This is a genomic window from Pedococcus sp. P2_E2 (assembly GCF_056403955.1).
Map to the genome: position 1 here is coordinate 55723 of NZ_JBFUEM010000008.1, position 98561 is coordinate 154283.

At 71.0% G+C, this 98561-nt stretch carries 99 protein-coding genes (1 of these 99 running past the window's edge); 63 read left to right on the forward strand and 36 right to left on the reverse strand.

The window, feature by feature from the left end:
- The 4 genes from AC1DWR_RS17180 to AC1DWR_RS17195 form a co-directional block, all read left to right on the forward strand.
- Positions 1 to 3213: the 3' portion of an ATP-binding protein gene (locus tag AC1DWR_RS17180; protein WP_477624871.1), read on the forward strand. It extends 696 nt beyond the left edge of the window; the window shows 3213 of its 3909 coding nt (coding positions 697-3909); the start codon falls outside the window, past its left edge; its stop codon occupies positions 3211 to 3213.
- Positions 3200 to 3619 carry a roadblock/LC7 domain-containing protein gene (locus AC1DWR_RS17185; RefSeq protein WP_477613829.1) on the forward strand — a complete coding sequence of 140 codons (420 nt, stop codon included), beginning with the start codon at positions 3200 to 3202 and terminating at the stop codon, positions 3617 to 3619. Before AC1DWR_RS17180 ends, AC1DWR_RS17185 begins: the two co-directional genes overlap by 14 nt.
- Before the next feature lie 85 nt (positions 3620 to 3704).
- Positions 3705 to 3995 (forward strand): DUF742 domain-containing protein, encoded by a 291-nt coding sequence (locus tag AC1DWR_RS17190; protein WP_477624872.1) that lies wholly within the window; start codon positions 3705 to 3707, stop codon positions 3993 to 3995.
- A complete protein-coding gene (locus AC1DWR_RS17195) occupies positions 3976 to 4560 on the forward strand; it encodes a GTP-binding protein (RefSeq protein WP_477624873.1) in 585 nt (194 codons plus the stop codon). The genes AC1DWR_RS17190 and AC1DWR_RS17195 overlap by 20 nt, the downstream gene beginning before the upstream one ends.
- Positions 4561 to 4640: 80 nt before the next feature.
- On the opposite strand, the gene AC1DWR_RS17200 is transcribed toward AC1DWR_RS17195, so the two are convergent.
- From AC1DWR_RS17200 to AC1DWR_RS17210, 3 genes are read right to left on the reverse strand one after another with little or no spacing between them, the layout of a single operon-like run.
- Positions 4641 to 6122 carry an LLM class flavin-dependent oxidoreductase gene (locus AC1DWR_RS17200; protein WP_477613826.1) on the reverse strand — a complete coding sequence of 494 codons (1482 nt, stop codon included), beginning with the start codon at positions 6120 to 6122 and terminating at the stop codon, positions 4641 to 4643.
- 35 nt (positions 6123 to 6157) lie between these two features.
- A complete protein-coding gene (locus AC1DWR_RS17205; RefSeq protein WP_477613825.1) occupies positions 6158 to 6547 on the reverse strand; it encodes a VOC family protein in 390 nt (129 codons plus the stop codon).
- 24 nt (positions 6548 to 6571) lie between these two features.
- Positions 6572 to 7405 carry an alpha/beta fold hydrolase gene (locus AC1DWR_RS17210; protein ID WP_477624874.1) on the reverse strand — a complete coding sequence of 278 codons (834 nt, stop codon included), beginning with the start codon at positions 7403 to 7405 and terminating at the stop codon, positions 6572 to 6574.
- A gap of 78 nt (positions 7406 to 7483) precedes the next feature.
- Here AC1DWR_RS17210 and AC1DWR_RS17215 point away from each other — a divergent pair, with 78 nt between their 5' ends.
- The 3 genes from AC1DWR_RS17215 (at position 7484) to AC1DWR_RS17225 (ending at position 10936) form a co-directional block, all read left to right on the forward strand.
- Positions 7484 to 7921, forward strand: a complete 438-nt coding sequence (locus AC1DWR_RS17215) for an SRPBCC family protein (protein ID WP_477613823.1) — start codon at positions 7484 to 7486, stop codon at positions 7919 to 7921.
- A gap of 42 nt (positions 7922 to 7963) precedes the next feature.
- Positions 7964 to 9283: an MFS transporter gene (locus AC1DWR_RS17220; RefSeq protein WP_477613822.1), complete on the forward strand. Its 1320-nt coding sequence runs from the start codon at positions 7964 to 7966 to the stop codon at positions 9281 to 9283.
- Between the two features lie 285 nt (positions 9284 to 9568).
- Positions 9569 to 10936: a C40 family peptidase gene (locus AC1DWR_RS17225; RefSeq protein WP_477613821.1), complete on the forward strand. Its 1368-nt coding sequence runs from the start codon at positions 9569 to 9571 to the stop codon at positions 10934 to 10936.
- A gap of 36 nt (positions 10937 to 10972) precedes the next feature.
- Here the strand turns inward: AC1DWR_RS17225 and AC1DWR_RS17230 are convergent, their stop codons facing one another.
- Positions 10973 to 11530 (reverse strand): inorganic diphosphatase, encoded by a 558-nt coding sequence (locus AC1DWR_RS17230; protein ID WP_477613820.1) that lies wholly within the window; start codon positions 11528 to 11530, stop codon positions 10973 to 10975.
- A 111-nt stretch (positions 11531 to 11641) separates the two neighbouring features.
- Between AC1DWR_RS17230 and dacB the strand changes: the two genes are divergently transcribed.
- The 10 genes from dacB to AC1DWR_RS17280 all read left to right on the forward strand — a co-directional run bounded on the left by dacB (position 11642) and on the right by AC1DWR_RS17280 (position 22591).
- Complete coding sequence (gene dacB, locus AC1DWR_RS17235) at positions 11642 to 13081, forward strand: D-alanyl-D-alanine carboxypeptidase/D-alanyl-D-alanine endopeptidase (RefSeq protein WP_477613819.1); 1440 nt, start codon at positions 11642 to 11644, stop codon at positions 13079 to 13081.
- 14 nt (positions 13082 to 13095) lie between these two features.
- Positions 13096 to 14169 (forward strand): zinc-dependent metalloprotease, encoded by a 1074-nt coding sequence (locus AC1DWR_RS17240; RefSeq protein WP_477624875.1) that lies wholly within the window; start codon positions 13096 to 13098, stop codon positions 14167 to 14169.
- 43 nt (positions 14170 to 14212) lie between these two features.
- The gene (gene tilS / locus AC1DWR_RS17245) at positions 14213 to 15193 is read left to right on the forward strand and encodes a tRNA lysidine(34) synthetase TilS (protein WP_477613817.1); all 981 of its coding nucleotides are present in this window, start codon (positions 14213 to 14215) and stop codon (positions 15191 to 15193) included.
- 35 nt (positions 15194 to 15228) lie between these two features.
- Complete coding sequence (gene hpt, locus AC1DWR_RS17250; protein ID WP_477613816.1) at positions 15229 to 15780, forward strand: hypoxanthine phosphoribosyltransferase; 552 nt, start codon at positions 15229 to 15231, stop codon at positions 15778 to 15780.
- A gap of 155 nt (positions 15781 to 15935) precedes the next feature.
- A complete protein-coding gene (ftsH, locus tag AC1DWR_RS17255; protein ID WP_477613815.1) occupies positions 15936 to 18032 on the forward strand; it encodes an ATP-dependent zinc metalloprotease FtsH in 2097 nt (698 codons plus the stop codon).
- Positions 18022 to 18615, forward strand: coding sequence for a GTP cyclohydrolase I FolE (folE, locus tag AC1DWR_RS17260; RefSeq protein ID WP_477613814.1), 594 nt, complete (start codon positions 18022 to 18024; stop codon positions 18613 to 18615). Before ftsH ends, folE begins: the two co-directional genes overlap by 11 nt.
- The gene (locus tag AC1DWR_RS17265) at positions 18612 to 20348 is read left to right on the forward strand and encodes a phosphatidylglycerol lysyltransferase domain-containing protein (RefSeq protein WP_477613813.1); all 1737 of its coding nucleotides are present in this window, start codon (positions 18612 to 18614) and stop codon (positions 20346 to 20348) included. Before folE ends, AC1DWR_RS17265 begins: the two co-directional genes overlap by 4 nt.
- A gap of 59 nt (positions 20349 to 20407) precedes the next feature.
- The gene (gene folP, locus AC1DWR_RS17270) at positions 20408 to 21205 is read left to right on the forward strand and encodes a dihydropteroate synthase (protein ID WP_477613916.1); all 798 of its coding nucleotides are present in this window, start codon (positions 20408 to 20410) and stop codon (positions 21203 to 21205) included.
- Between the two features lie 28 nt (positions 21206 to 21233).
- A complete protein-coding gene (gene folK, locus AC1DWR_RS17275; RefSeq protein WP_477613812.1) occupies positions 21234 to 22118 on the forward strand; it encodes a 2-amino-4-hydroxy-6-hydroxymethyldihydropteridine diphosphokinase in 885 nt (294 codons plus the stop codon).
- On the forward strand, positions 22115 to 22591 hold the full coding sequence (locus AC1DWR_RS17280; RefSeq protein WP_477613811.1) for a DUF3180 domain-containing protein: 477 nt from the start codon (positions 22115 to 22117) through the stop codon (positions 22589 to 22591). Before folK ends, AC1DWR_RS17280 begins: the two co-directional genes overlap by 4 nt.
- A 73-nt stretch (positions 22592 to 22664) precedes the next feature.
- Here AC1DWR_RS17280 and AC1DWR_RS17285 read toward each other — a convergent pair whose 3' ends face one another.
- Together AC1DWR_RS17285 and AC1DWR_RS17290 are read right to left on the reverse strand one after the other, a co-directional pair.
- Positions 22665 to 23798, reverse strand: a complete 1134-nt coding sequence (locus AC1DWR_RS17285) for an NADH-quinone oxidoreductase subunit D (protein WP_477613915.1) — start codon at positions 23796 to 23798, stop codon at positions 22665 to 22667.
- Between the two features lie 107 nt (positions 23799 to 23905).
- Entirely contained in the window at positions 23906 to 24481 is a 576-nt protein-coding gene (locus tag AC1DWR_RS17290) for a hypothetical protein (RefSeq protein ID WP_477613810.1), read from the reverse strand.
- A gap of 93 nt (positions 24482 to 24574) precedes the next feature.
- Here AC1DWR_RS17290 and AC1DWR_RS17295 point away from each other — a divergent pair, with 93 nt between their 5' ends.
- A complete protein-coding gene (locus AC1DWR_RS17295; protein ID WP_477624876.1) occupies positions 24575 to 25777 on the forward strand; it encodes a cytochrome P450 in 1203 nt (400 codons plus the stop codon).
- On the opposite strand, the gene AC1DWR_RS17300 is transcribed toward AC1DWR_RS17295, so the two are convergent.
- The gene (locus tag AC1DWR_RS17300) at positions 25761 to 26705 is read right to left on the reverse strand and encodes an SAM-dependent methyltransferase (protein WP_477613808.1); all 945 of its coding nucleotides are present in this window, start codon (positions 26703 to 26705) and stop codon (positions 25761 to 25763) included. The genes AC1DWR_RS17295 and AC1DWR_RS17300 overlap by 17 nt on opposite strands.
- A 95-nt stretch (positions 26706 to 26800) precedes the next feature.
- Between AC1DWR_RS17300 and AC1DWR_RS17305 the strand changes: the two genes are divergently transcribed.
- The 9 genes from AC1DWR_RS17305 to AC1DWR_RS17345 all read left to right on the forward strand — a co-directional run bounded on the left by AC1DWR_RS17305 (position 26801) and on the right by AC1DWR_RS17345 (position 34609).
- Positions 26801 to 27697, forward strand: coding sequence for a Rossmann-like and DUF2520 domain-containing protein (locus tag AC1DWR_RS17305; protein ID WP_477613807.1), 897 nt, complete (start codon positions 26801 to 26803; stop codon positions 27695 to 27697).
- Between the two features lie 18 nt (positions 27698 to 27715).
- Positions 27716 to 28666, forward strand: a complete 951-nt coding sequence (panC, locus tag AC1DWR_RS17310) for a pantoate--beta-alanine ligase (RefSeq protein ID WP_477613914.1) — start codon at positions 27716 to 27718, stop codon at positions 28664 to 28666.
- A gap of 43 nt (positions 28667 to 28709) precedes the next feature.
- Positions 28710 to 29135: an aspartate 1-decarboxylase gene (panD, locus tag AC1DWR_RS17315; protein WP_477613806.1), complete on the forward strand. Its 426-nt coding sequence runs from the start codon at positions 28710 to 28712 to the stop codon at positions 29133 to 29135.
- Entirely contained in the window at positions 29128 to 30843 is a 1716-nt protein-coding gene (locus AC1DWR_RS17320; protein WP_477613805.1) for an L-aspartate oxidase, read from the forward strand. Before panD ends, AC1DWR_RS17320 begins: the two co-directional genes overlap by 8 nt.
- On the forward strand, positions 30840 to 31751 hold the full coding sequence (gene nadC, locus AC1DWR_RS17325; protein WP_477613804.1) for a carboxylating nicotinate-nucleotide diphosphorylase: 912 nt from the start codon (positions 30840 to 30842) through the stop codon (positions 31749 to 31751). Before AC1DWR_RS17320 ends, nadC begins: the two co-directional genes overlap by 4 nt.
- Before the next feature lie 154 nt (positions 31752 to 31905).
- Positions 31906 to 33363: a lysine--tRNA ligase gene (gene lysS / locus AC1DWR_RS17330; RefSeq protein WP_477613913.1), complete on the forward strand. Its 1458-nt coding sequence runs from the start codon at positions 31906 to 31908 to the stop codon at positions 33361 to 33363.
- Complete coding sequence (locus AC1DWR_RS17335; RefSeq protein ID WP_477613803.1) at positions 33360 to 33560, forward strand: hypothetical protein; 201 nt, start codon at positions 33360 to 33362, stop codon at positions 33558 to 33560. Before lysS ends, AC1DWR_RS17335 begins: the two co-directional genes overlap by 4 nt.
- 90 nt (positions 33561 to 33650) lie before the next feature.
- Positions 33651 to 33983, forward strand: coding sequence for a histone-like nucleoid-structuring protein Lsr2 (locus AC1DWR_RS17340; RefSeq protein WP_477613802.1), 333 nt, complete (start codon positions 33651 to 33653; stop codon positions 33981 to 33983).
- 197 nt (positions 33984 to 34180) lie between these two features.
- On the forward strand, positions 34181 to 34609 hold the full coding sequence (locus AC1DWR_RS17345; protein ID WP_477613801.1) for a (2Fe-2S)-binding protein: 429 nt from the start codon (positions 34181 to 34183) through the stop codon (positions 34607 to 34609).
- On the opposite strand, the gene ligD (AC1DWR_RS17350) is transcribed toward AC1DWR_RS17345, so the two are convergent.
- Both ligD (AC1DWR_RS17350) and ligD (AC1DWR_RS17355) read right to left on the reverse strand, forming a co-directional pair.
- Entirely contained in the window at positions 34606 to 35487 is an 882-nt protein-coding gene (ligD, locus tag AC1DWR_RS17350) for a non-homologous end-joining DNA ligase (RefSeq protein ID WP_477613800.1), read from the reverse strand. The genes AC1DWR_RS17345 and ligD (AC1DWR_RS17350) overlap by 4 nt on opposite strands.
- Complete coding sequence (gene ligD, locus AC1DWR_RS17355) at positions 35480 to 36424, reverse strand: non-homologous end-joining DNA ligase (RefSeq protein ID WP_477613799.1); 945 nt, start codon at positions 36422 to 36424, stop codon at positions 35480 to 35482. The genes ligD (AC1DWR_RS17350) and ligD (AC1DWR_RS17355) overlap by 8 nt, the downstream gene beginning before the upstream one ends.
- A 103-nt stretch (positions 36425 to 36527) precedes the next feature.
- Here ligD (AC1DWR_RS17355) and ku point away from each other — a divergent pair, with 103 nt between their 5' ends.
- Positions 36528 to 37394 carry a non-homologous end joining protein Ku gene (gene ku, locus AC1DWR_RS17360; protein ID WP_477613798.1) on the forward strand — a complete coding sequence of 289 codons (867 nt, stop codon included), beginning with the start codon at positions 36528 to 36530 and terminating at the stop codon, positions 37392 to 37394.
- 14 nt (positions 37395 to 37408) lie between these two features.
- On the opposite strand, the gene AC1DWR_RS17365 is transcribed toward ku, so the two are convergent.
- The 3 genes from AC1DWR_RS17365 to AC1DWR_RS17375 form a co-directional block, all read right to left on the reverse strand.
- Positions 37409 to 38164 (reverse strand): ABC transporter permease, encoded by a 756-nt coding sequence (locus tag AC1DWR_RS17365; protein WP_477613797.1) that lies wholly within the window; start codon positions 38162 to 38164, stop codon positions 37409 to 37411.
- A gap of 1 nt (position 38165) precedes the next feature.
- Positions 38166 to 39182, reverse strand: a complete 1017-nt coding sequence (locus AC1DWR_RS17370) for an ATP-binding cassette domain-containing protein (RefSeq protein WP_477613796.1) — start codon at positions 39180 to 39182, stop codon at positions 38166 to 38168.
- Positions 39183 to 39333: 151 nt separating this feature from the next.
- The gene (locus AC1DWR_RS17375) at positions 39334 to 39978 is read right to left on the reverse strand and encodes a PadR family transcriptional regulator (protein ID WP_477613795.1); all 645 of its coding nucleotides are present in this window, start codon (positions 39976 to 39978) and stop codon (positions 39334 to 39336) included.
- A gap of 95 nt (positions 39979 to 40073) precedes the next feature.
- On the opposite strand from AC1DWR_RS17375, the gene AC1DWR_RS17380 reads away from it, so the two are divergent.
- Positions 40074 to 40901, forward strand: a complete 828-nt coding sequence (locus AC1DWR_RS17380) for an Fpg/Nei family DNA glycosylase (RefSeq protein WP_477613794.1) — start codon at positions 40074 to 40076, stop codon at positions 40899 to 40901.
- Positions 40902 to 40936: 35 nt separating this feature from the next.
- On the opposite strand, the gene AC1DWR_RS17385 is transcribed toward AC1DWR_RS17380, so the two are convergent.
- From AC1DWR_RS17385 to AC1DWR_RS17405, 5 genes are read right to left on the reverse strand one after another with little or no spacing between them, the layout of a single operon-like run.
- Positions 40937 to 42055, reverse strand: a complete 1119-nt coding sequence (locus AC1DWR_RS17385) for a vWA domain-containing protein (RefSeq protein ID WP_477613793.1) — start codon at positions 42053 to 42055, stop codon at positions 40937 to 40939.
- The gene (locus AC1DWR_RS17390; RefSeq protein WP_477613792.1) at positions 42052 to 43038 is read right to left on the reverse strand and encodes a VWA domain-containing protein; all 987 of its coding nucleotides are present in this window, start codon (positions 43036 to 43038) and stop codon (positions 42052 to 42054) included. The genes AC1DWR_RS17385 and AC1DWR_RS17390 overlap by 4 nt, the downstream gene beginning before the upstream one ends.
- Complete coding sequence (locus AC1DWR_RS17395; RefSeq protein ID WP_477613791.1) at positions 43035 to 43976, reverse strand: DUF58 domain-containing protein; 942 nt, start codon at positions 43974 to 43976, stop codon at positions 43035 to 43037. The genes AC1DWR_RS17390 and AC1DWR_RS17395 overlap by 4 nt, the downstream gene beginning before the upstream one ends.
- The gene (locus AC1DWR_RS17400; protein ID WP_477613790.1) at positions 43955 to 44995 is read right to left on the reverse strand and encodes an AAA family ATPase; all 1041 of its coding nucleotides are present in this window, start codon (positions 44993 to 44995) and stop codon (positions 43955 to 43957) included. Before AC1DWR_RS17400 ends, AC1DWR_RS17395 begins: the two co-directional genes overlap by 22 nt.
- 60 nt (positions 44996 to 45055) lie before the next feature.
- A complete protein-coding gene (locus tag AC1DWR_RS17405; RefSeq protein WP_477613789.1) occupies positions 45056 to 45907 on the reverse strand; it encodes a S1C family serine protease in 852 nt (283 codons plus the stop codon).
- Between the two features lie 155 nt (positions 45908 to 46062).
- On the opposite strand from AC1DWR_RS17405, the gene paaK reads away from it, so the two are divergent.
- The 6 genes from paaK to AC1DWR_RS17435 all read left to right on the forward strand — a co-directional run bounded on the left by paaK (position 46063) and on the right by AC1DWR_RS17435 (position 53085).
- Positions 46063 to 47340 carry a phenylacetate--CoA ligase PaaK gene (gene paaK / locus AC1DWR_RS17410; protein ID WP_477624877.1) on the forward strand — a complete coding sequence of 426 codons (1278 nt, stop codon included), beginning with the start codon at positions 46063 to 46065 and terminating at the stop codon, positions 47338 to 47340.
- A 72-nt stretch (positions 47341 to 47412) separates the two neighbouring features.
- On the forward strand, positions 47413 to 47925 hold the full coding sequence (locus tag AC1DWR_RS17415; RefSeq protein WP_477613787.1) for a hypothetical protein: 513 nt from the start codon (positions 47413 to 47415) through the stop codon (positions 47923 to 47925).
- A gap of 250 nt (positions 47926 to 48175) precedes the next feature.
- The gene (locus tag AC1DWR_RS17420; protein ID WP_477613786.1) at positions 48176 to 50698 is read left to right on the forward strand and encodes an ATP-dependent Clp protease ATP-binding subunit; all 2523 of its coding nucleotides are present in this window, start codon (positions 48176 to 48178) and stop codon (positions 50696 to 50698) included.
- A 116-nt stretch (positions 50699 to 50814) separates the two neighbouring features.
- Entirely contained in the window at positions 50815 to 51981 is a 1167-nt protein-coding gene (locus tag AC1DWR_RS17425; RefSeq protein WP_477613785.1) for an LCP family protein, read from the forward strand.
- Positions 51974 to 52549, forward strand: a complete 576-nt coding sequence (locus AC1DWR_RS17430) for an amino-acid N-acetyltransferase (RefSeq protein WP_477613784.1) — start codon at positions 51974 to 51976, stop codon at positions 52547 to 52549. Before AC1DWR_RS17425 ends, AC1DWR_RS17430 begins: the two co-directional genes overlap by 8 nt.
- An 89-nt stretch (positions 52550 to 52638) precedes the next feature.
- Positions 52639 to 53085: a hypothetical protein gene (locus AC1DWR_RS17435; RefSeq protein ID WP_477613783.1), complete on the forward strand. Its 447-nt coding sequence runs from the start codon at positions 52639 to 52641 to the stop codon at positions 53083 to 53085.
- Positions 53086 to 53133: 48 nt separating this feature from the next.
- Here AC1DWR_RS17435 and AC1DWR_RS17440 read toward each other — a convergent pair whose 3' ends face one another.
- The 10 genes from AC1DWR_RS17440 to AC1DWR_RS17485 form a co-directional block, all read right to left on the reverse strand.
- Positions 53134 to 54663 (reverse strand): MFS transporter, encoded by a 1530-nt coding sequence (locus AC1DWR_RS17440; protein WP_477613782.1) that lies wholly within the window; start codon positions 54661 to 54663, stop codon positions 53134 to 53136.
- Between the two features lie 7 nt (positions 54664 to 54670).
- Positions 54671 to 55573 (reverse strand): HhH-GPD family protein, encoded by a 903-nt coding sequence (locus tag AC1DWR_RS17445; protein ID WP_477624878.1) that lies wholly within the window; start codon positions 55571 to 55573, stop codon positions 54671 to 54673.
- Entirely contained in the window at positions 55570 to 56646 is a 1077-nt protein-coding gene (gene disA / locus AC1DWR_RS17450) for a DNA integrity scanning diadenylate cyclase DisA (protein ID WP_477613780.1), read from the reverse strand. Before disA ends, AC1DWR_RS17445 begins: the two co-directional genes overlap by 4 nt.
- A 44-nt stretch (positions 56647 to 56690) precedes the next feature.
- Positions 56691 to 58076, reverse strand: a complete 1386-nt coding sequence (gene radA, locus AC1DWR_RS17455) for a DNA repair protein RadA (RefSeq protein ID WP_477613779.1) — start codon at positions 58074 to 58076, stop codon at positions 56691 to 56693.
- A 70-nt stretch (positions 58077 to 58146) separates the two neighbouring features.
- On the reverse strand, positions 58147 to 58575 hold the full coding sequence (locus tag AC1DWR_RS17460) for an SRPBCC family protein (RefSeq protein ID WP_477613778.1): 429 nt from the start codon (positions 58573 to 58575) through the stop codon (positions 58147 to 58149).
- 107 nt (positions 58576 to 58682) lie between these two features.
- Entirely contained in the window at positions 58683 to 59402 is a 720-nt protein-coding gene (locus AC1DWR_RS17465) for a class I SAM-dependent methyltransferase (protein WP_477613777.1), read from the reverse strand.
- Entirely contained in the window at positions 59399 to 60199 is an 801-nt protein-coding gene (locus AC1DWR_RS17470) for a DUF3109 family protein (protein ID WP_477613776.1), read from the reverse strand. The genes AC1DWR_RS17465 and AC1DWR_RS17470 overlap by 4 nt, the downstream gene beginning before the upstream one ends.
- A 141-nt stretch (positions 60200 to 60340) precedes the next feature.
- Positions 60341 to 61387, reverse strand: coding sequence for a HEAT repeat domain-containing protein (locus AC1DWR_RS17475; RefSeq protein ID WP_477613775.1), 1047 nt, complete (start codon positions 61385 to 61387; stop codon positions 60341 to 60343).
- A gap of 8 nt (positions 61388 to 61395) precedes the next feature.
- Positions 61396 to 62064 (reverse strand): matrixin family metalloprotease, encoded by a 669-nt coding sequence (locus tag AC1DWR_RS17480; RefSeq protein ID WP_477613774.1) that lies wholly within the window; start codon positions 62062 to 62064, stop codon positions 61396 to 61398.
- A 3-nt stretch (positions 62065 to 62067) separates the two neighbouring features.
- The gene (locus AC1DWR_RS17485) at positions 62068 to 62574 is read right to left on the reverse strand and encodes a hypothetical protein (protein ID WP_477613773.1); all 507 of its coding nucleotides are present in this window, start codon (positions 62572 to 62574) and stop codon (positions 62068 to 62070) included.
- Positions 62575 to 62706: 132 nt separating this feature from the next.
- On the opposite strand from AC1DWR_RS17485, the gene AC1DWR_RS17490 reads away from it, so the two are divergent.
- The 8 genes from AC1DWR_RS17490 (at position 62707) to AC1DWR_RS17525 (ending at position 69231) form a co-directional block, all read left to right on the forward strand.
- Complete coding sequence (locus tag AC1DWR_RS17490) at positions 62707 to 63633, forward strand: Ppx/GppA family phosphatase (protein ID WP_477613772.1); 927 nt, start codon at positions 62707 to 62709, stop codon at positions 63631 to 63633.
- Between the two features lie 23 nt (positions 63634 to 63656).
- Positions 63657 to 64475 (forward strand): sugar phosphate isomerase/epimerase family protein, encoded by an 819-nt coding sequence (locus AC1DWR_RS17495; RefSeq protein ID WP_477613771.1) that lies wholly within the window; start codon positions 63657 to 63659, stop codon positions 64473 to 64475.
- Positions 64472 to 65065 (forward strand): TetR/AcrR family transcriptional regulator, encoded by a 594-nt coding sequence (locus AC1DWR_RS17500; RefSeq protein ID WP_477613770.1) that lies wholly within the window; start codon positions 64472 to 64474, stop codon positions 65063 to 65065. The genes AC1DWR_RS17495 and AC1DWR_RS17500 overlap by 4 nt, the downstream gene beginning before the upstream one ends.
- Positions 65066 to 65217: 152 nt before the next feature.
- Positions 65218 to 65943: an ABC transporter ATP-binding protein gene (locus tag AC1DWR_RS17505; RefSeq protein WP_477613769.1), complete on the forward strand. Its 726-nt coding sequence runs from the start codon at positions 65218 to 65220 to the stop codon at positions 65941 to 65943.
- The gene (locus tag AC1DWR_RS17510) at positions 65940 to 66674 is read left to right on the forward strand and encodes an ABC transporter permease (RefSeq protein ID WP_477613768.1); all 735 of its coding nucleotides are present in this window, start codon (positions 65940 to 65942) and stop codon (positions 66672 to 66674) included. Before AC1DWR_RS17505 ends, AC1DWR_RS17510 begins: the two co-directional genes overlap by 4 nt.
- Before the next feature lie 97 nt (positions 66675 to 66771).
- Positions 66772 to 67722 (forward strand): proline dehydrogenase family protein, encoded by a 951-nt coding sequence (locus AC1DWR_RS17515; protein ID WP_477613767.1) that lies wholly within the window; start codon positions 66772 to 66774, stop codon positions 67720 to 67722.
- 36 nt (positions 67723 to 67758) lie between these two features.
- On the forward strand, positions 67759 to 68565 hold the full coding sequence (gene proC, locus AC1DWR_RS17520; protein ID WP_477613766.1) for a pyrroline-5-carboxylate reductase: 807 nt from the start codon (positions 67759 to 67761) through the stop codon (positions 68563 to 68565).
- A 129-nt stretch (positions 68566 to 68694) separates the two neighbouring features.
- The gene (locus AC1DWR_RS17525) at positions 68695 to 69231 is read left to right on the forward strand and encodes an N-acetyltransferase family protein (RefSeq protein WP_477613765.1); all 537 of its coding nucleotides are present in this window, start codon (positions 68695 to 68697) and stop codon (positions 69229 to 69231) included.
- Between the two features lie 64 nt (positions 69232 to 69295).
- Here AC1DWR_RS17525 and AC1DWR_RS17530 read toward each other — a convergent pair whose 3' ends face one another.
- Complete coding sequence (locus AC1DWR_RS17530; protein ID WP_477624879.1) at positions 69296 to 69979, reverse strand: potassium channel family protein; 684 nt, start codon at positions 69977 to 69979, stop codon at positions 69296 to 69298.
- Positions 69980 to 70067: 88 nt separating this feature from the next.
- Between AC1DWR_RS17530 and AC1DWR_RS17535 the strand changes: the two genes are divergently transcribed.
- Both AC1DWR_RS17535 and AC1DWR_RS17540 read left to right on the forward strand, forming a co-directional pair.
- Positions 70068 to 71264 carry an acetoin utilization protein AcuC gene (locus tag AC1DWR_RS17535; RefSeq protein WP_477613763.1) on the forward strand — a complete coding sequence of 399 codons (1197 nt, stop codon included), beginning with the start codon at positions 70068 to 70070 and terminating at the stop codon, positions 71262 to 71264.
- A gap of 193 nt (positions 71265 to 71457) precedes the next feature.
- On the forward strand, positions 71458 to 71658 hold the full coding sequence (locus AC1DWR_RS17540; protein ID WP_056915613.1) for a helix-turn-helix domain-containing protein: 201 nt from the start codon (positions 71458 to 71460) through the stop codon (positions 71656 to 71658).
- An 83-nt stretch (positions 71659 to 71741) separates the two neighbouring features.
- Here the strand turns inward: AC1DWR_RS17540 and AC1DWR_RS17545 are convergent, their stop codons facing one another.
- Positions 71742 to 74936: a M36 family metallopeptidase gene (locus tag AC1DWR_RS17545; protein WP_477624880.1), complete on the reverse strand. Its 3195-nt coding sequence runs from the start codon at positions 74934 to 74936 to the stop codon at positions 71742 to 71744.
- Between the two features lie 304 nt (positions 74937 to 75240).
- On the opposite strand from AC1DWR_RS17545, the gene AC1DWR_RS17550 reads away from it, so the two are divergent.
- From AC1DWR_RS17550 to AC1DWR_RS17560, 3 genes are all read left to right on the forward strand, one after another.
- On the forward strand, positions 75241 to 75339 hold the full coding sequence (locus AC1DWR_RS17550; protein ID WP_003792170.1) for a 30S ribosomal protein bS22: 99 nt from the start codon (positions 75241 to 75243) through the stop codon (positions 75337 to 75339).
- Positions 75340 to 75518: 179 nt separating this feature from the next.
- Positions 75519 to 76568, forward strand: a complete 1050-nt coding sequence (locus AC1DWR_RS17555) for an NAD-dependent epimerase/dehydratase family protein (RefSeq protein WP_477613761.1) — start codon at positions 75519 to 75521, stop codon at positions 76566 to 76568.
- Entirely contained in the window at positions 76568 to 77959 is a 1392-nt protein-coding gene (locus tag AC1DWR_RS17560; protein WP_477613760.1) for a lysophospholipid acyltransferase family protein, read from the forward strand. The genes AC1DWR_RS17555 and AC1DWR_RS17560 overlap by 1 nt, the downstream gene beginning before the upstream one ends.
- 54 nt (positions 77960 to 78013) lie before the next feature.
- Here AC1DWR_RS17560 and AC1DWR_RS17565 read toward each other — a convergent pair whose 3' ends face one another.
- Positions 78014 to 79201, reverse strand: coding sequence for a DUF5667 domain-containing protein (locus tag AC1DWR_RS17565; protein WP_477613759.1), 1188 nt, complete (start codon positions 79199 to 79201; stop codon positions 78014 to 78016).
- A gap of 152 nt (positions 79202 to 79353) precedes the next feature.
- The gene (locus tag AC1DWR_RS17570; RefSeq protein ID WP_477613758.1) at positions 79354 to 80061 is read right to left on the reverse strand and encodes a sigma-70 family RNA polymerase sigma factor; all 708 of its coding nucleotides are present in this window, start codon (positions 80059 to 80061) and stop codon (positions 79354 to 79356) included.
- A 308-nt stretch (positions 80062 to 80369) separates the two neighbouring features.
- Between AC1DWR_RS17570 and AC1DWR_RS17575 the strand changes: the two genes are divergently transcribed.
- From AC1DWR_RS17575 to hemB, 6 genes are all read left to right on the forward strand, one after another.
- Positions 80370 to 80636 carry a glutaredoxin family protein gene (locus AC1DWR_RS17575; protein WP_477613757.1) on the forward strand — a complete coding sequence of 89 codons (267 nt, stop codon included), beginning with the start codon at positions 80370 to 80372 and terminating at the stop codon, positions 80634 to 80636.
- Between the two features lie 133 nt (positions 80637 to 80769).
- Positions 80770 to 81486: a redox-sensing transcriptional repressor Rex gene (locus AC1DWR_RS17580; RefSeq protein ID WP_477613756.1), complete on the forward strand. Its 717-nt coding sequence runs from the start codon at positions 80770 to 80772 to the stop codon at positions 81484 to 81486.
- Entirely contained in the window at positions 81483 to 82793 is a 1311-nt protein-coding gene (locus AC1DWR_RS17585) for a glutamyl-tRNA reductase (protein WP_477613755.1), read from the forward strand. The genes AC1DWR_RS17580 and AC1DWR_RS17585 overlap by 4 nt, the downstream gene beginning before the upstream one ends.
- A complete protein-coding gene (hemC, locus tag AC1DWR_RS17590; protein ID WP_477613754.1) occupies positions 82790 to 83881 on the forward strand; it encodes a hydroxymethylbilane synthase in 1092 nt (363 codons plus the stop codon). The genes AC1DWR_RS17585 and hemC overlap by 4 nt, the downstream gene beginning before the upstream one ends.
- Positions 83878 to 85518 (forward strand): bifunctional uroporphyrinogen-III C-methyltransferase/uroporphyrinogen-III synthase, encoded by a 1641-nt coding sequence (locus tag AC1DWR_RS17595; RefSeq protein ID WP_477613753.1) that lies wholly within the window; start codon positions 83878 to 83880, stop codon positions 85516 to 85518. Before hemC ends, AC1DWR_RS17595 begins: the two co-directional genes overlap by 4 nt.
- Positions 85519 to 85527: 9 nt before the next feature.
- Positions 85528 to 86523 carry a porphobilinogen synthase gene (gene hemB, locus AC1DWR_RS17600; protein ID WP_477613752.1) on the forward strand — a complete coding sequence of 332 codons (996 nt, stop codon included), beginning with the start codon at positions 85528 to 85530 and terminating at the stop codon, positions 86521 to 86523.
- A gap of 72 nt (positions 86524 to 86595) precedes the next feature.
- On the opposite strand, the gene AC1DWR_RS17605 is transcribed toward hemB, so the two are convergent.
- Positions 86596 to 87129 (reverse strand): YceI family protein, encoded by a 534-nt coding sequence (locus AC1DWR_RS17605; RefSeq protein WP_477613751.1) that lies wholly within the window; start codon positions 87127 to 87129, stop codon positions 86596 to 86598.
- A gap of 115 nt (positions 87130 to 87244) precedes the next feature.
- On the opposite strand from AC1DWR_RS17605, the gene AC1DWR_RS17610 reads away from it, so the two are divergent.
- Genes AC1DWR_RS17610 through AC1DWR_RS17645 form a run of 8 tightly spaced genes read left to right on the forward strand, consistent with a single transcriptional unit; the run spans position 87245 to position 94081 of the window.
- Positions 87245 to 87802 (forward strand): MarR family winged helix-turn-helix transcriptional regulator, encoded by a 558-nt coding sequence (locus tag AC1DWR_RS17610; RefSeq protein ID WP_477613750.1) that lies wholly within the window; start codon positions 87245 to 87247, stop codon positions 87800 to 87802.
- Positions 87803 to 87847: 45 nt separating this feature from the next.
- A complete protein-coding gene (hemL, locus tag AC1DWR_RS17615) occupies positions 87848 to 89191 on the forward strand; it encodes a glutamate-1-semialdehyde 2,1-aminomutase (RefSeq protein WP_477613749.1) in 1344 nt (447 codons plus the stop codon).
- Positions 89192 to 89223: 32 nt separating this feature from the next.
- Positions 89224 to 89838, forward strand: coding sequence for a histidine phosphatase family protein (locus AC1DWR_RS17620; protein WP_477613912.1), 615 nt, complete (start codon positions 89224 to 89226; stop codon positions 89836 to 89838).
- Positions 89835 to 90437 carry a TlpA family protein disulfide reductase gene (locus AC1DWR_RS17625; protein ID WP_477624881.1) on the forward strand — a complete coding sequence of 201 codons (603 nt, stop codon included), beginning with the start codon at positions 89835 to 89837 and terminating at the stop codon, positions 90435 to 90437. Before AC1DWR_RS17620 ends, AC1DWR_RS17625 begins: the two co-directional genes overlap by 4 nt.
- 27 nt (positions 90438 to 90464) lie before the next feature.
- Positions 90465 to 91217 (forward strand): cytochrome c biogenesis CcdA family protein, encoded by a 753-nt coding sequence (locus AC1DWR_RS17630; protein WP_477613747.1) that lies wholly within the window; start codon positions 90465 to 90467, stop codon positions 91215 to 91217.
- 1 nt (position 91218) lies between these two features.
- A complete protein-coding gene (gene resB / locus AC1DWR_RS17635; RefSeq protein WP_477624882.1) occupies positions 91219 to 92778 on the forward strand; it encodes a cytochrome c biogenesis protein ResB in 1560 nt (519 codons plus the stop codon).
- The gene (gene ccsB, locus AC1DWR_RS17640) at positions 92775 to 93770 is read left to right on the forward strand and encodes a c-type cytochrome biogenesis protein CcsB (protein WP_477624883.1); all 996 of its coding nucleotides are present in this window, start codon (positions 92775 to 92777) and stop codon (positions 93768 to 93770) included. Before resB ends, ccsB begins: the two co-directional genes overlap by 4 nt.
- A gap of 14 nt (positions 93771 to 93784) precedes the next feature.
- The gene (locus tag AC1DWR_RS17645; protein ID WP_477613744.1) at positions 93785 to 94081 is read left to right on the forward strand and encodes a DUF4229 domain-containing protein; all 297 of its coding nucleotides are present in this window, start codon (positions 93785 to 93787) and stop codon (positions 94079 to 94081) included.
- Positions 94082 to 94090: 9 nt separating this feature from the next.
- On the opposite strand, the gene AC1DWR_RS17650 is transcribed toward AC1DWR_RS17645, so the two are convergent.
- The 3 genes from AC1DWR_RS17650 to menE form a co-directional block, all read right to left on the reverse strand.
- Positions 94091 to 94966, reverse strand: a complete 876-nt coding sequence (locus AC1DWR_RS17650; RefSeq protein ID WP_477613743.1) for a 1,4-dihydroxy-2-naphthoate polyprenyltransferase — start codon at positions 94964 to 94966, stop codon at positions 94091 to 94093.
- A 101-nt stretch (positions 94967 to 95067) separates the two neighbouring features.
- Complete coding sequence (locus AC1DWR_RS17655; RefSeq protein ID WP_477613742.1) at positions 95068 to 95346, reverse strand: PLDc N-terminal domain-containing protein; 279 nt, start codon at positions 95344 to 95346, stop codon at positions 95068 to 95070.
- Positions 95347 to 95358: 12 nt separating this feature from the next.
- Positions 95359 to 96606, reverse strand: coding sequence for an o-succinylbenzoate--CoA ligase (menE, locus tag AC1DWR_RS17660; RefSeq protein ID WP_477613741.1), 1248 nt, complete (start codon positions 96604 to 96606; stop codon positions 95359 to 95361).
- Between the two features lie 67 nt (positions 96607 to 96673).
- On the opposite strand from menE, the gene AC1DWR_RS17665 reads away from it, so the two are divergent.
- Positions 96674 to 97126 carry a hypothetical protein gene (locus AC1DWR_RS17665; RefSeq protein WP_477613740.1) on the forward strand — a complete coding sequence of 151 codons (453 nt, stop codon included), beginning with the start codon at positions 96674 to 96676 and terminating at the stop codon, positions 97124 to 97126.
- A gap of 267 nt (positions 97127 to 97393) precedes the next feature.
- Here the strand turns inward: AC1DWR_RS17665 and AC1DWR_RS17670 are convergent, their stop codons facing one another.
- Complete coding sequence (locus tag AC1DWR_RS17670; RefSeq protein ID WP_477624884.1) at positions 97394 to 98332, reverse strand: 1,4-dihydroxy-2-naphthoyl-CoA synthase; 939 nt, start codon at positions 98330 to 98332, stop codon at positions 97394 to 97396.
- Between the last annotated feature and the right edge of the window lie 229 nt (positions 98333 to 98561).

Genomic DNA, 98561 nt, shown 5'->3' on the forward strand with positions numbered 1-98561 from the left:
CAGCTCCTCAACGAGAACGGCCGCCGTGGCTACACCCTCCAGCAGGCGTCGCCCGACAAGGCCCAGATCCAGGGGCTCGGAACGGTCATCGAGTCCAGCAACGCCGGCTACACCAAGCTCATGGACGGGCAGCTGACCGCGCTCGAGACCAACCTCCGCCAGCGCGCGGCAGAGCACCGCACCGCAGCGATCCTCAACGCCATCATCGTGATCGCTGCGCTGACGGCCGCCCTGGCCCTGGTCGTGGCCCTCATCCGCTCGCTCCTCCTCCCGATCCGCGCCGTGCGCCAGGGCGCCCTGGAGGTTGCCAACAAGCGGCTGCCGGAAGCGGTCACCGCCATGCGTGACGGCACCGAGCTCCCCGCCTTCGAACCGATCCCGGTCCACACGACCGAGGAGATGGGTCAGCTCGCTCGCGCCGTGGACGACCTCCACACCCAGGCCCGCACCCTCGCCGGCGAGCAGGCCCGCCTGCGTGTTCAGGTCGGCCACATGTTCGAGACGCTGTCGCGCCGGAGCACGTCCCTCATCGACCAGCAGCTCAGCCTCATCGAGCGCCTCGAGAGCGACGAGGAAGACCCCAAGCGGCTGCAGAGCCTCTTCCGCCTCGACCACCTCGCCGCCCGTATGCGCCGCAACAGCGACTCGCTGCTGGTGCTCGCCGGCACGTCCACCCGTCGTGGCGTGTCCGGGTCGGTCTCGGTCTCCGACGCAGTCCGTGCGGCCGTGTCCGAGGTGGAGAACTACGAGCGCATCGACATCGGTGACACCTCGAACGACCACGTCCTGGGTGCGGTCGGCTCCGACCTCATCCACCTGGTCGCCGAGGTCGTGGACAACGCCCTCTCCTACTCGCCGCCCACCTCCCGTGTGGCGATCCGTGGTGCCCGCACGCCCGAAGGCGGCCTCCTCATCGAGGTCTCCGACCGTGGCCTCGGTATGCCGCCCAAGGAGCTTGCTGCCCTCAACGACCAGCTCGCGCACGGTGGCGACATCACCGCCGACACCGCCCGTCGCATGGGCCTGTTCGTGGTCGGAAGCCTCGCGAAGCGGCACGGCATCGCGGTGCGGCTGCGCCGCAACGGCGACGACAAGCAGGGCATCACGGTGTCCGTGCACCTGCCCGCGGCCCTGCTCGCCGACAGCAGCCGGGGCGAGCGCCCGGCGCGCCCGGCCGCTGCTCCAGCCGTTCCTGAGGCGCCGGCAGCCTCCTCCCTCGGAGCCCCGCCCGCGTCGGCTGTCGGCGGCACCACCAAGTCCGGCCTGCCCACCCGCGTGCGCGGCGCCAGCGGCGCCACGCCGAGCCCGGTGCCGGGTGCAGCCAAGAAGGTGCTGCCCACCCGCACGCCGGGGGCCCACGGCCCCTCGGCCGCGAACGGCATACAGACCCCCGCCAAGCCCGTCATCGACGGTGCCGACGCGGCGGTGGAGGAGAAGGCGCCCACCAACGGCCACGCCGCCCCGGAGAAGGGTGTCAACGGCTCGTCCGACAAGCCCGCCGTCAACGGCGCGACCGTCGCGCCGACGGACGACACCCCGGCCACGCAGGTTCCTGCCGAGGCTGCGACGGCCGCTGTCGCCGACCCCCAGGTCTCCGACCCCGAGGTCACCGAGGCCCCCACCCAGAGCCAGGACGCTCCGGCGGCAGAGGCAGCCACCGGGCCCCAGCTCTCGGCGTCCGGACTTCCGGTCCGCAAGCCACGGGCCACCGGGATCACCGAGTACCGCGAGTTCGAGGACGCCCCGTCCGCGCCCGAGGAGGAAGCACCGACCAAGCCCGGTGCCAAGTCGAGTGCCCCCGCCGCCAAGTCGGGCCGGCTCAGCTGGCTTCCCGGCCGCGCGAAGGCGGCCGCCGAAGCCGCCCGGATCGAGGCGGAGGTCGACGAGCCCCGTCAGATGCCCTCCAACCTGTCCGCCTGGCTCGAGCACCGCGCCAAGATCGTCGAGGCCGGCAAGGCCCGTGAGCTCGGGGCCGAGGACCCGGCAACCGACGGCGAGACCGCAGCGCACACCGACATCGCCGCCCAGGACAACTCGATCGACTCGATCGACTCGATCCACTCACCTGAGTCGAACGGCTCGTCGGTCAGCAGCGACTCGATGGACTCGCACGACTCGACCACCGAGATGCACGTGCCCGAGGAGTGGGTGGCCGAGGTCGCCCTTGTCGAGGCCGCCGATGCCGGGTCCGACCAGGTCCCGGAGCAGCACTCCGAGCAGGACTCTGACGACGCTCCCGTCGGAGAGGCCGGAGGCGAGCTGGTTGCTGACGGCGCACCCGAGGCCGTTGCCGACGCGCCGGCGGAGGCTTCCGCCGAGGTGTCGGCGCCGGTCGACAGCCTCGATGTCGTCCAGGCCCCTGTCACCGGGCCGGAAGGTGCCACGCCGCTGCCGACCCGCGTCCCGGGGGCGACGTCCGCGCTTGCCACCCAGGACCCCACGGCTGGCGCACCCAGCTCACGGCCGGCGATGCGGGCGCACAACACGTCCTTCTTCGGCGCCCGTCGGGCCCGCGACGCGGCCGTGGTGCCGGAGCGCGAGGAGACCGTCGTCAGCGCGGAGGCCGCGACCACCGAGTCCGTGCCCGAGGCCGTGACCGAGCCGGTCGCCGTTGTCGAGCAGGAGACCGAGGTCGTCGCGTTCCAGGAGCCGGTGGTCGAGGCAGTCGCCGACGTCGAGCAGGAGACCGAGGTCGTCGCGTTCCAGGAGCCGGTGGTCGAGGCAGTCGCCGACGCTCCCGAACAGCGCGTCGACGAGGGCGTCGAGACGGCAGCCGAGGAGACCACCGAGCTGGTTGCGGTGGCGCCCGAGGACGTCGAGGAGCCGGCGAGCGCGCCTCGCAGCGGGAACCTCAACGACACCCCCATCTTCCGAGCGATGATGTCGCGCTGGCTGACCGACGACTCGTCGGTGCCCGCATCGGCATCGTGGTCGACCAACGAGGCTGACCAGGCGTGGTCAGCCGCCGCACGGATCGAGGAGACCCAACCCCTGGAAGAGTCCGCAGCCGGCCTCCCCATGCGACGCCCGGGCAGCTACCTGATCCCCGGCGCCGTCGACGAGGCCGACGAGAAGCCCGCTGCCCCCGCAGCATCGCGACGCGATCCCGAATCGATCCGCCGCAACCTCAACCGCCACAAGAACGGCGTGAGCTCCGCTCGCACCGAGGCACAAGATGGAACACACCGAGAGGAAGCCGATGTACACCACTGACGCCATGGCCCAGCCCAAGGGCGAGTACGACTGGCTCGTGGCCAAGTTCACGACGGAGACCCCTGGCGTTTCACACGCCATCCTGGTGTCCGCCGACGGGCTTCCCATGGCCGCCAGCGAGCAGCTGCCCGTCGATCGCGCCGAGCAGATGGCAGCCGTGGCCTCGGGCATGGCCAGCCTCGCCTCGGGCGCGGCCCGCCTCTTCCAGGGCGGCACGGTCCTGCAGTCCGTCATCGAGATGGAGCTGGGCTACCTGCTCCTCATGAGCGTCGGGGACGGCTCGCACCTGGCAGCACTCACCAGCACCGACTCTGACATCGGTCAGGTCGGCTACGAGATGGCGGTCCTGGTCGACCGCGTCGGCAAGATGATCGACGCGTCTGCCCGGACCCCGATGTCGGGCTAGACCCATGGCGCCAGACGGACGCGAAGTGTCGGCAGGCCCTCGCCTGGTCCGGCCGTACGCACTGACGTCCGGACGCACCGAGTCCGTGGTCGACCTTCCCATCGAGGCCACGTTCGAGGTGCTTCCCTCCGGACGCACCACGACCTGGCCCGAGGGCGACCTCTCGGGGCGGATCATCGACCTGTGCGCAGCCAAGGAGTCGGTGGCCGAGGTCTCGGCAAAGCTGCACATCCCACTCGGCGTCGCCCGGGTGCTCCTGGGTGACCTGGTCACCGCCGGGCACCTCAAGACGCGAACGACCATCTCCGAAAACACGACATCCGACGAACGACGTGAACTGATTGAAAGGACACTCAGTGGACTACGCGCCCTCTAGCCGCAACAGCGCCTCGACGAAGATTGTCGTGGCCGGCGGGTTCGGCGTCGGCAAGACCACCTTCGTTGGTGCCGTCTCCGAGATCGATCCCCTGCGCACCGAGGCTCTTGTCACCAACGAGTCCGAAGGCCAGGACGACATCTCCAAGGTGCAGCAGAAGCACACCACCACCGTGGCGATGGACTTCGGTCGCATCACCTTGGCCGAGAACCTCGTTCTCTACCTGTTCGGCACTCCTGGCCAGCGCCGGTTCTGGTTCATGTGGGACGACCTGGTCAAGGGCGCCATCGGTGCCGTCGTTCTGGTCGACGTCCGTCGCCTCGACGACAGCTTCGCCGCCGTCGACTACTTCGAGGCCAAGGGCCTGCCGTTCATCGTCGCGCTCAACCAGTTCGACGGTTCGCAGGAGTTCGGTCCCGACGAGATCCGCGAGGCTCTCGCCATCCCGTCGCACATCCCCGTCATCGCGGTCGATGCCCGCGACCGCGAGTCCGCCAAGCGGGCCCTCGTTCGCATCACCGAGTTCGCGCTGACCCAGCTCACGGGTGTCTCCGCCTCGGCCTGACCCCGGCCCGTCACCGCACGGGCCTGCTGACCGCGACGCCGGGTGCCACTTCGACGAGGTGGCACCCGGCTCGGTCATGTCTAACGGCCGGTCAGGACTCCCGCGAGCCGCTCGACGTCCTCGGGGCCTTCGAGGTCGGGCAAGCCCACGAAGACGGTCCGGACGCCGCGTTGCGCCAACGTGAGGAGGCGCTCGTGGTGCAGGGCCGCTTCGCCCGCGTGGTGACGTGACGCGTAGGTCGTGGCCGGCGTGCGACCTCGCAGCCGCTCGACCCGGCGCCAGGTGTCCTCACGGTCGAGGCCGACGACAGGGAGGTCCAGCACGGTCACGGCCACCTCGTCGGCATCGCGCCCGACCCTGTCGCAGTGCCTGCGCAGGACGGCGAGCTTGCGTTCCAGCGTCGGCAGGTTGCTGGGGAGGTTGCAGGCGTCCGCGAGCTCCGCCGCGATGCGCAGCGTCCGCTGCTCGCCGCCGCCGCCCACGATGATCTGTGGTTGCCCCACAGGCCGCGGGTATGCCGTGGTCTCGGGCAACGTGACCCGTCTGCCCTGGTGTGCCTTGGTGCCCTTGCCCCACAGGGCGCGGATCGTCTCGATCGAGGCCTCGAGCTGGTCGAGCCGTTCTGCCGGCGGGGGAAAGGGCAGCCCGAACGCGAGGTGCTCGCGCTCCCACCAGCCGGCCCCGAGTCCGACGAAGGCGCGACCACCGGAGAGCACATCAAGCGTGGCAACGGTTTTCGCGATGATGCCGGGAGCGCGGAAGGTCACCGGCGAGACGAGGGTGCCGAGTCGCAGGTTCGTGTCCAGGCCGGCGAGCATGCCCAGCGTCACCCACGGCTCGGGGATCGGCTCCCAGGCCCGGTCCACCTGGGGGATCTGGATCAGGTGGTCCATGAGGGCGATCCCGCTGAAGCCGAAGTGGTCCGCCGCCAGGGCTACCGAACGCAGCCAGCCGGCCGGGTCCGCACCCCAGGGAAAACGTGACACCTGGATCACGACGTCGAGCCCGAGGTCACCCGCCCCGGTCGTCGACGCCGCGGTCACCTGTCCGGCGGACGCCGGCCGAGCGGCCGCCGCGTCCTCCGGCGTTGTGGTGGTCCCCGACATCCGGTCGGCCGCCGACGACGTCTCGCTGACGGTCCGGACCACGTCCCACCCCTCGTCGGCGAGGGCCTCGCGGACGCGCCCGAACGTCGCGAGCTGTCGGCCCAGTACGGCCGCGGGAACGGGTCGGTCGCGCTGGGAGTTGCGCGCGCGGCATACGGCGGGGGTTGTCTCGAAAAGCACTGCGACGCAAGGAAGTCCAGCCGCCCGGCCTTGCTCGCGCAGGCGGTCGCGGAGGTCCGGGTCCAGCCCGAGGGTGTCGACGACGACGGTCAGTCCGCGGCGAGCCCGCGCCGCCACGACCTGGTGCAGGACCGCGAACGCGTCGGCCGATGCGTCGAGGTCGTGCTCACCACTGCCGACCACCGCGCGCAGGGCGTCCGACGACACGACCTCCTGCTGCCGGTAGTGCTGCGCAGCCCAGGTCGACTTGCCCGCACCGCTCGGGCCGACGAGCACGACCAGCGCAGGGTCGGGCAGCGGGGGCGCTGTGGTCAGCCGTCTGCCCTCGGCGCGTGGCTGACCAGCCCGACGAGGTTGCCCTCGCTGTCGCGGATGAAGGCCATCCACTCGTCGCTGCCGGCGGGCCCGAGGGTGTCGTCGGTGTGGCTGAAGATGACGTGCGGCTCGGCCTCGACCACGACCCCGTCGGCGCGCAGCTCCTCGATGCGGGTGGGGACGTCGTCGACGGCGAGGTACAGCAGGGCCGAGCTCGCACCCTCCTCGAGGAGGAGCCGGGTGTCGCCGAGCCCGAAGAACAGCAGTCCGGGCGGGTCGAACCTGGCCAGTGGTGGCGACCCGAGCAGCCGTTCGTAGAAGGCGGCCGCTCGGTCGAGGTCCTCAGCGTGCTGGGCCACCTGTGCCAGTCCGGTGCCACCTGTCATCGCACCCACCTCCTGGGCGTGAATCTACTGCTGGAGCGTGCGTCGCCGCTCGAGGATGACCGCGGCGACCTCCTGCGGATGGGTCTCTGGCAGCCAGTGCCCGGCGTCGAGCTCGGTGAAGGTATAGTCGGCGGCCACGTGGCTCCGGGTGCGCTCGGCGGCCGCCCGGCCCAGCGCCGGGTCGTGCCGGCCCCAGACGTAGGCCGTGGGCGTCGAGATCCGGTGTGAGGTGGTCGCATCGTGAGGGGCGCTGCGGCGCAACGGAATTGCGCGATACCACGCCAACCCGCCACTGGCCATGCCCGGCCGACGGAACCGCGCGGCATACCTCTGCACGTGCTGCTCGGGCAGGCCGGAACGGCGCAGGGCGGCAGGCAGGCGACGACGCAGGACCAGCTCGGGCAGGGCGGGGAGCTGGAAGGCGGCCATGTACCAGCTGCGCCGGGCCTGGTCCGCGTGGCGCAGCGCCCAGGCGATGGCCCGGTGGTGCGGCGTGGAGACCGCGGTGAGGCTCAGCAGCCGTTCGGGGTGACGCTCGGCGAAGGCCCAGGCGACCGAGCCACCCCAGTCGTGGCCCACGAGGTGCACCCGGGTCTCGCCGAGCGCGTCGACGAGGGCCAGCACGTCGGACACGAGCTCGCTCATGCGATAGGCATCGCGACCCCGGGGGAGCGCGCCCGGCGAGTAGCCCCGCTGGTCGAACGTCACCACGCGCAGGCCGTCGGCGGCGAGCAGCGGGGCCACCTGCGACCACGTGTGCCGGTCCTGGGGCCAGCCGTGCAGCAGGACCACGACCTCGTCGCCGGCGCCGCTGTCCGCGACGTCGAACACCAGGCCGTCCCGGGTGAAACGCTCCATGGGGCGAACCTACCGGGGTGCCTGGCGAGGGCGGACGTGGTGGGCAGCGGCCCGGCGGGGGCGAGCATGATGAGTGGTGTGCCGACCTTCCACTTCCACCACCGGTGGCGCCTGCCCGCCGCTCCCGGGCGCGTCTTCGACGCACTCGCGGACGTGGAGCGGTACGCGCTGTGGTGGCCGCAGGTCCGCTCCGCCGAACGCATCGACGACCACTCCGGGCGCACCGACATCCGCAGCTTCCTGCCCTACACGCTGCACCTGGTGCTGCGACGGGAGGTCGAGGACCCGTCGACCGGTCACTTGCGGGTCGAGGTCAGCGGTGACCTCGAGGGCTGGTGCGAGTGGCGGGTCCGGGCTGGTGACGACGGCGCCACGATCGCCGACTTCGACCAGGAGGCCGTCGTCACCCCCGTGCTGCTGGCGCGGACCGCGCGCGTGACCGGGCCGTTGCTGCGCGCCAACCACGGCTGGATGATGAGGTCGGGGCGAGCCGGGCTGGCGGACTACCTGGCTTGACCCGCGGTGCCCGTGAAGTCGGGCTTGGGGGACACTGGGGCCGTGACCAGACCCGCCACCCAGTTCGCACTCGGCGGGCGGCGGGCGTGGATCGTGTATGCCGCGTCCGTGTCGGTCTACGTGCTGGCCGTCTTCCACCGCAGCTCGCTCGGGGTGGCGGGGCTGCTGGCCAGTGAGCGCTTCGACATCGCGGCCACGCAGCTGTCCGTGTTCACCATGGTGCAGCTGCTCGTCTATGCGGCCATGCAGATCCCCGTCGGCGCGCTGCTCGACCGGTTCGGGCCCAAGAGGCTGCTGCTCACGGGCGTGACGATGATGACCGTCGCGCAGCTGGGGTTCGCCTTCGCCGACTCCTTCGTGGTGGGCATCGCGGCCAGGGTGTTCGTCGGGATCGGCGACGCGATGATCTTCATCCCCCTGCTGCGCCTGGTGGCCCTGTGGTTCCCGCCGCTGCGCATCCCGATGGTCTCCCAGCTCACCGGGCTCCTCGGCCAGCTGGGGGCCCTCGTGGCGGCGACTCCCCTCGTCTACGCCCTCCACACCTGGGGCTGGACGCCGTCCTACGCGGGTGCCGCGCTCTTCGGCGTCGTCCTGGCGGCGATCGTCCTGGTGGTCGTGCGGGACTCGCCAAACCCCGACCACGAGCTCGACCAGATCAAGGTCCGGGCGCTGGCCCGCAGCGTGCGCGCCGCCTGGCGCACCCCCGGCACCCGGCTCGGCCTGTGGTCGCACTTCTCCGCCCAGTTCGGCGCGACGGTGTTCGCCCTCCTGTGGGGCTACCCGTTCCTCGTGGCCGGGCAGGGGCTCTCGCCGAAGGCGGCGGGCATCCTGCTCATGCTGATGACCGTGACGACAGTTGTCACCAGTCCCCTCATCGGTGGGTTCGTCACGAAGTACCCGTTCTCGCGCTCGACCCTGATCCTCGGGATCGTCTTCTCGATCATGACGGTCTGGGCGGTCGTGCTGCTGTGGCCCGGGCGGGCGCCGCTGCCCCTGCTGGTGCTGCTCGTCGTCATCACGGCGGTCGGTGGTCCCGGCTCGCTGGTCGGCTTCGACCTGGCCCGGACGTTCAACCCGCCCACGCGGCTCGGGAGTGCCACGGGGATCGTGAACGTCGGCGGCTTCCTCGCCTCGCTGTCGACCGTGACGCTGATCGGCATCATCCTCGACAGGGTGGCGCCCGGTGGGCCGAGCACCTACGACGTCGACACCTTCCGCGCCGCGATGTCGGTGCAGTACCTCGTCTGGGGTGCCGGTGTCGTGCAGATCCTCCGTTACCGCCGCAAGACCCGCCGGGCCCTGAAGGAAGGCGATCCCGAGGCCTACGCCGCCCTGCGAGCCGGCGAGGCCATCACGCCCTGATCTCGCCGACTTCTGGAGCGGGGCGAGATCGCCGCTCAGGGCCTCTCACCTGCGAAAATGCGGATTTCGTTACCGATTCGTGACCGTTGTCGGACAGGTGATCGAAGGAGCGTCGCTGCCTGCTGAAAGACATCCGTGTAACTCCCCGAACTACAGGGGTGTCATTCGCCGTACCGGCGTAAGGCGTGGGATTTGTGTGACTGGAGTGTTCCGAGTGAAAACCCGGCTCTAGTCTCGTGCGGCTGTCACAACCAGACCGGTCCCCCGACTCGAGAGGCATCCCCCGTGCCGAACGCCCGCCCCGCACGTCGCGCGCTGCGCTCCGGCGCGACCCTGTCGATCGTGGGGATCCTGGCCGTCAGCACGGGGCTGTCCGCCTCCGCCAACCCGGGCCCGGTCTACCCGTCCAAGTCCCAGGTCGACAAGGCGAAGTCGGCTGTCGCCAGCACCTCCGGCAAGGTCTCGAGCCTTGACGCGCAGTACGCGACGGCCAGCGCCCGGCTGAGCCAGGTGCAGGAGAGCGCGGCGGCAGCGGCCGAGGCCTACAACGGGGCCCGCTACCAGCTCGACAAGCGCACGGCCGAGACAGCGGCAGCCAAGAAGCGTGCAGCCCAGGCCCAGGAGATCGCCGACGCCGCGGGACTGCAGGTGCGTCGCTACGCGGCCAGTGTCTACCAGCAGGGCGGCAACCTCGGTGAGCTCGACGCCTACCTGTCGAGCACCGGACCGCAGGACCTGCTGGACCGCGCCACCGCCCTCGAGGCCGTCAGCGACGCCCGGACGCGCACCCTGCAGCGGGCAGCCGCCTCCTCGATCGTCGCCGACACCATGCGCCAGCAGGCCGCCAGCGCCGAAGCGGCGCAGGCCAAGGCGGCAGCGGCCGCCCAGGCGGCTCGCAACGCTGCGCAGGCCCAGGCCGACCAGGCCCAGGCCGCAGCAGCCCAGATCCAGCACCAGCAGCAGGCGCTCACCGTGCAGCTGGCCAGCCTCCGCAAGACCTCGGTGACCCTCGAGAAGCAGCGCCAGGACGGTCTGGCCGCGGCAGCCGTCGCCCGCGCCGCCGCGGCCGAGGCGGCCAGGCAGGCTCGCCTTGCCGCCGAGCGGGCCAAGGCCGCCCGCACTGCTGCCGCACGGAAGGCGCCCCAGCAGGCAGCGGCCCGTGCCGCGGCCGAAGCGGCTCGCCAGAAGGCCGCTGCCGAAGCCGCCGAGCAGGCTGCTCGCGACGCCGCCCAGCACAACCAGCCGAAGCCCAGGCAGCAGCCCGACAACCCGCCCCCGCCGCCGCCGTCCACCAACGGTGGGGTCTCCGCGGTCATCGCGTACGCGCGCGCGCAGATCGGCAAGCCCTACGAGTGGGGTGGCGACGGCCCGAACACGTTCGACTGCTCCGGTCTCACGATGCGCGCCTGGCAGCGAGCCGGGGTCGGCCTCTCGCACTACACCGGTGCGCAGTGGGAGGAGACCTCACGGGTCGCCATCAGCGACCTGCGCGCCGGTGACCTCGTCTTCTTCGGCAGCTCCGGCCCGACCAGCCACCACGTGGGTCTCTACGTCGGCGACGGCCAGATGATCGAGGCTCCCTACACCGGCGCCGACGTCCGCTACGCCTCCATCTACCGGTCGGACCTCGTGTCCTACGGCGGCCGTCCCTAGCTCCTGTATGCCGGGTGCTCGCCTCCGCGCGCGGGTTCAGTCGGTGGGGGGCTTGGCCTCGGACATCGGCTCGGCGGACACGTCGGGCATGCGCCACCGAGCGGTCGTCATGCCGGCGTCCTTGGCGCGCTGGATCGCCTCGCGCACCACCTTCTCGGCTTCCTCACGGCCGGCCCAGTGGGCGCCTTCGACGGACTTGCCGGGCTCGAGGTCCTTGTAGGTCTCGAAGAAGTGCTGGATCTCGAGGCGGTCGAAGCTGCTGACCTGCTCGAGCTCGGTGATGTGCGCCTGGCGCGGGTCGCCCGCGGGCACACAGAGGATCTTGTCGTCGCCGCCCGCCTCGTCGCGCATGTGGAACATGCCGATCGGGCGCACGCGCACGAGGCAACCGGGGAAGGTCGGCTCCTCGAGGAGCACGAGGGCGTCGAGGGGGTCGCTGTCCTCGCCGAGGCTGTCCTCGACGTAGCCGTAGTCGGCCGGGTAGCGGGTGGAGGTGAACAGCAGGCGGTCGAGCCGGATCCGGCCCGTCTCGTGGTCGACCTCGTACTTGTTGCGGTGCCCCTGCGGGATCTCGATGGTGACGTCGAACTCCACGACGATGTCCCTTCCGTTGTGCGCATGCCTGAGACTTGGTGCGCGCGCCTATGACCTAGGCTCGCGGCTAAGTGTTCCGTATGACGCAAGTCCAGCGCCTGAGGGGGTCGAGTGCGTCGCATCCTCGCCGCCCTGCTGGCCGTGGTGGTGCTGGGGGTGGCCTACGCAGCGCTCGACGTGTTCGACATCGTGCCCGGGATCCTGACGCGTGACCAGCCCCGGGTCGCCCCGACGACCACCACCCCGACCGGCACGGCGACGCCGACGACCGCCGCGGTCCCGACCATCGACGCCGCCGCGCAACCGCTCCAGCCCGCGTCCGCCAGTGCTCCGATCCCGGACCCCGCCGCGCTGGCGAAGGCGCTCGCGACCGTCGTCTCCGACCCGGCGCTGCGTCCCGGGCCGGGCATCGTGGTTCGTGACGCGTTCACGGGCCAGACCCTGCTGACCAAGGACGCGACGAGGGCCCGGGTGCCCGCGTCCACGGCCAAGCTGCTGACGGCGCTGGCGGTCGACACGACGCTCGACCCCCTGTCCACCCTCCCCACGACCGTGGTGCAGGGCACCACGCCCGACGAGATCGTCCTGGTCGCGGGCGGCGACACGATGCTGGCCAGGGGCAAGGGAACGCCCACCGCCGTCGAGGGTCGCGCCGGGCTGGCGGACCTGGCGGATCAGGTCGCCTCGGCGCTGCAGGCCGCAGGGAAGACCCAGGTCAGTCTCCGGCTGGACACGACCTACGCCAAGGGTCCGCGCTGGGCGCCGGGCTGGAACCAGGCGGACGTGAACGCCGGCTACACCGGAGGGGTCTCGATGCTGGGCCTGGCAGGCCAGCGGGCCGTGCCGTTCAAGCCGGCACCACGCAACCCCGAGGCCGCCACGGGCGCCGCCTTCGTGGCCGCCCTGGCCAAGGTCGGCATCACGGCGACCCTCGCCCCGGAGGCCACCTGGTCCACCAAGGTGCCCGAGGGCGCCACCGAGCTGGGGCGGGTGGAGTCGGCCCCGATCGGCGACCTCCTCGCCCTCGCCCTCGACGACAGCGACAACGCGCTCACCGAGGGGCTCGCGCGAATGGCAGCCGTGAAGGCCGGGGACCCTGCGACCTTCGCGGCCGCCGTCTTGTTCGTGACGACGACGGTGCAGGCCCGGGGTGTCGACCTGACGGGGGTGGTCCTCAAGGACACCAGCGGGCTCACCTCGGGTCAGGCGATCCCTCCGCAGGTGCTCTCCGACGTGCTGCAGCTCGGAGCCGACGGTTCGGTCCCCGCCATGCAGGACACCATCGCGCGGCTGCCCGTGGCGGGCCTGTCGGGCACCCTGGCGACCCGGTTCCACGCGAGGAACACGCGCGCCGTCGCCGGCCTGGCCCGCGCCAAGACCGGCACGCTCACCGGCGTGAGCGCCATGGCCGGCACCGTCATCGACGCCGACGGGCGCGTGCTGTCCTTCGTCGTCCAGGCCGACGGGCTCCCCGGGGGCCCCGGAACGCTGAACGCCCGGGCCGCGTTGGACCGCTTCGTGGCGGTGCTCGCGACCTGCGGGTGTCCCTGACCTACCGTGAGGGGATGACCGTGTCCGAGGCAGCAGCTCCGAAGACCACCCGCTACGTCGACTGGCAGTTCGCCAAGACCACCGGGACGCGGCTGGTGCCCGCCGGACCCAAGGTGACGGTGGCCGAGGCTGCCGAGGTCGTCGCGTCGGTGCGGGCGGCGGCTCACCGAGCTCAGCAACCCGTCGCCGAGACCGCTCGGCTGCACGCCCCCGGCGACGCCCCCGGGCCCGTCGTCGTCGACCGCCGCACCTGGATCTCGCTCAACGCGGACTCGATGTCGGCGCTCATGGACCCCGTCTTCGGCAAGCTCGTCGACAGCCAGAAGACCGCCCCGAACCAGACCATGCAGGCCATCGGCGGCAAGGTCACCGGCGGCGAGGCCGGGGCGCTGCTGGCCTTCATGTCGAGCAAGGTCCTCGGTCAGTACGACCTGGCACCGGGTGGCACGCCACAGCTGATGCTCGTGGCCCCCAACCTCGTCCAGGTCGAGCGCGAGCTCGGCCTCGACCCGGCCGACTTCCGGCTCTGGGTCTGCATGCACGAGGAGACCCACCGCGTGCAGTTCACGGCGGTGCCCTGGCTGCGCGACCACATGGTCGAGCGCGTCCGCACCCTGGCGTCCGACCTGGTCCCCGACCCCGAGTCGCTGCAGGAGACGCTCTCGCGCCTCACCAAGCAGCTGCCCGACGCACTCAAGAGCGGCGGCGCCGGCCTCACCGACCTGATCGCCACGCCGGAGCAGCGCGCCGAGCTCGCCGGCGTCACGGCGGTCATGTCGCTGCTCGAGGGGCACGCCGACGTCGTCATGGACGAGGTCGGCCCCCAGATCATCCCCTCCGTGGCCCACATCCGCAGCAAGTTCAACGAGCGCCGCAAGGGCGTCGGCGCCTTCGACCGGGTGCTGCGCCGGCTGCTGGGGCTCGAGGCCAAGATGCGGCAGTACCGCGACGGCGCGATCTTCGTCCGCGAGGTCACCGCGGCCGTCGGCACCGACGGCTTCAACCGCATCTGGGAGTCCCCCGAGACGCTCCCGCTGCCGGCCGAGATCGCCACGCCCTCGGCCTGGGTGTCCCGGGTCCACGGCTGACCGGTGGCCGCACACCCTCGCACTGTGCTCCCGGAGGTCTGACGTGACCGGCCCCCACCCGGCCAGCGCGGCCATCCGCGTCGCTGTGCGCGTGACCCTGGCCGAGTGCCGGCCCGGCGACCTGGTCCTCGTCGCGTGCAGCGGGGGAGCGGACTCGCTCGCGCTCGCGGCGGCGGTCGCCTTCGAGGCGCCGAAGCTGGCTGTCCGGGGCGGTGCGGTCGTCGTCGACCACGGGCTCTCGGCCGAGTCCGCGGACGTTGCCCGCCGGGCGGCCGAGCAGTGCGAGGCCCTCGGGCTGGCGCCGGTGAGCAGGGCCGTGGTCGAGGTCGTCCAGGGCCCCGACGGCCTCGAGTCCGCCGCTCGCGACGCCCGCTACGCCGCCTTCGACACAGCCGCCGAGCGGCACGGCGCGCGCCTCGTTCTCCTGGGCCACACCCTCGACGACCAGGCGGAGCAGGTCCTGCTCGGCCTCACGCGGGGTGCGGGCGCCAGGTCCCTCGCCGGTATGCCGCGGGCTCGCGACCGCTTCCGGCGTCCCCTCCTGGGGGTCACCAGGGCACAGACCCGATCCTCGTGCGCCGCCGAGGGCCTCACCCGGTGGGACGACCCGATGAACGACGACCCGGCCTTCACCCGGGTCCGCGCCCGCCGGGCCCTCCTGGACCTCGAGCGCGACCTCGGCCCCGGTGTCGCAGCCGCCCTCGCACGCACTGCGGACCTTCTGCGTCAGGACGCCGACCACCTCGACGACCTCGCCGACGCGGCCGTCGTGGCGCTGGGGGCCGGGCCCTGGAGGACCGGGGACCTGGCCGCCCTGCCGCGGGCCGTGCGCACCCGGGTCTGGCGCCGCCTCGCGGTCGCGGCCGGTGCGCCGGCCGGGCAGGTGAGCACCCGGCATACGGAGGCGTGTGACGCCCTCCTCACGCAGTGGCACGGACAGGGTCCGGTGAGCCTGCCCGGCCCGCTGCAGGCGACCCGATCTGGCGGTCGGGTATCCATCGCCCCACCTGCTCGGGTTGAATAGCCCCGCACCCGCCGACAACTGAGGGAGTTTGAGCCGTGGACGCTGCCCATATGGGAGCCGATCTCGAGAAGGTCCTCATCACCGAGGAGGAGATCCACGCCAGGCTCGACGAGCTCGCCACCGAGATCTGGGCCGAGTACGAAGGCAAGGACCTGCTCCTCGTCGGCGTCCTCAAGGGCGCCGTCATGGTGATGGCAGACCTGTCCCGCGCGCTGCCCGGCACGGCCCCGGTCGACTGGATGGCCGTGTCGTCCTACGGCTCGGGCACGAAGTCCTCGGGTGTGGTCCGGATCCTCAAGGACCTCGACACCGACATCACCGGCAAGCACGTCCTCATCGTCGAGGACATCGTCGACTCCGGGCTGACGCTCTCGTGGATCAAGGCCAACCTGGAGTCCCGCTCGCCGGCCTCGGTGGAGATCTGCACGCTGCTCCGCAAGCCCGAGGCCGCGAAGGTCGAGATCGACGTGAAGTGGGTGGGCTTCGACATCCCCAACGAGTTCGTCGTGGGGTACGGCCTCGACTACGCCGAGAACTACCGCAACCTGCGCGAGGTGGGCACGCTCGCCCCCCACGTCTACGCCTGAGGCGTACTCGGAACACTGGGCCGATCCGGGTCGTTGTCCAGCACGAGCCACCGGAGCACTGCGTAGTACCGTCGTGGTAGAGCCGAGCCCAGGCCGGGCAACGGCACCCAGCGTCAGCGAGCAGGAGGAACGGGGCGGCCAGCCCCGCTACACACATGGATTTCAAGCGCATCCTTCGGGCCCCGTTGTTCTGGGTCGTTGCCGTCATCGCGATCACGTTGATGGTCTTCAGCCTCAGCGACGCCGGTGGCTACACGCGGATCGACACCTCCGCCGCACAGCAGCTCATCACCGAGAAGAAGGTGGAGCGCGCCGTCGTCACGAACAACGAGGTGGTCGACCTCGACCTCAAGAAGGGTGTGACCTACTCCGACGGCAAGAACGTCAAGAACGCCACGAAGGTCCGCACGCAGTACGTCGAGGCCGCCGGTCCGTCGTTCATCAAGCTCCTCGAGGACAACACCCCTCCCGGGCGGATCAACCAGGTCATCAAGGACACCAACCCGCTGCTGTCGCTGCTGGGCTCGCTGTTGCCGATCATCATCCTGCTCGGCCTCTTCTGGTTCCTCATGAACCAGATGCAGGGTGGCGGTTCGCGCGTCATGCAGTTCGGCAAGTCCAAGGCCAAGCTCGCCAGCAAGGACACGCCCAAGGTCACCTTCGCGGACGTTGCGGGGGCCGACGAGGCGGTCGAGGAGCTCCACGAGATCAAGGAGTTTCTGGCCGAGCCGGCGAAGTTCCTGGCGGTGGGTGCCAAGATCCCCAAGGGCGTCCTGCTCTACGGCCCTCCCGGCACGGGCAAGACCCTGCTCGCCCGGGCCGTTGCCGGTGAGGCCGGGGTGCCGTTCTACTCGATCTCGGGTTCGGACTTCGTCGAGATGTTCGTCGGTGTCGGTGCGAGCCGGGTCCGCGACCTGTTCGAGCAGGCCAAGGCCAACGCCCCGGCGATCGTCTTCGTCGACGAGATCGACGCCGTAGGCCGGCACCGTGGTGCGGGCCTCGGCGGTGGCCACGACGAGCGTGAGCAGACCCTCAACCAGCTGCTGGTGGAGATGGACGGCTTCGACGTCAAGACCAACGTCATCCTCATCGCGGCGACCAACCGCCCCGACATCCTCGACCCGGCCCTGCTGCGCCCCGGCCGCTTCGACCGCCAGATCGCGGTCGAGGCTCCCGACATGATCGGGCGGCACCGCATCCTCGAGGTGCACTCGCAGGGCAAGCCGATGGCCACCGGCGTCGACCTGCTCGCGGTCGCCCGCCGGACGCCCGGCTTCACAGGTGCCGACCTCGCCAACGTGCTCAACGAGGCGGCCCTGCTGACGGCTCGCAGCGACGGCAAGCTCATCGACGACGCCGCGCTGGACGAGGCCATCGACCGGGTCATCGCCGGCCCCCAGAAGCGCACCCGGATCATGTCCGCCAAGGAGCGCAAGATCACGGCCTACCACGAGGGCGGGCACGCGATCGTGGCAGCAGCCATGAACCACCTCGACCCGGTGACCAAGGTGACGATCCTGCCCCGCGGCCGGGCGCTCGGCTACACGATGGTGATGCCGACCGACGACAAGTACTCCACGACGCGCAACGAGATCCTCGACCAGCTGTCCTATGCGATGGGTGGCCGGGTGGCCGAGGAGGTCGTCTTCCACGACCCCACGACCGGTGCCTCGAACGACATCGAGAAGGCCACCGGTATGGCCCGCAAGATGGTCACCGAGTACGGCATGAGCGAGCGCGTCGGCGCCATCAAGCTCGGCCAGTCGCAGGGCGAGGTCTTCCTCGGCCGCGACATGGGTCACCAGCGGGACTACTCCGAAGAGGTCGCCAGCATCGTCGACGAAGAGGTGCGCAAGCTCATCGACGCCGCCCACGACGAGGCCTGGCACGTCATCAACGACAACCGCGACATCCTCGACCGGCTGGTCCTGGACCTGCTCGAGCACGAGACGCTGAACGCCAAGGAGCTCGCGGCCATCTTCGAGCCGATCCGCAAGCGCCCCGTGCGCCCGACCTGGCTCTCCAGCGAGACCCGGTTCCTCTCCGACCAGCCGCCCGTCCTGACCCCGGCCGAGAAGGCCGCCCAGAACGGCTCGGCCCCCGCCCTGGAGTCCGCGGGCACCAACCGCCAGACCGCCGAGGCGATCGACAAGGCGGCCGAGGCCGGCGCGGTGAAGGCCCACGAGGAGCACCCGCCCACCCAGGTGATCGAGGTCCCCGAGGGTGGCCAGGTCGATCCGAATGGCCACTGAGGCCAAGCCTCACGTGGTCGACCAGCCGCGTGCGGAGGCTGCCGTGCGTGAGCTGTTGATCGCCATCGGCGAGGATCCCGACCGCGAGGGACTGGTCGAGACCCCGGCGAGGGTGGCGCGGGCGTACGGCGAGTTCTTCGCCGGGCTGGCTCTCGACCCCGCGGAGGTCCTCGCCAAGACGTTCCAGATCGAGCACGACGAGATGATCCTGGTGCGCGACATCGAGGTCTACTCGATGTGCGAGCACCACCTCGTGCCCTTCCACGGCGTGGCCCACGTCGGCTACATCCCGGCCAAAGACGGCCGCGTGACCGGACTGTCCAAGCTGGCCCGGCTCGTCGAGATGTACGCCCGGCGACCGCAGGTGCAGGAGCGGTTGACGACTCAGGTCGCCGACTCGCTCGTCACCCACCTCGGCGCCCAGGGCGTCATCGTCATCGTCGAGTGCGAGCACCTCTGCATGTCGATGCGCGGCATCCGCAAGCCGGGGTCGCGGACGATCACCTCGGCCGTGCGGGGCCAGCTGCGCGACGCGGCCACCCGTGCCGAAGCCATGGCGCTACTTCTGGGGGGCAAGCGGTGACCGGACGCGAACTCGCGCGCCCCACCACCCCTGCCAAGCCCAACAGCCGGCTCCCCGGCATGCTCGCGGCGTCCAAGGCGCCCCGACTGCTCGGCAACCTCACCTACCTCGTCGGCACGCTGGACCTGCTGACCGGCCTGCTGCACTCCTGGCGGGTCCACCTCCAGGGGCTCACCGAGGTGCTGCCCGGTGCCCTCTCCGATGCGGCAGCGGCGGCGACGGTGGTGTCCGGGATCTTCCTCATCGTGCTGGGGCACTCGCTCAAGCGTCGCAAGCGGCGCGCCTGGCGGGCGGCGGTCGGACTACTCGCCCTGTCGGTGGTCCTGCACGCCATCAAGACCGAACCCGCCTCTGCAGTCATCTCCCTCGTCGGTCTCGGGCTGCTCGTGCGGTACCGCACCGAGTTCCGCGCCCTCGGTGACCCGACGACGCGGTGGCGCGCAGTTCGCGCCTTCGTGGTGCTGCTCGTCGTGTCCGTGCTGGCCGGCGGCCTGGTCATCTGGCTCAACCGGCGCGACATCGTGGGCGGCTTCCCGGGGCCGGGGGAGCTCGTGCAGGAGCTGGGCCTGGGCATGGTCGGGGCCAACGGGCCCCTGACGTTCACGCAGGACAGGTCCGCCGACATCGTCGGGTCGCTGCTGCTCGGGCTGGGGCTGATGACGCTGCTGACGCCGGTCTACCTCGCGCTGCGTCCCGCCGAGCCCGTGCCGTCCCTGACCGATGACGACGAAGCCCGCCTCCGTGCCCTCGTCGACCGGCACGGCGACTCCCTGGCCTACTTCAACACCCGGCGCGACAAGTCGGTGATCTGGTCGTCGTCCGGCAAGGCGGCGATCGCCTACCGCGTGGTGTCCGGCGTGATGCTGGCCAGCGGTGACCCCGTGGGCGACCCCGAGGCCTGGCCCGGTGCGATGCACGCCTTCCTCGCGGAGGCAGCTGCGCATGCGTGGACGCCCGCCGTGCTGGGCTGCTCCGAGCACGCCGGCACGATCTGGGTGCGCGAGACCGGCTACACGGCGCTGGAGCTCGGCGACGAAGCCGTCGTCGACGCCTCGACCTTCACCCTCGAGGGCCGCCCGATGCGCAACGTGCGACAGATGGTGGGCCGGGTCGCGCGGGCCGGGTATGCCGTGGACGTCTGCCGCGTCCGTGACGTCACCACCGACGTGCGTGACCACGCCATGGCGGACGCCTCCGCATGGCGGTCCAGCGCCACCGAGCGCGGGTTCTCGATGGCGCTCGGCAGGTTGCTCGACGAGGGCGACCCCGAGTGCGTGTTCGTGGCCGCACGGCAGGATGGGGTCGTGCGAGCCTTCCTGCAGTTCGTCCCCTGGGGTCCCGACGGGATGTCCCTCGACGTCATGCGGCGTGACTCGAGCGCCGACGCGGGGGTCAACGAGCTGATGATCACCGAGGCGCTCGCGGCGGCGCCGGGTCTGGGCGTGCGACGGGTCTCGCTGAACTTCGCGGCGTTCCGCTCCGTGCTGGAGCGCGGTGGCAAGCTGGGTGCCGGGCCGATCCTCAAGTCCTGGCGGCGGGTGCTGCTGTTCGCGTCGCGGTGGCTGCAGATCGAGAGCCTCTACCGGTTCAACGCCAAGTTCCAGCCGCAGTGGCAGCCACGGTTCCTCGTCTACCCCTCGGGATCGGACCTGCCGCGGGTCGGTCTGGCTGCTCTGGAGGCCGAGGCCTTCCTCACCTGGCCGACGCTCGGCCGGCTCGGCGGTGGGGCGTGAGCACTCCGGCTGGGAACGTCTCGTGGCCGCTGCGACGGGCCGACGGGCTCCCGGTCGTGATGGGCGTGGTCAACGTGACCCCCGACTCGTTCAGCGACGGCGGCCAGTGGTTCGAGCCGTCCGCGGCCGTCGAGCACGGTCGTGAGCTGGTCTCCCAGGGTGCCGACATCCTCGATGTCGGCGGGGAGTCGACGCGACCGGGTGCCGAGCGTCCGTCGGTGGCCGAGGAGAAGCGCCGGGTGCTCCCGGTCGTCGCCGCCCTCGCCGCGGCGGGCGCCGTCGTGTCGGTCGACACCATGCGCGCGGAGGTCGCGGCCGAGGCGCTCGCGGCCGGGGCGGCCATCGTCAACGACGTGAGCGGGGGGATGGCCGACCCGGAGATGGCCGGCGTCGTCGCGTCGGCAGGGGTGCCGTTCGTCGCGATGCACTGGCGTGGGCACAGCGTCGACATGCAGTCCCGGGCGGTCTACGACGACGTGGTGGCAGACGTGGTGGCCGAGCTGTCCCAGCGGGCAGGGGAGCTCGCGGCTGCAGGGATCGGGGCCGACCGGATCGTGCTCGATCCCGGCTTCGGGTTCGCCAAGCTGACCGGGCACAACTGGTCGCTCCTGCGCGGGCTCGACCGGCTGGTCGAGCTCGGCCACCCGGTCCTGGTCGGCACCTCCCGCAAGACGTTCCTGGGCCGGATCGGCGTGTCCGCGGGGGCTGAGCCGCGGCCACCACTGGATCGCGACGTGGCCACGGCCGCGACGTCCGTGCATGCCGCGCAGCTGGGGGCGTGGGGCGTGCGCGTCCACCACGTCCCCTCGACCCTCGACGCCATGCGGGTCGCCCGCGCCATCCGGGACGCCCAGTGACGCCGGCAACAGCAACAGGGGTGCATCAGTGACGGATCAAATTGTCCTCAAAGGGATTTCGGCCAAGGGCTACCACGGCGTCCTCGACTTCGAGAAGCGTGACGGACAGACCTTCGTCGTGGATGTGACCCTGCACGTCGACCTCGGGCCCGCGGGCACGAGCGACGACCTGGCCGACACGGTCAACTACGCCGAGGTCGCGGGCGACGTCGTGGCGCTCATCGAGGGCGACTCCCTCGACCTGATCGAGGCCCTCGCGTCCCGCATCGCCGACCGCGTCCTCGCACGGCCCCTCGTCGAGGCGGTCGAGGTCGTCGTCCACAAGCCCGAAGCCCCCGTGGGACACCCGTTCACCGACGTGCAGGTGCGGGTCACCCGAGAGCGCCAGTCGCACGTCGTGATCGCGATGGGCTCCAACGTCGGCGACTCCCTGGAGACCCTGCACGACGCCGCCATCGCGCTCTACGGGCTGATCGACATCATCGAGGTGTCCCCGGTCGTCGAGACCGATCCGGTGGGTGGTCCCGACCAGCCGGCATACCTCAACGCCGTGGTGACGGGGACGACCCACCTCGCGCCGTCATCGCTCCTGGCCGGGCTGCACGACATCGAGCGGGCGCACGGCCGCACCCGTGAGGTCCACTGGGGCCCGAGGACCCTGGACCTCGACCTGGTCCAGTACGGCGACCCGGTGTTCGACACCGACATCGTGATGGACAGCCCGACACTCACCCTGCCGCACCCGCGGGCGCACGAGCGCGGCTTCGTGCTCGTGCCGTGGCTCCAGGCCGACTCGGAGGCGGTGCTGCGCGTGGGCGGCCAGGTCCGGCGGGTGGCCGACCTGGTCAGCGGGATGGACGTGTCCGGCGTGCGCCCGGGGCCCGACATCGACCTGCTGGAGGGGCCGTGGTGAACCAGGGCCACGGCCTGCGCTGGGCGCAGCTCGGCGCGATCGCCCTCGTCGTCGGGCTGCTGTCGTGGCTGGGCTGGAGGCTCTACCTCAACGCCGGCCACCTGCTGGGACCGGCGTCCTGGGTCTCCGCCGTCATGCTCGTCGCCATGGCGGTCCTGGTCATCGGGGCCGGGCTGCCGGTGCGCCGCTTCCTGCGCGGCGAGGCCCGCAAGTCGCTCAGCCCGATCCGGGCGGCCCGCACACTGGTGCTCGCCCAGGCCGCCGCGCTCACCGGTTCAGGCGTGCTGGGGTGGTATGCCGCGCAGGCGGCTCACGCGGTGGCGGACGTGGACCTGCCCGGCTACCGCGACCTGCTCTGGCGGCTGCTGTCGCTGTGCGCGGCGTCGTTGGTGCTCACGACCGCCGGGATGCTGACCCAGCGGATGTGCCGGGTCGACCCGCCCGGAGACGCGGACCGCGACTCCCGCACCTGACCACCGGCAACCGCCGTTGTGCGTGGACGGGGGGCGCGGGGGACGCGGGCGCCGCGGGCAGGGTGGGAGGGGGTTACTTGTCGACGTCGCCCACGACGAAGAACATCGAGCCGAGGATCGCCACCATGTCGGCGATCAGGTTGCCGGGCAGCACCTCGGCGAGCACGGCGACGTTGTTGAACGACGCCGAACGGAGCTTCAGCCGCCACGGTGTCTTCTCCCCGCGCGAGACGAGGTAGTAGCCGTTGAAGCCGAGCGGGTTCTCGGTCGCGGTGTACAGGTCGCCCTCGGGGACCTTGAGCACCTTGGGCAGCTTGACGTTGACCGGGCCCTGGGGCAGCGACCTAAGGCGGTCCAGACACGCCTCCGCGAGGTCGAGGCTCACGTGCACCTGCTCGAGGAGCACCTCGAGCCGGGCCAGGCAGTCGCCGGCCGTGCGCGTCACCACGCGACCGGGGCCGCCTTCGGCGAACAGCTCGGCGTAGGCGAGGTAGGGCTCGTCGCGCCGCAGGTCCATGTCGACGCCGGCAGCGCGCGCGATGGGACCCGAGACCCCATACGCCGCAATCACTTCCGGCGACACCACGCCTACTCCGCGGGTGCGGGCCTCCAGGATCTCGTTGCCCACGATGAGCGACTCGATGTCTGGCAGCCGCCCACGAACTGCTGACACGGCATACGCGACGCGGTCGAGCCAGCCGGCTGGGAGGTCCTCCTTGAGCCCACCCACCCGGTTGAACATGTAGTGCATCCGCCCGCCCGACGCCTCCTCCATGACCGCCTGGAGCTCCTCGCGCTCGCGGAAGGCGTAGAAGATCGGCGTGATGGCGCCGAGCTCGAGCGGGTAGGAGCCGAGGAACATCAGGTGGTTCAGCACCCGGTTGAGCTCGGCCAGCAGGGTGCGGGCCCACACCGCCCGCTCGGGCACCTCCATGCCGAGCATCCGCTCGACGCCCAGCACCACGCCGAGCTCGGAGGAGAAGGCCGACAGCCAGTCGTGGCGGTTGGCCAGGACGATGATCTGCCGGTAGTCGCGGACCTCGAAGAGCTTCTCCGCGCCGCGGTGCATGTACCCGACGATCGGTTCCGCCGACACGATGCGCTCGCCGTCGACGACGATGCGCAGCCGCAGCACGCCGTGCGTTGCCGGGTGCTGCGGGCCGATGTTGAGGACCATGTCCGCCGTGGCCAGGCCGCCGGCACCCATGCCGACGGTGAGCTCGCGTCGGCCTTCCGTCGTGGTCACGGCGCCAGTCTGCCGTATGCCGCGTGGTCGCCGCGGTGCACGGGCGTCAGGTCAGGCGGTGACGCAGGTCAGCCGGGGCAGCCGGGGATGTTCTGCATCGAGGTGGCGTAGCCCTTGGCGTCGAGCTGGACGAGCACGGTGTTCTCGCGGTCCGCCAGCCCCGTGAGGCCGGACGGCGGCACGGACTTGATCTGCAGCGGCTGGTCGGCGGCGATGCAGTGGCTGTAGAGGATCCGAGCCCCGGCAGCCACCGGGATCGTGTAGGTCAGCTTGGTGTTCTGGTTCGTGTAGGGGACCGCCCCCTTGAACGGGCCCGTGGGGACGCCGTTCTTCGCCAGCTTGGCATCGTCCAGCTTGTTCCACGTCACGCGGTCCAGCTCGATGACGGCTGTGCCGGCAACGGAGCTCACCTTGGTCACGAGGCCGAAGTCGAAGGCGCGGCCCTTCACGTCCGACTTGGGGGCCTTGGGCGTGGCCGGTGTCTTGTCAGCCGGAGGCGTCGCGGTCACGGTCGGCGTCACCGTCACCGTGACGTCGCCGCCGGTGCGAGGAGAGTCGGACCCACACGCGGACAGCAGAGCACCAGCCACGGAGGCGGCCAGGATCGCGGCGGTGGTCGCGCGCAGGTGGTGCTGGTGCTTCATGGGGACAGGGGTCCTTTCGAGTGACAGCAACAGTCAAGTTTGCCCTCGAAGCAGCGCCTGACAAAACCGGGCAACCTGCGGCAGGCTGCTCCTGTGCCCGCCCAGCCCCCTGTCGACGCCGCCGACTTCCTCGATCTGGGCGACCCCGCAGTCGTCGCGGACCCCTACCCGCACCTCGCCGCACTGCGTGCCGTTGCACCGCTGGCCTGGCACAGCGGCCTGGGTGTCTGGCTCGCGAGTGGGCACGCCGAAGCCGGCGCCGTCCTGCGCGACCGACGACTGGGCCGGGTCTTCGCGCCGCGCACGCCGGACGCCGACTGGGACACCTTCAACTGGCTGCACGCCGACTCGATCCTCGACAGCGAACCGCCGAAGCACACCCGCCTGCGCCGCCTGGTTGCCGGCGCGTTCGGGCGAGGGCACGTGCAGCGGCTGGCGCCCCGCATCCAGGAGCTGGCCGAAGGGCTGCTCGCGGAGCTGCCCGACGGCGAGTTCGACGTCATCGAGCACTACGCCGAGCCGTTGCCCGTCCTCGTGATCGCCGAGCTCCTCGGCGTCCCCGAGGCCGACCGGCACCACCTGCGCCCGTGGTCCCAGGCCATCGTCCGCATGTACGAGGTGGGCCGGACGCCGGCGGACGAGAAGGCGGCGCGCGAGGCCTGCGGTGCGTTCGCGGCATACGTCGAGGAGCTTGCGGCGCACCGCGCCGAGGCGCCGGGCGACGACCTGCTCACCGACCTCGTCACCGCTCGTGACGGGTCGGACCGGCTGTCGGCGCACGAGCTCGTGGCCACGGCGGTGCTGCTGCTCAACGCGGGTCACGAGGCGAGTGTCAACGGGTTCGGCAACGGGCTGCACTCGTGGCTGACCGCCGCCGACCATGCTGCAGTGGACGTCGCCGACGATGCGGCCGTGTCACGCCTCGTCGAGGAGTTCCTGCGCCACGACTCCCCCCTGCACCTGTTCGAGCGAACCGCCAAGGAACCAGCCGAGGTGGCAGGGGTGGCGTTCGAGCCCGGTGACAAGGTGGCGGCGCTGCTCGGTGCGGCCAACCGCGATCCCGCGGTGTTCGCCGAGCCCGACCGCTTCGACCCGACGCGTGACCCCAACCCGCACCTGGCGTTCGGGGCCGGGATCCACTTCTGCATCGGTGCGCCACTGGCGCGGCTGGAGCTCGAGATCTCGGTGCGCACCATGCTCGCCCGCTTCCCGGACCTCGTGGTCGTCGAGGCGCGACGTCGCCCGACGTTCGTGCTGCGCGGTTTCGAGCGACTGGTCGTCAGCCCACGCGCTTGACCGCCCACAGGAAGTCGCCGAAGCCACCGGCCGCGGTCAGGGCCGCCGCCGCTGACGAGGCGGCCAGCCCCTGCAGGTAGGCCTGCGGGTCGCGTCCCGCGAGCTCCACGGGTGGGTGCCGTCCGTCCACCCCCAGCCCGCGCAGCGCCGTGCGCTGGTCGAGCAGCTCGTCGTGGTCGAGGGTGTCCATGGCCACGTGGGCGGTCAGGTCGCACGTCCCGTCGGGGACGGCCGGGACCAGCTGACCGCGCCGGTATGCCGCGAGCGTGCCCGCCCGGGGACGGTCACCGCCGCGGTGGCCGTAGTCCACGGCCACGAGGACGCCGCGGTCGACCCGGCTGACGAGCTCGGCCCACGCCTGGTCGCGGGGGAGCCCGACTTCGACCCGGTCGCCGCTCTCCGTTGCCTCCCAGTGTGTTTCGGCCCATGCGAGGTCGTCGCCGTCAACCGTCGCACCGAGCGTCTCCTCACCGCTGTGGACGTCCACCTGAACCAGCCGAAGCACTCCGTCATCGTCCACCTCGGCCACGGGACACGGCACGACGTCGAGCCACTCGTGGGCGAAGACGAGCGCGCGGTCGAGGTCGCGCAGCTCCACCGGCAGTGTTGGACCCCCGGGCGAGACCTGCCACTCGACGGACGGGGGGAGAGCCTCGGGTCTCGCCACGACGTCGACCCCGGTGAGGCGCAGTGCAGGGTCCGCGGCCTGCACCTGGGTGAGGAGCTCGCCGCGGCCGGCGCCGACGTCGACCACGTGGGTGAGGCCGTTCTCCCGCGCCAGGCGTGCCACGGCGCCGGCGAGGACCTCCCCCAGGGCGCCGTGCGTGGCCGTCGTGAAGTGACCCGCCGGCCCCGGAGCGGCGCGGTAGAAGCCATCGGGACCGTAGAGGGCGCCCTGCCAGGCCGCCTGCCAGTCGAGGAGGGTCACCCAGCCAACCTATGCCGACCCAGGTTGGTCGGCACTCGCGCAATCAACGCAGGAGCGCTGCGTCGGGTGCAGAACCCGCGAGATAGGTTGGACAGGTGACTTCGGCCGACGAGCGTCCAGCGCGACTCGACGTCGGCGTCGTCGGGACCGGTCGCGTCGGTGCCGTCCTGGGGGCGGCGCTCCAGCGGGTCGGCCATCGCGTGGTCGCGGTCTCGGGCGTCAGCGAGGAGTCCCGCAGCCGCGCCGCCCAGCTCCTGCCCGGCATACCCGTCGTCTCCCCGGAGGACGTGGTGCGGCGATCCGAGCTCGTCCTCCTCGCGGTCCCTGACGACGCGCTGGCCGACCTCGTCGCCGGGCTGGCCGCGACCCGGACGTGGCAGGCGGGCCAGCTCGTCGCGCACACGTCGGGTCGACACGGGCTCGAGGTCTACACCCCGGCCCTCGAGCAGCACGTCCTCGGGCTGGCGCTGCACCCGGCCATGACGTTCACGGGCACTGGACTCGACCTCGAACGCCTCGTGGAGTGCTGTTTCGGCGTGACCGCTCCCGAGCCGCTCCGCCCGGTCGCCGAGGCGCTGGTCCTCGAGATCGGCGCCGAACCCGTCTGGATCGAGGAGTCGGCCCGGCCGCTCTACCACGCAGCCCTGGCGCACGGGGCCAACCACCTCGTCACCCTCATCGCCCAGTCACTGCAGGCGCTGCGGGCAGCAGGCGTCGAGACGCCGTCCCGGGTGCTCGGCCCCTTGGTGTCCGCCGCACTCGACAACGCGTTGCGCGCGGGTGACGCTGCCCTCACCGGGCCCGTCGCGCGCGGCGATGCGGGTACCGTTGCCGAGCACCTGCGACAACTCCAGAGCCTCAGCCCTGACATCAGACCCACCTACCTGGCCCTCGCGCGGGCCACCGCCGAACGAGCCCTGGCCAGCGGTCGGCTCAAGCCACACGTGGCCGAACCCCTGTTGGACATCCTCGCGACCGACCAGGAGCGATAAGTGAGCGAACACTCCGGTATGCCGTCCGCCTCCGCGGCCACGGCACTCACCGACCCGAGGCCTCTCGGGGGTGGCGAACCCGTGGTGGCGCGGACCCGCGACGAGCTGCGCGCGGCCAGGCGCACCCTCACCAACGGCGACGTCGCGGTGGTCATGACCATGGGCGCCCTCCACGAGGGGCACGCGACGCTCATCGAGACGGCTCGGCAGGCTGCCGCCCACGTGGTCGTCACGATCTTCCTGAACCCCCTTCAGTTCGGGCCGCGCGAGGACCTGTCGCGCTATCCCCGGACCTTCGACGACGACATGGAGATCTGCCGTCGGGCAGGGGTGGACCTGGTCTTCGCCCCGACGCCGGACGTCATCTACCAGGACGGCGACCCCGCCGTGCGCATCTCGGCGGGGCCGTTGGGCAACGTGCTCGAGGGGCAGGCCCGCCCCGGCCACTTCGACGGCATGCTGACGGTCGTCGCCAAGCTGCTGCACCTGACCCGCGCGGACTCCGCCTACTTCGGGCAGAAGGACGCCCAGCAGCTCCTGCTGATCCGGCGGATGGTGCGCGACCTCGACTTCCCGGTGAAGGTCGTCTCGGTGCCCACCGTGCGTGAGTCCGACGGGCTGGCGATGAGCAGCCGCAACACCTACCTCACCGACTCCGACCGCGAGACCGCGCTGTGCCTGTCGCAGGCCCTGCGTGCCGGTGCGGCGGCGGCGGCCGAGGGACCGTCGGCTATCCGGCGGGCCGCCCGCACCGTGCTGGTCCGCGAGCCGTTGGCGCTGATCGACTACCTCGTCCTCGTGCACCCTTCGACGCTGGAGGACGTGCCGGAGTGGTACCGGGGCGAGGCCCTCCTTGCGGTCGCCGGCCGCGTCGGCACCACGAGGCTGATCGACAACCTGCCCATCTCGGTGGGACCCGGCGGAGGGGCTCTCGAGGTCTTCTCCGACGTCGACTCCGCCGGCAGCTGACACCCAAGGCAACCACCCCACGCAGTAACCGAGGAACGAGCACATGCAGCGCTTCATGCTCTACGCCAAGATCCACCGGGCCACGGTGACCCAGGCGGACCTGCACTACGTCGGGTCGCTCACGATCGACCGCGACCTCATGGATGCCGCCGGCCTGCTGCCGGGGGAGCAGGTCGACGTGGTCGACGTCGACAACGGCAACCGCCTGACGACCTACGCGATCGAGGGGGAGCGGGGGTCCGGCATCGTCTGCATCAACGGTGCGGCGGCTCGGCTCATCTCACCCGGCGACACGGTCATCATCATCGCGTACGCCGCCATGGACGACCAGGAGGCGAGGACCTTCGAGCCGGAGGTCGTCTTCGTCGACAAGGACAACAAGATCGTCGAGATCGGCCACGACGGCGGGGACGTGCCCGAGGGCTTCGGACTGAAGACCTCGGCCGTGACGCGGCGCCACCATGACTGACGCCCCCGTCGCCGGCCGCGCCGCGACCGACCAGCCCGGACCGACCATCCCGCGCCGGCTGGTCGCGGGCCTGCCCGGGTGGACGACGTCGGCGGACGTCATCGTGGTGGGTTCGGGCATCGCCGGCCTCACGACCGCCCTGCGGCTGCGGCAGCGCGTGGACCGCGTGCTGCTGGTCACCAAGACGGTGCTCAACGAGGGGTCCACCCAGTGGGCCCAGGGCGGCATCGCAGCGGCCCTCGACCCGGGGGACTCCCCCGAGGAGCACCTGCACGACACCCTGGTGGCGGGGTGCGGGGTCTGCGACGTCCCCGCGGTGACGGCCCTGGTCCACGAGGGTCCCGCGCGCGTCCACGAGCTGGTCGCCCTCGGCGCCGAGTTCGACCTCGACGACGCGGGAGGGCTCAAGCTCACCCGCGAGGGCGGCCACCACAAGGACCGGATCGCCCATGCCGGCGGCGACGCCACGGGCAAGGAGATCTCCCGGGCCCTGATCGCCGCCCTGCACCGCGTCAAGGACGACCCAGGCATCGAGGTCATCGAGCACGCCCTGGTCGTGGACCTGTTGCAGGACACGGAGTCCCGCGTCTGTGGCGTGACGCTGCACGTCATCGGCGAGGGGCAGATGGACGGCGTCGGAGCAGCCCGGTCCCGTGCGGTGGTGCTCGCCACCGGCGGGCTGGGACAGGTCTACTCCGCGACGACCAACCCGTCGGTCGCCACGGGCGACGGCATGGCGGCGGCGCTGCGCGCCGGTGCCGTCATGGCCGACGTCGAGTTCGTGCAGTTCCACCCCACGGTGCTGTGGCTGGGGCCGGGCTCCAGCGGTCAGCAGCCGCTCATCTCCGAGGCTGTGCGCGGTGAGGGGGCCTTCCTCGTCGACCGCGACGGAGAGCGGTTCATGCAGGGACGTCACCCGCTGGCCGACCTCGCGCCACGCGACGTGGTCTCGCGGGCCATCGTCGACCGGATGCAGGAGACGGGGGAGGACCACGTCTACCTCGACGCCCGCCACCTCGGCAAGGAGTTCCTCGAGGAGCGCTTTCCCTCCATCGTGGCGCGCTGTCGCGAGCTCGGCTTCGACCCCGCGACCGAGCTGCTGCCGGTCGCCCCGGCGCAGCACTACGCCAGCGGCGGCGTGCGCACCGACCTCGTCGGACGCTCGTCCCTCGACGGCCTCTACGCCTGCGGCGAGGTGTCCTGCACGGGGGTCCACGGTGCCAACCGGCTCGCGTCCAACTCACTCCTGGAGGGTCTGGTCTTCGCCCACCGCATCGCTGACGACATCAGCGAACGGCTGGCGCGGGGGGAGCTCCCCCAGGCCGTCCCGGCCGCGCCCAGTGGTGAGGGCGCGCTGCTCGACGGCTCGGCCAGGGTGCAGGTCCAGGCCGCGATGACGGCCGGGTCAGGCGCGGTGCGGTCGGCCGCCTCGCTCGCGAGCACCGCGCTCGCCCTCCACGACCTCGCGCTGGCCGCCACGTCCACCGAGTCCGGTCCGCAGTCGTGGGAGACCACCAACCTGCTCCACATCGGCCAGGTCCTGACGCTGGCGGCCTCCTTGCGCGAGGAGACCCGCGGTGGTCACGTCCGCAGCGACCATCCCGACCAGGTCGATCCCCGCTGGCGCGGCCACACCCTGGTCCTCCGAGGCGCCGACGGCACGCTCTCCACCACTTTCGAACCCGTTCCCGAACAGGACCTCGCATGACCGGCGCACCCTCGGCCGACCCTGTCGACCTCGCAGACCTGCGGTTCCCCGAGGCCGACGCCCTGGCCGTCATCCGCACCGCCCTCGACGAGGACCTCGGTGGGCCGGACGGCGTCGACGTCACGACGACGGCCACCATCCCGGTCGAGCAGGTGAGCACGGCGCACGTCGTGGTGCGCGAGGACGGCGCGCTGGCCGGCATACCCCTCATTGCGATGGTCTTCGACGAGGTGGCCAGGCGGATGGGCGCCGAGCCGCTGCGCATCACCACGAAGCACCGCGACGGCGACCTCGTCGGCAAGGGCGACGTGGTCGCCACGCTGGCCGGGTCGACCCAGGTGACCCTGGTCGGCGAACGAACCATGCTCAACCTCGTGTGCCGCCTCTCCGGCATCGCCACGAACACCCACGCCTGGGCGCAGCGGCTCGAAGGCACCGGTGCCACGGTCCTCGACACCCGCAAGACCACCCCAGGGCTGCGCGCCCTCGAGAAGTACGCGGTCCGCGCGGGTGGCGGCACCAACAAGCGCATGGGCCTGTTCGACGTGGCCATGATCAAGGACAACCACAAGCTCGCCGCCGGCTCGCTCAGCAAGGCGTATGCCGCGGTGCTGGCGAAGTTCCCCGACGTGCCGATCCAGGTGGAGGTCACCACGACGGAGGAGGCCCTCGAGTCGGTCGAGGTCGGCGCACGCTTCCTGTTGTGCGACAACATGTCTCCACAGCGGCTGCGCGAAACGGTGCAGGCCGTGCGTGCGACCGGTGAGGCCGTCGAGCTCGAAGCCACGGGAGGGCTCACGCTCCAGGTGGCGCGCGAGTACGCCGAGACCGGTGTCGACTACCTCAGTGTCGGCGGGCTGACCCACTCCTCCCCGATCCTCGATCTCGCCCTCGACCTCGCGGACTGACCTCGCCCCGCCCGCCGCTTCCAACAGAGGCCGCCGCGGTCCGCCCTGCGAGGCACCGTGTGCCGGTCGGTACCCTTTGCGGGTGAGCCAGACCCCCAGCGCGACCGACGCCACTGACGTGGCGACCCAGCCCGACGCCGACCTCCCCGAGCAGATGAAGGTGCGTCGCGAGAAGCGGGACCGGTTGCTGGCCGAGGGCAAGCAGGCCTTCCCGGTGCAGGTGCCGCGCACGCACACCCTCGGTGAGGTCCGTGAGCAGTGGGGGCACCTCGAGACCGGCGAGGAGACCCAGGACGTCGTCGGTGTCGCCGGGCGCGTCATCTTCATCCGCAACACCGGCAAGCTCGCCTTCGCGACGCTCCAGGAGGGCGTCGGCACCCGCCTGCAGGTCATGCTCAGCCTGGCGGAGGTCGGCGAGGACGCCCTGGCCGACTGGAAGTCGACCGTCGACCTCGGCGACCACGTGTTCGTCGAGGGCAGGGTGATCTCCTCGCGCCGCGGCGAGCTGTCGGTGATGGCCACCCGGTGGGAGATGGCGTCCAAGGCGCTGCGTCCGCTGCCGGTGCTGCACAAGGACCTGTCGGAGGAGTCGCGCGTGCGCCAGCGCTACGCCGACCTGATCGTCCGGCAGGAGGCCCGCGACATGGTGCGCACCAAGGCTCGCGCGCTGTCCGCGATCCGCGGTGTCCTCGACACCCAGGGCTACCTCGAGGTCGAGACGCCGATCATCCAGCTCGTCCACGGCGGCGCGGCGGCTCGTCCGTTCCGCACCCACATGAACGCGTTCGACCAGGAGATGACCCTGCGCATCGCCCTGGAGCTCAACCTCAAGAAGGCCGTGGTCGGGGGAGTCGACCGGGTCTACGAGATGGGCCGCATCTTCCGCAACGAGGGCGTCGACGCCACCCACAGCCCAGAGTTCACGATGCTCGAGGCCTACCAGGCCTACGGTGACCAGACGAGCATCGCCGCCCTCATGCGCGACGTCTTCCTCGGCGTCGCCGACGCGCTCGGCTCGCGCCAGGTCGAGACCGCGGCCGGCACCGTCGACCTCGACGGCGAGTGGCGCTGGCTGCCTGTCTACGAGGGCGTTTCCGAGGCGGTGGGTGAGACGGTCACCATCGACACCGACGTCGACACCCTGCGTGGGTATGCCGCGAAGCACGACGTGGCCATCGACCCGGCCTGGGACAAGGACAAGGTGTTCCTCGAGCTGCTCGGTGAGCTCGTCGAGCCGGGGCTGCTCCAGCCGACGTTCCTGTGCGACTACCCCGCGATCGCACAGCCGTTGGCCCGCCCGCACCGCAGCGAGCCGGGGCTGATCGAGGCCTGGGACCTCATCATCGCTGGGGTCGAACGCGGGACGGGCTTCTCGGAGCTCGTCGATCCGGTGGTCCAGCGCGAGGTGCTCACGGCCCAGTCGGTCAAGGCTGCCGGGGGCGACCCCGAGGCCATGCAGCTCGACGAGGACTTCCTTCGGGCCCTGGAGTACGGCGCACCCCCGATGGGCGGACTCGGCTTCGGCGTGGACCGCCTCGTGATGCTGTTCACCGACGCCAGCATCCGCGAGACGATCCTGTTCCCGCACCTCAAGCCGGAGGTTTCCCGATGAGCGGCATCTGGCCCTACATCGCCGCGCTGATTCCCTCGGCCGGTGTGGGATTCCTCTTCTGGCTGGTCATCAAGAACATGATCGAGGGCGACCGCAAGGAGCGTTTGGCGCATTCCCAATGGGAGGCGGCGCACGCCGGGGACGAGAGTGCGAAGGACAATTCAGGGCATTCTGCGAATGGCGAGAAGATTTCCTGAGGGGCCTTTCTGACGGGCATTTGAGAATGAACTGGCGTGGCCACTATCTTTGGCCTCCCGCCCCATTCATTTTTGCCGAGAGGAAACTCCATGGCCCAGCGCGTGAGCATTGTGCTCGAGGACGACATCGACGGTTCGGTTGCAGACGAGACGGTGACCTTCGCCCTCGACGGGGTCACCTACGAGATCGACCTCAACGGCAAGAACGCCGCTGCCCTGCGTGATGCGCTGGCGCCCTATGTCGGCCATGCACGGCGCTCGGCGGGCCGCCGCACCGCGGGTCGACCTGCTGCCGGCGGCCGAGGCACCGGCAAGCGCGACCTCGGTGACGTGCGCGAGTGGGCGCGGTCCAACGGGCACAAGGTCAGCGATCGCGGCCGCATTTCCGCCGAGGTCCAGGCCGCCTACGACAAGGCGCACTGACGCTGGATATCCGCCGCGTCCCAGAAGGCACTCCGGACCTTTTCTGGGACTGGCGGGCAATTCTTGCTGGTCAGCGCAGGGGTGAGGATCCATTACGTGAATGGCGTCAGCGGCTGACGATCTCGACGAACCACCAGTACGCCACCGTCGTCCCGGCCTCCATGCCGTCGGCTTTTGTTCTTCAGTGGACTCTCGAGGTGGCCGCGGAAGTCGGGGTGCATGCCGCCCGGCACCATTCAGGGGTCCTGCACCCCGAGGACTCCGGCCTCAGTTTCGCCCTGCAACCGACGCAGCTCTACCCCGTCGCAGCCCAGTTCCGTGCCCCCACGGTCACCGAGGCGGGCCTCGACGACCGGCTGGAAGCTGCCCGGGCGGCATACCGGGTGGCGGGGCTCGAGCTGGCGCTGGGCTATCGGTCCGACGCCAAGCTGGGTGAGCACACCAGGCGGGCGATGGTCGACGACGTCTGGGCGATGACCCTGGCGCGAGCCAGCGGCCAGCGACCTCCCCGGCGCGGCTCGTGCTGCTTCATCTACGTGCTGCCCGGCGTGCACGAGTGCTCCGGCTGCCCCCGGCTCGCGACTGCGGCCGGCCGCGGACAGACCGGCGGTCGGCTGCGCGGCTAGCTGAGCAGATCGGCGAGCAGGTCCCCCTCGGACTCGAGCCGGTCGAGCACCTCGTCGAACATCAGCTGCTCGAACTTCGCGCCGTCGGCTCCGGCTTCGACCTCGTCCCACGACCGGGGCGCCGCGACCGTCGGCGTCTCCTTGCCGCGCAGGGAGTAGGGGCAGATGGTCGTCTTGGCTGCGACGTTCTGGCTCCAGTCGAGGAAGATCTTGCCGGGTCGCAGCGACTTGGTCATCTTCCAGACGATCAGGTCGGGGTGCTTCTTGGTGAGCTCCTGGGCCAGCTGCATGGCGAGATCGCGGGTCTGGTCGGAGGTGAGGTCGCCCGGCAGCCCGGCATAGAGCTGCATCCCCTTGCTGCCGCTGGTGACCGGAAAGAGGTCCAGGCCCAGCGCGCCGAGCCGGTCGCGCACCATGATCGCGACCTGCGCGCACTCACGCAGGCCCGCGGGCGACCCCGGGTCGAGGTCGATGACCAACCGGTCGGGGTGCGCCCGCTCGCCGCCGACGACCCGCCACTGGGGGATGTGCAGCTCGATGGAGTTGAGGTTGACCAGGTAGGTCAGCTGGGCCAGGTCCTCGACCATCGGGTAGGTCACCGTGTCGACCGTGACCCGGGGCAGCCATGGCGGGGCCCCCGACGGCAGGTTCTTCTCGAAGAAGCTCTGGTCGCCGGTCCCGTGCGGCCAGCGCACCCGCGTCAGCGCCCGGTCGGCCAGATGCGGCAGGATCACGTCGGCGACCTGCGCGTAGTAGTTGAGCACCTCCCCCTTGGTGGTCTCGGTCGAGGGGAAGAGCAGCTTGTCGAGGCTGGTCAGCTTGAGCCTGCGGCCGCCCACCTCGACGCGCGTTGTCTGGGGGACGTAGCGCTCAGGCATCGTCCATCTCCTGCAGGTCCTCGGGCGTGAGGTCGGTGCGGATGCCGAGGTATGCCGGCTGGCGCAGCCTGCCGTCGCGCGTCACCTCGAGGGTGCGAGCCTCCACCACCACCGCAGGGTCGACCCACGTCGCCCCGACGCTGTCGATGCGGGGTACCTCGTCGCTGAAGGGCGAGTCCGGGCGGGTGTGAGGGGCGAGGGCCTCGGCGAGCTGGGTGGCCGCGCGTCCGGCGATGCCGCTGCCCATCCGCCCGGCGAACCGCCATCCTCCGTTGCCGTCGGGGACCCCGAGCAGGACCGCCCCGAGCCGCCCGGAGTCGTTGGTCTTCTCCGCTCGCCAGCCGCCCACGACGGCGGACAGGGTTGCCCGGTGGGGTGACTTGAGCCAGTCGGCCGAGCGGCGGCCCGGGAGGTAGGGCGCAGTGAGGCGCTTGCTCACCACGCCTTCCAGACCCTGCTCGAGGGTCGCTGCGTAGAGCTCCTGACCGTCCTCGTAGACCGGTGGGACCTGCCAGTGCCGACCCGAGAGGTCGAGGCGTTCCAGCAGCTCGCGCCGAGCCGACAGCGGCTGGGCGGTGAGGTCGGACCCGTAGAGCCGCAGCAGGTCGAAGATCATGAACGTCACCGGTCTGACTGCGGCCAGGCGCTCGGCCTTGCGGCGGTCGCGCACGTGCATCCGGTCGGCCAACGCCCCGAACGACGGGCGACCCCCCTCGAGGGCGACGACCTCGCCGTCCAGCAGCATGTCGTCGTAGGAGGCCGCGAGGTCGGCCAGCTCCGGGTAGCTGGCCGTCACGTCGTTGCCGATGCGCGAGGTCAGGGTGAGCACGCCGTCGCGCACGTCCGCGAGCACGCGCATGCCATCCCACTTCACCTCGTGGATCCAGTCGTCCCCGTCGGGGATGCTGGTGGCGGGACTGGCCAGCATGGGGCGCATGGGGCCATCCTGACGCATAGGCTGGTTTCCACGCGCGAGGCCCGAGGCGCCTCGTCAGGGATGGGTGCCTGTCCGCGGGCAGGCAGACGGAAGGACGACAAGCATGCGAGCGATCTGGAAGGGCGCGGTGTCCTTCGGCCTGGTGAACGTGCCGATCCGTCTCTACTCCGCCACCGAGAACCACGACGTGCAGTTCCGGCAGGTGCACCGCGAGGACGGTGGCCGGATCAAGTACCAGCGCATCTGCAGCATCGACGGCGAGATCGTGTCCTACGACGACATCGCCAAGGGGTACGAGACCGAGGACGGCGAGATGGTGGTCCTCACCGACGAGGACTTCAAGGACCTGCCGGCCACGAGCAGCAAGGAGATCTCGGTCGAGAAATTCGTCCCCGCCGAGCAGATCGACCCGATGCTCTACGACAAGTCGTACTACCTCGAGCCCGACAAGGCCTCCACCAAGCCGTACATCCTGCTGCGGGACGCCCTCGAGAAGGAGAACCGGGTCGCAGTCGTGACGGTCTCCATCCGCACCCGGATGACGATGGCGGTGCTGCGCGTCCACGAGGGCGTGATCCTGATGCAGACCATGTTGTGGCCCGACGAGATCCGCAAGCCCGACTTCGCCTCCCTCGACGACGACGCCAAGGCGACCAAGCAGGAGCTGGCGATGGCCGACCTGCTGATCGAGCAGCTCGCGGGGGACTACCAGCCCGATGACTACGAGGACGACTACGCCGCGGCCCTGCAGTCGCTCGTCAAGGCCAAGGTCGAAGGCGGCGAGGTGCAGTTCGCACCCGAGTCCAAGGACGAGTCGGGCGAGGTCGTCGACCTGCTCGCCGCCCTCAAGAAGTCCGTCGACAAGGCCAAGGCGTCGCGTGGGGAGTCCACCTCCGAGACGAAGAAGCCGGCCACCAAGACCGCCGCGAAGAAGACAGCGACCAAGAAGGCCGCGAAGAAGGCCAGCTGAGGCCGACCTCCGACCTAGGCGTTCTCCTTGCGGAAGGTCGAGGTGCCCCACCAGAGCGCGATGGCGAACAGGCCCACCGCCCAGAGGGAGCCCCAGAGCATCGCGTTCGTCCCGAAGTCGCCGAGGAACGAACCACGCACGGCATCGGTGATCCACCGGAACGGCATGAAGTCGCTGGTGCGCTGGAGCCAGTCCGGTCCGAGCGTCATCGGCAGGAGGATGCCCGACAGGAGCAGGACCGGCATCATCACGACGTTGATGACCGGTGCCATGACGTCCTCGCTCTTGGTGGTCAGTGCCAGGGCGTTGGAGGCCGCCGCGCACGCGCCGCCGACGAGCAGGGTGAGCGCGACGCCGAGGACGACCCCTCGCAGGGGCGCCGCCATGCCGACCCAGTAACCGAGCCCGACCAGCACGAGTGCCTGGACGAACAGCTGGAGCAGGTCACGCCACAGCCGTCCCATGAGCAGGGCCGTCCGGCTGGCCGGCGTCACCCGCTCGGCCTCGATGACGCCGTCACGCCACTCCGAGATCAGCCCGAAGCCCGCGAAGAAGGCGCCGAACATGCCGAGCTGGATCAGCATGCCGGGCACGAAGAAGGTCCAGCTGTTCGCGTAGCCCATCTGAGCGGCCATCGGCTTGAGCAGCGGTCCGAACAGGAACAGGTAGAGGATCGGCTGCATCAGGCCGATGAGCACCCAGGCAGGGTTGCGCAGGTTCATCCGGAGCTGGCGGCGGAAGACGATGAAGGACTCACGCAGGAACTGCATGTCACTTCTCCTTCGAGGTCGGGTCGGCCGGCGTGGTGGCCTCTGCGTCGCGCAGCGAGCGGCCGGTGAGGGTGAGGAACACGTCGTCGAGGGTGGGGCGCAGGACCTCGATCGACTCGAGGTCGATGTCGGCGCCGCGCAGGTCGGCCAGCAGGCCGGGTACCGCCTTGCCGGCGCGCTGCACGCGGCCGCGCACGTGGTTGCCGTCGATCTCGACGGCGTCGCGGCCGTCGCTGCCGGACTCGGCGATCGCATCGAGTCGCTTGGCCGCCTCGGCCACCAGGTCGGGGTCCGCAACTTCCAGGTCGACGAGGTCGCCGGAGACCTGGGCCTTGAGGTTGTCGCTGGTGTCGGCGGCAATGATCTTGCCGTGGTCGATCACGATGATCCGGTCGCTCAGGGCGTCGGCCTCGTCGAGGTAGTGGGTGGTGAGGAAGACCGTCGCACCGCGTCGCTTGCGCAGGTCGGCGATGTGGGTCCAGAGGTTGGCCCGGGCCTGCGGGTCGAGGCCTGTCGTCGGCTCGTCGAGGAAGACGAGCGTCGGCTCGTGGATCAGCCCCATGACGATGTCGAGGCGGCGGCGCTGGCCACCCGACATGGTCTTCGGCTGGCGCCCCCACAGTCCCTCGAGGTCGAGCTGGCCGAACAGCTCCTGGCCCCGACGGCGCGCGTCGGCGCCCGACATGCCGTAGAGCATGCCGTGGTCGACGACCTCGTCACCGGCGCGGGCGAACTGCCCCGTGGCCCCGCTCTGCGAGACGTAACCGATCGACCGTCGGACCTTCTCGGACTCCTTGACGACGTCGAAGCCGGCCACCGTGGCCGTGCCCGCCGTGGGCCTCAGCAAGGTGGTCAGCATGCGCAGCGTCGTGGTCTTGCCGGCGCCGTTCGGCCCGAGGAACCCGACGACCTCGCCCTCGGCCACATCGAGGTCGACGCCGTCGACAGCACGTACCTCGCCCTTCTTCCTGCCCTCGCGCGTCTGGAAGGTCTGCACCAGACCTCGTGCGTGGATCATCCCCAACTCCCTCTGACGGACCGTCCCCTTGGCGGCTGGGTCGCCGTTTGTTCAAACTTGAATATCGCTAGTGTTCAACATTGAATACTCTGGCGTCAAGCCGATATCTACCGCCCGCGCCACCAAGGTAGACCCGGCTGCTGACAGCAATTCATCGCTCGCGGGAGATGAGCTCCACGTAGCGCTGCCGGTCGCTGGCCATCTGCCAGCCCGGGTCGTCCGCGGGGGCCTGCCAGTCCACCGGCTCACCCCGCAGGGCGAAGTCGCCGCGGTCGATGCGGGCGATGAGGGTGACCAGCCACTCACGCTCGGTCTGGCCCATGCCCATCCAGAGGTCGGCCAACGCGAGGACGTGCGGGGGGACAGCCCCGGCCGGCCGCTCCTGGGCCAGCTGTTCGCGGACGTTGGCGTCGAGGTTGGCCAGCCTGGTCTGCAGGGCCTCGCGGACCGCGGTGCGGCTCATCAGCGGCATCAGGGCCATCCCCGTGTGGAACGGCAGGGGGGACAGGAGGTCCGGGCGCTCCACGGCTGCGCGCCACAGCTTCTCGAACTCACGTCGGCCCAGGGGAGTGCTCGTGTAGACGGCCACCTCGCGACTGCCGTCGACCAGGTCGTGACGCTCGAGGTTGCCCTGTCGCGCCAAGGTGGCCAGGCCCGAGTAGATCGAGCCCGGGTTGACGTGGGCCCAGTCCTCGACCTGCCAGGACAGCAGCTCGCGGCGCAGCTGGTACCCGTTGACCGGCTCGAACAGCATGACGGCGCCGAGGAGCAGCAGTCTGGTCTCGGTGGCCGCCATGCGGTGCAGTGTAGGAGGCGGGGCCACAGTGGATCAGGTCATCACGGTCAGGTCATCACGGAGCGGGACGTCATGGCGCAGGCCATGATGGGCCCATGCCCGAAGGCCACACCCTGTTCGCGCTCGCACGCGACCTCGACGCGGCATACAGGGGGACGCAGCCGACGGTGAGCAGCCCGCAGGGAAGGTTCGCGGCCGGCGCCGCGCTGCTGTCCGGCCGCACCTTCGTCCACGCGACCTCGTGGGGCAAGCACCTCTTCGCCGAGTTCGAGGAGGACGCCTGGCTGCACGTGCACCTCGGCCTCATCGGCACCTTCACCATCGACGACCGCCCGTATGCCGGGGAGGTGCCGATCGTGGGCCAGGTCCGGTTGCGGTTGGCGACCGACGAGCACGTCGCCGACCTCCGCGGTCCCAACCTGTGCGCCGTGACAACCCCCGACCAGGTGGAGGCAGTGATGGCCCGCCTCGGCCCGGATCCCCTTCACCCAGAACCGGATCCGGAGATCGCCTGGCGCAAGATCTCCCGCAGCAGCAAGGCGATCGCCGAGCTGCTGATGGACCAGTCCGTCCTGGCGGGCATCGGCAACGTCTATCGCAGCGAGGTGCTGTTCCGTCAGCGGGTCGACCCCTTCCGGCCGGGCAAGGAGATCCGTCGCACGACGTGGGACGCAATCTGGCTCGACCTCGTCGACCTGCTGCCGCTGGGGGTCGTCACCGGCAAGATCGTGACCGTGGCCGAGCAGGTCGAGCAGATCCGGGCTGAGCTCGCAGCGGGGGAGGTCGACCGGCTGACGGAGCGGACGTCCTACGTCTACCGCCGTCAGGGCGAGCCGTGCCGGGTCTGCGGTTCACGGATCCGCACCCAGGTGGTGGCGGGCCGCAACCTGTTCTGGTGCGGTCGCTGCCAGCGCCGTCGCTGACTCCCGAACGACCGAGGTCGGCACCGCCGAACCCGTCACTGGGGGTGGGCGGTCCAGCGTCCGGCGAGCCAGAGCCCGAGCAGCAGCAGGAGCGCCGCCAGGCCGGCAAAGGCGACACTGATCTCGACGTTGCGCTCCTGCAGGTCGACGTGCTTGGGCAGGTCGTTCAGGACTCCCTGCAGCTGGTCGGCGTCGCTCGCCTTGAAGTACTCGCCACCGGTTGTCCGGGCGACCGCCTGCAGTGCGTCCTCGTCGACGACGAGGAAGTTGCGCCCTCCCGGCCCCAGGCCGCCGCCGAAGCCACCGGGCGGCCCGTCGAACAGCCCTCCTCCGAGCTGGTCGCGGGTGCAGACCATCTGGGTCGGCTCGGTGGTGCCGAAGCCGATCGGGTAGACGCGCACCCCACGGGCCGCCGCCTGCACGGCCGCGTCCTGCGGTGTCACCCCGCGCGTGTTGGCGCCGTCGGTCAGCAGGACGACGATCTCCGGCACGGTCTTGGTCCCCTTGGGTGGCGTCGCGCCGGGAGTGCCGGTGGGGTCCGGAGTCGGGGTCAGGGCGTCCGGTCCGTCGGCGCCGGTGTCCCCCGTGTCGACCGGCGCCACATCGGGGTTGATCTCGGCGATCGCGTCGATCGACTTGAGGATGGCCGCGCCGATGGTGGTGCCGCGGCCGGTGGTCAGTCCGTCGACGGCGTGCAGGAGGTCGTCGTGGTTGGTGGTCGGCGCGACCGCCACCTGGGCGAACCCGGAGAAGACGACCAGGCCGATCCGGGTGCGGTTGTCCTGCTTGCCGATGAAGTCGCGGACCGCTTCCTGAGCTGCCGCAAGGCGATTCGGGCTGACATCGGTCGCGCACATCGATCCCGACACGTCGACGGCGAGGATGACGGCAGAGCTCGAGATCGGCACCTGCGCCCGCACCTGGGGTCGTCCCGCGGCAAGGCCGAGGAGGGCGAGGCTGCCCAGCACCAGGGCGAGCGGCACGTGTCGTCGCCACATCCGCTGGCGGGGCAGGACCGCCCGGATCAGGGCGACGTTGGAGAACCGGACGGCCGCCCGGCGGCGTCGCCGCAGCTGCCACAGGTATGCCGCGACGAGCAGTGGGACGGCGAGGAGCCCGAGCAGGGCGACGGGGAGCGCGAAGGACACGGTCACACCACCCTTCCCGAGCGGACGACCGAGGCGCCCGCCCCGAGCAGGAGGAGGACGGCTGCCGCGGCGGCGAACCAGGACGTGATCTCACGACGTTCGGTCCGGGCGGTCCAGGTCAGGTCGATGGAGCTGTAGACCTTGCTCAGGGCGGCGGTGTCGCTCGCGGCGTAGTAGGTGCCGTCGGTGGTGTCGGCGATCTGCTTGAGGGTGGCCTCGTCGAGTCGCGTCGAGATCTGGAAGCCGTCGACCTCGAGCACCGTGCCCTGCGGGCTGCCCAGCCCGATCGGGAAGATCCGCACGCCTGCGGTGGAGGCGAGCTCGGCCAGGACGAGCGGGTCGGGATCGGTCGTGTTCTCGCCGTCGGACAGCAGCACCACGGCAGCCGAGCCGTAGTAGCCGAGCTCGTCACCCCCGGCCGTGCCGTCCTGGCCCGTCTCGTCGACGCTGATCGGCTTGCCCGCTATCGCGCTGATGGCCGAGACGATGCCGCGCCCGAGTGCCGTGCCACCCTGAGGGGCCAGCCGGTCGATGGCGGCCAGCACCTCCTTGCGGTCGTTGGTCGGCTGTTGCGAGATGACGGCCGAGTCCCCGAAGGCGACGACGCCCAGCCTGATCGACGACGGCTGCTTGGCCACGAAGGTGCGGGCCGCGGCCTTGGCCGCGTCCAGCCGGGTCGGTGCGAGATCCTTGGCTGCCATGCTCGTCGACACGTCGAAGGCCAGGATGACGGTGCCCTCGCGTCGCGGCTCGGCCACCGTCGCCGAAGGACGGGCCAGCGAGGCGAGCAGCAGCGTCAGGGCGGCGAGCAGCAGCAGGGGCGCGACGTGACGCCACCGGTCGGGGCCACCGGGACTGGCGGCTACCAGCCCCTCGGCCGCCAGCTGTGCGCGACGCTCGTCGCGACGGCGCAGCTGGGCCCGGTACGCGATCACCAGGACCGGGACCGCGAGCAGGGACAGCAGGAGCACCGGCCACTCGAAGGTCATCTCCGCCTCCGCCTGCGGAGCTCGGAGATGCGGGCCAGCGCCCTGACCAGGTCGTCGTCCGTGGCGACGGGGTAGGTCTCGGTGCCGGACCGTCGTGCTGCCGCAACCAGGGCGTCCTGCCTCTCCCTGGCCGCTACGGCCAGCCGCCCACGGAACACCGGGTCGTTGGTGTCGACGAAGATCTGTTCGCCCGTCTCGGCGTCCTCGACGTAGACCATCCCGACCGCCGGGAGCTCGGACTCCCTCGGGTCAACCACCTGGATGGCCACCACGTCGTGGCGTCGCGCCAGCAGCGACAGCGGCTGTTCCCAGCCCGGTTGAGTGATGAAGTCGGAGACGATGACCAGCAGCGAGCGCCGGCGAGCCAGCCCTAGTGCCGCGCGCAGCAGGCGGGACAGGTCGGTGGTGTCCTTCGACCGGGTGCCCGGCGGCGGGCGCAACAGGGCCTGGCTGATGCGGAGCACCTGGTTGCGACCGTGCCCCGGAGGAATCGTCTCGATGCTCCCGTCGAACAACGCCGCCCCGATGCGGTTGCCACCGCGGGCCAGGATGTGCGCGAGCGTCGTGGCGATCTCGGCCAGCACCAGCGACTTCTGGCGGTCCACCGGCCCGAAGCCCATCGACGCCGACCGGTCCAGCAGGAGCCAGGCCGTGACCTCCCGGTCCTCCACGTACTCGCGCACGTACGGGGTGTCCATCCGGGCGGTGACGTTCCAGTCGATGTGCCGCAGGTCGTCACCGGGCTCGTACTCGCGCAGGTCGGTGAAGTCCACGCCCGTCCCCCGGAAAAGGGTCCGGTAGTCACCCTGGAGCCGCCCGTCGAGCCGGCGCACGACGCGCCACTCGAGCCGCCGGAGCAGTCGCTCCGCGGTCAACGGCCCCGCGGCGGACGGCCCGGGAACCGGGGGCCCTTGGCTCAGCGGGGTCCGGCGGCCCATGGCGCCTCGGAAGTGGACTGGGTCTGCTGGCGGCGCTCGCGCAGGGGCACGTCGGGCATCGTCACCGCATCCAGGATCGGGCCGAGGAGGTCGTCAGCCGCAATGCCCTCGGCCAGCGCCTCGTAGGACAGCACCAGCCGGTGGCGCATCACGTCGCGCGCCAGGTCGCGCACGTCCTGGGGCCGCGCGAAGTCGCGACCCCGGAGGAAGGCCAGTGCCTTGCCCGCGAGCACCAGGTTGATCGACGCACGCGGGCTGGCACCGAACGACAGGTAGCGGGCCAGGTCGGGCAGGCCGACCACCCCGGGTGAGCGGGTCGCGCCGACCAGCCGCACGGCATACTCGATCACGGCGGGATCGACGTAGACCGCGTCGGTCCGCTTCTGGAACTCCACCAGCTGTCCCGGTTCGAGCACTCGCTGAGCCGCCTCGAAGGTCGTCGTCATCCTCTCGACCACGACGAACTCCTCTGAGGCAGTGGGATATCCGACGAGCGCCTTGAGCATGAACCGGTCGACCTGCGCCTCCGGGAGCGCGTAGGTGCCTTCGGACTCGATGGGGTTCTGGGTCGCCATGACGAGGAAGGGGTCGGGCGCCTTGAACGTCTCCCGGCCGATGGTGACCTGGCGCTCCTGCATGACCTCGAGCAGCGCGCTCTGCACCTTGGCCGGGGCGCGGTTGATCTCGTCGGCCAGCACGAGGTTGGCGAAGACGGGGCCCAGCGAGACCTGGAACTCGCCGTCCTTCTGGTTGTAGATGCGGGTGCCGATGACGTCGGCGGGCACGAGGTCGGGCGTGAACTGGATCCGCTGGAACTCGCCGCCGATGGCCTGGGCGAGCGTCTTGATCGCCATCGTCTTGGCCAGCCCCGGGACGCCCTCGACGAGCAGGTGACCGCGGGCCAGCAGCGCGACGAGCATGCGTTCGAGGAGGACGTCCTGGCCGACGATGGTCTTCTTGACCTCGTAGAGCGCCTGCTCGAGCGGGTGCTGCCGGCCGAGCTCGGGGTGGGGATCCATGCGCTCTCCTCGGGTGCGATCTGTTGCTTTCGTTGCGCTGGTGCGGCGGGGTGAAGCGGGCTACTGCGGCGGGCTGCCGGCGACACCCCCGGCGGTGGCGATGGGGACGGCGAAACCGATGCCGACGAAGAAGTTCTGTTGCGAGGGGTTGGCCAGTCCGGTGACGATGCCGACGACCTGACCCGCCTTGTTGAGCAGGGGGCCGCCCGAGTTGCCGGGGTTCACGGCGGCGTCGAACTGGATGAGCCCCTTGAGCGTCTCGTCGGAGTCGACCTCGATCGTCCGGTCGAGCGCAGACACCACACCGGCGGACAGGGATCCCTTGAGGCCCAAGGGATGGCCGAGCGCGAACACGGGGTCGCCGACCTGTGCACCGCCACCCAGGACGGCGGGGACCACGACCTGGGGGAGCTCCTCCGGCGTGAGGACCGCGATGTCGGTCGCGGGGTCCTGCTCCTTGACGCTCGCGCTCGACTCCGTGCCGTCGGAGAACGTCACCTCGATGCTCTTCGCCCCCTTGACCACGTGCAGCGCGGTCAGCACCGCCCCCGCGGCGCTGATGACGACCCCAGCGCCGGTACCCCGCTCCGCACCGCTGCTGCCGGTGCGCTGCGTGGCGATCGTGACCAGTGACGGCAACGCCACCCGGTATGCCGCGGCCGCGTCAGGAGGCGCCTTGGCGGCCTCCTCCTTGGCCTTGGCGAGGCCGTCCTGGACGGCCTTGTCCACGTCTCTGCCCGTGATCGGCGCGGTGTCGGTGCCCCACGTCGCCGCGAGCACGGCCACCGAGAGCAGGGCCAGCACCACGATCGCGGCCACCAGCCACCGCCGCGGCGGCAGCCGCCTGCGAACGCGCGACGGGGTTTCGTCGACCACCTCCCGAGGTGGCTCGACGACCAGAGGCGAGCCCACCCGGTCCACCTTTCGCAGCGTACGTCCGATCCCGGCTCGGCGATACTGAAGCCGGGGATTCACGGCCAACTCTCAGGTTGGCGGCACGGGCTCGTCGGCGCAGGCTGGTGACGGCGGCATACCTCGCATGCCGTTGCGGCCGTAGATTGCCGGACATGGACAACGTCGTCTCCACCGTGGCGGAACTGCGCGCGCTCCAGCTGGACCGGATGCGCTGGAGCCTGGCCCACGCCTACGGCAACGTGCCGCACTACCGGGCCGCGTTCGACGCGGCGGGGGTGCGCCCCGACGACCTGCGCGACCTGGCCGACCTGGCGCGGTTCCCGTTCACGGCCAAGGCGGACCTGCGCGACAACTACCCGTTCGGGATGTTCGCGGTGCCGCGCGAACAGGTCGTGCGCGTCCACGCCTCGAGTGGCACGACGGGCAAGCCGACCGTGGTGGGCTACACGCGCGACGACATCGACATGTGGGCCGAGGTGATGGCGCGGTCGATAGAAGCCGCCGGGGGCCGCCCGGGCGACCTGCTCCACGTCGTCTACGGCTACGGGCTGTTCACCGGTGGGCTGGGTGCGCACTACGGCGCCGAGCGGCTCGGCTGCACCGTCGTGCCCGTCAGCGGTGGCATGACGCAGCGACAGGTCCAGCTCATCCAGGACTTCAGGCCACGGATCGTCATGGTCACGCCGTCCTACTTCCTCGCCATCCTCGACGAGATGGAGGCGCAGGGGATCGACCCCAGGCAGACCTCGCTCGAGATCGGGATCTTCGGCGCCGAGCCCTGGACGGAGCAGATGCGCGAGGAGGTCCAGCGACGCAGCAACATCCGGGCCGTCGACATCTACGGCCTGTCCGAGGTCATCGGGCCGGGGGTGTCGCAGGAGTCCGGGCTGACCCAGGACGGCCTGCACATCTGGGAGGACCACTTCTATCCCGAGGTCGTCGACCCGGTGACCGGCGAGGTGCTGCCCGACGGCGAGGAGGGGGAGCTCGTCTTCACGTCGCTGACCAAGCAGGCGATGCCGGTCGTGCGCTATCGGACCAGGGACCTGACCACCTTGCTGCCGGGGACGGCCTACCCCCAGTTCCGGCGGATGGCCAAGATCACCGGACGCAGCGACGACATGATGATCGTGCGCGGCGTCAACGTGTTCCCTTCGCAGATCGAGGAGCACCTGCTCACCGTCGAGGGCCTGACGCCGCACTACCTGTGCGTGCTGACCCGGCCCGGTCGGATGGACGAGCTCACGGTGCAGGTCGAGGCGGCGTCCGAGGCCTCCACGGGGGAGGACCGTGCCCGGATGGCCCGCGACCTCACGAAGCGGGTCAAGGACCGGGTCGGCGTGACGATCCGGGTCGACGTGCTCGCACCGCATGCCCTCGAGCGCTCGCTCGGCAAGGCGAGGCGGATCAGCGACCAGCGCCCGCACTGAGGGTCGGGGGGCGGCGTTCGCCGACGGCGAACAGTCCTTCCCGACCTCCCGTAATCGTGTAATCATCATTACATGGCAACGAAGACAACAGCGGAGGCGTGGCTGGCCGGCCGCCTCCCGACCGACTGGTTCACCGGCCCGGTCGAGGTCACCCGCGACCGCGACGAGCTCATCATCATCGGCACCCTCGCAGAACCCACCATGGACGACGGCGTCGACGACACCGACCGCACCATCGCCGCGCGGGGCCGGATCAAGTCCTTCCGCGAGGACACCCGGGAGCGACGCATCGAGATCGCCCGCGAGCTCGAGCACCTGAGCGGCCGCAAGGTCTCGTGGGGTGTGCGGGTGGGCGAGACCGAGGCGCTGTTCACCCATCTCGCGGCTCCCGTCATGACGCGGTTGAGGCAGCCCGAGCGCCAGGTGCTCGACACCCTCGTCGAGGCAGGGGTGGCCAAGAGCCGCTCCGAGGCGCTCGCCTGGTGCGTCAAGCTCGTGGCCGACAAGTCCGACAGCTGGCTCGGCGAGCTGCGCGAGGCGATGGCCCACGTCGACGAGGTGCGCAAGAAGGGCCCCACCGCCTGAGCGCGCTTCCCAGGTGAGGTGTGCCGGGGAGCGGGCTTCGCGGCATACCGAGCGGTTTGCGTCCGCCCACGGCGAACATGAGCGGAGGGCGCTCAGGGCGGGGAACAGCGGAGGAACGCCCCGCGTTCCCCCAACGAGTCGTGTCAGAGGAACTGTTTCGTCCCGATCGGGTATCGGTGGACGAAAGGCGTACGCCGGGACCTCACAGCACGGATAGCATCGAGGTGATCTCGATAGGCAGGAGCAGAAGATGTTTGAAAGGTTCACCGACCGGGCCCGTCGGGTGGTCGTGCTTGCGCAGGAGGAAGCGCGCATGCTCAACCACAACTACATCGGCACGGAGCACATCCTGCTCGGTCTCATCCACGAGGGTGAAGGCGTCGCCTCCAAGGCTCTGGAGAGCCTCGGCATTTCGCTGGAGTCGGTCCGCGAGCAGGTGCAGGAGATCATCGGCCAGGGGCAGCAGGCCCCGAGCGGCCACATTCCCTTCACGCCCCGGGCGAAGAAGGTCCTCGAGCTGAGCCTTCGCGAGGCGCTGCAGCTCGGCCACAACTACATCGGCACCGAGCACATCCTGCTCGGCCTGATCCGCGAGGGCGAGGGCGTCGCCGCCCAGGTCCTCGTCAAGCTGGGCGCCGACCTGAACCGCGTGCGCCAGCAGGTGATCCAGCTCATCTCCGGCTACCAGGGCAAGGAAGGTGGCTCCGGCGCCGGCCTCTCGGGCAGCGTGCAGCAGGAGGGGACTCCTGCCGGTTCGCTCGTGCTCGACCAGTTCGGCCGCAACCTCACGATGGCTGCCCGCGAGGGCAAGCTCGACCCGGTCATCGGGCGTGAGAAGGAGATCGAGCGGGTCATGCAGGTGCTGTCCCGCCGCACCAAGAACAACCCCGTCCTCATCGGCGAGCCCGGCGTCGGCAAGACCGCCGTCGTCGAGGGCCTGGCGCAGGACATCGTCAAGGGCGAGGTGCCCGAGACCCTCAAGGACAAGCAGCTCTACACCCTCGACCTCGGCGCGCTCGTCGCCGGCAGCCGCTACCGCGGTGACTTCGAGGAGCGGCTGAAGAAGGTCCTCAAGGAGATCCGCACCCGCGGCGACATCATCCTGTTCATCGACGAGATCCACACCCTGGTGGGTGCGGGTGCCGCCGAGGGCGCGATCGACGCCGCCAGCATCCTCAAGCCGATGCTGGCCCGCGGTGAGCTCCAGACCATCGGGGCCACCACGCTCGACGAGTACCGCAAGCACATCGAGAAGGACTCGGCGCTCGAGCGCCGGTTCCAGCCGATCCAGGTCGCCGAGCCGACGCTCAGCCACGCGATCGAGATCCTCAAGGGCCTGCGCGACCGCTACGAGGCCCACCACCGGGTGTCCATCACCGACGGTGCCCTCGTGTCTGCCGCCAACCTCGCCGACCGCTACATCAACGACCGGTTCCTCCCGGACAAGGCGATCGACCTCATCGACGAGGCGGGCGCGCGGTTGCGCATCCGCCGGATGACGGCTCCGCCGGACCTGCGCGAGTTCGACGAGAAGATCGCGGCCGTGCGGCTGGAGAAGGAGTCGGCCATCGACGGCCAGGACTTCGAGAAGGCCGCCCACCTGCGTGACGACGAGAAGAAGCTGCTGCAGGCCAAGGCCGAGCGCGAGACGCAGTGGAAGTCCGGCGACATGGACGTCGTGGCCGAGGTCGACGAGGAGCTCATCGCCGAGGTCCTGGCTGCCAGCACCGGCATCCCGGTCTTCAAGCTCACCGAGGAGGAGTCGAGCCGGCTGCTCCACATGGAGGACGAGCTGCACAAGCGCGTCGTCGGCATGGACGACGCCATCAAGGCGATGTCCCAGGCGATCCGTCGCACCCGCGCCGGTCTGAAGGACCCGCGTCGTCCCGGTGGCTCGTTCATCTTCGCCGGTCCCACCGGTGTCGGTAAGACCGAGCTCGCCAAGACGCTCGCCGAGTTCCTGTTCGGTGACGAGGACAGCCTCATCCAGCTCGACATGTCGGAGTTCTCCGAGAAGCACACTGTCTCAAGGCTTTTCGGTTCGCCTCCCGGCTACGTCGGCTACGAAGAGGGTGGCCAGCTCACCGAGAAGGTGCGCCGCAAGCCGTTCTCCGTGGTGCTGTTCGACGAGGTCGAGAAGGCTCACCCCGACATCTTCAACACCCTGTTGCAGGTGCTCGAGGACGGCCGCCTCACCGACTCCCAGGGCCGGATGGTCGACTTCAAGAACACCGTCATCATCATGACGACCAACCTCGGCACCCGCGACATCACCAAGGGCTCGCTCGGCTTCTCCGCCGGCGCGGACACCCAGAGTGGCTACGACCGGATGAAGAACAAGGTCACCGACGAGCTCAAGCAGCACTTCCGCCCCGAGTTCCTGAACCGCGTGGACGACATCATCGTGTTCCCCCAGCTCACGCGGGACGAGATCGTGGCCATCGTCGACCTCGAGATCGCCAAGCTGGACAAGCGGCTCAAGGACAAGGACATGGGCATCGAGCTCACCATCGAGGCCAAGAACGTGTTGGCCGCGAAGGGCTACGACCCCGTGCTCGGTGCGCGACCGCTGCGTCGCACGATCCAGCGCGAGATCGAGGACGTCCTGTCCGAGAAGATCCTCTACGGCGAGCTCAAGGCGGGCGAACTCGTGCTCGTCGGCGCCGAGGGCGAGGGCAAGAGCGGCACCTTCACCTTCGTCGGCACGCCGCACCCCGGCAGCATCGAGCTGCCGGTCGTGCAGACGGTGGCAGACTCCGCCGACGCCAGCTGAGGGGCGCCAGACCCAGACACAAGCCGAGGTATGCCGCGTGGTCACCACGCGGCATACCTCGGCTTTGTCATGGGCGAGTTCACGAAGCTGCGCGCAGAACGCTTACTCTGGAGCGCGTGTCTCATTCCCCCCTGCCTCGCCGTTCGGTCCTCGTCGGTCTCCTCGCCGCACCCCTGACCCTCGCCGCCTGCTCGAAGGACAAGCCCGCCGCTGGTCCCTCCAGCACCACGACGACCCCCGCGTCGACGCCGCCCCCAGCGCGGGTCACGGGCAAGCTGCCGGCTGACCTGCTCGCGACGATGACCGCCCTCTATCTCGGCGGCAAGCCGGCCACCGGTGGGTCGACCATCGCGGCCGCCCTCGCGAAGCGGACGCCGCGCTCCACCCCGGTCGCGGTGACCGGCACCACCGGCACGTGGCACGGTGCGCCCATCGCCACGGTCGTGCAGGGCAAGGACGTCACCCTGCTCGTCAAGGCCAAGGCCGGCTGGACCGTCGTGGGTGGCTGGTGGCCCTCGCTCAAGGTCGCGCGGCCGGCGTTCCCCACCATGCGGGTCCTCGCCATCGGGTCGGACGCCCGCAACCCACAGCCTGTGACCAAGTGTCGGGCCGACGCCCTCCACATCATCGGGGTGAACGCGACGAAGGGTGTCGGTGGCATCGTCGGCATCCCCCGCGACTCCTGGGTCCCGCTGCCCGGAGGTGGCAGCGGCAAGATCAACGCTGCCCTCGTCTTCGGTGGTGTCAACGGACAGGTCAGGACGGTCTCCCGTGCCTCGGGGGTGCAGATCGACGGCTACGTCATCACCGGGTTCAAGGGCTTCCGCGGGATGGTCAGGAGCCTGGGCGGAATCGTCTTCGTGGCGGCCAAGGCGCTGAAGAGCGTTGACGGCCTGGCGATCGTCAAGCCCGGGAGCAACAAGCTCGACGCCACGCACGCACTCGCCCTCGCCAGGGAGCGCAAGCACCTGCCCAACGGCGACTTCGGCCGCTCCGCCAACCAGGGCGCGATCATCCGGGCCGGCATGGTGATGGCCCAGAAGGCCGGCCCCGGCGCGTTGGCGGGGCTCCTGTCCAAGATGGGTCCCCACCTGAGCACCGACCTGAGCGTGTCCGAGGTGCTCAACCTGTCGGCCAGCCTCTACCTGTCCAACGCGGCCAAGGTCCCCAACACGGTGGTGCCCGGCGCGATCGGCACCCGGGAAGGCCAGTCGGTCGTCCTGCTGGGTTCCCCTGCCAGGAAGATCTTCGCCGACATGAAGAACGGCCGTCTCGGTGGCTGAGCCCGAGTCGGCTGAGCCGGGGCCCGTTGGGTCGGCCGACCCTGAGCCGGCGCCCCCCGTTCGGGACGCCGCGTCGGTCACCGTCCGGGCGGCGCGCACCAGCGACATCCGGACGATCCGGGAGATCGTGCGACCGCACTCCGACTCGCGGGTGCTCGTGTCGAAGGACGCGGTGACCTACTACGAGGCGCTCCAGCAGTTCCGGGTCGCCGAGCTCGATGGCGTGGTCGTCGGGTGTGGCGCCCTGCACGTGATGTGGGAGGACCTCGCCGAGATCCGGACCCTGGCGGTCCGGCCCGAGGCCAAGGGCCGCGGGGTGGGTTCGATGCTGCTGGACGCGCTGATGGCCGATGCCCGCGAGCTCGGGGTGCAGCGGCTCTTCTGCCTCACCTTCGAGGTCGACTTCTTCACCCGGCACGGCTTCGAGGTGATCGAGGGCCAGGCCGTCGATCCCGAGGTCTATGCGGAGCTGGTCCGGTCCTACGACGAGGGCGTCGCGGAGTTCCTGGACCTCGAGCGGGTCAAGCCCAACACGTTGGGCAACACCAGGATGCTCCGCACCCTCTGAGCTCTCTGCGCGTTTGCATCGATCCGGGGCGGGGGGCCTCCCTGCTGGCCTAAGGTGTCCGCACGGACCAGCGACCCAGGGGGGACACCGTGTTCAAGAGTGCTGAGGAGAGGGAAGCCGAGCGCCAGCAGCGCGAGGCGGAGCAGGCGCGGCTGGCTGCCGCTCAGGACCAGCAGCGCCACGAGGAGGAGGCCGAGCGCCAGCGGCAGGCCTACCTCGCCTCACCCGTCGGGGCAGCCACTGCGGCCCGAGATGCCGGCGAGCAGTTCTTCGAGCTTCAGCTCCACGTGCGGAACCAGCAGGGTCAAGTGTCGTTCGGTGCAGTGAAGACGTCGGGCTCCATGACGAGCTCGGCCTCGACCCTGGCCGAGGTCGAGGCCGTCGGGTGGCACCTCGAGCACGCGAGCTACTACTTCGCGGTCACGGGTCAGAGCAGCGCCGAGCGCGTCTTCGGCTCGGGGGAGAACACCGCGGTGACCGGCGTGACGGTGGGTGCCTACCTCTTCCGCCGGACCGCAGTCGCGGACTCGATGTAACCGCGCCGGGGACGCCCAGCTGCATCTACCTCGAGTGACGCGGCGCGCTCACCTCGAATCAGGCAGGGGGGCCGGGTGGGCTCGGTGGTGGCGGCTCATCCTGATCCGCACCGAGGCGGCGAGGACGAGCAGCAGGAGACCGGAGATCACCCCGAACCCGAGGCGGGGGATCAGCGGCAGCGCGATGCCGATCCCGCCACCGATGACCCACGCGATCTGCAGCACGGTCTCGGACCAGGCGAACACCCTGGTGCGCACCGACTCCTCGATGTCACGTTGCACCACGGCGTCGCTGCTCAGCTTGATGAGCTGGGCACCGAGTCCCGCCACCAGGCCGAGGACGAGCAGGGTGGTCAGGGAGTAGAACAGTGCCGCGGCCAGGGCGACTGCCACGTCGGCGATCAGGGCCACCGCGATGATCAGGTCCGGTCGCAGCCGGCGCAGGGCGTTGCCGATGACCGTGCCCAGGGCGTTGCCGGCGCCGGCTGCCCCCACGACGAGGGCCAGCACGAACGTGCCGCTGTGTCCTGGCAGCGGGTGCTCGCGCATGAGGAAGGCCATGAACAGCGTGAGGAACCCGGTGAGGAGTCGGGCGCCCACCGCGCTGCACAGCGCGGTCAGCACCGGGACCGGCAGGGCCGCCACCCGTGCCCGCAGCCGCTCGAACAACCCGAGCCTGCGGCCGTCGCGCCGGCCCACTGGCACCGGGCCGGAGTCCTCGATGTCCTGCTCGCCACTGCTGGAGTCCACCCGCGACGGCAGCCGGATGGCCAGCACGGTGCCCGCGACGTAGATGAGGAAGGCCAGCCGCAGGGACCACTCGGGTCCCACGCGCGCTGCCGCACCGGCCAGCGCTCCACCGACAGCCATCCCGGCCACCCCTGCCAGGGCGTTGCGGGAGTTGGCATTGACCAGGCTGAACCCGGGCGGCAGCAGTCGCGGCACCGCCGAGGCCCGCGTCACGCCGTAGGCCTTCGAGGCGACCAGGCATCCCAGGGCCGCAGGGAACAGCCAAGGCGAGTCGTTGGCGACGGCGCCCGCCAGCACCCAGCAGAGGAACGCCCGCAGGGCGAGGGTGGTGCCGATCGCCCAGCGGCGGCCGTGCCGGAACCGGTCGAGGAGCGGCCCGATGAAGGGCGCGAGCAGGGCGAAGGGAGCCATCGTGAGGACGAGGAACTGGGCCACCTGGCCGCGTGCCTCGTCGGTGGGGATCGCGAAGATCGTGCCGGCGAGGGAGACGGTGAGCGCGGCGTCGCCCATGAGGTTGACGAAGTGCAGCTCCACCAGCCTCGCGAGGCCGCTCTCGCCCGCACCGGCCGAGTGCGTGTAGGCCCGCGCCCGACGGGCACCGGCCTTGCTGCCCCGACCAGCCAGCCTGGCCCCCGCCACGGTGCCCCGGCCGACGACCCGGCCGGTGCGTGAGGCGCCGATGCGCAGTGCGTGGGCAGCTCGCCTGCCGGCGGTCGGCCCGGCGGTCGGCCCGGCGGTCGGCCCTTCGGTGGGCCCGCCGCTCGGCCCTGACGCGGAGCCGCCACCGACATCGCGTCCCCGGCCCTCGTCCTCGTCGCTGGGTGACATCGAGGTCTCAGCTCGCCTCGCGCGATGCGGGCAGCTGGTAGCGACCGCCCGCGAGCGGCTCGACCAGACCGTCCGCGACCAGTGAGTCGAGGCACCTCTCGCGTTGGATCTCGTTGTCGGACAACGCCTCCAGCGTGGCGCGCTGCACAGGCGTGTCGCTCGCGCGCAGCACCGCGAGCAGCGCGCCACGCAGCTGGCGGTCAGTGCCCTCCCAGGCCTGGCCCTTGCGGGCCGGACCTGAGTATGCCGGCCGGCCGGCGACCTGCCAGGCGCACAGGTCCGCCACGAGACAGTCCGAGCACCGCGGCGACCGGGCGCTGCAGACGAGTGCTCCGAGCTCCATGACCGCGACGCTCCACGTGCGGGCCTCGGCGGCATCGACCGGCACGAGGCCGGCAGCAACGGTGAGCTCGGCCCTGGTCGGTGACGGCGCGGCATACTCCTCGCCTGCCACGACGCGGGCCAGCACGCGGCGCACGTTGGTGTCGACGACCGTGGTCCGCTCGCCGAACGCGAAGGTGGCGACGGCGGCGGCGGTGTAGGTGCCGACCCCGGGGAGGGCGAGGAGCTCGGCCTCGGTCGAGGGGACGGCTCCCGCATGGTGCTCGGTCATCGCCACGGCGGCGGCGTGCAGCCGCAGGGCCCGGCGGGGGTAACCCAGTCGGCCCCACGCGCGGACCGCCTCACCAGGCGGGTCGGCCGCCAGGTCGCCCGGCGTGGGCCACCGCGCCAGCCACTCGCGCCAGACCGGCTCGACGCGGACCACGGGGGTCTGCTGGAGCATGATCTCGGAGACGAAGATGCCCCAGGGAGTGGCGTCCGGACGGCGCCACGGGAGGTCGCGGGCGGACACGGCGTACCACTCCAGCACCCGGTGGTGCAGGTGCTCAGGAGCGGTGCGGGTGCTCACACGTAGCGTTCGAGGATGCTCGACTCGGCCAGCCGGGACAGGCCCTCGCGGACGGCGCGGGCCCGGCCCTCGCCGACTCCCTCGACGTCCATGAGCTCCTCGAGGTTGGCGGCCAGCAGCTTCTGCAGGCTGCCGAAGTGCTCGACCAGCCGGTCGACGATCGCGCCGGGGAGGCGGGGCACCTTGGTGAGCAGGCGGTAGCCGCACGGGCTCACCGCCGAGTCGAGGGAGTCGCCGCCGACCGCGAACCCGACGGCCTTGGCCCCGGCGGACAGGTCGAGCAGCTCGGTGGAGGTGAGCTCCTCGAGGGCGGCCATCGCCTCGTCGAGCGTCAGGTCGGTCTTGGTGACGGGGAGGTAGTCGCGGACGACGAGCTCGCGGTCGTTGCCGAGGCCGCCGGTGAGCTCCTCGAGCTGCAGGGTGAGCAGGCGCCCGTCGACGCCGAGCTCGACGACGTAGCCGGAGATCTCGTCGCGGATCCGCCGCACCATCTCGAGGCGCTGGAGCACGCTGGCGACGTCGCGGACGGTGACGAGGTCCTCGATCTCGAGGGCCGAGAGGGTGCCGGTGACCTCGTCGAGGCGCGACTTGTAGCGCTCGAGGGTCTGGAGTGCCTGGTTGGCGCGGGACAGGATCGCGCTGGAGTCCTCGAGCACGTGGCGGCGGCCGTCGACGTAGATCGCGACGATCCGCATCGACTGGCTCACCGAGATGACGGGGTAGCCGGTCTGCTTGGCGACCCGCTCGGCGGTGCGGTGACGCGTGCCCGACTCGCTCGTCTCGATCGAGGGGTCGGGGACCAGCTGAGTGGCGGCCCGAAGGATGCGCGAGGCCTCACGGTCGAGCACGATCCCGCCGTCCATCTTGGCCAGCTCACGCAGGCGGGTGGCGGAGAACTCGACGTCGAGCGGGAAGCCGCCGGTGGACAGCTGCTCCACGGTCCGGTCGTGGCCGAGGACGATCAGGGCACCGGTGCGCCCCCTCAGGATGCGCTCGAGCCCGTCACGCAGCTCGGTGCCGGGTGCCACGGCGGCGAGGGTGGCGCGCAGCACCTCGTCCTCGCGAAGATCCACTGGTCAAACCCCTTTGGTGCCGCTGGCGTCGGTCTGGCGCGAGTCTAACTGTGCACGGGCTGCAGCGCCGCGCGCACCGCGGTCCGAATGTCGTCGCACTCGATCACCTGCATGCCCTCGGGTGTCGGGGCCGTGCCGAGGACGCCCGAGGGGACGTAGGCGGTGCGGAACCCCAGTCGTCCCGCCTCCGCCAACCGACGGGGTATGCCGGTCACCGGCCTGATCTCGCCCGCGAGCCCGAGCTCACCGAAGGCGATGGCGTTGTCGGGCAGCGGCTGGTCCTTGACCGCGCTGGCCACCGCGAGGGCGATCGCCAGGTCGGAGGCGGGCTCGGTGAGCCGCACACCGCCCACCGTGGAGAGGTAGACGTCGGCGTTGCCGATGGGCGCCTGGGCTCGCTTGGCCAGGACGGCGATGATCATCGCGACCCGGGCCGAGTCCAACCCGCTGGTGGCGCGCCGCGGCGTGGGGATCTCGCTCTTGGCGACCAGCGCCTGGACCTCGGTCATCAGCGGCCGGCGACCCTCGAGGGTCACGGTCACACAGGTGCCGGGCACGCTGAGGGTGCCCCGCGACAGGAAGAGCCCACTGGGGTCGGCCAGCCCCACGATGCCGACGTCGGACAGGTCGAAGCAGCCGACCTCGTCGGTGGGGCCGTAGCGGTTCTTGACCGCCCGCACGAGCCGCAGGCGGGAGTGCCGGTCACCCTCGAACTGCACGACCACGTCGACGAGGTGCTCGAGGACGCGGGGGCCGGCGATGGACCCGTCCTTGGTCACGTGGCCGACCAGGAGGGTGGCGATCCCGCGCGACTTGGCCACCTGGATCAGGGAGGCCGCGACCTCACGGACCTGGGTGACGTTGCCGGCCGACCCCTCGACGTCGCCGCTGGAGATCGTCTGCACCGAGTCGACGATCACGAGGTCGGGCTGCACCGCGTCGATCTGGCCGAGCACGGTCGCGAGATCGGTCTCCGACGCCAGGAACAACGAGGAGGCCATCGCCTCGATCCGCTCGGCCCGCATCCGCACCTGGGCCGCGGACTCCTCGCCGGTGACGTAGAGGACGGTGCGGCCGTTGCCGGACCTGGCCGCGCGGGCGGCCACGTCGAGCAGCAGCGTGGACTTGCCGATGCCGGGCTCGCCCGCCACGAGCACCACCGCCCCGGGCACGAGCCCGCCGCCGAGCACCCGGTCGAACTCACTGACGCCGGTGCTGACCGCCTCGGCTCGACGGGCGTCGACCTGACCGATGGGCACGGCGGGCCGCTCCACGCGGGCGGCAGCGGTGGTGCGCACGGTGACGGCGCCGATCTCGCTGACGCTGCCCCAGGACTGGCACTCGCCGCAGCGGCCGACCCACTTGACGGCGGTCCAGCCGCACTCGGAGCAGCGGAAACCGCTCGACCTGGTCGTCGTCTTCGCTGCCATGGTCGACAACCTACGGCGCGGCACCGACAGGCCGGCGGACCGGCCGCGCGACCTGCCGGAGCCCAGTGGTTCAGTGCCCTTCGGCGACCTTCTTGAGGCCGTCGAGCATGCCCTGCCAGTTCTGCGAGAACTGCTCGGCCTGCTTGGCGCTGTCGCAGCCGTCCTGGGTGAGCTGGACCGTCGTGCCCTCACCGTCCGGCGACAGCTCGTAGCGCACGCGGTGGTAGTTCTCGGGGATGTCCTCGTCCCCGGTCATCGGGCTGTAGTGGGTGACCTCGAGCAGCCGTCCGGGCTCGGCCTGCAGCACCTCGCCCTTGTCCTGGTAGGGCTTGCCCTCCCACTCCCCGGTCCAGGTGATCGGGCTGCCGGGCTGCCAGTCGCTGGCGACCTCGCTGCCCATCATGTACTCGGCGACGAGCTTGGGTTCGGTCATCGCCTGCCAGACCCTGTCGGGGTCGGCGTCGATGGTGGTGCTGGCCGTGGCCACGTGGTCGGTCATGGTGCCTCCTGGGGGGGCCGGGGTGTCCGGTTCCATCCACCTTGTCCCCCGACGGTGCCCGTGTCCAGACCTCGGGCGTCACCCGGGTGGCCGCCGACACCACCGCGTCAGTAGTGGCGCCACCACAGGCTGACGGCGTAGTCGACCCCGGTGCCCTCGTGCTCCGCGAGGATGCCCTCCGCTGCCGTCTCGGGGAACTCGATCCGCACCACCGACTCGAACTCCTCGCGCGAGTCGAACTCCCAGTCGATCACCAGCCGCTCGCGTGACCATCCCTGGCGGGCCCAGAAACGTTCCACCGCAACGGGATCGTAGGAGGGGTTGGCCCGCGTGAACCACCTGCCGAAGGTCGAGCGGGTGGCGTCGTTGTCGATCACGTATGCCGTGCCGCCGGGTCGCAGGACCCGCTCCAGCTCCTGCAGGCCGGGTTCACAGCCGGCGCCGAAGAAGTAGGCCCACCGGGCATGGGCGATGTCCATGGAGGCATCGGCCAGCGGCAGGGACTGGGCGACACCCTCGACGACCCGCACGTCCGGCATACCTGAGATGCGTTGCTCCGCAAGGGAAACCAATGGAGGGTGCGGCTCCACGCCGACCACGCTCGCGCAGCCGAGCGAGGCGAACCGGGGCAGGTGGAACCCGGTCCCGCAGCCCACGTCGACGAGGTCCGCGCCGGCGAACGGGTGCAGCGACGCCATCGCGGCCTCGATGAGCCCGGCGCGGTCGACGCCGAGGTTCTCGACCTCGTAGACGTCGGGGGAGTCCCAGATGTTGGGGCTGCGCGTCGGCTCGGGCGGCGACCCGGGCGGCTCCGGCGTCGAGCTCATCGGGACTTGCGGGCCTCTTGCGCGGCCAGCGTCGCGGGATGCACCAGGAGGGGAAGCATCTTGCGTGAGTAGGCGTTTCGGGCAGCCTTCACGCTCGCGAGGTGCGCCTCGCAACGGATCTCGAGCTCGGCGTAGGCGTCCTCACCCATCAGCTCGACCAGCTCAGCGCGGTTGCTGCGGAACACCGGCTCCCGGCCGACGTGGGCCTCGGGGTTGCTCGAGCAGTACCAGTCGAGGTCGTGGCCACCGGGCCCCCAGCCGCGGCGGTCGTACTCGGTGATGGTGACCTCCTGCCAGCTCGACCCGTCAGGCATCTCCACCTTGCGGTAGGTGCGGCGGATCGGTAGCTGCCAGCAGACGTCCGGCTTGACGGTGTGCGGCTCCTTGCCGGTGAGCACCGCGTGCTGGTGCAGCGCGCAGCCGGCACCGGCGGGGAACCCCGGCCGGTTGAGGAAGATGCAGGCGCCGTCGACGACCTTGGTCTTGAGGGCGTCGTCCTCCTTCTCGGTCCAGGCGCCGAGCTTGGTGGAGCCGGGGTGCAGCTGCCACTCGTCCTCGCCGAGCTCCTTGACAGCCTTCTTGACCCGCTTGACGTCGTCGTCGTCGGTGAAGTGGGCGCCCAGGGTGCAGCACCCGTCGTCGGGTCGGCCGGCGTAGATCCCCTGGCAGCCGTTGCCGAAGATGCACGTCCAGCTCGACGTCAGCCAGGTCAGGTCGCAGCGGAACCGCTGGCCCGTGTCGGCGGGATCGGTGAACTCCACCCAGATGCGGGCGGTGTCGAGCGGGGTCTCAGGCACATTCGCAACCTTACGTCGCGCAGTGCGCCGCACTCGGCGTGGCCCGCATGCCGGTCGTGCCCGAGAGGCGGCAGACCGCCGCCCGAGAGGCGGCAGACCGCCTCCTCGGGAGGCGCCGGACCGCCTCCCGGGCGCGGGCCTTCAGCCGATCGGTGCGGGCACCGGACCGGAGGGGTCGAACTGCAGGGGCACTGGCGCCGGCTGCCGACGCGGCGTCGTGATGCCCTTCTCGGTGCGGCCGTCGACCTCCAGCTTGCCGCCGACGAGCGACACCGTGACGTGCGCCGCGGTGGCGCCCGGGGTGTCGACCGCGTCCACGGTCACCGACAGCCCGCCCTCGACGACCGTGCCCCGCCCCACGAAGCCGACCTCACCGGTCGGCCGCGCCACGGTGACGGCCAGGCCGTCTCCGTCGGGCCGGGTCAGCACCACCCAGCGGACGAAGGTCGTGCCCATCGACTCGTTGACGCCGAGCAGCGCGCCGGCGATGCCGGGCGCCGACGCGAGCGACTCCGGGTCCTTGCCTGCGAGCACCACGTGCGTGCGGTCCCCACAGCTGAACGCACCCACTGGCGCGGCGCCCTCGGGCACCAGCGACCGCCAGGGCAGGTCCGCGGTGGCGGCCTTCCGCGCGACGGGGAGCTCGACCGGCTGGACGCGGGTCTTGAGCCGCGCCGTCACCGGCAGCACCGGCGCGGTCTCACCGGGGAGCTGTTGTCGGGGGTCGGCCGGGTCGACGGCCGCTCCCACCCGGTGGGCCAGCAGGCGTGCCGAGGCGCTCGCGCGAGTGCTGGCGTGCGGCCAGTCAGCGAGCTCGCTCGCCGTCCGCAGTCGCCGCACGTCACTGCGAGCGCCCAGGTTGGTGAGGCCTGCGGACGCCGCCGCGACGAGCTGGCCGTCCTCGGCCTGGTCGACCACCTTGCGCAGGGCGCGCAGCGAGGTCGGCGAGTGCACCTGTGCCAGGCCCTTGGCCGCGGCGACGCGCACCTGCGGTTCGTGATGGTCCGAGACCACCTTGGCCAGGGCGTTGGTGGCCCGGCGCCCGGCGACCTTCTCCGGGCCGGCGGCGGCCGCCTCGGACAGGATGGCGATCGCTGCCCCAGGGGTCAGTGTGGTGGGTTTGCCGGCGAGGGCCGCGATGGCCCCCGACACGGTGCGGTCCTTGCGGGACCCGATGATGACTGACATGTCGCCTCCTAGCAGGGGTTCTTCATGCGGCAGTGGTCCCGCATGTTGTCGGCTTCGGACGTGGTGATGACGCCCCCGTTGGGGATCGTCGGGTTCATCAGTGCCGTGGAGCTGTTGCGGTGGCTGAGGCCCAGGTAGTGGCCCAGCTCGTGCGCGGTGGCGAAGTCGGAGACCCCGCCCCCCGCGTTCATCTCGACGACGCTGCCGTCCATCCCCTTGGCGTTCTTGTCGCACGGACCGTCGACCCGGGACAGGCCGGCGGTGCTGCCGACGTACATCCGGACGAAGAACAGGTCCAGCGCGTCGTTGGGCACGGTCCACTCGTCGGTGAGCGTCTCGGCCTCCCCGTCGGAGTTGATGACGTCCCGCCCGTTGGCGTCGCCGGTCGAGATGACGAAGTGCTGGATCCGCCCGACCCCCATCGACCGGCCGGCACCGGCATACAGGTCCCGGGTCTTGGCGACGGCGCGGTCGATCTCCACCGCGTCGTTGAAGGTGAACTGGTCGGACCCGACCTCGATGCAGTTCACGTGGACGAACTTGCTCCCGAGCCGGTCCAGCTGGGTCTTCAGCGACACGGGGACCGAGTTGGTCAGCTGCCCCATGAAGTCACGGCGGACCGAGAGTGGCGACGTCGCGATGCCGATGCAGGCGGCGCGTTGGCGAAGGCTGGCCACGGGTCAGCCCTCGAGCTTCTTGATTCTGGCGTCGAGGTGCTTGATGAGGTCGCTGTAGCGGGCCAGCGTGTCCTCGAGGCTGAGGTGGCCGAACGGGCTCTTCACCGTCAGCGTGCCGTTGACGACGACCGCCCCGTTGATCTTCAGGGGTCCGTTGATGGTCACCCCGCCCGGGTAGTCGTGCGCCCAGTTGATGGTCAGGCCGTCGTCGAAGTCGTGCACGAGTGCCCGTCGCCACGGCGTGGAGCTCTTGCGCCGCGCCGCGTGGTCGAGCACCACGTCGGCCTGGTGACAGGTCAGCCGGAACCCCTCGACCGTGACGCCACCGGGGTAGTCCGAGTCCCAGTTCAGCGTCATGCCGTCCTTGAAGTCGTGCACGATCGCGCGGCGCTGCCCAGCACCGGTGGAGCGACGGCTCGGCGCGTCGATGACGACATCGGCGGCGGTCGTCTTGAAGACGTCCCCCTGGGCCGTCGTGGTGTTCCCGTCCAGACGCAGGTCTGCATCCATGCTTGTTCCCCCCTGTTCGACAAGGCCCCGACGGCCCCGTCCCCGCAGGCAAGGAGGCTCGGGAAGGACTTCGTGATACCTCTGCGGTGAACCGTCCCAGTGGCCGGCCACCTCAGCCGATACCGTGCAGCCATGCGCCTCGGGGTCATCGACGTCGGCTCCAACACCGTCCACCTGCTCGTCGTCGACGCCCATCGCGGGGCCCAGCCCCTCCCCGCCACCTCGCACAAGATCGAGCTGCGGCTCTCTGAACACGTGACCGACGGCGGTGACATCGCCGAGTCGGGCGAGGCCGCGCTCATCGAGTTCATCGGCGAGTGCCTCACGGTTGCGGAGGACCAGGGCGTGGAGGAGGTGATGGCCTTCGTCACGAGTGCGATTCGTGAGGCTCCGAACGGCGAGGAGGTGCTGTCCCGCGTGCGCGCGAGGACCGGGGTGGAGCTCCAGGTGCTCTCCGGTGAGGACGAGGCGCGGCTGACCTTCCTGGCCGCACGTCGGTGGTTCGGCTGGTCGAGCGGCACGCTCCTGGTGGTCGACATCGGTGGCGGGTCGCTCGAGCTCGCCGCCGGCATGGACGAGGACCCCGACGCCGCCGTCTCCCTCCCCCTCGGGGCCGGGCGGCTGACCCGCGACCTCCTCCCCGGTGACCCGCCGACGGCGGAGGTGGTCAGGGAGGCGCGCCGGGCCATCCGGCTGCGCATGGCCGCGGCCATGCGGCCCCTGGCCAAGGCCGGGACCGCCGACCGTGCCGTCGGCACCTCCAAGACGATGCGTTCGCTCGCCCGCGTCACCGGCGCGGCGCCGAGCAGTGACGGTCCGTATGCCGCGCGCAGCCTCGAGCGCAGCGCGCTCGCCTCGCTCGTCGCCGACCTGGGCGGGATGACCGCACACCAGCGGGAGCGGCTGTCGGGCGTCTCGGCCAGTCGCTCGCCACAGCTGCTCGCCGGTGCCCTCGTGGCCGAGGCGGCGATGGACCTGCTCGGCCTGGAGCGCCTCGAGATCTGCCCCTGGGCGCTGCGCGAGGGGGTCATCCTGAGCCGACTCGACGCGATGCGCTGACCCGCGCTGGGTAGGCTCGGTGCATGGCCCAAGCCGTGTCGATCCCAGGAGCCACGGTGGCCCTCTCGACCGCGTCGGTCTACCCGGACACCTGCGCGTCGGCCTTCGCCACGGCGGCCCGGCTCGGCTACGACGCCGTCGAGGTGATGGTCTGGACCGACCCCGTCTCGCAGGAGGCCGGCGCGCTCGCGGCGCTGTCCCGGCTCCACGGCATACCCGTCGTGTCGGTGCACGCACCCACGCTCCTGCTCACCCAGCGCATCTGGGGACCCGACCCGTGGACCAAGGTGGACAACTCGATCGCCCTGGCCCAGGAGGTGGGGGCGTCCACGGTGGTGCTGCACCCACCCTTCCGGTGGCAGAAGGAGTACGCCGGCGAGTTCGTCGAGGGGGTGGCGCTGCGCGAGCACGAGACCGGCGTCGCACTGGCCGTCGAGAACATGTTTCCCTGGCGCGCCCGGCAGCGGGAGTTCGAGGCCTACCTGCCGCACTGGGACCCGGTGCCCCAGGCCTACGACAACGTGACCCTCGACCTCTCGCACACGTCGACGGCGGGCTCCGACGCCATGGCCATGGCCGCGGCGCTCGGGCCCCGGCTCGCCCACGTCCACCTCGCCGACGGCCTGGGCTCCCTCAAGGACGAGCACCTCGTCCCCGGGCGCGGCACCCAGCCCTGTGCGGAGTTCCTCGAAATGCTTGCGGTGCAACAGTTCTCGGGATCGGTCGTCGTCGAGGTGGGGACCCGCAAGCTCACCCAGGAGCAGCGGGAGGTCGACCTCGCCGAGTCCCTGGCGTTCGCCCGGCTGCACCTCGCGACCGCGACGACGGTCGGCGCGTCATGAGCCCCCGTGGACGCCGCCCCGGAGGTGTGGACACGCGCCAGGCCATCGTCGAGGCCGCCCGGGTCGACTTCGCCGACCAGGGCTACGACGGCACCTCGCTGCGTGGCATCGCCCGCCGGGCTGCGGTCGACCCGGCCCTGGTGCACCACTACTTCGGCGGCAAGGCGCAGCTGTTCGCGGCCGTGATGGACATCCCGGCCGACCCGGCGGCGCTGATCAGCGCCGTGGTCGAGGGGCCACGGGACCAGGTGGGCGAGGCGCTGGTGCGGACCTTCCTCGCGGTCTGGGACTCCGAGGACGGGAGGCAGCGCTTCCAGGCCCTGATGCGGGCGGCGGTCAGCCACGAGGAGGCGACCCGGATGCTGCGCGAGTTCCTGACCCGCGAGGTCTTCGGCAGGGTGCTGCGGGCGATGGCAGCCGACGGCGACCGGCCGGCCGACCTCGAGCTGCGCGCCGGTCTGGCGGCGTCCCAGATGGTCGGGCTGGCGATGATGCGCTACATCGTGGAGTTCCCGGCGGTGGTGGACGCCGAGCACGACGAGCTGGCCGCCCTGGTCGGGCCCACGATCCAGCGCTACCTCGCCCCGTAGGGCGACCCCGCGGCATACCGGAGGACGACCAGGCTCGGCAGGTGCGCGGGTTTGGTCGTGCTCGCGCCTGTCGCCCCGCCCCCGACCATGGTCGTCCGGCGACGGCTGACAAAGGTCTTGTCCGGGCGAAGGAGCAGGGCTATATTCATCGCATGATGAATATAGCCATCGAGATCACGAACCTCCGCGTGGTGCGCGGCGGTCGTGAGGTGTTGCCCGACCTGACCATGTCGGTCCCGGCCGGGCAGGTGGTCGGACTGCTGGGGCCCAGTGGCAGCGGCAAGTCGACCCTGATCCGGGCGGTCGTGGGGGTCCAGGTCGTCGAGTCCGGCGACGTCACGGTGCTCGGGGAGCCCGCGGGCTCGCCGTCGCTGCGCAACCGGATCGGCTACGTCACCCAGACGCCGAGCGTCTACGACGACCTGTCCGTGCGGGCCAACGTCCGCTACTTCGCCAATATCCTCGGGGCGGCCCCGTCGGCAGCCGACGAGGCCATCGAGGCCGTCGACCTCACGAGCCACGCCGACTCCCTGGTCGGTCGCCTGTCCGGTGGGCAGCGGTCGCGCGTGTCGCTCGCGGCCGCGCTCGTCGGCGACCCCGAGCTGCTGGTCCTCGACGAACCCACGGTCGGCCTCGACCCGGTGCTTCGGCGCGACCTTTGGGAGCTGTTCAAACGCCTTGCGGGCCAAGGGCGTTCGCTGCTGGTGTCGAGCCACGTGATGGACGAGGCGAGTCGCTGCGACCGCCTGCTCCTGCTGCGTGAGGGCCGCATCATGGCCGACGACACCCTGCCCGAGCTGCTCGCCCGCACCGGCGCCGACGACGCCGAGCACGCCTTCCTGTCCCTGATCGACCGCGCCGAGGAGACTGCCCGATGAACGCCCACCGCACCCTCGTCACGGCCGGCCGGGTCCTGGCCCAGCTGCGTGCCGACCACCGGACCATCGGGCTGATGCTCGTCGTCCCCTGCGTGCTGATCGGCCTGCTGGCCTGGATCTTCAACGGCACCCCGGTCTTCGACGGCCTCGGGGCACCATTGCTCGGTGTGTTCCCGTTCGTGGTGATGTTCATCGTCACGAGCGTCGCGACCCTCCGTGAGCGGACGTCGGGGACCCTCGAGCGGCTGCTCACCACGCCGATGGGCAAGGGGGACTTCATGTTCGGCTACGCCCTCGCCTTCGGGGTGATGGCGGTCCTGCAGGCCCTGATCGCGACGGCCTTCGCGGTCTACGTGTGCGGCCTCGACGTCGCCGGTCCCGCGTGGCAGCTCGTGGTGGTGGCCGTCCTCGACGCCCTGCTGGGGACCGCGCTGGGCCTGCTCGCGAGCGGTTTCGCGCGCACCGAGTTCCAGGCGGTGCAGTTCATGCCGGCGTTCGTGCTGCCGCAGTTCCTGCTGTGCGGACTGCTCGTGGCCCGCGACGGGCTGCCCGACGTCCTGCGCTGGCTCTCCGACGTGCTGCCCCTGTCGTATGCCGTGGACGCCATGAAGTCGGTGACGTCCAGTCCCACCCCGGGCGCCGACGTGACCGCGGACGCTGCCGTCATCGGCCTGTGGGTGCTGGTCGCGCTGGTCCTCGGCAGCCTCACCCTGCGTCGCCGCACCGCCTGAGGCGGGCGCGGCACCCCGCGGCGCGGCATACCTGCTGGTTGGCGGTTAGCCTTGTCGGCGGCCGCGACCTCCGCGGCACCCGGTCGGAAGGACTCACGTGGACGCCAGTGACCTGCTGCGCAACAGCCTGCTCCAGCTCTCCAAGAGCGGCGCTGTGCGACAGACGATCGAGAAGGCGCCGGTGAGCCGCAGCGTGGTCAAGCGGTTCGTCCCCGGCGACCGCACGCAGGACGCCGTCAGCGCGACCGCCGAGCTGCGCGCCACCAACCGGCTCGCGACGATCGACTACCTGGGCGAGGACACCGCCGACCTCACCCAGGCGATCCGCACCCGTGACCACTACATCGAGCTGCTCGAGGCGCTCGCGGACGCCGACCTGTCGCAGCACGGCATGGGCGAGGTCAGCCTCAAGCTGTCCGCGCTGGGCCAGTACCTCCCCGGCGACGGTCACAAGATCGCCCTCGACCATGCCCGCGAGATCTGCCAGGCGGCGGCGAACGCCGGCACGACGGTGACCCTCGACATGGAGGACCACACGACGACCGACGCCACGCTGGAGTCCTTGCGCGAGCTGCGCCAGGACTTCCCGTGGGTCGGCGCGGTGATCCAGTCCTACCTGCACCGCAGCGAGGCGGACTGCCGCGACCTGGCCCACGAGGGCAGCCGCGTGCGGCTGTGCAAGGGTGCCTACAAGGAGCCCGAATCCGTTGCGTACCAGAGCAGCTCGGACGTCGACCAGAACTACGTGCGCTGCCTCAAGATCCTGATGGCGGGCGACGGCTACCCGATGGTGGCCAGCCACGACCCGCGGCTGGTCGAGATCGCCGGCGCGCTGGCCTCGCACCACCACCGCGACGCCGACAGCTACGAGTACCAGATGCTCTACGGGATCCGGCCCGAGGAGCAGAAGCGGATCGCCGACCGGGGCAACCAGATGCGGGTCTACATCCCCTATGGCGAGGAGTGGTACGGCTACCTCATGCGCCGGATGGCCGAGCGTCCCGCCAACACGGTGTTCTTCCTGCGCGGTCTCGCCACCAAGAACTGAGGCGCACACACCTCCCGCGACTGGAAGACTGCCGCCATGGGAACTGTCGCAATCCTCGGTGCCGGTGTGATGGGCGAGACGCTGCTGTCCGGGCTGATCCGGTCTGGTCGCAGCGCTGACGAGCTCGTCGTGACTGCTCGTCGGCCGGACCGGGCCGACCAGCTGGCCGAGCAGTACGGCGTGCGTGCCATGTCGAACATCGCGGCGGCAGAGGCCGCCGACACCCTGGTCCTGGTCGTCAAGCCGCAGGACATGGGCGGGCTCGTCGAGGAGATCCGCGACCACGTCTCGCCCGGAAACCTCGTGGTCAGCCTCGCCGCGGGCATCCCCACGGCCTACCTCGAGCACCGGCTCCCGGCGGGGGTCGCCGTCGTCCGGGTCATGCCGAACACCCCGGCCCTGGTCGACCAGGGGATGGCTGCCGTGAGCCCCGGTCGCAGTGCTGACGCGGCCCACCTCGAGGAGGCCTCCGAGCTGCTGCGCTCGTGCGGTCGCGTCGTCCAGGTCGCCGAGAAGCACCAGGACGCCGTCACCGCGATCAGCGGCAGCGGACCGGCGTACATCTTCTACGTCGTCGAGGCGATGATCGAGGCGGGCGTGGTGCTGGGGCTGCCCCGGCCGACCGCCACGGAGCTCGTCGTCCAGACGCTGTTCGGTGCGGCGACGATGATGCGCGAGACCGGCCAGCACCCCACCGTCCTGCGCGAGCAGGTCACCTCGCCCGGTGGCACGACGGCCGCCGCGCTGCGCCAGCTCGACGACCACAAGGTGCGGGCCGCCTTCATCACGGCCATGGAGGCCGCCGCCAACCGCTCGCACGAGCTCGCCTCGGGCAACGACTGAGGGCTGCCCCACCCACCCCAGCCGGCCGGGCGCGACCGTCTGCGTGCTCGGGGAACTCCCAGTCGGCTCTGGGTGAACACCCAGCAACCCACCTGACCGAACACGCGTGGATCATGCGAGAGTGGGTCCATGAGCGACATCACCGTGCGGTCACTGGGTGAGGACGAGTGGGAGCAGTACCGATCGGTGCGGCTCAGCGCGCTCGAGGAGTCGCCCGACGCCTTCGTGGCGAGCGCCGACGAGGAACGCGGCTACGAGGAAGACTTCTGGCGCCGCAGGATGCGCCGCTCCCAGCGACTGATCGCCGAGCAGGACGGGGCGCCGGTGGGGGTGGCCAGCGTCGGCCAAGCCCGCCAGGAGGGCGAGAAGGACAACGAGAAGATCGCTGAGCTGTTCGGTCTGTGGGTGGCTCCGACTGCCCGAGGCACGGGTGTGGCGACCCAGCTGGTGCAGGCCGGCGCCGACGCCGCGCGCCAGCAGGGTCGCAGCCACCTCGCCTACTGGGTGGGGGTGGACAACGGCCGCGCGGTCGCCTTCGCCAGCGGCTTCGGCTTCCGCCCGACCGACAGCCGCCGACCGATGCGCGTCAAGGGTGACGACGCCGCGGAGGACGAGGTCGCCATGGTGCTTCCCCTCGGCGAGGACCGCGGCGTCCCCAACCTCTGACCGCCAGGTATGCCGCGTGGCCGGCCACGCGGCATACCTCGCCTGGCGGGGGAGGAACGGCTGGCTAGGGGCGTGYGGCGAGGCGGTCGAGCAGGTCGGTCGGGCCGCTGACGATCAACGTGTCGTGGGCCGTCACCTTGGTCTCGGGCACGGCATACGTGAAGTCGCTGCCGGGCGCCTTCACGCCCACGATGGTCACGCCGTACTTGCTGCGGATCGCGCTCTGCTTCAACGTGAAACCGATGGCTTCCTGCGGCGGCTTCATCTTGACGATGGCAAAGCCGTCGTCGAACTCGATGTAGTCCATCAGCTTGCCGTTGAGCAGGTGCGCAACGCGGCGGCCGCTGTCGACCTCGGGGGAGATGACGTGGTGGACGCCGATGCGCTCGAGGATGCGGGCGTGCTCGGGGGAGAGCGCCTTGGCCCAGATGGTGGGGATGCCGGCGTCCACGAGGTTCATCGCGCACAGCACCGAGGCCTCGACCGACGAGCCGATGCCGACGACCGCGATCTGGAAGCTGCGGGCCTTGAGGTTGGCGACCGACTGCGGCTGGGCCGCGTCGGCCTGGACGATGCGACCCACCTTGCCCAGGAACGACTCGGCGAGGTGAGGGTCGCGCTCGACGCCGACGACGTGGTGCCCGAGCTTCGTCAGCTCGATCGCGACCGCACTGCCGAACCGGCCGAGGCCGATGACGAGGACGTCGTCTTCGTAGAGCTTCTTCGCCACTGCGGTCCTCCGCGGCATCGGGGATGGTGAGACCTCCCACGCTAGCGCGTCCCTGCAGGTGGGACCGTGCTGTCCGCGATGACCCCTCGCCCGGTAGCGTCGGCCCATGCCCTCACAGGTGCGGGTGGTCTGGGATCCCGGCTTCACCGCCTACAACTTCGGACCGGGTCATCCCATGAACCCGGTCCGTCTCGACCTGACGGCCCGGCTCTGCGACGCCCTCGGCGTCTTCGATCCCGACGACGTAGAGGTCTTCTCCCCGGACGTGCCGGGCGACGACGTCCTGGCGACCGTGCACACGGCCGACTACGTGGCGGCGGTCAGGGCGGCGTCGGCAGACCCGTCGTCGGCCGATCCGGCCTACGGCCTCGGCACCGAGGACGACCCGGCCTTCCCCGGCATGCACGACGCGAGTGCCCGGGTGGTCGAGGGCACCCGCCAGGTGTGCGCCGACGTCTGGGAGGGACGCACCCAGCACGGCGTCAACTTCTGTGGCGGGCTGCACCACGCGATGGCCGGAAACGCCGCGGGGTTCTGCATCTACAACGACATCGCCGTCGGCATCCAGTGGCTGCTCGACCACGGTGCCCAGCGAGTCGCCTACGTCGACATCGACGTGCACCACGGCGACGGCGTCGAGCGCATCTTCTGGGACGACCCCCGGGTGCTGACGATCTCGCTGCACGAGTCCGGCCGGGCCCTGTTTCCCGGCACCGGCTTCGCGGGCGACATCGGGGGCCCGAAGGCGCAGGGCGAGTCGGTCAACATCGCGCTGCCGCCTGGCACGGGCGACTCCGCCTGGCTGCGTGCGCTGCACTCCACGGCGCTGCCCCTGGTGCGGGCGTTCAAGCCGGATGTCCTGGTCACCCAGCACGGCTGCGACACCCACGCCCAGGACCCGTTGGCCCACCTGGCCATGTCGGTCGATGCCCAGCGGGGGGCGGCGGAGTCGCTGCACCGGCTCTCCCACGAGGTCTGCGACGGGCGCTGGGTCGCCCTGGGTGGCGGCGGCTACGAGCTCGTGCACGTCGTGCCGAGGACGTGGACGCACCTGACCGCCATCGCTGCGCACCGCCCGATCCCGTTGACCGAGCAGGTGCCGCAGGACTGGCTCGACCACGTGCGCCAGGCCTTCGGCCGCGAGGGTCCCCGCCGGATGGGCGACTTGGACCCGGCCGACGGTCCGATCTGGCACCAGCCCTGGGACATGGGCTACAACCCCCACGACGAGGTGGACCGGGCCATCATGGCGACGCGTGAGTCGGTGTTCGGGCTGCACGGCCTGGACGTCTGGTTCGACTGACCGGGGTCGCCGGCGGAGTGACACCTCTGTGATTCACAGGACCTTGGCGGCGTGTCGACTGGACAAGTCGAAAGAGTTTTCCCCGTTGGCTTCCCCACGAGTCACATCAGCCCCTACAGTTCCTTCTGCACGAGCGTAGAGGTCCGCCGGACGGGAAGCCGGCGATGCGCGCGTGTAGAAGATCGAGGTAATCATGTCCAACGAGCGACAGCTCGCCGAGGTGCGGTTCCTGACCGTTGCCGAGGTGGCCTCGATCATGCGCGTGTCGAAGATGACGGTGTACCGCATGGTGCACGCTGGAGAGCTTCCCGCCATTCGCGTGGGACGGTCCTTCCGGGTTCCGGAGGACGCCGTGCACAAGTACCTGCGCACGTCCTACGTCGACACCGCCTGATTGGTGCTGACCGCACGACGACAGGGTGGGCCGGGACGAGAAGTCCCGGCCCACCCTGTCCGTTGACGCGGGCGGAGCAGCGGTCAGCGGTTGTCGACCGCGGTGACGTCCACCTTCACGTTCGCCCCGGTGTAGAGCTGGGTCACCAGGTAGACCGAGCCGGGCGGGATGACCGCCGACTCGTCAGCAGCCGACGTCGCCGCAGAGCCCGTCAGCTGGCAGGCGCTGTCCAGGAAGTACAGGTCCAGGTCGTGGCCCACCGTGGCGTCCGCGTCGCTGGTGCCCTTGACCGAGACCGAGTGCAGCCCGTCGGAGAACCCGAGCGGGAACTTCGTGACCCAGCCGTCGGCACCCTGGCTGGCCGGCGGGAACGTGCACGCGGTGTTCATCTCGGTGCCGGTCACGCCGAACACGTTCTGCAGACCGGTCGGGTCGCCCGCAGCCGGGTTGGGCGCGACGATCGTGCCCGAGTCGGTGTAGGCCGGGTCAGGCGTGACCGAGCCGTTGGCGACGGTCGCCCCGGCCCCGAAGACCTCGATGTCCGCCACCTGGGCCGACGTCGACGTGTTGCCCTGCACCGAGTCGATGAAGAACCGGACGTAGCCCGCCTTCACCGGCTTCGCCAGTGAGAACGTCGCGAAGTTGAGGTCCGGCGCGGTGGGCCGCGGCGCGGCATACGCGAAGCCACCGGTGCGGGCCGTGGTCCAGCTGACCCCGTCCGTCGACGTCTGGACCGTGAAGTCCTTCAGGGCGACGAAACGTGAGGCGTTGGTGGCCTTGAACGCGCTGACGCGCAGGCTGCTGACCGTGGCCGGAGCCGCGAGCTTCACCGTCACCCGCTGGTCCGGGCCTGCGTTGTATGCCGTGGCGCCGGGCTTCGTGGACCACACCGACGCGGCGGTGTCGTCGAAGGCGAACTTGGCGGGGGCTCCGTCGTCCTCACTGGAGACGTTGACGATCTGCGCACCTGCGGCCGTGGAGGCCAGGTTGGGGGCGAGCTTGATCGTCCTGGCCGTGTTGCGTCCTGCCGTCACGGCGAAGGCGTCGATGGTCTGGACGCCGAACCCCGGTGCCTGGATGGTCAGCGGGTAGGTGCCTGCGAGCGCCTTGACACTGGCGCCGCCCGCGGAGCCGGTGCGGACGAGCGGGGTGACCCTGGCCTCGAACCGACCGAGGATCACCTTGGCGTTGTTGATCGGCTGACCCGTGGTCGCGTTGACGAGCGTCAGCGCGACCGTGCCGTTCTTGGCCGCTGAAGGGTGGTCGAAGGCGGGGGTGGGGTCGGTGTCGTCACCGGTGTTCGAGTGGGCACCGGCGCCCGCACCGCGCTTGGCGAAGACCGACCAGATGAGGTCGGTGTTGTCACCGTGGTAGCGGTCGAGGTCGGCGGAGAGGATGCCGTCACGGGCGTCGAGGAAGCTCGGGTCCGGTGCGGTCAGCGGCATTCCGTCGGTGACCAGGCGGGCGGCGACCTCGGCTCCCTGGGTGGCGCCGTAGCGAGCCACCAGGGCCTTGCGCAGGTCCCACAGGGTCGCGGTCCAGATCTCGCCGTCGGCGTGCACCTCCGGACCGGTCAGGTCGTAGCCGATGTCCCCGAACGTGGTCGGGTTCTGGTCGTAGTTCCAGTTGCGGATGCCCCGCGTGGGGTTGCCGGTGACGTAGTCGCCGACGATCGGCTGGGTGAGCAGCCCGGTCTTGAAGCCGTGGTTGAGGGCGTACCAGTCCGACCAGCCCTCACCCATCGACCCCGCCTGCTGCGAGCCGAGCGCGCTGCCGCCCGCGACGTAACGGGTCGAGAGGCCGTGGGTGTACTCGTGCTGGATCACGCTCATGTCGAACGAGCCGTCGCGGTAGGGCCCCTCGAAGGCGTCGTCGATGGGTTCCCACAGGAACATGCCGCTCCACGGGGGGATGCCGTCGTCGAGGGTGAGCATGTAGGCGTTGTCGCGGCCCGTGTAGGTCGGGTTGCCACCGGACGCGGCACCGGCCTGGACCAGCCCGCGGACCGGGTCACCGCCGTTGCCGCCGTTGCTCCCGTTGTCGAGCTGGAAGTTTCCGGCGGTCTCGGTGAACCCGAGGTCGTAGTACTCGTCGTGGATCCTGTTGTGCTGGAAGAACAAGTTGGTCGCAGCGGGGTTCAGGTCCTCGGCGTAGGACGGGGGGACCGTCTGCCCCTTGGTGGCCGCCCACTGGTTCGTGTAGGTGTAGCTGAAGTTCCCGGTCGGGGCGACCGGGCGCGGGGCGTTGTCCACCGGCCCGATGAAGTTGGACCAGTTGGCGTAGGTGTCGGCGTTGTTGCCGTAGGTCGTGACGCCGGTGCCGAGCAGCCCGGTCGGGTCGACCCAGCCCTTCGGCGACTGCGTCGTCGGCCCGAACGACTGCTGCCGTGGCTGGCCGCCCTTGGCCGCGCCCGGGTAGTTGTCGTAGACCGTTCCCTGCGGGTCGCCCTCGAAGTCGACGACGGAGGTCCGGTAGAGGGTGCGCCCGGTGGTGCCGTCGACGACGACCTCCCAGGCCTCCTGCGGGCTCTTGATGAAATACACCTTGTATGCCGCGACAGGGCCGGCCTTGGTCCCGAAGGTCACCTTCTTGACGTACGACGGTCCGCCGAAGGGTCCGGCCGCGTAGGTGGTGTAGCCGGCCTGGGTGCCGCTCGCCTTGGGGGCGTAGGACACGTCTGGTGCGAGGCCACCGGCAACCTTCAGCAGCGCGGCTGCCTCGCCGAGCGCCCAGCCGCCGGTGAGGTTCGCACCCGGGGTGGGGTCGCCGGCATACGAGAGGACTCTGCCGTCCTTGGTGACGGCGACGTTGAGCCGCCCTCCGCGCGCAGCAGCGACGCCGTCGGCGGTCTGGACGAAGTCCACGACGTGCGTGCCGGTGGTGGGCAGGGCGTGGTCGCGCACCACGGCGAGCGAGTCGACCTGGGCGGTCGTGAGCCCGAAGGCCGCGGCGTTGGTGCGCAGCCAGCCACGGGCGACGTCCACGGCGGTGCCGGTGGTCGCCGACGTGAGGTAACCGTCAGTGCGCACCGAGCGAAGCGTGCCGAACCGCTCGTCCCAGGTGGCACGAGTGCCGCTGCCGGCCTTGGCGAGCAGGGCGGACGCGGCGTTGCGGGCCGACGTCGTGGGCACGACGGCGTCCTTCACCGCCCGGGTGTCCAGGGTCCTGCCGAGCGCGTCGACGGTGTCGCCGAGCGCGGGGAGGACCGGTGCACCGGGAAGGGCGGCGGACGCGGTGGACAGGGGGAGGGCGGTGGCCGCCGCGGTCAGCAGGCACACCCCGATTCCCAGTGGTCTGACAGAGGGGTGCCTGCGGGACATGGTCGACGTCTCCTGCGCTCTGCGGGCCCTCGTTGGCCCGGGTGGCCTGACAACGAGGGCTCCCCACGAGTGGTTACTGGCTGGTCATGTCGGGCTGACGCCCTCGTGGTGGCGGATCCCCGCCACGTGCGCCTCGGGGGCCTTGCCTGGACGTGGGTTTGGGTTGCAGGGTCGCGGGCCGCTAGAGTGACGTCCACAGTTCGGCGTGGTGCGTTGGTTCGTTGCCCCGTCCGGCAACACCGACCACGATCAAGAGGACACCATGGGCTCTGTCATCAAGAAGCGCCGCAAGCGCATGGCGAAGAAGAAGCACCGCAAGCTCCTTCGCAAGACGCGCCACCAGCGTCGCAACAAGAAGTGATCGAGGGCCCCCGCTGAGCGGGGGCCTTTTGTCTTGAGCGGGGGTATGAGTGCGGCAGTCCGAAAGTGTGACGAGGCACGCGTCCACGGAAGGCGCACTCCCGTCGGCCGGGGCACGGCTCTCGGTAGGGTTGGCACGGGTCGCGAGCCTCGCGACCATCGGACCCCGCGGGAGGGATCGTGGCTGAGGTCGTCCTCGTGACGGGTGTCTCCCGCTACCTCGGCGGGCAGTTCGCCAGGGCCCTGACCCAGGACCCCACCGTCAAGCGCGTCATCGGCGTCGACGTCATCCCCCCGCCGGGGGACATCGGCCGGGCCGAGTTCGTCCGCGCTGACATCCGGAACCCGATGATCGGCAAGATCATCGCGCAGTCCGAGGTCGACACCGTCGTGCACATGAACGTCATCGCGACGCCGACCGGCGCCGGTGGCCGCACGTCGATGAAGGAGATCAACGTCATCGGCACGATGCAGCTCCTCGCTGCGTGCCAGAAGGCGTCCAGCATCAAGCGTCTCGTCGTGAAGTCGTCCGCGGCCATCTACGGTTCCAGCCCGCGCGACCCTGCGATGTTCACCGAGGACATGGGCCCGAAGTCGTTGCCCAGAGCGGGATTCGGCAAGGACTCGGTCGAGGTCGAGGGCTACGTCCGCGGCTTCTCGCGTCGCCGTCCCGACGTCGAGATCTCCATGCTGCGCTTCGCCAACATCATCGGTCGGGGCATCCGCACGTCCCTGACCGACTACTTCGCCCTGCCCGTCGTGCCGGTGCCCTTCGGCTACGACGCCCGCCTGCAGTTCGTGCACGAGAGCGACGCGATCGGCTCGCTGCTGCTCGCCACCACGGGCCCGAGCACGGGCATCACCAACATCGCCGGGGACGGGGTCATCACCGTGAGCCAGGCGGCGGGCATGGCCGGCCGGCCGATCATCCCCGTGCCGATGCCCGCTGCGGGCATCTTCGGAAACCTCGTGAAGCGGTCCGGGCTCGCCGACTTCAGCAGCGACCAGATCCAGTTCCTCGCCTTCGGTCGCGGGTTGGACACCCGACGGATGCGTGAGGTGCTGGGGTACGAGCCGGACTACACCACGCGGGCTGCCTTCGCCGACTATGCGCAGGGGGTCGGCTCGGCGATCCCGGGGGCCGGGATGTTCGGGTCGGCCGTCACCGGCGCCGCGGAGAGTGCCGCCGGCGCGATCAGCCACGTGTGGGCTGCAGGGAGGAACGACTGATGGCCTCGACGCCCAAGAAGCCGGCGAAACCCACCGCGCGCAAGGGCGCCCTCGCAGCGGGCGCCGCCAGGGCATCCGGGGAACGCGCCAAGCGCCGCAGCACGCCCCTGCTCGCGTCGACCACCCCGGCTGCCCCCGCAGCTGCCGCTCCCACGACAGCTCCCGCTCCCGCACGCGCATCTGCGTCGGCATCGGCCGCCTCGGCGACCACCCCCTCGACGGCCAGTGGCAAACATCGCCCGAGCCCGGTGGCCAAGGCGGTGCCAAGCCGCAAGGCGGTGTCCCGTTCCGGCGCCCGCACGACCCAGCCCAGCAAGGCCGCCAAGCCCGCCCGGCCACCTCGGGAGGTGACGGGTGCGGCCACGTCAGGAGAGCGGCATACCCCTGACGCCAAGGTGCGCACCCTCAAGGCGGTGACGGACGAGACCGTCGTGCCGGTTGACGTGCCGGAACCGGCGACCTCTCGCAGCATCGCGCCGGGAGTCGAGGAGCTGCTGACTGCGGGCATCGCTGCGGTCCGGGTTGCCTCGGAGGCGGCGGGGATCTCGTCGGACGACGTCGAGCGCCACATCGCCTCGTTGCTGTCGTTCGTGCGGCGTCGGGTGACGGGCGACTACACCGTCGACGAGTTCGGCTTCGACGAGGACTTCACCAGACACTTCTACCTGCCGATCCTGCGGCCGCTCTACCGGTCGTGGTTCCGCGTCGAGGTCCGCGGGATCGAGAACATCCCGACCGTTGGCGGCGGCCTGGTCGTCGCCAACCACTCCGGCACGGTCGCCATGGACTCGCTGATGACCCAGGTGGCCGTCCACGACGAGCACCCTGCGCACCGTCACCTGCGGATGCTGGGTGCCGACCTGGTCTTCCAGACCCCCGTCGTCGGCCAGGTCGCGCGCAAGTCGGGCTCGACGCTGGCCGCGAACCCCGACGCCGAGCGGCTGCTGTCGAGCGGCGAGCTGTGCGGGGTCTGGCCCGAGGGCTTCAAGGGAGTCGGCAAGCCGTTCAGCGAGCGCTACAAGCTGCAGCGGTTCGGGCGGGGCGGCTTCGTCTCCGCTGCGCTCAAGACGGGCGCGCCCATCATCCCGTGCTCGATCGTCGGCGCCGAGGAGATCTACCCGATCATCGGCAACATGAAGACCGTTGCGCGGCTGCTGGGGGCGCCCTACGCGCCGATCACGCCCACCTGGCCCTTGCTCGGCCCGCTCGGGCTGATCCCGTTGCCCAGCAAGTGGATCATCGAGTTCGGCGCACCCGTGGAGACCGCAGACCTGGGGCCGAACGCCGCCGACGACCCCATGCTCGTCTTCGACCTCACCGACCAGGTGCGCGAGACCATCCAGCAGACGCTCTACTCCCTGCTCATGCAGCGCCGTTCCGTCTTCTTCTGACGGGAGCTGGCCCCACGGGGCTGGATCAGGCAGCGTGACTGAGGGCAGCGTGACTCAGGGCAGCGTGACTGAGGGCAGCGTGACCGTGACGCCGGGCAGGGTGACCGGGCCGAGGGTGCTGCTCGGGACCGCGACACTGCCGCCTCCGGTGCCGAGCGACACCGAGGGGAGCGGCACGGTGGCGCTGGCGGAGGGCACTCCCGGCACCGAAGCACTGACGGTCGGCAGGCGCACGCTCGCGCCGCCCGTCGACAGGCTGGCGCTGCCGCCACCGCCTCCGACGACCGCTCCGGAGCCGCTCGAGCCGCCGGGCAGCACGCCGCCCGCCGGTGCCGTCACGGCGGTGCTGGGCACGGTGATGCCACCGGACGCGCCGCTGGTCGGTGACGCGGAGGGACCCGAGGTGGTCGTGGCGCCGGGCAGCGAACCCGGGCCGATCGTCGAGGCGAGGTCTGAGCTGCAGGAGCTGCCGCAGGCAGCGATCCGTCGCGAGGTGCTCTCCTGCGTGTCGCGCAGCAGGGCCTCGAGCCGCCCGAGCGTCAGCAGCGATGGGGCGGGCACCTCGGCCTTCAGGGCGTCGACCTGAGGGAGGGCCCGCTCCGTGAAGTCGCGCATGGCGAGCAGGGACTGGGGGTTGCCGGTCGCGGCATAGGAGGTGTCGAGCGCCTGCCGCCCCTTGCGCACGGTGTCGATGGCACCCTCGAGCGCGACGTCGACGTCCGTGGGGTCCTCGCGGTCGGCCTCGGCCAGCTGACGGGCATCGGAGATGTGTCCCTGGGCCTGGGACAGGTAGGTCTGGCCGCGGTCGAAGTCGTTGTCGGCGAGCCGGACGGCCACGCCGTCGAGCCAGCCCTTCACGGGGTACAGCGCGTCACCGGGCACCGCGCTGCGGGAGACCGCGCCCACGATGCCGCCGACGAGCAGCGCCGAGGCGGCGGCGCCGGCGACCAGGCGGGGCAGGCCACGACCCACCAGGACCACGACGGGGGTGTTGCGGGAGGCGGCACGACGGGCGGCCGCGGCCTTGGCGGCGACCGGGCTGGGCGCGGGCATCCGTGCGGCCTCGGCCATCAGCCGCTCGCGCAGCGTGGTGACGAAGGCGGTGTCCGGAGCCGGGATGGTCGGGACGAGGTCCACGAGGTGGCGGCTGGTCTCGACGAGCTCGACGAGGTGGGCATCGGTGATCCGCTCGCCTTCGAGGGCGCGCTGGAAACGGTCTGCCGAACGGTTCAGTACTGGCATGTCGGCTTCTCCCTCCCCAGCCCTGCGGTGTCCCCGGTCATGATGTCCCGGTCATGTGGTCGGTGAGCGTGTTGTCACCGAACGTGTGTCGTGCTGAGAACGAGGTGCGATGCCGGAAGTTACGCGTCGCCACGTAGCGAAACCTGCGGGTCTCAGATGTCGACATCGGCGAGCTCCCGGTGCAGGGCGCGCACGGCGCGCAGCTGGAGCTGCTTCACTGCGCCCTCGGACTTGCCGAGGACCTTGGCGGTCTCCGCGAGGGTCAGTCCCTGCAGGAACCGGAGCACCACGCACTCGGCCTGCTCGGGCTTGAGACCCTTGACGGCGGCGAGCAGGCGCTGGTCGCGCAGCCGGTCCAGCACCTCCTGGTCGGGGGCGTCCACGCGACGGTCGGCGTCGAGCATGTCGGCGGTGGTGACCTCCATGCGGAAGCGAGCCGACTTGGCGTTGTCGGTGATCAGGTTCCGCGCGATGGTGATGAACCAGGCCGCGATGTCGCGGCCCTGCCAGGAGAAGGAGTCCATCCGGCGCAGTGCACGCAGGAAGGTCTCCGAGGTGATGTCCTCGGCCAGCTGCTTGCCTCCCACCCGCACGTAGACATAGCGGTAGACGACGTCGACGTAGCGTTCGTAGAGCATCCCGAACGCCTCGGCGTCGCCACGCTGGGCCAGCTCGACCAGCGCGGAGATGCGTTCGAAGTCCTGGGGCGCCTCACCCGGCCCGAAGCCGGCGCGCGCAGCCGAACCGCCGCCTGAACCTTCGTGGCCACCTCCCGACAGGGTGCCGGCCGTGCCGGCCTCGCCGGCGAGGCTCAGCAGCACTCGCAGGGTGCCGAGGAAGTCCGCCGTGGCCGCTCCCATGCCGTGGTCGCCCACCGTGGCGTAACCGAAGGCCGGGCGGCTCGTTGCCCAGAGCGGACCCTGGTCTCCGGCCCAGTGGGCAGCACGAGGGACCGCGAGTCGTCTCGCGGCGCTGCGTGGTGCACGAATCCGGATCGGGGCCTCCTTGATCGGACAGTTTCCCCGATATCTGCCAGATTGTCAGGAGACCTGCGACACATCTCGGTATGCCGCGGTGTCCAGCGAGCCCCGTGGGGCGGGTGAGGCGCCCGCTACCGCGAGCGGCGGCGGGAAGCGGCCGTTGGGCCCACGCGGCATACGCTCGGGGTGTGTCCGCAACCCCCACGCCCGCCGAGGTGCGCATCACCCTGGTCAGCAAACCGGGGTGCCACCTGTGCGATGAGGCGCGGGCCGTCATCGAGCGCGTGGCCGCCGACCTCGGGGTGGGTTGGGTGGAGCTGTCGATCGAGGACGACCCGGCACTCAACGAGCAGTACTGGGAGCAGATCCCCGTCACCTTCGTGGACGGGGGCCAGCACGACTACTGGCGGGTCGACGAGACCCGGCTGAGGAGCGCGCTCACGAGCACGAAGTGACGTGGATCACGCGGGTCCTGAGACGGACGCTTGTGACTTTGTGCATCCGTTCACAAAAGCGTAATCTGGCCGGGCTCCCATCCGCTCCAGCCAGGCGCGGACTGCCCGTGATGAGAAGGAGCCGGAAGAGACTGTGTCTGCCGACCCGAGCGCCCGTCGGGGTATTCCCGACGCCACGGTCGCACGGCTACCCGAGTACCTCCGAGCCCTGACCGGCTTCGCGGAGCGCGGGATCACGTCGGTGTCCTCCGAGGAGCTGGCCTCCGCCGCGGGCGTCCGCAGTGCAAAACTCCGCAAGGACCTGTCCCACCTCGGGTCCTACGGCGTGCGCGGGGTCGGCTACGAGGTCGACCACCTCGCCTACCAGATCTCCCGCGAGCTCGGCCTCACCCAGGACTGGCCGGTCGCCATCATCGGGATGGGAAACCTGGGCCACGCGCTCGCGGCCTACAGCGGCTTCGCCACGCGCGGGTTCCGCGTCGTCGCCCTGCTCGACCAGGACTCCGCCCTGCTGGGGCAGGAGATAGCCGGGATCACCGTGCAGCCGATGGGCGCCCTCGCGTCGCTGGTGGCCGACCAGGGCCTGGCGATCGGCGTCATCGCGACGCCCGCCGCGTCGGCGCAGGACGTGGCGGACCAGCTCGTGGCAGTCGGGGTGCGCTCGATCCTCAACTTCGCCCCGTGCGTGCTCGTCGTGCCCGACGACGTCGACGTCCGCAAGGTCGACCTCTCGACCGAGCTGCAGATCCTCGCCTTCCACGAGCAGCGCAGGGCGCTGGCCGCCGAGGGCGCGCTCGACCAGGTCTCGGCCGGCTCGCTCGACCACGTGGCCCAGGCGGTCAGCCGATGAGCCTGGTCATCCTGGGCCTGTCCCACCACACCGCGCCGCTGCCCCTCCTCGAGGCGATGTCGCTCGACGCCGACCGCCGCCGCGCGCTCTCCGCCGGCCTCACCGGCCGCGAGAACCTCTCCGAGGCGATCGTCGTGTCCACGTGCAACCGCACCGAGGTCTATGCCGAGTCGATGACCTTCCACGGTGCGGTCACCGACATCTCGGACGCGCTCACCGAGGTCACCGGCGTGGGTCGCGACGAGCTGCGCGAGCACCTCTACGTGCACTACGAGGACCGCGCGATCGCGCACGCGTTCACGGTCGCCTGTGGCCTGGACTCGATGGCGGTCGGTGAGGCCCAGATCCTCGGCCAGATGCGCTCTGCCCTGCGCGAGTCGCAGAAGTACGGCCACGCCGGCCCCGCCCTCAACACCCTCTTCCAGCAGGCCCTGCGCGTCGGCAAGCGCGCCCACACCGAGACCGGGATCGACGCCGTGAGCGTCTCCCTCGTCGAGGCCGGCCTGGCCCGCGCGGAACGCGAGCTCGGGTCCCTGGCCGGGCTCAAGGTCCTCGTCGTGGGCGCCGGAGGCATGAGCTCGCTGGCCGCCACGACCGTCTCGCGCCGCGGCGCCGCTGGGCTCACGATCGTCAACCGGACGCTGGCCAAGGCGCTTCGGCTCGCCGAGCGCACCGGCGGCACGGCTCGCCCCCTCGACGACCTGGCGGCTGCCCTGGCCGGCGCCGACGTCGTCATCTCCTGCACCGGGTCGACCGGCGTGGTCGTCGACCTCGCCACCGCCGGCGATGCCCAGGTGGCCCGCGCCGGGCGCCCGCAGGCCTACGTCGACCTCGCCCTTCCCCACGACGTCGCCCCCGAGGTCGCCTCCCTGAGTGGGGTCACCCTCGCCGGGCTGGGTGCGCTGGGGGAGGAGCTCTCCGGAGGCCAGACCCCGCCCCAGGTGCGCGAGGTGGCGGACCTCGTCATCGGTGAGGTCGCGGCATACCTCACCTCGCGGGCGGCGGAGACCGTCGCACCGACCGTGGCGGCGCTGCGGTCGCACGCCGCCGACGTCGTCGCGGGCGAGCTCAACCGGCTCGACCAGCGGCTCCCCGACCTCGACGACGTCGCCCGGGCAGAGGTCCAGCTCGCCGTCCACCGCATCGTCGAGAAGCTGCTGCACACCCCGACGGTCCGCATGAAGGAACGCGCCGTGGGCGGTGAGGGCGCCGACTACGCGCAGGCCCTGCGTGAGCTGTTCGACCTGCGTCCCGGCGAGGCCGTCATCGCGTCCGTGCCCCCGCCAGAGCGTGGAGGTATGCCGTGAGCGCACCTGCCGCCGCACCCCTCGCCCTGCGTCTGGGCACCCGACGCAGCCCCCTGGCCACGACCCAGTCCACCGGGGTGGCCGACCTGCTGCGCGCCCGGGGTCATGCGGTCGAGCTCGTGGAGATCGTCACCGAGGGAGACACGTCGACCGCCTCGCTCGCCTCGATCGGCGGGACCGGGGTGTTCGCGGCCGCCCTTCGCCGCGCCCTGCTCGCGGGTGAGGTCGACCTCGCTGTGCACTCGCTCAAGGACCTGCCGACCACGCCCGAGCCCGGTCTGGTCGTGGCAGCCCTCCCGGTCCGTGAGGACCCGCGCGACGTGCTGGTCTCCTCGGGCGGTCGCACCCTCGGTGAGCTCGGCGAGGGCGCGGTCGTCGGCACCGGCTCGCCGCGGCGCGTGGCCCAGCTCGCGGCCCTCGGGCTCGGGCTGTCGTTCAAGGACATCCGCGGCAACGTCGACACCCGCATCGGGCTGGTCAGGGACGGCGCCCTCGACGCCGTCGTGCTGGCTCGCGCGGGTCTGGCCAGGCTCGGGCGGCTCGATGAGGTCGCCGAGGCGATCGACCCCCTCCAGATGCTGCCCGCCCCCGGCCAGGGTGCACTCGCCGTGGAGTGCCGGGCCGACGACGACATCACCCGCGCCGCGCTGGAGGTCCTCGACGACCCCGACACCCGCGCGTGCGTGACGGCCGAGCGTGCTGTCCTCGCGGCCCTCGAGGCCGGCTGCTCGGCACCGGTCGGAGCGCTGGCCGAGATCGTCGAGGGTGAGGACGGGCTCGAGCTGTCCCTGCGTGCCTTCGTCGGTGCCGTCGACGGGTCGTTCGACCTGCGCCGGTCCCTCGTGGGCGGCGTCGACGACGGCGAGGCCCTCGGCCGCCGGCTCGCCGCCGTGCTGCTCGAGGACGGCGCCGACCTGTTGCAGGGACCCGAGGACCGCCCCCCTGCCCGACCGGTGCCGCCCGGCACGGGTCCCTCGAGCGCCGTCACCGACGGACTGACACCAGACCCAGCCGAGGCGAACGGACCAGCTCCGCTCGCCGCCCCCGACCGCCACCCAGAACACGACAGCACGGAGCGTGCACTGTGAGCCCCACGCGCTCGACCCAGCCCACCACCCACCAGACCCCTCGTCAGAGCCGGGTCCCGGGACGCGTCGCCTTCGTCGGCGCCGGCCCCGGCGACTCCGGACTCATGACCGTGCGGTCCCTGGAGTTCCTCGCCGCAGCCGACGTGGTCGTCATCGACCAGGTGGCTCGTGAGGACGTCGTTGCCCGCTACTGCCGTGCGGACGTCGAGATCATCGACGCCGGCCACGGCGAGCACGGGCAGCCACTGACCCACGCCATGAGGGCCAAGCTCGTCGTCAAGGCCGCCAAGTCCGCCACCGGCGGCTTGGTCGTCCGGCTCATGGACGGCGACCCGGGCACCTTCAACGGCCTCGCGGAGGAAGCCCTCGCCTGCCAGAAGGCCGGCATCGGCTTCGACATCGTCCCCGGGGTCAGCGCGGTCTCGGCCGTCCCGGCCTACGCGGGCATCCCGCTGACGTCGAGCAGCTCGCCGGCCGTGCACGTGATCTCCGCCAACGACCGGCACGTCGACTGGTCGGCCTCGGTGGCCGACTCGGTCACCGTGGTCCTGCTCGGCCAGCCCGAGGACCTCGGTGTCGCGCTGGGCAAGCTGCTGGGGGCGGGTCGGTCAGCCGACAGCCCGGTAGCCCTCACCGAGCGCGGCACGACGATCCGTCAGGCCACCCGCGTCACGACCCTGGGTGAGGTCGCCAAGGTCATGAAGACCCTGGAGTTCCCCGCCCTCGCGGTGGTCGGCACGACCGTGGCTCTCCGCGAGAACCTGTCCTGGTTCGAGACCAAGCCGCTGTTCGGCTGGAACGTCCTGGTGCCCCGCACCAAGGAGCAGTCCGGCTCGACCATCGCCCGGCTCGAGTCCTTCGGTGCGACCGCCGAGGTCGTCCCCACGATCTCGGTCGAGCCGCCGCGCACGCCCCAGCAGATGGAGCGTGCGGTCAAGGGCCTGGTCACCGGTCGCTACGAGTGGATCGGGTTCACCTCGGTCAACGCCGTGAAGGCCGTGCGGGAGAAGTTCGAGGAGTTCGGGCTCGACGCACGGGCCTTCGCCGGGCTCAAGATCGCTGCGGTCGGTGGCGTGACCGCCGCGGCGCTGCGCGAGTGGGGCATCGTGCCCGACCTCGTGCCGTCCGGCGAGATGTCCGCCAACGGGCTGCTCGAGGAGTGGCCGCCGTTCGACGAGGTGCTCGACCCCATCAACCGGGTCTTCCTCCCGCGCGCCGACATCGCCACCGACACCCTCGTCGCAGGCCTCCAGGAGATGGGCTGGGAGGTGGACGACGTCACGGCATACCGCACGGTGCGCGCCGCTCCGCCGGCCGCCCACATCCGTGAGGCCATCAAGGGCGGGCAGTTCGACGCAGCGGTGTTCACGTCGTCCTCGACGGTGCGCAACCTGGTCGGCATCGCCGGCAAGCCGCACCCGTCAACGGTCATCGCGTGCATCGGTCCGGCCACGGCCAAGACGGCCGAGGAGCACGGCTTGCGGGTCGACGTCCTCGCGCCCGAGGCGTCGTCCGACTCGCTCGTCGACGCGCTGGCCGACTACGGCCTGGGGCTGGCAACCGCTGCCGCGGAGGCGGGCGAGCCCGTGGTGCGTCCCAGCGCCAAGAAGTCGGCGTCACGCCGCCGGGCGAAGTAGCCGTCCCGCATGACTGACCACTCGCAGCCGGTGGGGCCGGTGATCCGGCCCCGTCGGCTGCGGCAGTCGGTGGCCATGCGCCGGCTCGTCGCCGAGACGAGGCTGGACCCGGCCGAGCTGGTGCTGCCCGTGTTCGTGCGCGAGGGCATCGACGAGCCGCAGCCGATCTCGGCGATGCCGGGCGTCGTCCAGCACACGCTGGACTCGCTGGTGGTCGCCGCACGTGAGGCGGCGGACGCGGGGCTGGGCGGGCTCATGCTCTTCGGCGTGCCGACGGCCAAGGACGCCGTGGGTTCCGGCGCCGACGACCCGGACGGCATCCTCAACGTGGCGCTCCGAGCCGTCGCCGACGCCGTCGGTGACCGGCTCGTCGTGATGGCCGACCTGTGCCTCGACGAGTTCACCGACCACGGCCACTGCGGGGTCCTGTCCGAGGACGGACGGGTCGACAACGACGCCACGCTCGAGCGGTATGCCGCGATGGGCCTCGCGCAGGCCCGCGCCGGCGCCCACGTGCTCGGGCTCTCGGGGATGATGGACGGCCAGGTCGCCCACGTCCGTGCGGCGCTCGATGCCGAGGGCTACACCGACACCGTTCTCCTGGCGTATGCCGTGAAGTACACCTCGGCTCTGTACGGCCCGTTCCGCGAGGCCGTGCAGTCCTCGCTCGAGGGTGACCGGGCGACCTACCAGCAGGACCCGGCCAACGCGACCGAGGCCCTGCGCGAGCTCGAGCTCGACATCGTCGAGGGCGCCGACATCGTCATGGTGAAGCCGGCCGGGCCGCACCTCGACATCGTGGCAGCCGCTGCGGCGGTGTCGACCGTGCCGGTGGCGGCCTACCAGATCTCGGGGGAGTACTCGATGATCCAGGCGGCCGCGGCCAACGGCTGGATCGACCGCGACCGGGCGATGATGGAGTCGCTGCTGACCATCCGGCGCGCCGGGGCCCAGGTCATCCTCACCTACTTCGCGGTCGACGCCGCCCGCCTCCTGCGCCCCTGAGGGGCCCGGACATGACGAACGGGCCGGTTCCCCCGAACCGGCCCGTCGTCAGTCTGTGTGTGAAGCGCTGGGTCAGGCAGCCTTGGTGAGCTGGATGTCCAGGTTGAGCTTGACCTTCTCGGAGACGAGCACGCCGCCACCCTCGAGGGCGACGTTCCAGCCGAGGTCCCAGTCCTTGCGGTTGATGTCGGCGCTGGCCTCGAAGCCGGCCTTCTCGTTGCCCCACGGGTCGGTGGCCAGACCGGTGAACTCCAGGTCGAAGGTGACCGGCTTGGTGACGCCCTTGATGGTCAGGTCGCCGGTGAGCGAGTCGGGGGTGACCTCGGTCGAGGTGAAGCTCATGGTGGGGTTGGCCTCGGCGTCGAAGAAGTCGCCGGACTTGAGGTGGGTGTCGCGGTCGGCGGAGCCGGTGTCGACGGAGGCGATCTGGGCCACGGCGGTCACCTGCGAGTCGGTGATGTCGTCGCCGACCTTGACGGTGCCCTCGAACTCCTTGAACTGGCCGCGGACCTTCGTGACCATGAGGTGACGGGCGACGAAGCCGATCTCGCTGTGCGAGGCGTCGACGGTCCAGGTGCCGGCGGGGAGGTCGTTGATGCTTGCCATGGGGGTCTCCTGTGGTGGGGGGTGCGACCGGGCAGTTCCCGAGCGCTTCATCTCTTCGAACATAGCAGACCTCATTTATATTTCAACTATCGCTTGGGATGCCATACTCACGCTCATGAGCACTCCCACCGGTGAGCCGCAGTGGCTCAGCGACGACGAACAGCGGGCTTGGCGTGCCTACCTGCGGGGGAGCCGCCTGATCGAGGAGGCCCTCGACCAGGACCTCCAGTCGCACGGCGTCCAGCTGACGGAGTACGAGATCATCTCGATGCTCTCCGAGAGCCCCGGCCGGCGACTGCGCATGTCGAGCCTGGCCGACCTCGTCGTGCAGTCGCGCAGCCGCCTGACGCACACGGCCTCGCGCCTCGAGAAGCGTGGCTGGGTGGTGCGAGAGTCCTGCCTCGACGACAGGCGCGGGGTGGAGCTGGTGCTCACGGACGCAGGGTGGCAGGCCGTCCAGGACATGGCGCGAGTGCACGTCGCAAGCGTCAGGCGCTCGGTCATCGACCCTGTCCCGGCGCCGCTGTTCAAGGCCCTGGGCGAGGCGATGGACGCGATCCGGACGGCTCTGGCGCCGGGCGGCGACGAGGGTGACCACCCCGCGGTGGCCCGCGAAGCCGTGGCGCACGAGGTCCACACCCAGGCGGAGGCCCGCCGGGTGGGCAGCGCCTGACCCCCAGGGGCGCAAGCGCTCAGGTACGGCTGGGACACTGGCACCATGACGGCATACCCCTTCGACGCACCGGCCTCGCAGGCGCTCCTCGAGCGGGCCCTGGCGGTGACGCCCGGAGGCGTGAACTCGCCGGTCCGCGCGTTCCGGGCCGTGGGCGGGACGCCGAGGTTCATGGTGTCCGGCCAAGGCCCCTACCTCACCGACGCCGACGGCCGTGAGTACGTCGACCTGGTCTGCTCGTGGGGGCCGATGATCCTCGGCCACGGCCACCCGGAGGTCCAGCGGGCGGTCACCGAGGCGGCGGCCAAGGGCTTCTCCTTCGGCACCCCGTCGGAGAACGAGGTAGCCCTCGGCGAGGAGATCGTCCGGCGGGTGGCTCCGGTCGAGCAGGTGCGCCTGGTGTCGAGTGGCACCGAGGCGACGATGAGCGCCATCCGACTTGCGCGCGGCTACACCGGGCGCTCCCTCGTCGTGAAGTTCGCCGGCTGCTACCACGGGCACGTCGACTCCCTCCTGGCGCAGGCCGGCTCGGGCGTCGCCACGTTCGCGTTGCCGGACTCGGCCGGGGTGCCCAAGGAGATGGCCGCCGAGACGATCGTGCTGCCGTTCAACGACCTCGACGCCGTCGAAGCCGCCTTCGCCGAGCGTGGCGCCGAGATCGCGGCCCTGATCACCGAGGCGTCCCCCGGCAACATGGGCGTCGTCCCGCCCGCGCCCGGCTTCACGGAGGGGCTGCGTCGCATCACCGCCGCCCACGGTGCGCTGCTCATCTCCGACGAGGTGATGACGGGCTTCCGGTGCAGCGAGGCCGGGTGGTTCGGCCTCGAGGCAGGAGAGCAGGGGTATGCCGCGGGCGCACCCGACCTGTTCACCTTCGGCAAGGTCATGGGGGGCGGCTTCCCTGCCGCCGCCTTCGGCGGACGGGCCGACGTGATGGGGCTGCTCGCACCCGTCGGGCCGGTCTACCAGGCGGGCACCCTCTCCGGTAACCCCGTGGCGACCGCCGCCGGGCTGGCCACCCTCCAGCAGTGCACCCCGGCCCTCTACGCCCGCCTCGGCGAGGTGGCTGACGCGCTCACGACGGGGCTCCACGAGCATCTCGGTGCCGCAGGTGTCCCGCACGTCATCCAGCGGGCCGGCAGCATGTTCAGCGTCTTCTTCCGTGACGGCCAGGTCAGCAACTACGACGAGGCGCGGGCCCAGCACGTCCCGGCGTTCGCGGCGTTCTTCCACTCGATGCTGAGCCAGGGGGTCTACCTGCCGCCGAGCGCCTTCGAGTCCTGGTTCGTCAGCGGGGCCCACGACGACCGGGCCGTCGACCGGGTGCTGGCGGCGATCCCGGCAGCGGCGTCGGCTGCCGCCGAGGCGTTTGCGACAATCGACTCGTGACCAGCGCAACCGACCACACCGTGGTGCACCTGATGCGCCACGGGGAGGTGCACAACCCCGATGGCGTCCTCTACGGACGGCTCGACGGCTACCACCTGTCCGACCTCGGTCACGAGATGGCGCGCACCGTGGCTGACCACCTGGCCGACCACGACGTCACCCACGTCGTCGCGTCCTCCCTGCTGCGCGCGCAGGAGACGGCCGCGCCGGTCGCCGAGGCGCACGGCATACCGGTCACCACGGACGACCGCGTGATCGAGGGCGGCAACGCGTTCGAGGGTGAGCGCGTCGGCGAGATGAAGCCGCTGGACTTCCTCCGCCCCGCCCACTGGTCCAAGCTGGTCAACCCGCTGCGTCCGTCGTGGGGTGAGCCCTACGCCGAGATCGCCGAGCGCATGTCCGCCGCCATCGCCGACGCCAGGGCCGCCGCGCGCGGCCACGAGGCCGTCATCGTGTCGCACCAGCTGCCGATCTGGACCGCCCGCAACGCGGTGATGGGCAAGCGGTTGTGGCACGACCCACGCAAGCGTGAGTGCCGCCTCGCCTCCCTCACCACCCTCACCTACGTCGGTGACAACCTCGAGTCGATCACCTACTCCGAGCCCGCCGCGTCGCTGCTCGCCCAGTCCCACGGCGGCACCGGATGACACGTCCCGCCATGCCGCGTGCGGCTGTGCTGCTCGCGGTGCCCCTGCTCGTCGTGTCGCTGTCCGCATGCACGGATGACCCGAACTCCATTGCGGCGCAAGCGAAGTCGGGCAACCAGCAGGGCTACGTCTCCCAGGATGGTGCGTTCGAGACGATCCCTGCCGCCAAGCGCCAGAAGCCGGTCGCCCTCACCGGCACGACCCTCGACAACCAGCCGTGGTCGTCCCAGGACGTCGTGGGCAAGGTCGCGGTGCTCAACGTCTGGGCCTCCTGGTGCCCGCCCTGCCAGAGCGAGGCCCCGGAGCTGAGGAAGGCAGCCGAGCAGATCGCCGCCGCCGACAAGCCGGTTGCCTTCATGGGCATCAACTACCGCGACAACGCCGACTCGGGTCGGTCGACGGCGAAACGGTGGGGCATTCCCTTCCCGTCGCTCGACGACCCGGCGGGCCTGACGATCCTCGCGCTGCAAGGCAAGGTGACGGCACCGCCCACCACCCTCGTGCTCGACCGCACCGGACGCATCGCCGCTCGCGTCAGCGGTGAGGTGAAGGCGTCGACCCTCACCGGGCTGGTCGACGACGTCCTGGCCGAGCAGTAGAACCCCCTGACTGATGACGGACGACTGATGACTGCCGACGCGGCGAACGCAGTGACCTCCGGCGCCCTGCCGGTGGCGATGGCGGTCGCCCTCCTGGCCGGCCTGGTGTCGTTCGCCTCTCCCTGCGTGCTGCCCCTCGTGCCGGGGTTCCTCGGCTACGTCACCGGCCTGTCCGACGAGTCGCTGGCGGAGCGCAAGCGGCACCGGATGGTGCTTGGTGCCCTGCTGTTCGTCCTCGGGTTCACGGTGGTGTTCATGGCGACCACCGTGGTCATCGCCGGGATCGGCGCCACCCTGATCCGGCACCGTGAGGTGCTGGAGCGGGTCGGTGGCGTGCTCGTCATCCTCATGGCCCTGGTGTTCATCGGTGCGGGCTCCCAGCGCGAGCTCAAGCTGCACCGCCGTCCCGCCTCCGGGCTCGCGGGAGCGCCCCTGCTCGGTGCCGTCTTCGGCCTGGGGTGGGCGCCCTGCACCGGTCCCACCCTGGGCGCCGTGCAGGTGCTCGCCGCCGCCACCGACAACCAGTCGGCGGTGACCCGGGGGGTCATCCTGGCGGTGGTCTACTCGCTGGGTCTGGGCCTTCCCTTCCTTCTCATCGCCGCCGGGTACGAACGCTTCGGGCGGGTGTCCGCCTTCCTGCGCACGCGGCAGCGCGGCATCCAGCTCTTTGGTGGTGCCCTGTTGTTCGTCGTCGGGATCCTGCTCGTGACCGGACTCTGGGAGTCGATCACCCGCCACGTGCAGACCACGCTGGTCGCCGGGTTCCGGACGGTGATCTGAGGTGACCGACCCCATCACCCAGCCACAGCTGGGCCTGGTCGGCTGGCTGCGCTGGATGTGGCGGCAGATCACGAGCATGCGCACGGCGCTGTTCCTGCTGCTGCTGCTCGCGATCGCGGCCCTCCCCGGATCCATCTGGCCACAACGCAGCATCGACGCCGCGCGCACGGCGCAGTACATCGCCGACCACCCCGACGCGGGACCCTGGCTCGACAAGCTCGGCTTCTTCGAGGTCTACGCGTCCCCGTGGTTCGCCGCGATCTACCTGCTGCTGTTCATCTCGCTCGTCGGGTGCGTCCTGCCCCGCAGCAAGGTGCACTGGAAGGCCATGACGTCCTCGCCGCCCAAGGCGCCGGCCCGGCCCGCCCGGCTGCCGGCCGGCGGCACGGTCGAGGTTGCGGGCACGCCCGAGGTGGTCATCGACGCGGCACGGGAGGTGTTGCGCGGCAAGCGGTTCCGCACCGTCAACCATGACGGGGAATCGGTCAGCGCCGAGAAGGGCTACCTGAAGGAGACGGGCAACCTCGTCTTCCACCTGGCGCTGATCTTCGTCATCATCGGCGTCGCGATCGGGCACCTGTTCGGCTGGAAGGGCGACGTGATCGTCCCGGTCGGGGAGTCGTTCGCCAACACGCTCGGGAACTACGACACCTTCAGCCCCGGTCCCCTGGTCGACCCGGCCAGCCTGTCGCCGTTCCAGCTCACGGTCGACAAGCTGGACGCGACCTTCGAGGAGACCGTCACCGGTCGCGGACAGTTCGGCCAGCCACGGGACTTCACCGCGCACGTCACGACCAAGGCGACTCCCGGTGCGGCCGCAAAGAAGTCGACGATCAAGGTCAACCACCCGCTGGAGATGGACGGCGCCGGGGTCTTCCTCCTGGGCAACGGGTACGCCCCCGTCGTGACGGTCCGCGACGCGAAGGGCACCAGCATCTACCACGGCGCCACGCCGTTCCTGGCGAGGGACAACAACTACACGTCCGTCGGGGTCATCAAGGTGACCGGGGCCCAGCCCAACCAGCTCGGCTTCTCCGGGCTGTTCCTGCCCACGGCCGTCATCGACAAGGAGAGCGGCCCGATCTCGGTCTTCCCCGATGCGAAGAAGCCGGCCCTGGCCCTGACCGCCTACGAGGGTGACCTGCTGCCCGGCGGACGTCCCCAGTCGGTCTACGTCCTCGACATCGCCGAGCTCACCCAGCTCGAGAACGACAAGGGTGACCCGCTGCGCATCTGGCTGGAGCCGGGGCAGACCTATCAGCTCCCCGGCGGGCGCGGCAGCATCAGCTTCGACGGGGTCGAGCGGTTCGCCGGGCTGTCGATCCGTCACGACCCCGGCAAGTTCGTCACCCTGGCTGCCGCCCTGCTCGCCCTGGCCGGCCTGATCGCCTCCCTGGTGGTCCGGCGCCGACGCGTGTTCGTGCGGGTTTCCCCCGCCGCCGTGCCGGGTCGTACCGTGGTAGCCGTCGGCGGCCTCGCCAAGGGCGACGACGACGGGCTCCAGGACGTGGTCGAGGAGTTCCTTGCCGCCATCGAACGACGATTGGGCACCAGCACATGACGAACGAAAACCTGGCCGGTTACGCCAACCTGAGCCTCTACTCGGCGATGGCTGTCTTCACGATCGCCATGATGTGCCACGCCATCTACCTCGCAGCGCTGCTCCCCGCCCGAGACCGTGGCCGCGAGGGCGTCTCAGCCCTCGTGGCCGACCGCGACAGTGAGCTGGTGACGGCCGGTGCCGGCACCAGCGGTGGTGCCGGCGCCCCCGCCGCGCCCACGCGGCATACCGAGGCGGAGCTGTCCCGCCGGGCGCTCACCGCAGCGGGCATCGCCTCCACGACCACCTGGCTGGGCGGCTTCCTGCTCGTCCTCTCGGTGCTGCTGCGCGGCCTCGCCGTGCACCGCTGGCCGCTCGGCAACATGTTCGAGTTCGCCGTGATGGGTTCGATGTTCACCGTGCTCGCGTACTCGATCTGGTCCACGCGACGCGACCTGCGCTGGCTGGGGCTGTTCATCACCGGGCCGGTGCTGCTGATCCTGGGGATGGCCGTGGCGGTCTGGTACACCGAGGCCGCCGAGCTCATGCCGTCACTGCGCAGCTACTGGCTGGTCATCCACGTCACGGTCGCCACGCTCGCCACGGCGGTCTTCACCATCGGGGCGGCGCTCACCGCCGTCTACCTGCTCAAGGACGCGTTCGAGCGGTCCGGCCGACGCAGCGTCCTGGACCGGTTCCCGGAGACCGGGTCCATCGAGCGCACGGCCTACAGCCTGCACATCGTGGCCTTCCCGCTGTGGACCTTCACCCTCATCGCCGGCGCCATCTGGGCCCGTCAGGCGTGGGCGTCTTACTGGAACTGGGATCCCAAGGAGGTCTGGACGTTCGTGATCTTCGTCGTCTACGCGGCCTACCTCCACTCGCGGGCCACCAGCGGGATCTCCCGCCAGACGGCGTCCTACATCGCCCTGGCCGGATATGCCTGCATCATCGTCAACTTCGCCGTCGTGAACGTCTTCTTCGTCGGCCAGCACTCCTACTCAGGGCTCTAAGGACTGACCAGGTCATGCTCCGCTACTCCGTCCTTCGCCTGCTCCTCTTCTTCGGCGTGCTGTCGCTGCTGTGGCTGCTCGGGCTCCGCGACCAGGACCAGCAGTGGATGCTGCTCGTCCTCAGTGCCCTGATCTCGATGGTGCTGTCGTTCTTCGTGCTCGCCCGGTTCCGCGAGGAGGGCACGGCGGCGATCGCCGACCGCCTGCAACGTCGCGTCGAGGCCAAGCAGGCGGGCAAGCCTGCCGTTCACGGGGCCGACGAGGAGGCCGAGGACGCCGAGGACGAGCGCGGACCGGCCGAGTACCGCTAGCGCGACTCGCTAGTGGCTGGCGGCGATCCCGACAGCCAGCAGCGCGGCATACCCGATCTCGAAGAAGCCGGTCGCGGCGAGGACCGGAACGAGGTCGCGTCCCGTGGCGCCGGACAGCAGGGACTTGAGCGGCTTGCCGACGATGCCGAAGGCGAGCAGGCCCAGGAAGGCCCACGGGTAGTCGCGGGCGACCGCCACCAGCGCCACCGCGGCGACGACGAGCAGCCCGACATAGAGGGCGCGGGTGCCGCGGTCACCCAGCCGGACCGCCAGCGTCAGCTTGCCGCTCTCGCGGTCGGTGGGGATGTCGCGCAGGTTGTTGGCGACCAGGATGGCCGTGGCGATGGCCCCAACCCCGACGGCGCACGCCAGGCCCGTCCAGGTGACCCGGTGGGCCTGCGTGTAGAGCGTGCCCAGGGTGGCCATCAGGCCGAAGAAGAGGAAGACGTAGAGCTCGCCGAGGCCGCGGTAGCCGTAGGGGTTGTCGCCACCGGTGTACTTCCAGGCGGCGACCACGGCCAGGGCTCCCAGCGGGATCATGATCCAGGTCTCGGTGATGGCCACCAGGGCCAGTCCCACCAGGGCGGCAGCGCCGAAGAACGAGAAGGCCATCAGCTTGACGTTGCTCGGATCCGCGAGGTGCTGTCCGACCAGCCTGACCGGACCGACCCGCTCGCCGTCGGTGCCGCGGATGCCGTCCGAGTAGTCGTTCGCGTAGTTGACCCCCACCTGGAGGCCCAGGGAGACGAGGACGGCGAGCAGTGCCAGACCGAAGCTGGCCTTGTCGAGCGGGATGGCTGCGGCAGTACCCGCGACGACGGGGGCGATGGCGGCAGGGAGGGTGCGCGGGCGGGCGCCGGCGATCCACTGGTTCAGGGTGGCCATTCGGGTGGTGTTCTCACTCAGGTCGTGCGGGCAGGGCGGTGGGGCGGGCAGGTCGTGCGGGCAGGGCGGTGGTGCGGGCGGAGCCGTACGGCGGGTGCTGCTCAGAGCCTACGGAGGAAGTCCGGGTCGTCGTCGGGGCCACGCGGGGGCGGCGGCCGGTGAGATGGCCCACGCCCACTCGGCCCACCACCCGTGGTGCCACGCTGCGGTCGTCCGGCGATGAACCAGGCGATCGACCCCACGACCGGGAAGAGCAGGATCAGCAGCAGCCACAAGAGCTTGGGCAGGCCCCTGACCTGCGCATCGTCGGTCTGGATGCAGTCGACGACGGCGTAGACGGTCACCGCGATCGTCAGCAGCCAGGGCAGCAGCCGGATCATCTCCCCATGGTGTCACGCGTGGTCGGCGAAGCGTGCGGCGACCGCCGACCGGTCCGGTTTGCCCGGCCCCCGCAGGGGTAACGCCGTCAACACCAGGAGTCGTCGGGGCAGCGCCTGCGCCGGGAGTATGCCGCGGAGCAGCTCTCGCAGCTCCTCCACCGTGGGTGCGGGGGAGCCACCGAGGGCGTCGGGGGCATGGGGGGCGTGGGGGGCGTCGGGGGCCTCGGTGGCCGCAAGGACGACGGCGGCGCTGACGACCTGACCCCAGTGGTCGTCGGGGGTGCCCACGACGAGGGCCTCCGCGATGGTGGGCAGGGCAGTCAGCGCGTCCTCGACGAGGCGGGGCGCGACCTTGAGCCCGCCGGTGGTGATGACGTCGTCGACGCGTCCGTCGAACTGCCACCGGGCGTCGGCATCCGCACCGACCGCGGCACCCGCGGGCAGGCCCTTGTCTCCGAAATGCCCCAGGTCGTCGGTGCGGAACCACCTGCGCCCAGCGGAGTCGGTGCTGAAGGCTGCCGCAGTGAGGTCCGGACGGCCGAGGTAGCCGGTCGCCAGGGTGGCGCCCCCGAGGTGGAGCCGACCGTCGTCGTCGACGCGGACCTCCGTGCCCGAGAGCGGGACTCCGTCGTAGACACAGCCGCCGGCGGTCTCGCTCATGCCGTACGTCGTGACGACGGGGATCCGTGCCTCGCGAGCCCGACTCAGCAGTGCCGGTGGGCAGGCGGCGCCGCCGACCAGCACGGCGTCGAACCCGGCGAGCCCAGCGGTGGCACGCTCGTCCTCGAGCAGTCGGACCAGCTGGGTGGGCACGAGGGAGGTGTAGCGGCGGCTCCCACCGAACGTCGCGGACGCCTGCGTGAACGCGTGGGCGGTGAAACCCTCGGACAGGTCCACGAACCCGGGCTCGGTGCCCGCTGCGAGGCATCGCAGCAGCACCTGCACTCCCGCGATGTGGTGGGCCGGCATCGCGAGCAGCCAGGCACCGGGCCCGCCGAGTCGTTCGTGCGTTGCGGCGGCGCTCGCGGCGAGGGCGGTTGCCGGGAGCATTGCGAGCTTGGGAGTGCCGGTGGATCCCGACGTCCCGACGACGAGTGCGGTCCCTGCATCGGGGACGGCGCCCTCGGGGACCGGTGGCGGGGGGCCGTCCACGGCATGGGGGAGGACGGCGAACTCGCCGTCCAGGGCCCGGCGGAGCGTCGGCAGGACTGACGCAGCGGCTCGGCCGGCGGGGATGGCCAGCGGTCGCAGCGACGTCACCCGGTCAGGTTAGCCGCCGGGTGGACGCGCCCGACGCGCGGCGGGACGATGGACCACGGGAGGTGCCATGGACGCCGACTTCGCGGCATACATCGATCGGGTGCGGGCTCACCGCGGGGAGCTGCGCGACTCGGTCGTCGCCGTCGACGAGGCGCTGGCCTCGCCCATCGCCCGGGGAGGTGCGTGGCGCGAACGGGTCCGGGCGGCGCTCGCCGAGCTGTCCCACGACTTCCGGGACCACGTCGACCTGACCGAACGGCCCGGTGGGATCTACGACGGGGTGCGACGCGGGGCGCCCCGCCTGATGAGGGCGGTCGACCGGTTGACCGGTGAGCACGCGAGCTATGCCGAGGCGATCGCGGGTTACCTCGCAGTCCTCGAGCACGGTGGCACGATCGCCGACCTGCCGGCCTTCCGCGAGGAGGTCACCACGCTGATGGGGCAGCTGGTGCGGCACCGCCAGCGCGGGGCGGACCTCGTGTACGAGGCGTTCGAGGTCGACCTCGGCGGCTCCGGCTGACGGCTCCCCGACTTGTTGCGCGCTGGTGGTCACGGAGAGGGGTATCGGGGGGTGCGGTGACCACGAGCCGGCAACACGTGCCATGGCGCCCCGACTTGTTGCGCGCCGGTGGTCACGGAGAGCGGTTCCGGGGGGTCCGGTGACTACGAGCCGGCAACACGTGCCATGGCTCCCCGACTTGTTGCGCGCCGGTGGTCACGGAAAGGGGTTTCGGGGGTCCGGTGACCACGAGCCGGCAACACGTGCGAGCGGGTCGGCCCGCTCAGCTCAGAAGTACCAGGGGAAGGGTGACCAGTCCGCGTCCCGCTTCTCCAGGAACTGGTCGCGCCCCTCGACTGCCTCGTCGGTCATGTAGGCGAGCCGGGTCGCCTCCCCGGCGAAGACCTGCTGTCCCATCAACCCGTCGTCGAGCAGGTTGAACGCGAACTTGAGCATTCGCTGCGCCTGCGGGCTCTTGCCCATGATCTCGCGCGCCACCTGCAGGGCGTCGGCCTCGAGCAACGCGTGGTCGGAGACGAGGTTGACCGCGCCCATCCGGTGCATGTCGTCGGCGGTGTAGGTGCGACCGAGGAAGAAGATCTCGCGGGCGAACTTCTGGCCGACCATCTTGGCGAGGTAGGCCGAGCCGTAGCCGCCGTCGAACGAGCCCACGTCGGCGTCGGTCTGCTTGAACCGGGCGTGCTCGCGGCTGGCCATGGTCAGGTCGCAGACGACGTGCAGCGAGTGCCCGCCGCCCGCCGCCCAGCCGTTGACCAGCGCGATGACGACCTTGGGCATCGTGCGGATCAGCCGCTGCACCTCGAGGATGTGCAGCCGTCCGCCCTCAGCCTTGACCCTGCGCTCGTCGACCGTCTCGGCGGTGTCGCCCTGTGCGTACTGGTAGCCCGAGCGACCCCGGATCCGCTGGTCGCCGCCGGAGCAGAACCCCCACTGGCCCTCGCTGCCCGTCCCCTCGGGCCCTGGGCCGTTGCCGGTGAGGAGCACGACGCCGACATCGGGCGTGCGACGTGCGTGGTCGAGCGCCTGGTAGAGCTCGTCCACGGTGTGCGGCCGGAAGGCGTTCAGCACCTCGGGCCGGTCGAACGCGATCCGCACGGCCCCCACTCCACGCGCCCGGTGGTAGGTGATGTCGGTGAACTCGAACCCCTCCACCACGTCCCACGCGTCCGGGTCGAAGGTCTGGCTCACCACAGGCTGCTCGCTCACCTGCGCGAGCCTAGACGGTATGCCGTGACCGCTTGCGGCTGAGTGGTTGCGGGCCGGGGCCTCACGCGCACAGATTCGTGGGTTGCTGGACAAGTGCCCTTGCCCGGCCTATCCGACATGTGTGGGAGGCCCCGGTGTTTTCTGAGCGTACGAGTGTGGGACTGGATGTGCACGCACGGTCGGTCGTCGCGGCGGCGATCGACGGGGTGACAGGTGAGGTGTTCCGGGC

Bases quoted from the DNA above. Each gene is read 5' to 3' on its own strand.
- AC1DWR_RS17565 (WP_477613759.1), bottom strand. From the start codon at position 79,201: ATGCCAGTACTGAACCGTTCGGCAGACCGTTTCCAGCGCGCCCTCGAA.
- AC1DWR_RS17540 (WP_056915613.1), top strand. From the start codon at position 71,458: ATGTCCAACGAGCGACAGCTCGCCGAGGTGCGGTTCCTGACCGTTGCC.
- AC1DWR_RS17210 (WP_477624874.1), bottom strand. From the start codon at position 7,405: ATGGAGCGTTTCACCCGGGACGGCCTGGTGTTCGACGTCGCGGACAGC.
- ccsB (WP_477624883.1), top strand. From the start codon at position 92,775: ATGACGAACGAAAACCTGGCCGGTTACGCCAACCTGAGCCTCTACTCG.
- AC1DWR_RS17510 (WP_477613768.1), top strand. From the start codon at position 65,940: ATGAACGCCCACCGCACCCTCGTCACGGCCGGCCGGGTCCTGGCCCAG.
- lysS (WP_477613913.1), top strand. From the start codon at position 31,906: ATGAAGGTGCGTCGCGAGAAGCGGGACCGGTTGCTGGCCGAGGGCAAG.
- AC1DWR_RS17460 (WP_477613778.1), bottom strand. From the start codon at position 58,575: ATGACCGACCACGTGGCCACGGCCAGCACCACCATCGACGCCGACCCC.
- ku (WP_477613798.1), top strand. From the start codon at position 36,528: ATGCGAGCGATCTGGAAGGGCGCGGTGTCCTTCGGCCTGGTGAACGTG.
- AC1DWR_RS17500 (WP_477613770.1), top strand. From the start codon at position 64,472: ATGAGCCCCCGTGGACGCCGCCCCGGAGGTGTGGACACGCGCCAGGCC.
- AC1DWR_RS17440 (WP_477613782.1), bottom strand. From the start codon at position 54,663: ATGTCACCCAGCGACGAGGACGAGGGCCGGGGACGCGATGTCGGTGGC.
- AC1DWR_RS17665 (WP_477613740.1), top strand. From the start codon at position 96,674: ATGGACGCCGACTTCGCGGCATACATCGATCGGGTGCGGGCTCACCGC.
- AC1DWR_RS17620 (WP_477613912.1), top strand. From the start codon at position 89,224: ATGCGCCACGGGGAGGTGCACAACCCCGATGGCGTCCTCTACGGACGG.
- AC1DWR_RS17605 (WP_477613751.1), bottom strand. From the start codon at position 87,129: ATGGCAAGCATCAACGACCTCCCCGCCGGCACCTGGACCGTCGACGCC.
- proC (WP_477613766.1), top strand. From the start codon at position 67,759: ATGGGAACTGTCGCAATCCTCGGTGCCGGTGTGATGGGCGAGACGCTG.
- AC1DWR_RS17365 (WP_477613797.1), bottom strand. From the start codon at position 38,164: ATGCAGTTCCTGCGTGAGTCCTTCATCGTCTTCCGCCGCCAGCTCCGG.
- AC1DWR_RS17320 (WP_477613805.1), top strand. From the start codon at position 29,128: ATGACTGACGCCCCCGTCGCCGGCCGCGCCGCGACCGACCAGCCCGGA.
- AC1DWR_RS17650 (WP_477613743.1), bottom strand. From the start codon at position 94,966: ATGGCCACCCTGAACCAGTGGATCGCCGGCGCCCGCCCGCGCACCCTC.
- AC1DWR_RS17370 (WP_477613796.1), bottom strand. From the start codon at position 39,182: ATGATCCACGCACGAGGTCTGGTGCAGACCTTCCAGACGCGCGAGGGC.
- panC (WP_477613914.1), top strand. From the start codon at position 27,716: ATGCCGTCCGCCTCCGCGGCCACGGCACTCACCGACCCGAGGCCTCTC.
- hemL (WP_477613749.1), top strand. From the start codon at position 87,848: ATGACGGCATACCCCTTCGACGCACCGGCCTCGCAGGCGCTCCTCGAG.
- AC1DWR_RS17610 (WP_477613750.1), top strand. From the start codon at position 87,245: ATGAGCACTCCCACCGGTGAGCCGCAGTGGCTCAGCGACGACGAACAG.
- panD (WP_477613806.1), top strand. From the start codon at position 28,710: ATGCAGCGCTTCATGCTCTACGCCAAGATCCACCGGGCCACGGTGACC.
- AC1DWR_RS17240 (WP_477624875.1), top strand. From the start codon at position 13,096: ATGACCGTGTCCGAGGCAGCAGCTCCGAAGACCACCCGCTACGTCGAC.
- AC1DWR_RS17495 (WP_477613771.1), top strand. From the start codon at position 63,657: ATGGCCCAAGCCGTGTCGATCCCAGGAGCCACGGTGGCCCTCTCGACC.
- AC1DWR_RS17625 (WP_477624881.1), top strand. From the start codon at position 89,835: ATGACACGTCCCGCCATGCCGCGTGCGGCTGTGCTGCTCGCGGTGCCC.
- ligD (WP_477613799.1), bottom strand. From the start codon at position 36,424: ATGCGCCCCATGCTGGCCAGTCCCGCCACCAGCATCCCCGACGGGGAC.
- AC1DWR_RS17535 (WP_477613763.1), top strand. From the start codon at position 70,068: ATGCCCTCACAGGTGCGGGTGGTCTGGGATCCCGGCTTCACCGCCTAC.
- AC1DWR_RS17505 (WP_477613769.1), top strand. From the start codon at position 65,218: ATGATGAATATAGCCATCGAGATCACGAACCTCCGCGTGGTGCGCGGC.
- ligD (WP_477613800.1), bottom strand. From the start codon at position 35,487: ATGCCTGAGCGCTACGTCCCCCAGACAACGCGCGTCGAGGTGGGCGGC.
- AC1DWR_RS17585 (WP_477613755.1), top strand. From the start codon at position 81,483: ATGAGCCTGGTCATCCTGGGCCTGTCCCACCACACCGCGCCGCTGCCC.
- AC1DWR_RS17655 (WP_477613742.1), bottom strand. From the start codon at position 95,346: ATGATCCGGCTGCTGCCCTGGCTGCTGACGATCGCGGTGACCGTCTAC.
- folP (WP_477613916.1), top strand. From the start codon at position 20,408: ATGGGCGTGGTCAACGTGACCCCCGACTCGTTCAGCGACGGCGGCCAG.
- AC1DWR_RS17560 (WP_477613760.1), top strand. From the start codon at position 76,568: ATGGCCTCGACGCCCAAGAAGCCGGCGAAACCCACCGCGCGCAAGGGC.
- AC1DWR_RS17420 (WP_477613786.1), top strand. From the start codon at position 48,176: ATGTTTGAAAGGTTCACCGACCGGGCCCGTCGGGTGGTCGTGCTTGCG.
- paaK (WP_477624877.1), top strand. From the start codon at position 46,063: ATGGACAACGTCGTCTCCACCGTGGCGGAACTGCGCGCGCTCCAGCTG.
- AC1DWR_RS17485 (WP_477613773.1), bottom strand. From the start codon at position 62,574: ATGGATGCAGACCTGCGTCTGGACGGGAACACCACGACGGCCCAGGGG.
- AC1DWR_RS17375 (WP_477613795.1), bottom strand. From the start codon at position 39,978: ATGGCGGCCACCGAGACCAGACTGCTGCTCCTCGGCGCCGTCATGCTG.
- AC1DWR_RS17630 (WP_477613747.1), top strand. From the start codon at position 90,465: ATGACTGCCGACGCGGCGAACGCAGTGACCTCCGGCGCCCTGCCGGTG.
- nadC (WP_477613804.1), top strand. From the start codon at position 30,840: ATGACCGGCGCACCCTCGGCCGACCCTGTCGACCTCGCAGACCTGCGG.
- AC1DWR_RS17395 (WP_477613791.1), bottom strand. From the start codon at position 43,976: ATGGGCCGCCGGACCCCGCTGAGCCAAGGGCCCCCGGTTCCCGGGCCG.
- AC1DWR_RS17570 (WP_477613758.1), bottom strand. From the start codon at position 80,061: ATGGGAGCGGCCACGGCGGACTTCCTCGGCACCCTGCGAGTGCTGCTG.
- AC1DWR_RS17290 (WP_477613810.1), bottom strand. From the start codon at position 24,481: ATGAAGCACCAGCACCACCTGCGCGCGACCACCGCCGCGATCCTGGCC.
- AC1DWR_RS17380 (WP_477613794.1), top strand. From the start codon at position 40,074: ATGCCCGAAGGCCACACCCTGTTCGCGCTCGCACGCGACCTCGACGCG.
- AC1DWR_RS17645 (WP_477613744.1), top strand. From the start codon at position 93,785: ATGCTCCGCTACTCCGTCCTTCGCCTGCTCCTCTTCTTCGGCGTGCTG.
- AC1DWR_RS17415 (WP_477613787.1), top strand. From the start codon at position 47,413: ATGGCAACGAAGACAACAGCGGAGGCGTGGCTGGCCGGCCGCCTCCCG.
- radA (WP_477613779.1), bottom strand. From the start codon at position 58,076: ATGGCAGCGAAGACGACGACCAGGTCGAGCGGTTTCCGCTGCTCCGAG.
- ftsH (WP_477613815.1), top strand. From the start codon at position 15,936: ATGGATTTCAAGCGCATCCTTCGGGCCCCGTTGTTCTGGGTCGTTGCC.
- hemB (WP_477613752.1), top strand. From the start codon at position 85,528: ATGACTGACCACTCGCAGCCGGTGGGGCCGGTGATCCGGCCCCGTCGG.
- AC1DWR_RS17390 (WP_477613792.1), bottom strand. From the start codon at position 43,038: ATGACCTTCGAGTGGCCGGTGCTCCTGCTGTCCCTGCTCGCGGTCCCG.
- AC1DWR_RS17490 (WP_477613772.1), top strand. From the start codon at position 62,707: ATGCGCCTCGGGGTCATCGACGTCGGCTCCAACACCGTCCACCTGCTC.
- AC1DWR_RS17205 (WP_477613825.1), bottom strand. From the start codon at position 6,547: ATGACAGGTGGCACCGGACTGGCACAGGTGGCCCAGCACGCTGAGGAC.
- AC1DWR_RS17285 (WP_477613915.1), bottom strand. From the start codon at position 23,798: ATGGGTGCCGGCGGCCTGGCCACGGCGGACATGGTCCTCAACATCGGC.
- AC1DWR_RS17335 (WP_477613803.1), top strand. From the start codon at position 33,360: ATGAGCGGCATCTGGCCCTACATCGCCGCGCTGATTCCCTCGGCCGGT.
- AC1DWR_RS17525 (WP_477613765.1), top strand. From the start codon at position 68,695: ATGAGCGACATCACCGTGCGGTCACTGGGTGAGGACGAGTGGGAGCAG.
- AC1DWR_RS17340 (WP_477613802.1), top strand. From the start codon at position 33,651: ATGGCCCAGCGCGTGAGCATTGTGCTCGAGGACGACATCGACGGTTCG.
- folE (WP_477613814.1), top strand. From the start codon at position 18,022: ATGGCCACTGAGGCCAAGCCTCACGTGGTCGACCAGCCGCGTGCGGAG.
- AC1DWR_RS17400 (WP_477613790.1), bottom strand. From the start codon at position 44,995: ATGGATCCCCACCCCGAGCTCGGCCGGCAGCACCCGCTCGAGCAGGCG.
- AC1DWR_RS17550 (WP_003792170.1), top strand. From the start codon at position 75,241: ATGGGCTCTGTCATCAAGAAGCGCCGCAAGCGCATGGCGAAGAAGAAG.
- AC1DWR_RS17185 (WP_477613829.1), top strand. From the start codon at position 3,200: ATGTACACCACTGACGCCATGGCCCAGCCCAAGGGCGAGTACGACTGG.
- AC1DWR_RS17475 (WP_477613775.1), bottom strand. From the start codon at position 61,387: ATGTCAGTCATCATCGGGTCCCGCAAGGACCGCACCGTGTCGGGGGCC.
- AC1DWR_RS17465 (WP_477613777.1), bottom strand. From the start codon at position 59,402: ATGAGCTCGACGCCGGAGCCGCCCGGGTCGCCGCCCGAGCCGACGCGC.